The following is a 115,343-nucleotide window of genomic DNA, read 5'->3' as shown; positions in this document are numbered from 1 at the left end:
TATTGATGGTACTGATTCCGCCTCACGCCATGGCGATGGTGATGCACGCCTTTCGCATGGAAAAAGAGCATATCGTTGAAAGTGAGAACCGCTTTCGTAATGCCATGGAATACTCGGCTATCGGGATGGCATTGGTATCGCCGGAAGGTAAATGGATGCAGGTCAACCAAGCGCTGTGCAAATTACTAGGCTACCGTCAGGAAAGCTTGCTTACCCTGACCTTTCAGCAAATAACTCACCCGGAGGATCTCTCCGCCGACCTGAAGTTGCTCGATGATTTGTATCATGGCCACATCCCCAGCTATTCGATGGAAAAACGCTATGTCCGCAGTGATGGCGAGGTCGTGTGGGCGCTACTGGTGGTCAGTGTGGTGCGAGACCATCAGCAACAACCGCTCTATTACATCTCACAGGTCGAAGATATTAATGATCTGAAAAAGAGCGAGATAGTAAATCGCCGCCTGATGGAGCGCATTACGCTGGCTAACGAAGCCGGTGGGATCGGTATCTGGGAGTTAGATATCAGAAAGCAGGTGATCAGTTGGGATAAACGGATGTATGAGCTTTATCATGTCCCGCTCAATACCTACGTTGATGATACAGTCTGGCAGCAATACATTCACCCGGAAGATATCAACCGAGTGAAACGTGAATACAGTGCAGTCCTTACTAAACGTCAACCGTACCAGCTTGAGTTCAGGCTATTGCTGGCCAATGGCGATATCGTCCATTTGCGTATTCAGGCCAATATGATTTGCGACAAGAATGGCAATATTCTGCGCCTGATTGGTACCACGCTGGATATGACAGAAATCAGAAATCTGACTGAAGCCCTGCATGAAGAGAAAGAGCGATTACACATCACTCTCGATTCCATCGGCGAGGCTGTGGTGTGTACTGACCAGGAAATGAAGATTACCTTTATGAATCCGGTCGCGGAGAAAATGACCGGTTGGGCTAATACTATCGCACTGGGACAGCCCGTCCAGCATATTATTAAGCTGACCAACGGCGTAGATGGGCCAGAAATTGATAATCCAATAGAGCATTGTCTCACTCATCGCCCTTACTCTTCGTTGAATGAGTCAATCGTATTGCATCATCGCGACGGGCCGTATTACGACATTCAAGAATCTGTCGCGCCACTGAAAACACTGGAGGGAACGATTGTCGGGGCAGTTCTGGTGTTCCAGGATGTCGGCGAATCTCGCGCCATGATGCGTAAACTCAGCCACAGTGCGTCGCACGATAATCTTACCGGCCTGCCAAATCGCGCCAATTTTGAAAATAACCTGAAAGCAGCTATTCAGAAAAGCATCGATTTTGACCAACAACACGCGCTGGCCTTCCTTGATCTGGACTATTTCAAAGCGGTTAACGACACCGCCGGGCATCCTGCGGGTGATGCACTGCTCAAAGAGCTCAGTCAATTAATGCGCCAGCATCTGCGCAACAGTGATTGTGTTGCACGTCTGGGTGGCGACGAATTCGGTCTACTGATGCTCAATTGCACCTTGCCTCATGCCAAAGCTATCACCCAAAGTCTGGTCACCATGATCAATGGCTATCATTTCTATTGGGAAGATAAGCTCTACCGTATAGGTGCCAGTGCCGGTGTCACGCAAATCAGTAGCAGCAACAGTCAACGCAGTGAAATCATGGAGCAGGCTGATATCGCCTGTTATACCGCCAAGCACAGCGGGCGCGGGCAGGTTTATCTCTACCAACCGAGGCAAAAGCTGCTGTTAGCTCGCCAGCACGAATTGCTGACTCGGGAAGATGTAGAAAATATTCTCAGTGAGAACCAACTGTTGCTACAGGTGACCCCGACGGCGCCGCCTAAAACGCCATTGGCCGTGCGCTTCTATCAGGTCACTTTCCAGATTGATCGACAAGACAATATCATTGTCAGCCAGTCTGCCTTCGAGGAGGCAGCGATGTTGTATAATTTGCAGCCGAAAGTCGATAGCTGGGTATGCGAGCAATTATTAGTTGATCACGCCCAGGCCATTCATCAGAAAGGGCTGGCACTGGCGATCCCACTGTCAGAGTTGGCGCTGCTCAAAGAGGATTTTCGTCAATCACTGCTCACGTTGGTACAACAGACCCTACTGCCACCGCACAGTCTGTATTGGATGGTAGATGAGTCTACATTGCTGCAATATCCGTTTGCGATTGGCAACTTCCTCGCCAAGCTGCAACAGTTGGGCTGCAAGCTCATCGTGAAAGAGTTTGGCCATAATCTGAATGATTTCGAATTATTAGCTGAGCACCACATTGATTACCTGAGATATGACAGTGAATTAGTCGCCCATATTCATGTTAATCAAATGGATGAAGTGCTGATAACCATTATCAATGGTACCGCACAACGAGCAAATATCGCCACACTGGCAGGCCCGATAGAGCTACCACCGACCCTGAGTAAATTGCTTGAGATTGGTGTTGATTTAGCCGATGGCGAAATGATTGGCCGCACAGAACCCTTATCTCAGGTACTTAACAGCGGCATCTCGTCATAAAATAACGCGATAAAATGGCCTGATATCCTGACTTGACGATTGCCCCACTGCCCACTCTAGGGTAAAGTCGCTCCCTTTTATTTGGCTTGGGGGCAATTATGTTCATTGGATTTGACTACGGCACAGCAAACTGCTCGGTTGCAGTGATGCGGGATGATGCTCCCGAATTGCTGGTGCTGGAGAATAATGACGTCTATTTGCCCTCAATGCTGTGCGCCCCTACCCGAGAAGCCGTGAGTGAGTGCCTGCACCGCCACTGGCAGGTGCCAACCGGTAGTGAGGAAAACCAGCAACTGTTACGCCGGGCCATAGCGTTCAATCGCGAAGAAGATATTCCGGTGACGGCTGACAGTGTGATGTTCGGCTTATCAGCGCTAGCTCACTATATCGAAGATCCTGAAGAAGTTTACTTTGTAAAATCACCTAAATCCTTCTTGGGCGCTAATGGATTGAAACCGCAACAGTTGGCGCTGTTTGAGGATTTAGTCTGTGCGATGATGTTCCATATTAAGCGCCAGGCAGAATCGGTATTGGCCGCAGAAATCAGCCAGACTGTGATTGGCCGCCCGGTTAACTTTCAGGGTTCAGGCGGCGAAGAAGCCAACCAACAAGCTGAAGGTATTTTACTGCGTGCCGCGCAACGCGCTGGTTTTCGCGATATCGCCTTCCAGTTTGAACCCGTAGCCGCTGGATTAGATTTTGAAGCCACACTAAAGAGCGAGAAAACCGTGTTAGTGGTGGATATCGGCGGTGGGACGACTGACTGCTCAGTGCTGCTGATGGGGCCTAAATGGCAAGGCCTGGCCGATCGCCAGCAAAGCCTACTAGGCCACAGCGGTTGCCGTGTCGGCGGGAATGACCTCGATATCATGTTGGCATTCAAGCAACTTATGCCGCTGTTTGGTATGGGCAGCGAAACCGAAAAAGGGATTGCGATGCCGTCGTTACCCTATTGGAATGCTGTTGCCACCAATGATGTTCCGGCCCAGAGCGATTTCTATAGCACGGTTAATGGGCGTTTCCTGCGGGATTTGATCCGTGATGCAGCTAATCCGCAGCAAGTAGAACGCCTGCTGAAAGTCTATCAACAGCGCTTAAGCTACCGCCTGGTGCGGGCCGCAGAAGAGAGCAAAATTGCGCTTTCTGAGCAACAACAGGTCGTTGCGGCACTGGATTTTGTGCAACCGGAGTTGAAGCAAAGTATCAGCCAACAGCAGCTCGCCGAGGCCATATCCCAGCCACTGCAACGCATTCAGGAGCAAGTCAGTCTGGCGCTAGCCACCAGCCACGTCACGCCGGATGTGATTTATCTGACTGGCGGTAGCGCTCGTTCCCCTCTACTACGCGCGGCATTACAGCAGCAATTGCCGGGTATTCCATTAGTGGGTGGCAATGATTTTGGCTCTGTTACTGCTGGATTAGCGAGGTGGGCGCAGACGCTGTATCGGTGATATTGATGGGGTGATTAGTGATTGATGATTAGTGATGGGTTCGGTTGTTAGAGCACCGGATCATTATTTCGGTTGATAGTCGTTCAGTGACCACTTAATCCCAGTCGCCTCAACCGAGCAGGAGGGCAAGCCGGCCCTCCTGCTCCTGCTCCTGCGTCTTGCGCGAAATATTACTGCTATTCGCAGTCCCCTTCGGCAGCCGTTGGCCTTATCGAGCCAGCGCGAGTCGCGTCCTGCTCCTGCGCGCTTTTCGCCGCCGTCCATGGCGGCTCACTCGGGCCATCGTCTTTGTCGGTAATATCCCTGATTGCGCTCAACATCAAAACCATAGCCCTTAGATTTTGATTTTCTCCTTTGACTTTCAAAGCATATTTGAGCAGCCGAGTGAAGAGTGTAGCAAGGGAAATCCGCCACGGACGGCGGATTTAGGCGTCATGAGCAGGGACGCGAATAAAGCCGTTCCGCTAGCGAAATGATGAGGGAGGGAACCCACGCAGTGGGCAGGCGATACGTGCGAAAGCGCGGGATTCCACAAGGGGGCCGCCGCCCCCTTTGGCGGTTGGTTCATCAGAAGTTAAGTTAACTCAGTTGCTCTAACAACCGTACCCACCCCCCAAATCACTTCCAACAAACTAAATAACGCCCACTTCCAAACAATTCTAATAAAAATAATCATAGTAATGTCGCCTTAATCACGATATTAAGGCCAAATTCCAAATCAGTCATAAAACCATCCGCCTTATTAAATTCTCACTATCTCTTACCCGACATTAATTCCGAATAATGGACATGCTTATTAACACCGCAGGCCACTATATTAGCGGCCAAGATGAAACGGCAACAAATATCCTTCATTGTAAAATCGGCCATTGGTGCCAAATAAATTAATGATTAAGCAATACCATTAACTGTCGTGAACTATTTCGGATTGGAGATTTATTATGAATATGACGATGAAAAAAAAACTGATTGTCACCTCTTTACTGGCCGCCTCGGTATTTGCCTCTACGGCAAATGCCTCAACAGGTACAATTAATGTTACCGGTTCAATTTCTGCAAGCCCATGTGTAGTAACCTCAACAGCTACAACAGTTAATATGCCGTTAATTACTAATGAGCAACTAGGCAACAGTGCTGGTGAGTTTTCCAAAGACTCTACTACAGACTTGACCATCAACCTCACTGGCTGTCCTGCTATCAGCCAGACAGCAACCGTAAAATTTAGCGGTAAAGCAGATACTGATAATATTGACGCGTGGAAACTGGCTGGTGTTGAAGGTGCTGCATTAGCATTGTTTGAAAGCGATGACGTTACACAAATCAAAATCAATACAAATGCCAAACCCCAAGATATGGCAAGCGCAACAAGCAAAGACCTTACATACAAATTAAAATATGTAAAAACCAGTAAAACACTTACAAGCGGGGATGCATCGGCTGCTGTTAATTACGAGATTACTTACAACTAACCCTCTCCCGCGCTAATACCTTTATTAGCGGTGTATTTGTTGTGTCTTTACTGCCCCGATATTTTATTCATCGGGGCAGTAACTTTTATTCTTTTTTGTTGCCACCAAGGCAAGACATTAATTTATTTAGAGAGAAAGATCATGTCGTGGTTGAAATCGTTATTCTTTATCGCCTGTTTAACCGGCGCGATGCAGTCAGCTCAGGCCGGTGTTGCGGTCGGCGGCACCCGAGTTATTTATGATGGTGCTAAAAAAGAAGCCACTTTATCCATTACCAATCAGGATAAAAACACCCCTTATTTAATTCAAAGCTGGGTCGATAATTTCGAGGCTATCAATAATAACAAAGTGCCGTTTATTATCACCCCGCCGTTATTCCGTTTAGATGGTCAGCAGGAAAGTAGCCTGCGTATTTTATTAGCTGGCGGCAATTTACCGCAAGATCGCGAGTCGGTGCATTGGCTGAATGTCAAAACCATTCCAGCCAGTAAAAAAGGTGATGGCAACCAGCTATTTATCTCAATTAAGAACCGCATCAAATTATTTTACCGCCCAGCAGGGCTAGCCGGTAAAGCCGCAGATGCCTATAAAGCCCTGCGCTTCTCGCGTCAAGGCATGCAATTGCAGGTGAGCAACCCCACTGCCTATCACGTCTCCTTCTATGCTCTGAAAGTGGGGAGCAGTGAAATTAAAGGCGCGCTGATGGTAGCCCCTCACGGCACTCTCACCGTTGACCTCCCCGAGGGCGCTATAGACTCGGTGAGTTGGCAGGCGATTAATGATTTTGGCGGCACTTCCGATGCTGCCACTGCCAGCTTATAACCCCAAATGATCACCATGACGCAGCGACATTCTGCTTTACCGCCCAACAGGTGGGCTTTAAAGCTGGCTATCCAGTTAGCGTTGGGATTGACCGCGTTATCAGCCCCTGCCTGGGCCGACGATTATTTCCATCCCGGTTCGTTAGAAATCAAAAACGCCAGTTATGCGGCGATTGATTTCAGTATATTCTCGCAATCCGGCGCGCAGTTACCCGGTACCTATCGGGTGGATATTTACCTTAACGGCCAGCAGATAGAGACGCGTGACGTTAGCTTTATTGCCGATAACGGCAGCTTATTGGCCGAAATCACCCCACAGCAACTGGCCGATTTAGGGGTGAAAGTAGCCGCCTTCCCCGCCTTGCAACAGTTGCCCGTAGATGTGCCACTGGCACAACTGGGCGATTTTATCCCAGCCGCCAGCAGCAGTTTTGATATTAATCACCAGCGGCTGGATTTAAGCATTCCGCAGGCGGCGCTGAACCGTGAGGCACGCGGCTATATTGATCCAAAACAGTGGGATCAAGGTATCCCCGCGCTGATGGTCAATTACAACCTGAGCGGTGCTAATAACCGGCAGGATAATCAGTCGGGCAGTAGCAGTAGTCATTTCCTCAACCTGCGCAGCGGGTTGAACTGGGGGCCGTGGCGCTTGCGCAACTATTCTACTTACAGCCAGAGCAGCAATGGCCAAGCGCAGTGGAATAACATTACCAATACCTTGCAGCGCGATATTCACGCCATTAAAGGGCAACTGACCTTGGGTGACAGCTATACCCCCGGCGATATTCTTAGCGGTGTGGCTTTCCGTGGCGCGCAGTTATCATCCGATGACAGTATGTTGCCTGATAGCCAGCGCGGTTTTGCCCCAGTCATTCGCGGCATTGCTGATAGCAACGCGCAAGTTACCATTCGTCAGAACAATAATGTGATTTACCAAACCTATGTGCCACCGGGGGCTTTCGCCATTGACGACTTGTACCCTACCTCTTCCAGTGGTGATTTGGAGGTCACCATCAAAGAGGCCGATGGTCGCGAGCGCAGCTTCAAACAGACTTTTGCTTCCGCGCCAATTATGCAGCGCGAAGGCAGCCTTAAATATGCCCTGAATGCTGGCCAATACCGTGGCGGGGGTAAAAACAGCCCCACTCCGCACTTTGCTCAGACCTCACTGGCCTACGGCATGCCGTTCGGCTTTACTCTGTATAACGGCTTATTGATCTCATCTGATTATCAGGCCGGTGCGCTGGGGATGGGGATTGGCTTAGGCCGTGTTGGTTCGGTATCCATGGATGTGACCCAAGCCAAAACCACCTTTGAAGATAGCACCACCCGTCAAGGGCAATCTTACCGGCTACAATATGCCAAAAGTTTTAGTGAAACCGGTACTAACTTCTCGCTCGGTAGCCACCGCTACTCCACCGAAGGTTTTTATGATTTCAGTGAAGCTAATCAACTGACCGGCGTGGGCAGCATTAACTCGCTGGGACGCAATAACAACTCTCAGGTACGTAGCAACAAGCGCAGCCGTACCCAGTTTCATATTAGCCAGTCACTGCATGATTTTGGCAGCCTGCATCTTTCCGCTTATCAGCAGGATTACTGGCAGCGCAAAGGCTACGAGCGCAATGCCACGCTGGGTTACAACGTGAATATCCACGGCATCAATTATGGGTTGAATTACAGCTTTAGCCAGACGCCGGGGCAACAACAAAACAGTCAACGCGTCAGCCTGAGTATCAATATTCCGTTGAGCAAATGGTTAGCTAATAGTTGGGCCAATTACAGTATTAACACCAGCAAAGGCGGGACGACCAGCCAACAGTTGGGCCTGAGTGGCAGTGCGCTCGATAATAATCTGAGCTACAACCTGCAACAAAGTCGCGCCAATCGCGGTGGTGGCAACAGCGGTAATCTGAGCAGCAGTTATAGCGGGGCTTACGGCCAGTTAAATGCTGGTTACAGCTACAGTGCGAACAGCAGTCAGTTGAACTATGGCCTGAGCGGCGGTGTGCTGGCGCATCCTTACGGTATCACCCTGTCACAATCCCAGAGCGATACCTTAGTATTAGTGCGCGCGCCCGGAGCCAGCGGTGTGGGCGTCGGCAATAGCCGCGGGGTAAAAACCGACTGGCGCGGCTATGCGGTGGTGCCGCATGCCACTCCATATCGCCAGAATAGCGTGGCGCTGGACACCCAAACTATGGGTGACAATATCGATATGGATATCACCAGCCAAAATGTGGTACCCACTCGCGGCGCGGTAGTGCTGGCTGACTTTACGCCACGCCTCGGTAGCCGGGTGCTGATTAACCTCAGTTATCAAGGTAAGCCAGTGCCGTTCGGTGCTATGGCCAGTTTGCAGGATGAGGCAGCCGACAGTGCCAATAACAGTATCGTTGGCGATGACGGCCAGGTGTACCTCAGCGGCGTGCCGGATAACAGCAATTTGCAGGTGCAGTGGGGCAATCAGGAAAAGCAGCAGTGTAGCGCGGCATTGACCTTACCAGCAGCAGAAACTGATATCACTTCGGCAGTGCGCATATTGGATGCGGTGTGCCGATAAATAAACTTAGTATGAGCTAATAAGTTATTAGCCTTGGTTAATAATAATCAAAGAACAATAAGATTTCTATGCAACAGAATTAAGTGGCCTATATGTAAAATATAATTTCTCGTTCTGCAATTGTTCTCTTATTTTGTAAACCTAAACAAATAGGTTCTGCGTCCGCCAGTGGCAATGTTATCAGGAAAACCATTAACATCACCGCCCGCTATTATCAAACTGAAAAAAAATTACCCCCGGTACCGCCAATGCTACTGCCACCTTTACTATGACTTATCAGTAATTAAAGCAGATTGCGGCGACAGTGAGTTAACTTTACTGCCGCCGCAATCTGCCGCTGTCAATAGTTGGAATGGGGTTTTCCTAAAAAGTCAGAAACTACTGTTACAGTATCTTATTTATACTTTCTCTGACTACAGCTTAATTCCACAATATAAATATTTCGTTTAATAGCATAACTGCTAGATTAGCCGACAGAAATCTTGGTGGCTGGCTATCAAGCAATAATAAACTTTATTCAGAGAGAATTTTTATGTGGTGGTTTAAACCGCTATTATTTATAGCCTGCCTAAACAGTGTGATATCCACAACTCAGGCAAGTATTTTAGTCAGCGATAGCGAGCTATTTATCGCGATGCAAAACCGTATCAAGTTGTTTGCCCATTCCGTCGAACTGCCGAATGCACTGGCTAATGCCTATAAAACTCTGACTTTCTCTCGTCATGGCGATCAATTGCAGATCAATAACCCCAGCCCATATAGCATCTCTTTTCACAGTCTGAAAGTTGGTGGCAACGAAATTAAAAGCGTCACCATGATTGCAGCCAAAAGTACGCTAACTCTTCATCTTCCTCCAGGTTATTCTGGTTCAGTAAGTTGGCAGGCCATTAGTGGCTTCGGCGGTATTTCACCGGTTGCTACCGCCATTATTCTGAATAAACCTAAGCGATGAATACTAGCCTTATTTTCCGCTGTACATACACCACTAAGCAGAACAGAAGATGATAATTAACTTAATACTTAACTGGGTGAAAAACCACAAACTTCCCTCTGCTGCCCAGCTAATTTTATTATTAATAGGTTTATGTGGGTTTATGCCATCCACCAGTTATGCCGATGTCCAATGTGATGTGACTAGTCCCGGTGAAATAAGAACAACCCCAGTTATCATGTATAATAATGATCCTGTCACCACTGAGAAACCGTTGTATATGCGCGGCAGTCGCATGGATTGTTTGTATACTCCCGCTCAAGAAAAAACAGGGAAATTAATTTTTGAAATAGACCCAGCCGCCACCAGTAATGCCACGTATCCTGAGATATTTAACACTAATTTAGCTGGAGTAGGTATTAAATACATTCTAACGGGTAATTCTAAATGCGCGATAAAGCCAAATACCACGATAATAAACTGTGATGTTAAATTCAAGAAATCCGAAAAGTTATTAATCCATTTTGTTATTAATAGACTATTTTTCAAAACAGGCCACCAGCAAGAATTTGGTACTATTAATCTCCCCCCTGGCAATATCAAATACTATCTGGAGGAGGATGGCCCGGCCACAGCCAAAAACCTGCCCGATATATTGGGTGCCGCCCAGGGGATAGTCAGCAAAAATGGCTGCACATTAGATACACCTAACCTTAATTTTGATTTAGGTGAACATAAGCAAAAAGCGTTTAGCGCTGTCGGTAGCCTTGGACGAGAGATAACCCAATCGATTATTTTATCCTGTGATCTCAAAACCAAATATAGCCTGACCGTTAATGGCGACGATGCGGGTAAATCGGGGGTGATTAAACTCACTCAAGAACCCGGTGTCGCTACCGGTATTGGCGTACAACTGTTTGCGGGTAAAAATAAGGAACCGATTATCTTGGGTAGCGCCAAAGAAATGGGAACTTCTGCCAACACAGGCACTGATTTAAAGGAAACTATCGATATCACTGCGCGTTATTACCAAACCGAAAATACTGTCACCCCTGGTGTAGCCAATGCCAGTGCCACCTTTACCATAACTTATGAATAGCAGTCTGGAGATCGGAACAGGTTTCGGTTGATAATAGTTCAGTTATCACTTTAACTGAGCAGCCTCAACTGAACCGGATCACTTCTTCAACACATCAACTAAAACAGTTTTAAATGTCAAAATTGTAAACTCCCCTCCCCAGCCCCTGACAATACTTTCATATTTCCTCCATTTTTATCCGGTAAATCCCCGCTAAACTAGTAACATAGATATACCCTTCATCTTTCAAGATACAGGTGTGTTGGCTGCATTCAATCACCCGAATCACTTACTTCAGTAAGCACATCGGGATTCTCTCGCTTGCCGCCTTCCTGAATCTCGAAATCTATTGGGTATTAATTTTTATTTTGCACCTGCGTGCGTATAAACAGATCAATAAAAGGGATTCTCCGCCATTATGAAAGCTCAATCCAAACGCACTTCCCGGTTACTGATGTTATTGGGGGTAGCGGTGGCGATTATTATTGCTGTGTTTGTCTGGCGTCATTTCAGTGCAGCCCCGCAGAGCAGTGCGCCCGGCGTACAACAAGCCGCGAGTGCCAACAGTTCCGCCCGCGCTGGGGGACGGCGTAATATGCCGATGTCTCCAGTACAAGCCGCCACGGCAACGGAACAAGCGGTGCCACGTTATCTCACCGGTTTAGGTACGGTGATTGCCGCCAATACCGTAACGGTCACCAGCCGGGTTGACGGTCAGCTCATGGCTATCCACTTTACCGAAGGCCAACAGGTCAACGCTGGCGACTTACTGGTCGAAATTGACCCGCGCCCATACGAAGTCCAACTGACCCAAGCTCAGGGGCAGCTCGCAAAAGATCAAGCCACACTGGATAACGCGCGCCGCGATTTAGCCCGCTACCAAAAATTGGCGAAAACTGGCCTGATTTCACAACAGGATCTGGATACCCAAGCCTCGCTAGTTCGCCAAAGCGAAGGCAGTGTAAAAGCTGACCAAGGGGCTATCGATAGCGCCAAACTGCAATTGACTTATAGCCGCATTACCGCGCCTATTTCCGGTAAAGTCGGGCTAAAACAAGTGGATGTCGGCAACTACATTACCAGCGGCACCGCCACTCCGATTGTGGTTATCACTCAAACACATCCAGTTGATGTGGTCTTTACCCTGCCAGAAAGTGATATTCCTGCCATTATGCAAGCGCAGAAAAATGCGGCAAAAAACAAGACTACTGTTCCCGTTGAAGCCTGGGATCGCACTAATAAACAGCTGTTGGCGCAGGGCTATCTGCTCAGTATTGATAACCAGATTGATACCACTACCGGCACCATTAAGCTAAAAGCCCGCTTTGCCAATGAGGATGACGTGCTGTTCCCGAATCAATTTGTCAACGCGCGCATCAAAGTGGATTTACTGCAAAATGCCGTGGTGGTTCCCACCGCTGCGGTACAGATGGGCAACGAAGGTAGCTTCGTCTGGACGTTAAATGACGAGAACAAAGTCAGTAAACACTTGGTTACTACAGGAATTCAGGATAGTAAACAAGTGGTTATCAGTGCCGGGCTGGATGCCGGTCAGCGTGTAGTCACTGACGGTATTGATCGCCTGACGGAAGGTTTACAAGTTGAAGTGGTGACGCCGCGCTCAGCGGATTCCACGCCAACCGATGCAGCAGAAAAGCCCGCTACGGATGGGAAAGCCACACACCGCAGGGGCGGAAAACCCGCTACAGATGCCTCTGCGGGCAGTACCACAACTGCGGCGGAGAAATCCTGATGCAAGTGATGCCTCCAACGCCGGGCGGTGGGCCATCACGGCTATTTATCCTGCGCCCTGTTGCCACCACCTTATTTATGGTCGCCATTTTGCTAGCAGGGATTATCGGTTATCGCGCCTTGCCGGTTTCCGCCCTGCCGGAAGTGGATTACCCCACCATACAAGTGGTCACACTCTATCCCGGCGCGAGTCCGGATGTGGTGACCTCTTCGATTACCGCACCACTCGAACGCCAGTTTGGTCAGATGTCTGGCTTGAAACAGATGGCGTCCCAAAGCTCCGGTGGTGCGTCGGTTATCACCTTACAATTCCAGCTCACTTTGCCACTGGATGTAGCCGAGCAGGAAGTGCAGGCGGCGATTAACTCTGCCACTAACTTACTGCCAAATGATCTGCCTTATCCACCGATTTACAGCAAAGTGAATCCGGCGGATCCGCCGATTCTGACGCTGGCCGTCACCTCCACCGCCATCCCGATGACGCAAGTGGAAGACATGGTGGAAACCCGCATTGCGCAAAAGATCTCGCAAGTCACCGGCGTCGGTTTGGTCACCCTTTCAGGTGGGCAGCGCCCTGCCGTGCGGGTCAAATTGAATGCCCCGGCGGTAGCGGCTTTGGGGCTGGACAGTGAAACCATTCGCACCGCCATCAGCAATGCCAACGTCAACTCCGCCAAAGGTAGTCTGGATGGGCCAACCCGCTCAGTAACCTTATCCGCCAACGACCAGATGAAGTCGGCTGAGGATTACCGCGACCTGATTGTTGCTTACCAAAATGGCGCACCGGTCCGCTTACAAGATGTCGCCACTATCGAGCAGGGCGCAGAAAATAACAAACTGGCGGCTTGGGCCAATACCCAGCAGGCCATTGTGCTGAATATCCAGCGCCAGCCGGGGGTCAATGTGATCGCCACCGCCGACAGTATTCGCGAAATGCTGCCGGAGCTGATCAAAAGTCTACCTAAGTCGGTTGATGTTAAAGTGCTGACCGATCGCACCACCACTATCCGCGCCTCGGTCAGTGATGTGCAGTTCGAATTATTGCTGGCCATTGTGTTGGTGGTGATGGTGATTTACCTGTTCCTGCGTAATGCCGCGGCCACGATTATCCCCAGTATTGCTGTGCCGTTGTCATTGATCGGGACGTTCGCCGCGATGTATTTCCTCGGTTTCTCAATCAACAACCTGACATTAATGGCGTTGACTATTGCCACTGGCTTTGTGGTCGATGACGCCATTGTGGTGATTGAGAATATCTCGCGCTATATCGAAAAAGGCGAAAAACCGCTGGATGCCGCGCTGAAAGGGGCTGGTGAGATTGGCTTTACCATTATTTCACTGACGTTCTCATTGATTGCCGTATTGATTCCACTGCTCTTTATGGGTGATATCGTCGGCCGCCTGTTCCGTGAGTTTGCGGTGACATTGGCGGTGGCAATCCTGATTTCAGCGGTGGTATCCCTGACACTGACGCCAATGATGTGCGCGCGCATGCTCAGTTATGAATCACTGCGCAAGCAAAACCGCCTGTCACGCGCCAGTGAGAAATTCTTTGACTGGGTGATTGCTCATTATGCGGTGGCGCTGAAAAAAGTCCTTAAGCACCAATGGATAACTTTAGGTGTCGCGCTGAGCACCTTAGTGCTGACGGTATTGCTTTACCTCATCATGCCCAAAGGATTTTTCCCCTTACAGGACAACGGCTTGATTCAAGGTACGCTGGAAGCGCCACAATCAGTTTCATTCAGTAATATGGCGGAGCGCCAGCAGCAAGTGGCCGCTATCATCTTAAAAGATCCGGACGTCGAAAGCCTGACCTCGTTTGTCGGGGTGGATGGCACCAACGCCACACAAAACAATGGCCGGTTACAGATTAACCTTAAACCATTGGAGAGCAGAAAGGAGCGCATCCCAGAGATCATTACCCGCTTGCAACAGAGTGTATCCGGCGTTCCGGGTATTAAGCTCTATTTGCAGCCGGTACAAGATTTGACTATCGATACCCAACTGAGCCGCACCCAATATCAGTTCACGCTGCAAGCAACCTCATTGGAGGAGCTGAGCACCTGGGTGCCGAAACTGGTCAGTGAATTGCAGCAACAAGCGCCATTCCAGGATGTGACCAGCGACTGGCAGGATCAGGGTTTGGTGGCGTTTGTGAATGTGGACCGAGATAGCGCCAGCCGTCTGGGGATCACTATGGCAGCGATCGACAACGCATTGTATAACGCATTTGGTCAGCGGCTAATTTCTACCATTTATACCCAAGCCAATCAGTATCGGGTGGTATTGGAGCATGACGTCAAAGCCACGCCGGGGCTGGCGGCCTTCAATGATATTCGCCTGACCGGCAGTGATGGCAAAGGCGTACCATTGAGCAGTATTGCTACCGTCGAAGAACGCTTTGGGCCGCTTTCTATCAACCATTTAAATCAGTTCCCGTCAGCGACCATCTCATTCAATTTGGCACAGGGCTATTCTCTGGGTGAGGCGGTGGAGGCCGTGACACAAGCGGAGCAGGCCATTCAACTGCCGGCGGACATCACGACGCGTTTCCAAGGCTCGACACTGGCGTTTCAGGCCGCACTCGGCAGTACGCTATGGTTGATTATTGCCGCAATTGTGGCGATGTATATTGTACTCGGCGTGTTGTACGAGAGCTTTATTCACCCGGTCACTATCTTATCTACCCTACCGACCGCCGGTGTCGGCGCGTTGTTGGCTCTGATGTTGACCGGCAATGAGCTGGATGTGATCGCCATTATCGGGATCATTCTGCTTATCGGGATCGTGAAGAAAAACGCCATCATGATGATCGACTTTGCGCTGGCCGCCGAGCGGGATCAGGGTATGACGCCGTATGATGCAATTTATCAGGCCTGCCTATTGCGTTTCCGCCCGATTCTGATGACCACCCTGGCCGCGCTGTTTGGCGCATTGCCGCTGATGCTCAGTACTGGGGCCGGTGCCGAACTGCGCCAGCCGCTCGGGGTGTGTATGGTCGGTGGGCTGATTGTCAGTCAGGTACTGACTCTGTTTACCACACCGGTTATCTATCTGTTGTTCGATAAACTGGCACGCAATACCCATAGTCATCAGGATATTGATACACCAGGATTGCCGAATGGACGGGAACAGCCGTGAAATTCTTTACTCTGTTTATTCAGCGCCCGGTGGCTACCACTCTATTGACACTGGCGATAACGCTAAGCGGGGTGATCGGCTTTAGCTTATTGCCGGTCTCACCACTGCCGCAGGTCGATTACCCAGTGATTATGGTCAGCGCCTCCATGCCCGGCGCGGATCCGGAAACGATGGCGTCATCCGTTGCCACACCACTGGAGCGCGCACTGGGAAGAATTGCTGGGGTCAATGAAATGACCTCAACCAGTTCATTGGGTAGCACGCGGATTATCCTGCAATTTGATCTTAGCCGCGATATTAATGGTGCAGCTCGCGATGTGCAGGCCGCACTCAACGCCGCTCAGAGTTTGCTCCCATCAGGGATGCCCAATCGCCCGACCTATCGCAAGATGAACCCGTCGGATGCGCCGATCATGATAATGACCCTGACATCGGATACTTTCAGTCAGGGGCAATTATATGACTTTGCCTCGACCCAACTGGCACAGAAAATTGCTCAGACCGAGGGCGTCAGTGATGTCTCGGTCGGTGGCAGTTCCCTGCCAGCGGTGCGGGTAGAACTTAATCCAAGTGCGCTGTTCAACCAGGGCGTGTCACTGGATGCGGTGCGTCAGGCGATCAGTGCCGCTAACGTGCGGCGCCCACAAGGTTCAATCGACAGCAGTGATCAACATTGGCAGGTACAGGCCAATGATGAGATCAAAACTGCCGAGGGTTATCGACCACTTATTATTCACTACAACAATGGCTCACCGGTGCGGCTACAAGATGTCGCCAATATCGTCGATTCTGTGCAGGATGTGCGCAATGCCGGGATGTCCGATGGTAAACCGGCCGTACTGTTGGTAATCAGCCGTGAGCCGGGCGCAAATATTATTGCCACCGTCGACCGAATTCGTGCCGAACTCCCTGCCCTGCGCGCCTCAATCCCCGCCTCAATTGAGTTGAATATTGCTCAGGATCGCTCGCCGACTATCCGCGCCTCACTGGATGAAGTGGAGCGATCACTGGTGATCGCCGTGGCATTGGTAATTTTGGTGGTGTTCCTGTTCCTGCGATCGGGTCGCGCTACCTTGATTCCCGCTGTCGCCGTGCCGGTTTCGCTGATCGGTACCTTTACTGCCATGTATTTGTGCGGTTTTAGCCTCAATAACCTGTCGCTCATGGCGCTAACCATCGCCACCGGTTTTGTGGTTGACGATGCTATCGTGGTGCTGGAAAACATTTCTCGCCATTTGGAAGCTGGTGTGAAACCGATGGTTGCTGCCTTACGCGGGGTACGTGAAGTCGGTTTTACCGTGCTGTCGATGAGTATTTCTTTGGTGGCGGTGTTTATTCCGCTGCTGTTGATGGAAGGATTACCGGGGCGATTATTCCGTGAGTTTGCCGTCACATTGTCGGTGGCAATTGGTATCTCACTGGTTATTTCGTTGACTCTAACGCCGATGATGTGCGCCCATTTATTACGTGCACAACCGGCAGGGAAACAACAACGTATTCGCGGGTTCGGTAAAGTACTGCTGGCTATTCAGCAAGGTTATGGCCGCTCGCTCAATTGGGTGCTGGGCCATACACGCTGGGTGATGGTTGTGCTGCTTTCCACTATTGCTCTGAATGTTTGGCTCTATATCAGCATTCCAAAAACCTTTTTCCCCGAGCAGGATACCGGCCGCATGATGGGCTTTATTCAAGCCGATCAAAGTATTTCGTTCCAGGCAATGCAGCAAAAACTGAAAGATTTCATGAAAATTGTCAGTGCTGACCCTGCGGTCGATAATGTTACCGGCTTTACCGGTGGTTCGCGCACCAACAGTGGCTCGATGTTTATCTCGTTGAAACCACTGAGTGAACGCAGCGAAACGGCGCAACAAGTGATTACTCGGTTGCGTGGGAAATTAGCAAAAGAGCCGGGAGCCAGTCTGTTCCTGTCTCCCGTCCAAGATATCCGTGTTGGTGGCCGACAATCTAACGCCAGCTATCAATTTACGTTATTGGCCGACGATTTAGCGGCTCTGCGTGAATGGGAACCGAAAGTGCGGGCCGCCTTGAGCAAGCTACCGGAGCTGGCCGATGTTAACTCCGATCAGCAGGATAAGGGCTCAGAAATGGCCCTGACCTACGATCGTGAAACCATGGCACGGCTGGGTATTGATGTGTCAGATGCCAATGCGTTGCTCAATAACGCCTTTGGCCAGCGGCAAATTTCCACCATTTATCAGCCGTTGAACCAATACAAAGTTGTGATGGAAGTCGCGCCTCAATACACGCAAGATGTGAGTTCGCTGGATAAGATGTTTGTGATTAACAGCGCAGGCCAGTCTATCCCGCTGTCCTATTTCGCTAAATGGCAGCCCGCCAATGCGCCGCTGTCGGTTAATCACCAGGGCTTATCGGCCGCTTCGACTATCTCATTTAACTTGCCCGATGGCGGTAGCTTGTCTGAAGCGACGGCAGCCGTTGAACGAGCAATGACAGAACTGGGCGTGCCAAGTACAGTGCGTGGCATGTTTGCCGGTACGGCACAAGTATTCCAGGACACCTTGAAATCCCAGCTCTGGCTGATTATGGCGGCGATCGCCACGGTGTATATCGTGCTCGGGATTTTGTATGAAAGTTATGTCCAACCGCTGACCATTCTTTCAACACTGCCCTCCGCCGGAGTCGGGGCATTACTGGCGCTGGAGTTGTTCGATGCGCCCTTTAGCCTTATCGCCCTGATTGGCATCATGCTATTGATTGGTATCGTGAAAAAGAATGCCATTATGATGGTCGACTTTGCCCTTGATGCGCAACGCAATGGCAACCTTAGCGCCCGCGATGCCATTTTCCAGGCCAGCCTATTGCGCTTTAGGCCGATTCTGATGACCACCTTAGCTGCCTTATTCGGTGCGCTACCACTGGTGTTAAGTAGCGGCGATGGTGCAGAACTGCGCCAACCGCTGGGGATTACCATTGTCGGCGGGCTGGTGATGAGCCAGTTGTTGACCCTGTATACCACTCCAGTGGTTTACCTCTATTTTGACCGGCTGCGCAGCCGCTTTAGTAAAAAGCCATTAATGAGACTGGAATAATGGCATTCGTTACATTACCCGGTCAGATTGGGCCATTAGTCGGGCCTGCGCTGGGCGGACACAAAGGATTAGGCTTGCCGCCACTGGCGATTGCCGGTCTGGTATTGTGCGGAATATTCGCGCTGGCCGGTTACTGGTGGCATGCCAAAGGTAACAGTTCGGCACTGTTCCCACTGCGGTTGTTCAACAATAAATCTTACTCTCTTGGCCTGATAGGCAGCATGAGCGCCCGTATCGGTAGTGGCATGTTGCCGTTTATGACGCCCGTTTTCCTGCAAATCGGGCTGGGATTTACCCCCTTCCATGCCGGTTTGATGATGATCCCAATGATTATCGGCAGTATGGGTATGAAGCGAATTATCGTGCGCGTAGTCAACCGTTTCGGCTACCGGCGGGTGTTAGTCAGTGCAACATTGCTGCTGGCGGCCGTCAGTCTCAGCTTCCCATTGGTAGCTTTGATGGGGTGGACATTACTATTACCGATCGTGTTATTTTTCCAGGGAATGCTCAATGCCCTGCGCTTCTCCACAATGAATACATTAGCGCTGAAAGATTTACCCAATCGTTTGGCCAGCAGCGGCAATAGTTTGTTGTCGATGGTGATGCAGTTATCCATGAGTCTGGGAGTCAGTACCGCGGGGATATTGCTCGGCGTATTTGCTCACAATGAAGCTGTCACAAACACACCGGCGACTCACAGTGCGTTCTTATACAGCTATATCTGTATGGCGATTATAATCGAGCTTCCCGCCCTGATATTTAACCGCGTGCCACCGGATACCGGCACTAACCGTAATCTGCCTCGCGCATCCGCGAAAACGGCCAACCGATAAAACAGGTGGAAATATCATGAGAATCGGCATTACCGGAAAACTGTTTATGGCGATATTTGCCACTTGTATGCTGGTGCTCATTACTATGCATTGGGGTGTTAGAGCCAGCTTTGAGCGCGGTTTCATCGATTATATCAAGCAAAGTAATGAACAAAGGATAGCTATGCTGGGGGATGCGCTTGAAGTGCAATATCAGCGCTACGGTAACTGGGACTTTCTGCGTAACAATGACCAAGTTATCTATCAGATAATGAAGTCTTTTGAGAAAAGTAGTGATAACAACCGCAACATGCCTCCGCATGGCTGGCGTGCCCAGTTTTGGGTGGTCGACAGTCATAATAATCTGCTGGCAGGCCGTACCGACCGGGTGCCTAAAGAAGCCAGCCGCCAGCCGATAACGGTAAATAAGCAGGTGGTGGGCTGGGTGATGTCAACTCCCCCAGAAAAACTGACTCGTAATGCTGATATTAACTTTGACAGGCAACAGCGCCGCACCAGTTGGATTATTGTCGGGCTGTCGACCTTACTGGCTGCCGCCGCCACCTGGATTTTATCGCGCGGCATGTTAGCCCCAGTCAAACGTCTGGTAGAGGGAACTCATCGGCTAGCGGCGGGCGATTTTAGTGCTCGCGTCGCTGTCAGTAGCCGTGATGAGCTGGGCCATTTGGCGCAAGATTTTAATCAGCTTGCCAGCTCATTGGAGAAAAATGAGCAGATGCGGCGCGACTTTATGGCCGATGTCTCACATGAGTTACGCACTCCGCTGGCGGTACTGCGCGGTGAACTGGAGGCGTTGCAAGACGGTGTCCGTGCGCCCACCCCAGAATCGTTAATTTCACTGCAAGCCGAAGTCGGGATACTGACCAAATTGGTTAATGACTTACACCAGCTCTCACTTTCCGACCGGGGTGCGTTGGCTTACCGTAAAACACAGCTCGATGCGGCCCGTCTGCTGCAAATTGCCATTGCCAGCTTCCGCGGCCGTTTTGAAAGCAAAAATATCACCCTCACTAGCCACTTTCCGGAACAAGCGGTGATGTTCGGCGATCCCGATCGGCTAAACCAATTGTTTCACAATCTGCTGGAAAATAGCCTGCGCTATACCAACGAAGGCGGCCAGCTAGACATTAGCGTACAACAAGAAGAAGAGACCTTGACGCTGCGCTGGCAGGACAGTAAACCCGGTCTGAGCGATGAGCAGTTACAACGTATTTTTGAGCGTTTTTATCGCACCGAAAGCTCGCGTAATCGTGCCAGTGGCGGCTCGGGGTTGGGATTGGCGATTTGTCACAACATTGTCGAGGCGCACGGGGGGAAAATTAGCGCCGAACATTCGCCTATGGGTGGTCTGCGGATTACGGTAGTATTTCCCCTATTCCATTCAATAGGGTAATTCATGTCATGCACGAACCGCTTCAGTCTGCCAGCCAGCCTGGCACCGTATTGATTGTTGAAGATGAACCCAAGCTCGGCCAGCTATTGGTCGATTATCTACAAGCGGCGGGTTACAGCACTCAATGGCTTACCAATGGAGCCGAAGTAGTCGCCGCTGTTCGTCAGTCTCCTCCGGCTATTATTTTGCTGGATCTGATGTTACCCGGCAGTGATGGCATCAGTATTTGCCGTGAAATTCGCCGTTTTTCCGATGTTCCAATCATGATGGTCACGGCGAAGACAGAAGAAATTGATCGATTATTGGGATTAGAAATTGGTGCTGACGATTATATCTGCAAACCATACAGCCCACGGGAAGTGGTGGCTCGGGTCAAAACTATCTTGCGCCGCTGCCAGCAACAGCGGGAACAACCCAGTGAGAGTGCGCCGCTGCTTATCGATGAATCCCGCTTTCAGGCAAGCTATCAGGGGCATCTGTTGGAACTGACCCCGGCAGAGTTTCGTTTGCTGAAGATCCTGGCGACCCAACCCGGCCACGTTTTTAGTCGCGAACAACTACTGAATAATCTTTATGACGATTATCGTGTGGTAACTGACCGCACTATCGACAGTCATATTAAAAACTTACGCCGTAAACTAGAAGCACTTGATGGAGAGAAGCCATTTATTCGCGCGGTTTATGGAATGGGGTATCGCTGGGAAGCAGAGATCTGCCGTTTACTGTAATGTCGCCTTCACAAAATCTGCATTATGTTGGTGGTGTATGAGCCCTTGACTACACTGATTAGAGATACCACCACCAACAGGAGAAACATTATGGCCACGGGTCACTATGAGATTAAGAAGGCAAAGAATGGGCAGTATCATTTCAATCTGAAAGCCAGTAATGGCGAAATCATTCTCACCAGTGAGATGTATGCCAGTAAAGCCTCTGCTGAAAACGGCATATCATCGGTGCAAAGTAACTCCCCACTGGAAAGCCAATATGAGCTAAAGCACAACACCAAAAATGAGCCTTATTTTGTGTTGAAAGCGAAAAACCATCAGGTTATCGGTGTTAGTGAATCCTACAGTTCCGAAACTGCCGCTAAAAAGGGTATTGCCGCGGTGATAAAAAATGGCCCGACCACCATTATTAAAGATCTAACACTGTAATTTTATTGATTCTATACCGCTATCTTACCTACGTATCCTAATAAAAATGTATTCGCGCGGGGCTATTTACCGCGCCTTTCACTCCTTAGGTTGATCCAGATCATTTAAACCTTACAAAAATTGTGCGATGGCTGATTTTCATGGTTGCCAAGGTTACAATCCTCGGCTTTTAACCACCCCCTCGGGCGTGGTTCTGACTTGAACTCAGACTGAGAGTCGTTATATGTCTTTAACAAAAGTATCAGCATCTTCAAAAAACATGCCTTTTACACCAGAATTATTATCCCCGGCCGGTACCCTTAAAAACATGCGTTATGCCTTTGCTTATGGCGCAGATGCCGTTTATGCCGGACAGCCGCGCTATAGCCTGCGGGTGCGTAATAATGAATTCAATCACGAAAATCTGGCATTAGGTATTCAGGAAGCCCATGCTTTGGGCAAACGCTTCTATGTAGTGGTGAATATAGCCCCCCATAACTCCAAGCTGAAAACCTTCCTACGTGATTTAAAACCGGTGATTGATATGGGGCCTGATGCCCTAATTATGTCTGACCCTGGTTTGATCATGATGGTGCGTGAAGCTTTCCCACAGATGGACATCCACCTGTCAGTACAAGCTAACGCCGTGAATTGGGCGACCGTTAAATTCTGGCAGCAGATGGGGCTGACGCGCGTAATACTTTCTCGTGAATTATCGCTGGAAGAAATCGCTGAAATCCGCGCACAAGTACCTGACATGGAACTGGAAATTTTTGTTCACGGTGCGCTTTGCATGGCCTATTCTGGCCGTTGCCTGCTCTCCGGCTACATCAACAAGCGCGACCCGAATCAAGGAACTTGCACCAATGCCTGTCGCTGGGAATATAACGTCCAGGAAGGCAAAGAAGATGACGTTGGCAATATTGTACATATTCATCAGCCAATTGCCGTTAAGAATGTCAAGCCTACACTAGGTATCGGTGCTCCTACCGATAAAGTCTTTATGATAGAAGAAGCTCAGCGTCCAGGTGAATATATGACGGCCTCGGAAGATGAGCACGGCACATACATCATGAACTCCAAAGACCTGCGCGCGATTCAGCATGTGGAGCGCCTGACCAAAATGGGGGTGCATTCGCTGAAAATTGAGGGCCGGACTAAGTCATTCTATTATTGTGCTCGTACCGCACAGGTGTATCGCCGCGCAATTGATGATGCGGTGGCCGGTAAGCCTTTCGATCCAACGCTACTTACCACCCTGGAAGGGCTGGCTCATCGTGGTTACACCGAGGGCTTCCTGCGCCGTCATGCCCACGAAGAACAGCAAACTTACGAATACGGTTATTCGGTTTCAGAACGTCAGCAATTTGTCGGCGAATTTACCGGTGTTCGCCGTGATGGGCAGGCTGAAGTGATCGTCAAAAATAAATTCTCAGTCGGTGATAGTGTTGAGCTGATGACTCCCAATGGTAATATCCAGTTTATCCTTGAAAGTATGCAAGATAAAAAGGGCCAACCGGCAGATGTTGCTCCAGGTAACGGGCATATCATGTATTTGCCGATTCCAGAGGATATTAATGTGGAATATGGCTTGTTAGTTCGGAATCTGGACGGGACAAATAGCCGCAATCCCCATGAAAAAGCGTAACGAGAAGCAATAAAAAAATAATGCCATCCTGACGATGGCATTTTTAGCAAATATTAGAAATGGATCTCATCAATTATAATAACACTGGGGTAGGATAGCTCGAGTACAATCAAGAACTAAAAAAGTTTTAAAGCAAGACTAGGAACCACCTCCTTGGCTAGCCCAATCTCCCTTGGGCTGGCCTTTTCTTTTTAATTCAATAAACTATTGATTATAGGCCACTTTCACCATTTCTTATTATTAATGATTCTTGTTAAGACATTAGATAATAATAAGAATAGCCCCTTATCACAAATAACCTACTCGAAATAAAAATTATTTTCGCTAAATAAACATTCCAGTAAAAATAAAATCTATTTTTATTATGGCAAACTATTACTGATATTCTACGTTATTTATTGAATAATTTGATAGATAAAATAAACAAGTATGGGTTACTGTTACTCTTATTGCAGATACTGACAGGAGCCAGTTATGACCTCAATGCCACATACCCTTCTCATCCTGAATGGTAAAGAAGCGGGTAATCAAGATGTTCGCAATGCAGTCAAAAACTTGCGTGATGAAGGCGTGACCCTCCATGTTCGCGTGACCTGGGAACAGGGTGATGCAAAACGCTATGTCGATGAAGCGGCGGCATTAGCCGTTGACACGATCATTGCTGGCGGGGGGGATGGCACTATCAATGAGGTTGCCAGTGCACTGATGGCATTAGCGGGATCCAGTCGCCCTAGTTTGGGTATTCTGCCACTGGGCACGGCCAATGATTTTGCCACCAGTTGCAGTATTCCTTTACAAATAGAAAATGCATTACAGTTAGCAGTTAAAGGACGAGCGGTTGCCATCGATTTAGCACAAGTGAATAACAAACACTATTTCATCAATATGGCAACAGGTGGCTTTGGTACTCGCATTACCACTGAGACCCCCGAGAAACTCAAAGCCGTGTTGGGAGGCGCGTCTTACTTTATACATGGCTTAATGCGCATGGATACAATCAAAGCTGACAGTTGTGAAATTCGTGGCCCTGACTTTGAATGGTCTGGTGATGCCTTAGTTATAGGGATTGGTAATGGCAGGCAAGCCGGAGGCGGGCAACCTCTCTGCCCCGATGCACTGATTAATGATGGTCTGCTGCAATTACGTTTGTTGATCGCTGAAGAATTGCTTCCCGCCCTGCTGACCAGTGTCTTTAGTGGTGAGAAAAACAAAAACGTCATTGAGACCACTTTGCCTTGGCTCGAAATCACCGCACCACATGACATGACTTTTAATCTGGATGGCGAACCACTCTCAGGAAAAAACTTTCGTATTGAGGTTATTCCTAATGCTATCCAGTGCCGCTTACCCCCCAATTGCGAGTTGTTAGGCTAAGACCTGAACATGGGCTATCAATGATTAGCCCATGAATCTCCTCAATTTTATTGCCATTTCAGCTTTGGCTGTTCCTCTGTATCATCCCAAAAATCGTTAAAGAGCTGCATTTCTCGCAGCAAAACCTTTCATTTCAATTCAATTTTCTTTTATTTTTAATATTCACTTTGAAAGGTTTATCTTTCAAAGTGTGATCTATATGCAATAAATAGATCTAAAAAATGATTATGGTAGTGCACATGGCGACAAACAAAATGCTGAAGTTCATTCTGATACCTCAGTTTTTTAAAACCGCATTAGCACGCGGAACACTAAATCTCTTTTGATAACAAAAGATTATAAAAACAGCCATAACCTCGATTACAGGAGAAGAAGAATGATTGAACTTATAACCCATGGAGCCGAGTGGTTTATCGGACTCTTCCAAAAAGGGGGAGAAGTTTTTGTTGGAATGGTCACAGGGATTTTACCTTTATTAATTAGCTTGTTAGTCATCATGAATGCACTGATCAAGTTTGTCGGTCAGGACAGAATTGAACGATTAGCACAACGTTGCGCGGGTAACCCCGTTTCGCGTTATCTGTTACTACCAGTGATAGGCACCTTTGTATTTTGTAACCCAATGACATTAAGTCTTGGGCGTTTTATGCCAGAAAAATACAAGCCAAGTTATTACGCAGCTGCATCCTATAGCTGTCACTCAATGAATGGTTTGTTCCCACACATTAACCCGGGCGAGTTGTTCGTTTATCTCGGTATAGCCAGTGGTTTAACCACTCTGGGTCTGCCATTAGGCCCACTGGCGGTTAGCTACTTCCTGGTCGGGATGGTAACCAACTTCTTCCGCGGCTGGATTACTGACCTGACGACATCCATTTTCGAACGCAAAATGGGCATCCGCCTGGATCGTAACGTACAACTTTAATATGTAATTCAAACACATACTGTGTGGAGCAGATCATGAGTGAATTTATCAGGATTGAAAAAGGCGAAGGCGGTTGGGGTGGCCCATTGGAGTTGCCAATCGTCCCCGGTAAAAAAATTGTTTATATCACCGCGGGTACCCGTCCAGCCATTATTGATCGCATTAGCGAACTGACGGGTTGGGAAGCGGTTGATGGATTCAAAGAAGGCGAGCCGCCTGCTGAAGAGATCGCTGTCGCCATTATTGACTGTGGGGGTACCCTGCGCTGTGGTTTGTATCCGAAACGTCGTATACCTACCGTCAACATCCATTCAACAGGTCAATCAGGGCCGATGGCGAAATACATACTGGAAGATATCTATGTTTCCGGTGTGCGTGAAAAAAACATTCATAAAATCAGCAAAACTGATGGCGCAACTGCCGTAACTGCACAAACAGAACCTGCAGTAGAAGTTGCACCGCAAGCGGCAGCAACTGCCGCCAAAGGTGGCCGTGATTACGATACCACGAAGAAAATCACTGAACAAAGTGACGGTTTGTTGGCAAAAGTAGGCATGGGCATGGGCTCTGTGGTTGCCGTGTTCTTCCAGTCAGGCCGCGACACCATTGATACAGTACTGAAAACCATCCTGCCGTTTATGGCCTTCGTCTCGGCATTAATCGGCATCATCATGGCATCCGGTTTGGGTGACTTTATTGCCCACGGTTTGACACCACTGGCCAGCAGCCCGATTGGATTAGTGCTTCTGGCGCTGATCTGCTCCTTCCCGCTGTTATCACCGTTCTTAGGCCCAGGGGCCGTTATTGCACAAGTTATCGGTGTATTGGTTGGGGTTCAAATTGGTTTGGGGAATATCCCACCACAATTAGCCCTGCCAGCTTTATTTGCGATTAATGCTCAAGCGGCATGTGACTTCATCCCGGTAGGTCTATCACTGGCTGAAGCTAAACAAGATACCGTCCGTGTTGGGGTGCCATCAGTGTTGGTTGGCCGCTTCCTGACGGGTGCGCCGACCGTATTGATCGCCTGGGCAGCATCCGCCTTTATTTATCAGTAAGACATGATCAATAAGACCGAAGCATTAGATTTTCTGTAATACATTCAACGGTTAAGGATGTACGTATGAATACTATTTACCAGACAACCATTATCAATATCGGAGACAGCGCCCGGGAGGCGCTGTTGGATGACATGCTCATCACCTTCCGCGAAGGAGCACCGAAAGATATTGAAGAATTCTGTTTTATCCACCAGCACAGCGACACCGATGGGGAATTACAGGCAGGCAACATTATGGAATTGGCCGAGATGCGCTATGTCATCACCGCCGTGGGTGAAGTAGCGACTCAAAATCTGCGTGAGTTGGGCCATATCACCATCCGTTTTAACGGTGATGAACAGCCCGAATTTCCTGGTTCCATTCATGTCATTGGCCCGACACCGACTGATGTTCCGGTCGGCAGTGCATTGAAATTTATTCGTTAATTTATTTTTGGAGGTGTGTATGACACAAGTAGCAGTAGTGATTGGTGGTGGGCAAACTCTGGGTGCATTTTTGTGCCATGGTCTGGCCGAAGCAGGTTATAAAGTGGCAGTTGCTGACTTGAATTCTGGCAACGCACAGTTAGTTGCTGATCAGATTAATGCCGAATATGGCGCAGACAGCGCACAAGGTTTCCAGGTAGATGCCACCAATGAAAGCAGCGTACAAATGCTGGCAAAAGCGGTCGATCAGCGCTTCCATCAAACCAATTTACTGGTTTACAGTGCAGGTATTGCCAAGGCAGCACCTATCACTGATTTCCCTCTGGATGATTTTGACCGCTCACTGCAAGTGAACCTGGTCGGTTACTTCTTATGTGCTCGTGAGTTCTCCCGACTAATGATTCGTGATGGAATTGCTGGTCGTATCATCCAAATCAATTCCAAATCAGGTAAAGTAGGCAGCAAACACAACTCCGGTTACAGTGCTGCTAAATTTGGTGGAGTAGGTTTGACACAATCTCTGGCACTGGATTTGGCTGATTACGGCATCACCGTCCATTCGCTGATGTTAGGAAATCTATTGAAATCGCCGATGTTCCAGTCACTTTTACCGCAATATGCCGCCAAATTGGGCATCAAACCGGAAGAAGTTGAAAAATATTATACCGATAAAGTGCCACTAAAACGTGGCTGCGATTATCAAGATGTGCTCAATACCCTGTTGTTCTACGCCAGTGATAAAGCCGCCTATTGTACTGGCCAATCAATTAATATCACTGGTGGGCAAGTGATGTTTTAACGTTGTTGGTATCAAGCCCGAATCACTGACTCGCACCAGTGATTCGGGTGCAGGAGAGCAGCTAACACCGCTGCAACGCCAAGAGCGAAGAGTATGAGGAGAAAATTATGTCCCCCACATCCGCACTAATCAGCCTTGTCATCATCGCCTGGGTACTGCAAATCTTACTTGGATGGTGGCAAATTAATCGTTTTAACCGTGCTTTTGACCGACTTTGCCAGCACAGTAAATCGGTCGGTGTTGGACGTTCTGGCGGGCGTTTTAAACCCAGAGTAGTGATGGCGTTGGCTTTTGATGAAAACATGCGTGTCAGTGACAGCATGATCATGCGAGGAATCAGTGTTTTTGCCCGCCCACGCACATTAGCGCACCTTCATGGGTTACATCAGCAGGATTTAATCCCGGATGTGATCTTCCCTACGGATACAGCATGTCAAACTGCACTATCATTAGCGATTAAACCGAAATCATGATATTTTCACAATGAAAGTTATTCTTTTTCATGTGAAAGTTATGCCTGAAAAAGAGGCAATGGAAATACTTGAGCAGGAATCGTTATGAAACCAAAGCAGCGACAAGTCGCTATCCTGGAATATCTCCAGCAGCACGGTAAAACGGCTGTTGATCAACTCGCCGCCCATTTTTCGACTACGGGCACCACAATCCGCAAAGATTTAACCAGTCTTGAAAATGAAGGCGCCGTTATTCGTACCTACGGTGGAGTGGTGTTAAATCGCGACGATGTTGAGCAACCTATCGACCGTAAAACACATATTAATACCGAGAAGAAAAAGCAAATCGCCAAAGCGGCCAGTAAACTGATTAATGACGGTGATAGTCTGGTTTTTGATGCAGGCAGTACTGTGCTGCAAATGGTGCCTCATCTGGCCAAATTCAACAATATTACGGTGATGACCAACAGCTTACATATCGTCAATGAGTTGGTCGAACTGGATAACGATCAGGCTATCTTGATGCCGGGCGGAACATACCGCAAAGGTTCAGCCTCTTTTCATGGCAGCCTGGCAGAATCGGCCTTTGACAAGTTTAGTTTCGATAAACTGTTTATCGGTGCAGATGGTGTTGATCTTAATGCCGGTGTCACAACGTTTAACGAAGTTTATCATGTCAGTACTGCTATGTGTCACGCCGCCAGTCGCATCATTCTGCTGGTAGACTCTTCCAAATTTGGCCGTAAAAGCCCCAATGTCGTTTGTGCGTTGAGTGCCGTTGATACCCTGATTACCGATAAAGGTATTAGCGCCGAGTATTTGCAGGAACTACAGAAAATGGGTATTAACATCATTCTGGTTGATAAAGATGACTAATCCACTGCTGACCTATGCCCGTGAAACACTGGAAATTGAACTGACGGAAGCTCAGCGTTTGTTATCGCGTTTGGATAATAATTTTGTCCACGCTTGCGAATTATTATTGGCCTGTACCGGTAAAGCCGTGGTTTCTGGAATTGGCAAATCCGGCCATATTGGTAAAAAAATTGCCGCCTCACTGGCCAGTACTGGTACCCCATCCTTTTTCGTTCACCCAGCCGAAGCTTTACACGGCGATTTGGGAATGATCGGCCCGCAAGATGTATTGATCTTTATCTCTTATTCAGGCCGCGCTAAAGAGCTGGATTTGATCCTGCCGTTGCTGGCGGACAGCCATATTCCGGTAGTCGCTATCACCGGTGGTTTAGAGTCGCCACTGGCGCAGGGTGCAGCCTGTGTACTGGATATCAGTGTTGAGCATGAAGCTTGCCCGATGGGACTGGCCCCCACCTCCAGTGCGGTAAATACGTTAATGATGGGGGATGCACTGGCAATGGCTCTCATGCGCCATCGCGGTTTCAATGCAGAAGATTTTGCGCGCTCGCACCCCGGAGGTAGTTTGGGTGCGCGGCTGCTCAATCGAGTCCATCATTTAATGAGAACCGGTGACCGCTTACCGGTGGTAAATGAATCCGACACCGTGATGGAAGCGATGTTGGAACTAAGCCGTACCGGATTAGGGCTAGTAGCTGTATGTGATCCTAATCAAAAGGTCGTGGGTGTTTTCACTGATGGTGATTTGCGCCGCTGGTTGGTCAAAGGAGGCACGCTGCAACAACAACTCGGAGGGGCGATTACCCGCCCAGGTTTCCGATTGCCAGAACAATGGCGTGCCGGTGAAGCATTAGAAGCGCTGCATCAGCATCATATTAGTGCAGCACCGGTGGTTGACCTGGATGGCAAACTGGTTGGTGCAATCAACTTGCACGATCTACATCAAGCTGGCGTTGGCTGATATCCCCGTCATCTTTCAAGTTGCAGATGTATTAGGCATTTTCCTGCAACTTGAAAACAATCAACCATCAGTGCCAGTTAGGGTCTTGCTCTAATTGCTTTTTCAACATAGCTTGAATACTCTCGCTCGGACGTCCCAACCATTGATAAGTAGCGAACTGACTCGGAGCATCAAGTGCTTCTGGCTTGTCGTCTACCGAAACCCGCATCCCCCATGCCTGCAAGACTTGTTTGTTATCCCGGCTAAAGACAACCCACATAAAATTATTACTACAATCATGGGGTTTACAAATCCGCCCCACTTTATACTGCTGCCCTTCCCAATTTATCACCTCATACGGCGCAGATGTCCCCACCCCTTTACGCGCCCATGCAGGTAAGTTTTTTTGGCTTTTCACCATTTTTTGCCAGCTATTTTTATACACAGGCTGTTGGAGTAAATCTGCAGTGGTAGGCAGAGATTTAGCTGGTGTGGGCTGAACAGGCGCGGAACTTACAGGCGCCGAAGCAACATTCGTCGCCGGTTGCGCGAAAGCCCAGGAACTGGCACTGAGTATCGCCGCAGTAACAAGACAATGGAGGGTTTTATGGCCTTTCATTATCGAAAATCCTTATTATCTGATGAATATATTCTCTAAATAGCTTGAAGTATGATGGGTATACTCGCCGAATATTGAACTAGCTTCTATATCACAAATTTGCAAACGTGCATGAGTTTGCCTGTCTATGACCCCCAACTGTAGAAAAAGTTGATCCATAGCACGAATTTTCATCCTAATTCTCGTTATACCGCAATCTGTATGACAGCTTGAGGTAAGCTATAAACCAGATGATGAGTTGATCGTTACCCCGAAAAAGGCCATGCCATGTTGACCCTTGAATTACCCGAAACCCCCGAAAAGCTGTATTACTCCGCTGAGGATGCCCATCCGCTAAACAAGCTCGAGAGCGATAAAATCGTTCAAATGGTCATCGATTTGGATGTCGCTAATTCTGATAGTGAGCATTACGTCACCGGTTGGATGGGGCTAAATAGCGTGGTGGTGATACGTAATTATCAAAACAAGCGCGGTACCGCCAACGGCTTTGTATTGAACAAAGGGGATCACTATCGGCTGAGTATTCAGTCAATTGAGTTTCGCATACCCAAGATGGTGTTGTGGATGAGTTTTCGCCGCAAGCCACGCACCATGGAACTGATAACTTACGAAACGTTAGGCGACCAACCCAGTGGCATGCAGCAATATCGTAATATCCTCGAAGAGGAATTACGCCAGCAACTTGATGAAGATTGGCGCGAGCTGAATGACTATCTGGGCGCAGCTTGCTGGCAAATCGAGAATAATGTTCCGTTGTGGCAGCAAGCACATCGAGAAATAACCTTGGATGCCATTAATCAACTCTCTGCGGCTCACATTTTCCGGACCAAACATTTGCAAGCTGATGGCAATTATGCCGGTTTCTGGGCAGGCGATTACTTTTTTGCCGCCAGGCAACCTACGGCCGATAACCCCTTACCCGCGATACAAATTTCTTGGCGAGAAAATGAAAAAGAGATCGGCAGCTATCAGTTCGATCTTATAAAAGATGAGGCAGGCGAGCCGAAATTATTACTGTGCATTCGCCCACGTAAAGGGGCTGAAAGTTACCTGCTTAACCGTTTTGATGCCCACCATTTGCAGCGGGCCATCGCGATGTTTACCATGACACAGCGCTATTTACTGGCATAAAACACGATCTTAATAAAAACCTGCGTCTTCAAGACAATGGATGCACAAAGCCATTGGCGTCGCGGGTAGGCAACAAGTGGACATATCCCGATGAGCTGACTCAAGCCAGTGATTCGGGTGTGTGAGCGCTGTTAGCCTCCCTACGGCTTGAAGGGCGAAAGGTATTACCACCATCGGTGGAAATGATGCACCGGCCCGATTCCCTGCCCCACTTCGAGGGTATCAGCTTTTTCCAGTGCCCCTTGCAGATAGTCTTTAGCTGCGCTGACGGTATCTGCCCAATGGGTATATCGTGGCCGTAATGCCGCCAGTGCTGCCGACAAGGTGCAACCGGTGCCGTGGGTATGTCGGGTATTAATCCGGCGTGTCACAAAGCGCTGTTCACCCTGAGCGGTAAACAGCCAATCTGGACTTTCTTCTCCGCTCAAATGCCCTCCCTTCATCAATACCCCCTGGCAGCCTAAAGCCAACAGTGCTCGCCCCTGCTGGCGCATTTCTTGCTCATTATCGGCGGGCAGACAATCCAGCAGTGCCGCGGCTTCAGGCAAATTTGGTGTAATCAAAGCAACCTGCGGGAGTAGTAAGCGACGCACTGCATCCACTGCCTGAGGTGCCAGCAGTGGGTCACCGCTTTTGGCGACCATCACGGTATCTAATACCACAAATGGAATGGGATAACGGCGCAATTGCGTGGAGACAATATCGACAATTTCCGCATTTGCCAGCATGCCTATTTTAGCGCTATCAATACGCACATCACTCAGAACAGAATCTAATTGGGCGGCAACAAAAGCCGGTTCAATGGGATAGACCGACTGCACACCACGAGTGTTTTGCGCCACTAAAGCGGTGATAACACTGGTGCCATAGGCCTGTAATGCAGAAAAGGTTTTCAGATCGGCCTGAATACCGGCCCCCCCGCTTGGGTCAGTTCCTGCAATAGTTAACGCATTGATACGCTTCATTAATACACTTCCCTACGCTGGCATAATCCAGATCAAGTTATTCAAGCTTGTTTCACAACATGTCAACAAGACTTAAAATACATATAAAACAATTGATAAATGGGATAAATCGTTTCACATAGTCTCAGTAAATCTCTACTAGCCTCGCCATAATCTTGGTACATTTGGGGACAAGGAAAACTGGATTATGCCAATGATAAAAACCAAGACTGATGTTCAGCGGCTCTCCGTACTTATCGATAAGACCATGAAAAAAAGAGAACGTGCTGAATAACAGACTCACAGGATTGTATCTGGTTGGACGTAGAAATCCATCGGGAACAAGCACTGCAAATCACTATACACGACCTAACAAGCTGACTTATCAATATGTCTATTCACTACTCCCCATATCAGGCCCAACCAAGCTAGCCAGTATACCCTTACCAGTAATTATCCTACGAACATGATCCTAATAACACTGCAGCTCTCGTGGAGAAAATAGACTCATCAAGGAACAATACCCATTTTTTGGCACAGTTTGATTAACTCGCTTTCCCACGCAACATTACGTTTTCTCATGGTCACTGGCGCCAGGAAAAACGAAGTATCAAAGAAGCGATGGTGAGAGCTGGAATTGATCTGAGGATTATTGAACTGCTGTGGGGTTATAGTATAAGGGTTATAACTTCAAAGATTCTTGCGGCTTACCAACCAAAAGCTATTCAAGAAAATATTGATAGGACATGGTCGGTTTGGTTCGATTAGTTTGAGCAGAACATTGCTTATCACTTTAACTACATTTAGTCAGCCATTAATACAGACTAAGTTTTTAGAAAGGTCTACACTCTAGTATATAGAGAGAGTGGAAGTATTGGGTATGTGCGGAAACATAATATAAAAAGAACATTACATGTGTGATGAAGCATGACTCATGTACTAGATTGAGCATCATAATACGTCGAGCATAATTTATAAAAAAGCTAAACTTTCAGGCCAGACCTCAACAGTTGGATTAAATTTCAACTAAATTCTAATATAGTATCAAATCAACCTATTGAATTTAGGCCATCTACTATTTATAAGCGCCTACAAATCTAAATAGGTTGATTTGAGTAATTTTAAATAATTCACACTGCTCAACTAATAACGATATGGCACTATCGTTAATTGAAAGTAATAAGCATTTCCGTGGATGCAGATACAGGGCCACTAGGAAGTGTGCTTCCACCCGAACACAAACGCCAAATTACTTTGTTAAGGATGGTTTGGACAGGCATATACAGACTTATACTGCCAATATTTATTGCCTGACTATTAAAGTTAATACCAGATGCACCATCACATACTCCACTGTCTGTGACGCCTGGAATTTCCCCTGTAATATAGCCCCCACCTTGAGACAAGGCTAACCGATTAATGGAACCCTCATAAAAACTGGTTAAAGCTCGGAACTGAACCGCAATATTTGCAGAGATCCTACCTGATGACTGCGAACAAGAAACATTAAATGAATTGGTTTGTTTAGCTAATTCAGTATTTACCGTTAAGTTACGGGCTACCGTGCCAAAGTTGATGACTGTCGGTGTATCGACCGTGCACTCCAAAGTAGTAACTCTTAAGTTCAAACTTGCGGGCAAAATTGATTGATATTTATCACCAACCGCTACCACCGAGAAACTCGATGCGTACATGGTGGGTATACCGGCTGTATATGTTGTTTGAGTACCATCGGCAACTAAAGCCCATGTCCCTGTTAGGTTGACAACCCGGGAGCCATTAGGACTATAAAAGTAACTATTAGTTGTCATGCTAGGGGGTAAACACCACTCAAAGCCTGATGGAGAGGTTAGTTCCCCACTGTCCCCGGCTCGGGTATCAGGTAAGCCTATTGTTCCTGTAATGGTTTTTGTTGAGCCGTCATAGGCCGTGTAAGTTGTTTTCACCGTAGCCCTTGGGATAAGCCCCACCCCAGGTGCTATTTGTATTGCCTTAAAGGCTCCAATCGTCGTTAAATCTGTCGATGACATGCAAACATAGCTCTTATCTGTAATATTCATCAAACCATATTGGGGGGCCATTGCTGCGTTATCCATTGGACCACTTAGCGTGACATTAAACGGCAGACCTTCCCAAAGTACACCAGTGCCTTTACCTATCGTTATAGTATCTGCTGCCACACAGTATGATGGACCTAAGAGCGCGATGATCAGCGCAAGAAAAGAAATTAATTTATTGTGCATAAGGCGTTTGTTCCGATTTTTAATATTCAAATACTTGGTTATTTTGGGACATTAATTCTCTTCACACTGCAAACTCAGCGTTCGAACGGGATTATTTTTGGACGCTGTAGAATGCAACTTGAGGTCATAGCTCGCCTGGCATTGTTGAGATTGACTGCGCCCCCATTTGGCTGTCAAATGTCCAGACTGTGATAAACCACTCAAATATACCTGGCCTGCATCACCAACGATTCCGGTGTTATTATTTTCTGCTTCGCCATCAACACTGACTAAAGTACCGAATGGCAAATATGTCCCATTCTTGCTCAGGGTAATCAGCGCCTGAGAACCGACTCGTGTTGCAAACTTGGCAATCACGACGGCACCTTTAGTAGGATATACATCTAGACTTGACTGAGTTATATCGACATCATCAGGCAGCGTGGCTGGATTAAGGCTGATCGTATTACGCTGATAATTTGATAAATAAGGAACTACAGCGTAGCCTCGCGAATCCGTCTCAACATTACCACTCATCACACTGGTTCCTGCTGCATCGGGTGCTTCTACAATAGCGACTGAACTTCCGAGAGTCTGACTGAAAGTGATACCGTGAGGATGGACGACCACACCACCATTCGCGCTCATGTTCAGTGATCGGTATTGATTACTATAACCATAGCCCACAGTGGCAGAGCCTTGGCTGCCTTGATATCCGAGATTGAGCGTGCTGCTATTATTACTATTTTTAGTGTTCGACGCCCCCTGCATGATGTTGTAAGAGAGACGATCATCGAAGGCTGTACCATTTATCCCTGCCTGCTGTTGTATCCGGCCCTGATTATCATGGGACATTTGGTAACTTGCATAACTCCGGCTTGCCAGCGAAGCATTGCTGAATAGGCTAAACGGTATCTGCATATTAAAAGACATCTGACGGTTCTGAGGCCAATCACCGTCTCCCTTAATGCGATCAATCGAATAGGCGACACTATAGTTCACCCCTTTGAAACTGCTGGAATAACCTGCAGAAAGCGTATTATTAATCTGGTCATTTTCCCAATAGTCATTCCGGGAGCCGGATAAATAGACGGCACCGTGGCTTCCCAGCTGCTGACTTACACGAATCTGAAAGTTTGATCGCTGCCTTCCCATTGCCCACGGTACTTGGTCGTCACTCAGCCGATAGCCGGTATTATTATAATCGGCAAAGCTGTAATAATTTTTCGTTGAATAGCGATACGCGGTTAAATCAACCGAAGTACCTGTTTGCAATAAACTCTTCGAATAACGAACTCGGTATGAATTTCCACTTTGACTAGAATCCTGGCTCTGAAATTGTGTTTTAGAAGTCGTTATATCGGCAGACAAGGCACCGAAAGCTCCCAACGATAAGCCACTACCGAAAACGAAAGAAGTATAATCTTTGGCAAACAGGCCGCCTCCATACAACGTAATATCGTATGGAAGTCCATAGATTAATGTTGCCAGAGCAAAATCTGCCTCTCTGGAGCCAACAGTGATCCCACCATTATAACGTCCTGCGGTGACCTCATATTTAAAGCCGCCAGGACGTTGCATTAAGGGCAAAGAAGAGAATGCCACGGTTTGAGTTCGAACACTCCCATTAGCTTCGGTAATTGTTACCGTCAGATCACCGCCTTGACCTGTCTGATAGAGATCGTCTATTCGAAAGGGGCCGGGTGGCACAAAGGTCTGATACACAACATTGCCATTTTGAGACACCGTGACACGGGCATTACTCTGTGCGATTCCGGTTATCAGCGGGGCAAAGCCTCTCAAGCTGGTAGGAAGCATATCCTCACTGGAGTTAACTTTAATTCCTCTAAATGGAATACTATCGAATACATCGTTACCTGCATTACTCTCGCCTACTAAGAACTCTGAGCGTAAGCGCTGCAAGTCGCGCTGCAAATAGATATGATTAAAACGCGTTTTCTGTTCACTAGCAGAACCATAACCATTCATTTTTATATCATTATAGGTATAGGTCATATCGCTACGCAGACGCCAAGCATCCCAATTAAATCCACCACTGACGTTAGCAAATAAATTGGTCTGTTCACTACCCGAGGATGCTTCCTGGCCAGATTGCCAGTTTTTACCGCCATTTAATGTATAATTCATCAAAAATGCAGGCACACCTTCATTCCAAAGGCTGGGATCAACATATCCTCTTGCCTTCGGCTGCATGGCTATTTGCGGTATACTGATATCAAGTCTCTGCTGCGGAAAATCGAATTTCACTGTTGAGTCAGAAATAATATCCGGCAAGTCCCCGATGGGTTTGTCCATCGCAAATTCGTTATATTTGATACTGCATTGAGATTGACACCCATTTTATCAAGAAAGGTAGGTGTTAATTCCGGGTATATTTTGCCATTATCTCCCGCGACAAACTTAACTCTATGCTGTCCATAATCATTTTGGTTAATATATACGTTAACCAAATATGTTCCCGGAGGAATCTGTCCCGGCTGCTCAAATATGCTCAAATCGACAACTTCGGAATTTCCTCCGCTGAGTGCTAACAAATTTGGATCAAAGTAATCTTTTGCATAGGCAGGGAATATGCCATATGACATCACCAAACCTAAAAATATTGGTGACAAAGCAAAATGTAAATAGCTTCTATTCATTATTACAATGTCCCTTTATGACTTATTATTAATATTATTATTTGCTGTGAAATATTGATTGAACCATAGTAGGAGTATTCCACCCATCTTCATCGATCAACTGCCAAGATATATCTCCTTTAATGCTTCCAGACAGCGAATATCGCCGTTCCCCAAAAGGAGGAACCATCATACGTAGGGATTTTTTATCTAAAGAGGTATTTCCAACTTTCAGCATTGAAAATGTTAACCAATAAGCCGTCGGGTTTTTAGCAATAAGCGTATCGCCATCAAACTCAAATTTAAGTTTATCTGCCACATCGGCTATCGCTCTTTTTTTAAGTCCCTCAGGGCGATAAAAGACTTTCATACTAGTAACTACAGTCATGACTAACTGACCATCATTTAACGATTTATCTTGAGCAGGAATAGCTCTCATCGAAATATAATAAACAGATTCACGATCGGTCGGAAGAGGTTGGTCATTCCGGCGGATGCGCAAATCCAATGTTTGATGGGGCTCTAGTCGTGCAAGCGGAGGCGTAACAATAAACGGCATCATGAGCTTGCCACTATAATTCAGAACAACATCGCCGGAATTTTCATCAACGGGCCGAATAAATGTTTGGACCAGATATGGTGCATCAGTCTTATTCTCCGCTTTAAGGATAACGCCTTTTTTTTCCTCCTGCGGATAAATAACACGTAAGGTATAGAATGAGATACCTTTTTTCTCTGATTCAGAATCAGAATTAGCCGCCATACAAAAAGTGCTCAGGCAGGATAAAAATAGTGTAATCAGTACATAGCGTAGTAAATAGAGTTTTATCATTGTTAACCAACTAATCAATTAATTATTTTTTTCGCAAAGTTTTGACAATCCACCATAGTCATTAATGACGTTCCATTTAATACTGTGGATAGGTTCTTTAAAATTATATTTCTGATGACTCAGGGGACTTATCATTGATGGGATTTTATCAAGATTCACGTCCCTATTATTTATATAAAGCCTACCCAATGTCTGATAATAAGCTGTCGGATTGCTGATTATATACCCTTCACTATTAGCAGTAATATTCAGGTTGCAATCACCCTCAGCGGAGGCTGATGCTATATTTTTTGGTCGATAAAATAACTTCACAACAAACCTAAAACCCATAGATACATTGGCTTTTCCATCATCCTGATTTTCATCTTTATTCTGGGATGGTATTGCTAAAACTGCCAAATAAAATACAGACTCTCTGTCTGAGGGTAGCGCCCCCTCTTGTTTAACTATACGAAGAATTTGCTGGCTATCACCTTTGAGTAATAATAGCGGTGGCGTAGCAACAAATGGTGCGGCCGTCAGCATATCTTTATCGCTATAAATACGTGTTTGAATGAGGTAACTTTTCGTACCACGATTATAAACCGTCATTGCTTGTGCCTTTTCGCCCTCAGGAAATATGACTCGGGTTTGCCCGAGACTAATGCCATCCTGTTGCGCATATAACTTTGTGCTAATGCATGCTAGAAAAATGACGACTAAAATTATTCTTTTCATTGTGGTAATATTTATTAACTCATCGATACACTAGATCAAACATGACGGTTGCAGATACCTTTCCAGGAGTCATCGTTGCACACCCATTATCGCTTCCACAACTAACGCCCGCATAAAATTTTAAACTTTGGTTCGTTGGTGTAATGCCAGCACCCCCAATCGAAATAGCACTCCCATCGCGTATCTCAGAGTTTAAATAATCTGGTACTGTATTACTTTGAACCAGCATGATCCCGGTACCATGTCCAACCTCATCGCTATTTCTAAATAACCACTTCCCGTCCACAAGACTCCCAGAGCCTGATACCAGAATAGAGTAGGCGGCGCTTCCACTGATAGATATACAGTTCTGGATATTCAGTTGAAATGGTTGAGCCGCAACGATCTTATTCGCTTTTAACTGCGATTGTGAAATATCACCTAATGAAAGCACATTTTTATCGAGGCTAATTGTGCAAGTCGCCTCCGCCAGTATTGCAGAGAAGTTTAAGGTAATTGCTAATGCTGCTGGCATATAAAAGTTCAAAGAGACAAAAAATAAAATATAAATACTCTTTTTTTTAAAAACGTTTAGTATGCGCATCGATACCTCCAACATCATTGATCGTCTGCCAGGATATATCTCCGGCTTTAGCTGATATCGGATAGATATGACTGCTAAATGGGGCAATCATTTTTTGTTCTGGAGTATCAAGAGCTACACTTTTCCCCGCAACATTCAAACTGGCAAAGCTGACAAAGTATGGCGATGTATTCGTTACTTCCAGGCCACTAGCTACTTTAGAAAAAGTAAGTTTTTCCTGTGCTTCTGCTGATGTCGTCTTTAGACCGTTGGGACGGAAGAAAAGCTTAATAATATTACCCACCCCAAACTGAGCCATGCCGCTTACTCCTGCAGTTTGTTGTTCACTCGCAGGTGAAGAGCTGGCAGGAATTCCGGTAGCGTGAAAATAAAATACTGATTCCCTATCTTGAGGAAGAGTGCTCCCTTTATAAGAAATACGTACCTGATTCGTGCTTTGCGGCTCTAATCTAAATAAAGGTGGGGTCACAAAAAAAGGTGCCCTAATAAATTTGTTTTGTTCAGAGCTAACGTTAGCCTGCACCAGATAAGAATTATTTTTCATGGTATTACGTAGTGTGACGCTTATGCTACTTTCATTCGCAGGATAGATAAGACGCGTTGCGTTAATGCCAAATCCATCAGCCTCTACTACCGTAGACGATAACAATAAAACCACCGCGCCTAAATAACTGTAAACATAGCGTGTCATACATAACTCCAGAATTAAAAGCGAGCATATACAACTCGCTTTTATTAAAAATATTAATTATATGCAAAACTAAAAAGAACAGGGGCATTTACTGAACCGATATCAGCAGTAGTAGATGTCGCAGCCAAGCCCGCTTGCAAACTTAATGTTTTACCATTCAAGTCTCCTGAAGCTGGTGTGCTAGCTGCAGCAGTAGCAACCAGAATTTTGTCTCCATTCTTAATATATGTAGTTGGAGTGGTGGTTTGACTAATCATAATACCAGTGTTAGTTCCGGTACTGTTGAACATATTAGAATTACCACCCAATGTTTGACCTGAAATCAACAGACTAGCTGTATCAGAAGCTGCCTTAGGTGTTTCACAGTTATTAATACCTACAGTAAACTTTTTCACACTTGCAGTAATTGGCACAGCTACAGAACTGAATTGTGCTGGTGTAAAGTTACCTAAGTCTAAATTATTAGTTGACAGGGAAACATCACAAGTTGCTGCAACCACATTCGCGGTAATAGTTATCTGCGCATTCGTTGCTGCATTAGCATAACCCACAGCAGTCATTAAAAGAGTGGCGGCTAAAGTAAATTTGAACATGGACTTAGACATATAAACTTCCCTTTATTAGTTTTTGAGTTTTGTTAATTTACAGATTACATAGCTACTTCGGCTGTCTATGGTTCATCACTACAAGTGAAATACTTAAATAGACATTAATCTCCGAACGCGAATTGATAGTACCTTGCAAAAATGCCGATAGCAATAAGTCGTAAATGGTAATTTTAAATAATTAAAATGCAAAGATAAGAATAATCACATACAATTTAATGCTCACATATAGCTTATTTAAGATAATTCCAAGGATAGTCAGTGCAACCTTAAACAAAACAAACGAAATATGTTATTTAAAAGAATTGAATTAGGATAAATCGTAACTTAAAAAAAATCTTTTTTGTGAATATAAGTTTTTATAGACATAAAAATAATTGTAAATTTTTGAAAATTCGCATATCTCAGCGCAACCATACGACAGAATTATTTACGGTGAGCACACGCCAGTAATACAGACGTCATGACTAAGAATGTGTAGTGTTTCGTCCTCTACCACTGCCCCTATGAAATGAGCCGGTGATTAAAGTTCTGATAGAGGAGATGAAGTGTTATCAGCGCTACGTATTTAAAAAACTCTTCAACTCCATCGCATGAAAGAATATATGTTGATGTCTTAAGTGTGTAAGTAGGAAGCACTCGGGAAGGGCTGATCAATTAAATTTTTGCATGAGGGATGAGTCTATGGCCGACTTTTAGAACCTTAAACATCGGGGATTACTTTATTTCACATCATATGAATGATGCAGAGGTGGGTATGTGTCTGAGGATTACGCGGTGAGTCACATCCGGAAATCCTTTCAGGCCATCCAGACAGGTAACCAGAATGTTCTGGATACATCAGTTCTTAAGCTCTGTCAGCCACATGCCCAATAGCTCTGTTGGGCCTCTAGTCTTAAATAGCCAGAGGACGGGATATGGCGTTGTTAATCACGCTGGCGCTGTTTCGACAGTAAATTTCGTCAGCATGTGGGAAATCTGATTAAAATCGGCTTCGGTTTAAGGCCGTTAGCCAATTCAGCCACAAAGCCTCTGAATTTCTTTTTGTCCATAATTAGCCTGTCTCCGTTGTTGAAGTGAACATATCAAAAACAGGCAATTACAGCATTTTAATTACAGCCTCCTACGTAAGCGTATGATGATTGAATTCATTATTTTTAAAATTAACCAAATAACAACTAGCTGTAGTTGACATCTTCAATATAAGAAAGTTTCATTATATATTCTAACACACTATTTACATGGTACTTAATCATAGCAGAACGTAAGTGCGAGCTCACCGTCTTGACATTAATCTCCGTAAGATTACTTATTTGCTTTTGGCTCTTTCCTTTCAGGATAAGCTCAGAAACCAACCTCTCTCTATTTGTGAGTCGGTCGAAGTTTATCTTTTCAAAAATTCTCTTTCTACTCTCACTACCACCGAAGATAATACTTCCGAACACTTCACTTACATTTGATAAACTTAATTTCTCTGTGAAAAAGAACGCGTTCTCATAACCATTTACACCTTTGATGACATTCATCATATTCTCGGTGCAAAAAACGATCACACCAACACTATTGCCATCACTATCACCATCACCAAATTCTTTATTTCTTTTGGGCAATTCTTCAAAAATGCTTTTTGATGATAGCACGACAATGTCAACCCAATAATAATCATCACTCCCGACTGTACATTTTATATTTTGTCTATCATACTCAGAACTCGATGCGTTATAAACGTTATCTAATAATTCAAACAATCCTTTTTTAAAAAAAAGATCACTACAATAAAAAGAAAATAATATATTTCCATATGCACGCATACATCTGATCCATTTTGTTCAACATTAATCGACCGCCAAGTGATCATTTCTATCAACCATTCGCTACAATAGCAAGGCAGGTCAAACATCAATGTTTTTGATTTAAGTCAATAAACTTTAATCCTGGTAAGAGAATGTAGAAATGTTAAATTCTCATTCCTCGCATTCATTACTAAGATCTTTCCAACCTCAACTATCTACGAACTGCAGTTCTACTGCCTAAAACTAATAATTAAAACTATGGCAATGGGAAATTTCTCCTATGCATTTTAAACGGACCAAAATTCATTCAGAATTCACCGATAACTTTCAATAGATTAAGGTAATCAATCTGACTTAATTGATAGAAAAAAAATAGATAGTTTTCATCTTTGATGAGTAATAAATCAACAAATCATCGCATTCCTGTATGTACTATCGTGCATTGTGCTGAATGTAAAACCCTCATGCTACAGTTATTTCGAAGCTAATATTATTACCTAGATATAATTTCATTTTTTCTCACTTTAATTTTAAATACAGTAAACAGTAAATACTAAGAGAGGGCATCTCTAGTACCCACAATGATGTTAACGTTAATAGCGCTAACTTAAACAATTCCCAAACGGCTATATCAAAAGTAAAATGTATACTAAAGTGTAATAAAAAAGAGGTTAATTGACATTATCTGAAATAATTGACGAAAGTGTACAATCGGAGCTTATATATTTACAGATTCACAAAACTGTAATTAATACACACCCCAAAATGGAGAAATTAATAATTAAAAATGTTAGAGTTTGTGAAGATATTTATTACCCAGCGACTGTAATTAAAATGCTGTAATTGCCTGTTTTTGATATGTTCACTCCAACAACGGAGACAGGCTAATTAGGGACAAAAAGAAACTCAAAGCCGTTGCGGCTAAACTTGACTGAAGGCATTAAACCTAAGCCGGTCTAAATCAGTTTTCCGCATGCAGACAAAACTGACTGTCGAAACAGCTACAGCGTGGTTAACAAAGCCATATTCCGTGATCTGGTCATTAATACTGAAGACCAAAAGAGCTAATGGGCATGTGACTGACAGAAAATGAAAGCATGAAGTTCTGGCTCAGTGTGCTTACAGAGCTTAAAAACCGATATCCTGGTTGCTTGTTTGGATGGTCTGAAAGAGTTCCCAGATGCGATACACAGCGTATACCCTCAGACACATATTCACCTCTGTATCATTTATATGATGTGAAACAGCATCAAATATGTGTTGTGAAAGGACTATAAGGCCCTTACCTGTGCGCTAAAAACGATGCATCAGGTACCTAAAGAGTAAGTCGCGCTGATGGTACTGGGTAGGTTCGCCGGTATCGGAGACGATAAATACTCGTCATCGGCCAAAACTGACGTGCGTACTGGAAAATAGCAATACTTTCTTCGACGACTCACCCGATGTGTGTAAACCCATCGTCACGGTGAATGCTATCGAGTCATTAAACAATGTGATCCGGCATGCAATAAAAAACACCAAGTGTTCCCGACGGACGACTCAGTACTGGAAGTGATTTATCTGGCGATGAGCCACATTATTATTGAGTTCAGTGACCGCCGGAGCTATCACCTATGATACGGGAGCAGTTACACAGAATAAAATAAACATTCGATTAACTAAGTACTCATCGCTATCAAAGATAGAGCCTAAAGATGCAGGCAGCATCAAATCAGACATTACCAAATAAAAACTGCTCTTCCGATAACATACGATATCGAGAAAACGAATGATTATAATATATTCAGCCTACATTAGTATCAAAAAAGGAACTAAACGTTATTAAAACTTATTATGTAACTTGTCAGATTAAAATTTAAAACAACAGTAATATTTCAATTCAATCAGGACTCTCTCTTTCGATTTATTTATTACACTTATCTAATCATAGGTTTTAATTACAGAATAAATATATTATAAACCTTCATTTTTTCAGCATTAACCCCATTAAAAACAATGATATAACCACCATTTTATTTATGTCACGCTGACAAATAATTATTTTATCCCCTGGAAAAATGATAACTAAATCGATAGTCAACCCAGCACTCTTGGAGATATAACCGAGAATGAACATTCAGATTCGTCAGCATCAAGAGAGTGACCGACCATTTCTGCGTACTATGTATTTGGCATCACGTCAGGCCACGTTTAGCTAGTTGGCTGAGGAGCCTTTTCGTCTGGAGGATTTTGACCATTCCACTCTGCGTGAAACCATTATGGTGGCGAGTATATATTAATGCATCAGCATAATGAAAAGGTTAAATAAGGCCAAGAACTCAATAATAGAAACGAAAAGAAAGTAAGGGAACCGAAGCTCCCTTATCTTGATTTATTAATTACTCTTCACGTAATGCTTTAACATCCTCAGCTTTGATATTCAAAGTGGGTTGGCCAAACTGTTGTAACAGATAGTTGCTCAAACTAACCACCTGCTGGTCAGTTAATGTATTGGCGAAACCGGGCATAAAGACCTCGCCATCATTGGTTTTGCGCGACACCCCGTGAAGAATCACATTAATCAGGTTATTTTGTGTGGATGCTCCGACCACCGAGTTCTTCATCAATGATGGGTAATAACCGTCTTTCACCCCCTCACCAGTAAAACTGTGGCAACTGGCGCAATTCCCCAGATACAGACGCGCACCATCGGTGTTGTTATCTGCGGTGAAAGGTATACCGCGTAAGGTATTAACACTGGTTGCCGACTGCCCCCAATCCGAGCGACTCTTGGTCTCATCATCAGGATTCAATGGTTTCAGCGTACGCAAATAGACAGCCATCGCGTTCAGGTCACTGTCAGTCAAGTAGCGCGTGCTATTTTCAATGACTTCCGCCATCGGCCCGGCAGCTTGCGCTTTACCGTCAACATGGCCGCTACGCAGATATTGCACGACCTGCTCTTGGCTCCAGCCACCGATTCCAGCATGTGGGTCTGAGGTAATATTGAATGCTGTCCAACCATCAATATCGGCACCAGAATAAGCTTTGCTGTCTTTCATCCCCATAGTGATATTACGCGGGGTATGACATTCACCGCAGTGCCCGAGCGCTTCAACAAAATAAGCCCCCTGATTCCATTGTGCATCCTTGCTGGTATCGGGCTGGAAGCGCTGCCCCTCAAAATTCACCAGATTCCAGAACCACAGGCCCCAGCGCTGATTGAATGGGAACGGCATGTCATTCTCGCGATTCGGCTGATGCACCGCCGGCAAGCTGAACAAATAAGCTTTAATCGCTTTTACATCATCATCCGTCAGCAAGGTATAAGAGGTGTAAGGGAATGCAGGATAGAGATTTTCACCGTTTTTACCTTTGCCTTCATGCAATGCACGCAAAAATTCCTCATCCGTCCAACTGCCAATCCCAGTTTCTTTATCGGGTGTGATATTCGGCGAATATAAGGTGCCCATTGGGGTTTTAAAAGCTAATCCACCGGCAAAGGGTTTACCCTCTTTGGTGGTATGGCACGCCACACAGTCTGCGGCTTTAGTCAGGTATTCACCCCGCGTAATTAAATCAGTATCTGCACTAGCAGATCCGGTTACAGCTAATCCGAATATGATAAACAAGAGTTTCACTGAGTGGCATAAGGTTTGCTTTTTCATGTTACACCTCAGCCTTGAGTGTTTCAGCGATACGTAGAGAGAGCGCGGCAATCGTCAGAGTACAGTTAACTGAACCGACAGTTGGCATCACGCTGCTGCTGGCAATAAACAAATTTTTGTGGTCATGGGTACGGCAATCACTGTCCACCACTGAATCTTTAGGATCATTACCCATAATAGTTGTGCCAGTAATATGATTATTATTGGCGAAGTTATTGTGGAACTGCACTTCTGTGCCGCCCATCAACCTGGCGGCCTCGGCATAGACTTGCTGAGTGTGCACCGCACTTTTGCGCACATAATCATCCATCGCATAGTAAAACTCTGGCTTTGGAATGCCGATGGCATCTTTCTCTGTTGGGCTAGGAATAATACGATTTTCTACATGCGGTAGGATTTCGTGGAAACTATCGAACTGCACAAACCGCGCCGCCCGATCGCGGATTTTCGCATCAAGTTGCGGCCCAAGCTGCAATTCTCCCTGCTTAAGTAGCTCAATGGTGACCTGATCAGTGCGGGACAAGTTGGATAAATGAATCTTTTTCGCCGCATATTCGGATCGAAATGCACCATCTCGGAAACCAATCAAAGAGGTCATTTCCTGCGGGCCGCGCCCCGGCCATAGCGGTTCATTAGCCATAAAAGTCACGCCAGTACCGGGGTGATCCATCAGATTGCGCCCAACCATATCGGAGCTATTGCCAATACCTAGCGGATTTTTATCACTGATGGACATCAGCATCAGTTTCGGTGTTTCAATACCATTGGCCGCCAACACAAAATACTTACCCTCCGCGCGATGTTCATTACCCTGAGCATCCTTAAATAGGGCAGCGGTGATCTGTTGTTGGTCATTGACTTCCAGTTTATAAACCACGGCTTGTGGGCGGATAACAGCACCTGCAAGCTCGGCTTTCTCAACATGAGTAATGGCGTTATACATCGCCCCTATCGGACAAATTGGCATGCAATTATTGTTGCCACAACAGGTGGGACGGCCATCATAAGGGCGGCTATTTCGCGCCACCGGCTCGGTCACAACATCAAAGTGACTACCATTAAAAGTGTGACTGTTTAGCACGGTTTTAATGCGCTGTTCATTCCACGACAGTGGCAGCGGTGCCATTGGATAAGGTGCACTGCGCGGTGAGCCAAGATCTTCATCACTCGGACCCCAAACCCCTAACGCCTGCTCTGCGCGTAAATACCATTTTTCCAGCGCCGCGTAATCAATTGGCCAATCGCGTCCAACGCCATAGATTGTTTTTAGCTTGAAATCATTCGGCAGGAAACGCCAGGCGGACGCTGCCCAGTGCCAAGTGGTGCCCCCAACCGCACGAATATATTGGACATCGTAGGGGTGTTCGCCCTTTTGAATCAGATAGTTATTATTAGGGTTAGATTCAGGATGAGGGGCATAAGACGTTGAGGGGTAAGGTGCCATATTGTCTGATTTGTCGGGCTGATTGCGGAAGTTTTCCACAATCTCCCAGCGCGAAAGGCGCGGGCCTGCTTCTAGCACCAATACTGATTTACCTGCCATCGCCAATTGATGCGCAACCAAACCGCCAGCAACGCCGGAACCAATAACGACGATATCCGCCTTGAGTGTGTCAGCCATAAATGTATTCTCCAAAATTATAAGGCGACATCAGGCTTTGCAGCCCAGTATCCGGGTTTATTCGGGCAATAAGAGCGAATAACCAACACATCGGATACCGCATCGAACATCAACGCATTTTCATAACTGATAACTGTTGCATCAGTTCCTTCACCAATGACACCCACATACCAACCTTGCAAGATCTGCCGGGCAATCTGCTGTTGTAATGGCGGCCATTGATGAGGCTCACCAGTGGGTAGCGGTTGTAATAAGGCCAGTTTCTGGTCAAAACCACCGACTTTACCGAGCAATACTTGATAAATTCGCTGACCAACCTGCGCATTAAGCTGGCGTTTACCCGTCAGTGCGCGGGAAACCAACATGAATCTTTCAAAATTCTGCGGCGAAATTTGTGTTGATGCTGCGAAAGCATCCAAAGAGAGGGGGTTCATCAGGCTGCTGACCAGCCCGACACCGACATAGCCTAGCAGGCGACGACGCGAAATACCGCGCAACTGAGGTATCGCAGAGCGAGTTACCGACATGTTTTTCTCCACAAAAGAGCACGCACGCAGTATTCATCTGTTGAATAAATAGACATGCTATCGGCATGGCGTTAACAGATGCGGGTTACTGCGAGCTAAACTGCCGTATGAAATACGCAGCGGCAGTGGCAATCTTGACTAATAATGAATGGACTTCCCGCCTGATGGCGATGTGAGTTATAAGATAGAGATGTTAAACATTTAGTTTAGTTGTAAAGATTCGTCAAGATTATACATCCCTTAATGAGAGGGTAAAGATAAATGTGATTTGCGTCACATTTTGTAACTATGGTGGCTAGTTATTCTCCCATTCGATTAATACATCAACTCGATTTAGGACATAAGCGGCCTGATGCCAAATTTTGGTGTATTCATCTGAGACATAAGTCTGTAAAAACTCGATCAATAGTGTTTTTGTTTGCTCCAATGCTGGTTTATCGGTTAGTTGGTTTCTCTTTTGTTCGAAAAGTGCGTCCAGCGCTTCAACTTTTTGCAGGAAATCCGCCAATTCATCAGTCCATTGATTTATATGCAATCTATGCATTATTTGTGATAACAACCAAGGGATATAGTCACGGCTGAGATCGGTATTCAGTACCTGATAATCAGTTGAAGACCAGCGGGTGTTTATCCCTCCACACGGGGTATTATTTTTATCTTGAGTTGCGCTTAATTCGCAAATGCCTTTTTCCATATTAAGAATGTCGGCTAAAGCCAGGTTATTAATGAATATTGCATCCTGTGGTTTTCGATCACTAAAATTGATCGCCTGGCCAATATGCTCACCCACCTTAGGTCCAATGACGCCACCTCTGAAATTTATCTTTTGTGGGTTTTCATTAATATAAAAATGTAGAACTTTATTTTCATGTCCATTAACTAAAAAACGATATTGATCATCTGTTATAAAATTCCACCTATGTGTATATTTATTATAAGCAATACCATTATCACAGCGATACTCAATAGCGTTATCGCTGTAACTACTACGGTTATAAGTGAAATTGAGAGGCAAGTCATGCCCCTGCCCTACAGGAGTATTAATTAATGAAAGGCATGATGCTTCTTTTAATTTCTGTTCATCACTGTATTTATTATAAGAAATTAAAGATTTTGTCTCTGCATTGTAGTAAACATGCATACCTATTTTATCCCCACCAAAGTAGATATTAACATCATCAGCTTTATCCAAATGATTAACAATAACATCTCTATGGCCGGATTCATTTAATGTTTCAAAGGTCTCTTTATACTGAAGGAAAGGTCTTACTGCAGACGACTTCATACTCTCAATGTAAGATTCATCAAACCATATTACATTTTCATTAATTTCAACCTCAGAATGATAATCTTGGTTTCCTCGGTCAAATAGATGATTCATCACATTAGGTCGTGGATGCAAGCTTACATAAAAACCCTGCTCATCCAATGACAGCGCCGTGCCCGTGCTTTTATTAACCAGCACTATCTGATCTTTTATTTTTTGAAGGAGCCAAACCTGCCCTTTATTTCCTATATCGCAATAGCTAAATGTGACATCAGCAGTTAAATTGCCCTTTCTACGATCTGCCGGAAACAAACAATAGAGAGTACGATCAAACCCTTGTCCAGAAAAAGCGGTCATGATCTGCCCAGCGTGGCTATAAAAAATAGAGGAACTTTGACCGTCGATATCTATAGGTTGATCCTTTCTACTTAAAAGAATGCTGTGCCCACGGCTCAAATAATAATTGTAGCTGAGATACCTTTCTGGAAATAGATGAGAGTGATAGTTGAAAATAATTCGTTTATTATTAGAGTATAGTTTTTTAGGTAATACACGATAAGAACTTATATCTGATATCAAGCCGTGCCTTTCCAATTCAGCAGAATTAGTACTTTTATAAAACGATGCTGACTTCCCCGTAAATGAAAAATCACTAAAAACATCAACCTGGAGGTTTAGTGGTATTTTAATAGAGGCTATATTATTATTCCACTGACTAAATAGCCACTCATCCTCGGTATAATAAGGCACGCAGAACTTCTTTGAACCACTTTTTTCGATATAACCATCATTAGAGTAAAAACAAACATTATCCTCATCAAAATGATTAGACATTGAACTACATGAAATAAAAACTAATACATAAAACACCTTACCTATCTGATTATTAACATTCATGCTTTACCTTTAAAAGTAAGTAAGCAGAAACATGCTTTTTTTTTTGCATGACCCGACGTGCGATAATTAACTTTTTTATACTCACACACAAAAAAAACTTAAAAGAACAATCTGCGAAAAATTAATTCATTTTTTATTTACATTTAAAGATAAAAACACAGTTACTATTTTTCTTACGGCCAACATAAAAAAGCCTCCGAATTATCGGAGGCTTCATTTAGACTAGAAACAATATCTTATTAGAGAGATTTATTCCCACTCTATTGTTGCGGGTGGTTTACCGCTGATATCGTAAACGACACGAGAAATACCATTGACTTCATTAATGATACGATTTGAAACGCGCCCCAGGAAGTCATAGGGTAAATGCGCCCAATGTGCTGTCATGAAATCAATAGTTTCAACCGCACGCAATGAGACAACCCAATCATATTTACGACCATCGCCCATCACGCCGACGGAACGAACTGGCAGAAATACAGTAAAGGCCTGGCTGACTTTATTGTACAGATCTGCTTTATGCAGCTCTTCAATAAAAATGGCGTCTGCGCGGCGCAGTAAATCACAATATTCTTTTTTCACTTCGCCGAGAACGCGCACACCCAAACCTGGGCCTGGGAATGGATGACGATATAGCATGTCGTATGGCAGGCCCAGCTCGAGGCCAATTTTACGTACTTCGTCTTTAAACAGCTCTTTCAGAGGTTCAACTAAGCCCAGTTTCATCTCTTTAGGCAAGCCGCCCACATTGTGATGAGATTTAATCACATGCGCTTTGCCGGTGGCTGATGCTGCGGATTCAATTACGTCTGGATAGATAGTGCCCTGCGCCAACCATTTAACTTGTTCTTGCTTACAGGCTTCTTCGTCGAATAACTCAACAAATACACGACCAATAATTTTACGTTTGGCTTCTGGTTCATCAACACCAGCCAGTGCTGCCAGGAAACGATCTTCTGCGGCCACATGAACAATGTTCAGACCGAATTTATCGCCAAACATTTCCAACACCTGATCCGCTTCATTCAAACGCAGCAAGCCGTTATCAACAAACACGCAAGTCAGGCGTTTACCAATGGCACGGTGCAGCAGCATTGCAGTCACGGATGAGTCAACACCACCAGACAGACCCAGAATGACGTGGTCTTCACCGATTTGCTCACGCAAACGCACGATAGCATCTTCAATAATGGTGGCCGGGGTCCACAGTGCTTCACAAGCACAGATATCCAGAACAAAGCGCTCCAACAGGCGTTGACCTTGCTTGGTGTGTGTCACTTCAGGGTGGAACTGCACGCCATAAAAACGTTTTTCTTCGTTAGCCATAATGGCAAACGGGCAGGTATCAGTACTGGCTACAGTGATAAAGTCAGACGGGATCGCGGTGACTTTATCGCCATGACTCATCCAAACATCCAACACCGCTTCACCGGCTGGATTGATGGCATCTTTGATATCACGGATAAGTGCGCTATCAGTTTTAATTTCAACCTGCGCATAACCGAATTCACGTTGGTTTGAACCTTCTACTTTACCGCCCAGCTGCATTGCCATGGTTTGCATGCCATAGCACACACCCAGCACAGGAACCCCAGCAGTGAACACATAATCAGGCGCACGTGGGCTGTCATGTTCAGTGGTGCTTTCAGGGCCGCCGGAGAGAATGATGCCGCTTGGGTTAAATTCGCGGATCTGGTCTTCGGTCACGTCCCACGCCCAAAGTTCACAATAGACACCAATTTCACGAACACGGCGCGCCACCAGTTGGGTGTATTGCGAGCCGAAATCGAGGATAATAATGCGATGTTTATGGATATTTTTTGTCATGTGCGGCGTATTCCAAATATTAAAATAAAAAATAGTCATCTGATGGCTAGCACCAGATGACTAATTAACTTGTTATTAGCCCATGCGGTAGTTTGGTGACTCTTTGGTAATCGTCACATCATGAACATGGCTTTCTTGAATGCCTGCACCGCTGATCCGGACAAATTCAGCTTTAGTACGCAATTCATTGATAGTGCCACAGCCGGTCAGCCCCATACAGGAACGCAGGCCACCCATTTGTTGATGCACAATCTCTTTCAACAGACCTTTGTATGCCACACGCCCTTCGATACCTTCTGGTACCAATTTATCGGCCGCATTATCGGTTTGGAAGTAGCGATCTGAAGAGCCTTTGGACATCGCACCCAGTGAACCCATACCGCGGTAAGATTTGAATGAACGACCTTGATACAGTTCGATTTCGCCCGGAGACTCTTCAGTCCCTGCCAGCATAGAACCGACCATGACACATGAAGCACCCGCCGCAATGGCTTTAGCAATATCGCCAGAGAAACGAATACCACCATCGGCAATAACCGGAATACCAGTACCTTCCAGCGCTTCGACCGCATCAGCAATCGCAGTAATCTGTGGAACACCGACACCAGTCACAATACGTGTAGTACAGATTGAACCAGGGCCGATACCGACTTTAACTGCGCTGACACCGGCATCAGCCAAGGCTTTAGCCCCTGCACCTGTTGCGACGTTACCGCCAACAATTTGCAGATTAGGATATTTAGCGCGCGTTTCACGAATGCGCTGTAAAACGCCTTCGGAATGACCATGAGATGAGTCGATAAGTAAAACATCAACACCAGCAGCGACCAGAGCATCGATACGCTCTTCATTGCCCGCACCGGCACCGACAGCAGCACCAACGCGCAGGCGGCCATGCTCGTCTTTACAAGCGTTTGGCTTACGCTCTGCTTTTTGGAAATCTTTCACGGTAATCATGCCGCGCAAATGGAAGCTATCGTCAACGACTAAAGCTTTCTCGACACGTTTTTCATGCATTTTTTGCAGCACAACTTCGCGGGCTTCGCCTTCTTTGACCGTCACCAAACGCTCTTTCGGTGTCATCACCGCTGTCACGGGTTGGTCCAGATCAGTTACAAAGCGAACATCACGGCCGGTAATGATCCCAACCAGCTCGTAATCTTCGGTCACTACCGGATAACCGGCGAAACCGTTACGGGCGGTCAGTTCTTTAACCTGGCGGAGAGTAGTGGTAGGGGTAACAGTCTGTGGCTCAGTTACAACGCCACTTTCGTGTTTTTTCACGCGGCTGACTTCTTCAGCCTGACGCTCAATGGACATATTTTTGTGGATAAAACCTAAACCGCCCTCTTGTGCCAGTGCAATGGCTAGACGAGCTTCGGTTACGGTATCCATTGCTGCGGACAGCATAGGGATATTCAGGCGGATAGTTGCAGTCAGTTGAGTACCAAGTTCTGCCGTATTAGGCAAGACTGTGGAGTGGGCTGGAACCAGGAGAACGTCGTCAAATGTTAGAGCTTCTTTCGCGATACGTAGCATGGGCAATATCTCACCAAGGTGAATGTAAAAAGATAAAATATTGCCGTGGCATTATACAGAGCGTAATCGGTTGCCTCCAGCACTTTCTCACTATTTTTCTTGCCAAGCGGTTTGAGGCAGGTAATATCGATCAATTAAGTGCTTGTTTTAAAATTTGAACCAGGTCACATGTCACAATCTTCCGCGTCATCAATTTTTACTGTCAGCCGCCTTAATCAGACGGTGCGACAACTGCTGGAAATGGAAATGGGCCAAATTTGGCTCACTGCCGAGATTTCCAATTTCTCTCAGCCTTCGTCGGGTCACTGGTATTTCACCTTAAAAGACGATCGGGCGCAGGTGCGTTGCGCGATGTTTCGTAACACCAATCGTCGTACCACTTTTCGCCCACAAAATGGCCAACAAGTGTTGGTCAGAGCATCGATTACCCTGTATGAACCGCGTGGTGACTACCAATTAATTGCCGAAAGTATGCAACCTGCTGGCGACGGATTACTACAACAGCAATTTGAGCAGCTTAAACAGCAACTGGCCGCTGAAGGGCTTTTCGACCAAAGCCACAAGCAACTTCTACCTAGCCCAGCCAAACAGGTGGGGGTGATAACCTCATCCAGTGGCGCTGCTCTGCACGATGTTTTGCACGTTTTGCAACGCCGCGATCCTTCGCTTCCAGTTATTATTTACCCCACAGCAGTGCAAGGTGCTGATGCTCCATTGCAGATAGTCCGAGCCATTCAACTGGCGAATCTGCGGGGAGAATGTGATGTGTTGATCGTCGGGAGAGGTGGCGGCTCGTTGGAAGACTTGTGGAGTTTTAATGACGAGCGGGTTGCCCGCGCTATTTTTAACAGCCGAATTCCTATTGTCAGTGCAGTCGGCCATGAAACCGATGTCACTATCGCCGACTTCGTTGCCGATTTACGCGCCCCAACCCCGTCAGCCGCCGCCGAGCTGGTCAGCCGCAACCAAATAGAGTTGGTCCGGCAAATTCAGGGGCAGCAGCAGCGTATGGAAATGGCGATGGATTATTATCTGGCGCAGCGCAACCAGCAATTCACCCGCCTTGAGCATCGGCTGCAACAGCAACATCCGCATTTGCGATTGGCTCGTCAGCAAACACTGCTGTTAAAGTTACAACGCCGCCTGGAAGATAGCGCGCAAAACCAAATTCGCCTATTAGGCCGACGCACTGAGCGGCTGCAACAACGGCTGGTTCAAGCTCAACCGCAAGGGCAGATCCATCGTTATAATCAGCGGGTACAACAGCAGGAGTATCGCTTGCGCCAGGCATTAGAGCGCCAGTTGAATGGCTATCGTCAGCGTTTTGGCATCGCCTGCTCACAATTGGAAGCGGTCAGCCCATTGGCTACCCTAGCCCGCGGCTACAGCGTAACGCAGACCCCAGAGGGCAGCTTACTCAAAACCACGAAACAAGTGCATACCGGCGACAAGCTAACCACACGACTACAAGATGGCTGGGTGGAAAGTGAAATAACTCAAATCAAGGTGGCAAAAAAGCCCCGCCAGCGTAAAGTCGCTAACTAAGCGCCGTTATTATTGCTACAGCCAATAGACCTGCCGATTGGTATTAGGCCATCGGCAGATAACTAAAACGAATGCGGCTTTTTGAAATCAGTCCATGCCCATTCTGGCAAAAATAATCAACAGCTCCACACGCTTTCAACACCTGTAGCGGTTTAGCGCAATCAGGGCATTCAGCCTGCTGCTGATAGTTGCCATGACAACTAGAACAATGAAAGTGGCCACTTACTTCCGTCATTTTTTTCTGACAAACCGGACATAGCGCATCCATAAATTCTCTCCCAGCTGTTAATGAAAACTTACATCACACCCAGTGAACGTAAAAAGTAAATCCCCAGCGCGGTAGTGAAAAATGAACCGACGGTCGTTATCGCGATGATATTTGCGGCCAGCGTAGCATTTCCTCCCATCGCGCGGGTCATGACATAACTACCTGCGGCAGTTGGTGTCGCGGAAAATAGAAAAATAATACCTAACGTTGCACCACGGAACCCCATTAGCAGACCGCCCAAAGTCATCAATATTGGCACGATGAATAGTTTTGCCACCGAGGATAATGCCGCCACATTAGAAGAGCGGAACATTGCATGCCAATCAAGACTCGCGCCGGTGCAGAGTAATGCCAATGGGAGTGCCAATGCTGAGATATAGCTGCCAGTCTGAACAATCACATGGGGAATAGGTAATTGGGTTTGAGCATAGACTAAGCCGCATACCAGACCAATAATCAATGGATTAGTCACAATACTGCGCAACAGTGCCACTTTGCTGATTTTACCGCCCTGCCCACTCTGTAAACTGCGGGTCAGTGTTATCACTGACAGCATATTAAATAATATCACCGTCACTGTCAGATACATTGACCCCAGAGCGACCCCTTCATCGCCATAGGCCGTCATAGCAAATGCCAAACCAACGATCGCGGTATTGGCTCTGAAACCACCCTGCACGAACACACCACGCTCTCTTGGGTCTTTTACCAGCCACTTAGCGGCAATCTCGAGCAGGAGGAATGTCAGCAAAGTACCGGCAGCACCGTAGATAACCAAGGGCAAGTTATCCAGTAAGCTGACGTGATTGGTGGCAACACTGAAAAACAGCATACAAGGCAACGCCAGATTAAACACCACACGGGTCGCGCCATCACAGAATCGATCATCCATCAGACCACAGCGCCGTAATAACACACCGAGTAACATCATCAATAAGTTGGGTACTGTGACACTAAATGCAAAACTCCAGGTTTCCCAAGACATGGCTGATGTTCAACTCCTTTTGTTTACCGTTTAGTGGCTGAATATATGAATGGTTAAAGTTATTGGTTAATAGGCCATGCATTAAAAATGCAAAAAGCGCGGAATGCCCGCGCTTTGCTGATATTACTTACTTTTTTTCAAGTGCGACATCAAACGTTTACGTTTGCGCATCTGATTTGGCGTCAGAGTATTGCGTTTACCCGCAAACGGGTTCTCGCCCTCTTTAAACTGGATACGAATAGGCGTACCCATAACTTTTAATGAACGACGGAAGTAATTCATCAGATAACGTTTATAAGAATCCGACAGATCAGTAACCTGGTTACCGTGAATAACCACGATCGGCGGGTTATAACCACCCGCGTGAGCATATTTCAGCTTAACACGGCGACCACGAACTAGCGGAGGCTGATGATCTTCTTCTGCCATTTGCATAATGCGGGTCAGTAAGGAAGTACCCACTCGCTTGGTTGAACAGTCATACGCTTCCTGAATAGATTCAAACAGGTTACCGACGCCGCTACCATGTAGTGCAGAGATAAAGTGAATACGAGCAAAATCGACAAAACCAAGGCGCAGGTCTAGCATATCTTTGACCTGAGCACGGGCTTCTTCTGACATGCCATCCCATTTATTGACCGCTATAACAAGTGAGCGCCCACTATTGAGAATAAAGCCTAACAGAGACAAATCCTGATCTGAAATACCATCACGGGCATCAATGACCAACAGCACAACGTTGGAATCTTCAATTGCCTGCAAAGTTTTAATAACCGAGAATTTTTCAACTGCTTCAGTTATCTTGCCACGTTTACGTACACCTGCGGTATCAATCAGAATATATTCGCGTTCGTCACGGGTCATTGGAATATAAATGCTGTCACGCGTGGTGCCCGGCATATCATAAACCACCACACGATCTTCACCGAGGATACGGTTAGTTAGTGTGGACTTACCTACGTTAGGACGCCCAACGATGGCCAATTTGATTGGCAAACTCAGTGGATCAAAGTCATCCTCTTCGTCTTCTGGAATTTCATCTTCGTCGGCTTCTTGCGCAGCCCAATAGGCCGCGTTAGCTTCTTCATCTGTCAGTTCAGCTTCAGGCTCTTCAGCGTCCATGTAAGGCGCCATTACATCTTCAATCAACTGAGTCACACCACGGCCGTGGGAAGCTGCAATCGCATGAACTTCACCCAAGCCTAATGAATAGAAATCAGCTGTAGCGGTATCTGGATCAATACCGTCAGTTTTGTTGGCAACCAGGAAAGTAGCTTTTTCACGGCTGCGCAGATGTTGAGCAATGCCCTGGTCCGCAGGCATCAGCCCAGCGCGCGCATCGACCATAAACAGGACGATATCAGCTTCTTCAATCGCCAGTAACGATTGACCAGCCATCTTGGTTTCTACACCATCTTCTGTGCCATCAATACCTCCGGTATCGATAACAATAAACTCATGACCCTCGACCTCGGCACGACCATATTTACGGTCACGCGTTAGCCCGGGAAAATCCGCAACTAACGCATCACGGGTGTGCGTTAAGCGGTTAAATAAAGTGGATTTACCCACATTCGGGCGCCCGACCAGCGCGATGACAGGTATCATTTTTGGAGCCTCATTACTTAATTTTCAAAGCGTTACAGCACTGTACTGAACGTTCAACAGCGCAGTTTTTAGAAGACAAACGGCCCCTGAATATCAGGAGCCGCTTTGAACCCTTCCTCTTTGAAGTTGCAGCGGTGTTACATACTGCAACGCCAGTGGCTTGGGTATTAACCTGTCAGACAGGCATTTTAAATAAGGATTAACGGGTGAACGCGTATACCGTGCCGCCTCTTGCCTGCACCAGCAACTTATCGCTGGCAACCACAGGTGCACTCAGGAAACCGGAGCTATCTACGCTCTGCTGAGCAACAAAACGACCATCAGTGGTATTCACCCAGTGCAGATAACCTTCAGCATCACCTACAACCAGATAACCATTATACAGCACAGGAGCCGTCAAGTTACGATGTAATAAATCGCTTTGACTCCAAAGGGTTACACCACCATCAGCCTTCAATGCAACAATGCGATCATTCTGGTCGACTAAATAAATATTGCCGCCATCAACAATGATATCATTGACTGAACCCATTTCACGCTTCCACAGAATCTGACCAGAGCGCAGATCCAGTGCAGTCAGGTTGCCGTTGTATGCCAAAGCATAAACAACCCCATCTACAACGACTGGTGTAGTATCAACATCATTCAGGCGGTCAATTTCAGTAGTTCCAGTCACTTGGGAAATACGCTGTTGCCAGATCAACTGACCTTGCTCCAGCATCACTGCGCTCACGCGACCATTGTCGCCACCGACAAGTGCAGCACCAAATGCAACTGTTGGTGCTGATTCACCACGTAGAGACAATGCTGGTGTATCCAGATTTAATGTCCACTTAATGGCACCATCAGATTCATTCAACGCTTGCAACATGCCATTCGAGGTGTGAATCAGTACCACACCATCACTAACTACAGGGCGGGACAAGGCTTCGCCAGCGACTACCGTCTGCCAGGCCACCTTTCCATCGTCAGAGTTCAACGCATAAACCACGGCTTTCTCACTACCGACGTACACATGAGCACCTGAAGCTGTTACGCCACCAGATAACATCGCGGAACGGTTACTGGAAAGGAAGTTGGTTTTCTCAGACAGATCGGTTTGCCAAATTTGTTTGCCCGTATCAGCTTCCATCGCTTTCACCAGACCTTTACGGTCAGCGGCAAAGACAGAAGTTCCCTGCCAAGCTGGGCGCAGATGTGAGTAATAATCACCGACACCACCACCCACAGAAGTACTCCACACTTTTGTCGGCGTGAATTGATTCTCAACTTTTGGTAGTGGCGACATGGTAACCACATCTTCTTCACTGTTAAACAGTGAACAACCACTCAATAGGGCAACAGATACCAGTCCTACTAAGAGTGTTTTACGCAATTGCATGGGAAGTACCCCTTAGCTGGACAAATTATTCAATTTCATGCGCAGTAAAGCTTGTAGCGCCTGAGAAGCATTTGATTCGACACCTTTACTGTAAGCTGCGCGTGCACCCGCGGTATCACCTTTGCTTAATAATGCATCGCCACGAACATCTTGTGCCATCGCAGTCCAGCCGTCGCCTTGCACTGCATCCAGTGTTTTCAATGCTTCATCTGGTTTTTTCAATTGCAGTTGCAAACGAGCAAGACGCAGATTAATCAACGACAGCAGGTTTTCATCTTTTGTCTGGCCCAATGCTTGGGTAAGTTGCTGTGCGGCTTTATCAAATTCGTTTTGCTCAACAAAGTGGTGAGCCAGCTCTAACCCGGCAAGTACGCCGTAGTTACTTTTATTGCTCTGAACAAATTTTTCAGCGACAGCAACACCATCAGCGCTGTTGGCTGACAAAGCATCACTGGCTTGCTGATAGGCAGAGGAGGCTTCCGTCAAGACAGTATTTTGATGACTCTGCCAGTAACGCCAACCCACTAATGCACCAATCCCGAGCACCACACCCACGGCCAGCGCTTTACCATTCTCACTAAAGAAACGGCGCACTGCATCAACCTGGTCATTTTCAGTGGTATAGACTTCCACGGTGTCTCTCTCCTTAACCCAACATCAAAGCCAGACGCGCAGCAACATCCGCTTGCGCCAGCGTTTCTTGTTCACCATTCCGCAAATCTTTTACAACCACTTGCTGTGTCGCCACTTCGCTTTCGCCAAGTATTAGTGCCACACGCGCCCCCCACTTATCAGCGCGGGTAATTTGCTTTTTGAAATTGCCACCGCCGTAGTTAGTCATTAACTTTAAGGTCGGTAAAACATCACGCACACGTTCCGCCAGCTGCATCGCAGCACTTTGCGTTCCCTCACCTGATGAGATGAAATACACATCAACGGTCGCGGGTACTTTGAACTCTGGGTTGACAGCCTGCACCAACAGAACCAAACGCTCAAGCCCCATCGCAAAACCAACAGCAGGTGTTGAACGACCACCCAACTGTTCAACCAAACCGTCGTAACGCCCACCGGCACAGACTGTGCCTTGTGCGCCCAGACTGTTGGTTACCCACTCAAATACCGTACGGTTGTAATAATCCAAACCACGAACTAAACGCTCATTTACGGTATATGGGATACTGGCTTGGTCTAAAAGTTCACACAGACCGGCAAAATGTTGTTTTGATTCATCATCCAGATAATCAGACAGCTTAGGTGCATCGTTAAGCAATTGTTGAACATCTGGGTTCTTAGAATCCAGCACTCGTAACGGGTTGCTGTACATGCGGCGCTTACAATCTTCATCCAACACATCAACATGTTGTTCAAGAAAAGTCACTAGCGCTTCACGATAGTCAGCGCGCGCATCCAATGAGCCAATGGAGTTCAATTCAAGCTGCACATGCTCTGATATCCCTAACGCACGCCACCAGCGAGCTGTCAGTAGAATCAATTCTGCATCAATATCAGGCCCTTGTAGGCCGAAAACTTCCGCGCCTAACTGGTGGAATTGACGGTAACGCCCCTTTTGTGGGCGCTCATAGCGAAACATGGGGCCGATATACCACAGACGCTGTTCCTGATTGTACAGCAGACCATGTTCAATGCCTGCGCGCACGCACCCTGCGGTACCTTCCGGTCGCAGAGTCAGACTTTCGCCATTGCGATCGTCAAAGGTATACATCTCTTTCTCAACCACGTCGGTGACTTCACCGATAGCGCGTTTGAATAACGGGGTCTGCTCTACAATCGGCATGCGGATTTCGCTGTAACCATAGCCTGCGAGCACTTGCTTCAAAATGCCTTCAATTCGCTGCCATATTGCCGTATCGGCTGGCAGGTAGTCGTTCATACCACGGATGGCTTGAATGTTCTTTGCCACGTCTGTTCTCTATAGTTTTATACCCAGTTTACATGATGTTGCAGCGGTGTCGGCAGCAACGCCACTAACATTGGGCATAGTGCAAAAAATAAAGCCGATTATAGAGGCTTGCCGCCCACATATTCAATGGCGACAATTTGTTACCTCTACAGACTCATTCTAAAGCGGGCCATGCCCGCTTTCTGTATTCAACGATAACGAATGATCGTGCTACTTATTTTTCTTCCAGCATATTGATAACTATTCGATTACTTGCATCAAGCATCGATGCTTTTGCACGAATTTTAGCTTCCAACTGGTCGATCATCTTTTCATTATCAAAACGTTCTTTCTGACGAACACCATCTTCGTAGAAACCACTTTTGTTATGGGCGCCAGTCACACCGATAGTCGAGACTAATGCCTCACCAGGCCCATTGACCACACAGCCAATGATAGAAACATCCATCGGAGTAATCAGATCTTCTAACCGCTGTTCCAATGCATTGACAGTACCAATAACATCAAACTCTTGGCGGGAACAGGTTGGACAGGCAATAAAGTTGATCCCGCGAGAACGGATCCGCAGCGATTTAAGGATATCAAAGCCAACTTTAACTTCTTCTACCGGATCCGCAGCTAACGAGATACGTAGCGTATCGCCGATACCTTCTGACAACAGCAGGCCTAATCCAATTGCCGATTTTACGGAGCCACTACGCGCGCCACCGGCTTCAGTTATCCCTAAGTGCAAGGGATTATTAATTTGCTTGGCCAGCAGACGATAGGAGTTTACAGCCAAGAAAACATCGGAGGCTTTAACACTGACTTTAAACTGATCAAAATTGAGGCGATCAAGGATATCGACATGGCGCATCGCAGATTCAAGCAGGGCTTCCGGCGTAGGTTCGCCATACTTTTCCTGTATATCTTTTTCCAGCGACCCACCATTGATACCAATTCGAATAGGGATATTGTGGTGACGGGCACAATCAACCACAGAACGAATACGTTCTTCTGAACCGATGTTTCCAGGATTAATTCGCAGGCAATCAACGCCATACTCCGCAACTTTTAGCGCAATACGGTAATCGAAATGGATATCAGCAACCAACGGGACATTTGACTGCTGCTTGATTAACTTAAAGGCCTCAGCTGCATCCATGGTCGGTACTGAAACTCGCACGATGTCTACGCCAACACGTTCCAGTGCCTTAATTTGGGCAACAGTCGCATCAACATCGGTGGTTTTGGTATTGGTCATCGATTGCACTGCAATCGGCGCACCATCACCAATAGGTACTTTACCGACGTAAATCCGGGTCGATTTACGGCGGATAATAGAGGATTCATTATGCATTACACACTCTCCTTTACAGTCGTGTAGTTTTCGCAACGCAGTAGTCTTTCAAAACCATTATCTTCCACAAGACAATGGCCATTGCTCAGAACCACGGAGTTGTTTGTCAAAAACACAATATTACTCTACACCGACAGTCAGGCGGGCTACGCGATTAGCCTTAATAAACTTACTCAAATCTACTGGATTACCCTGATACGTAATCGTTAATGCACCTGGAGCACCAATGGTCAGCTTATAGGGAGCTTTCCCTGATAGATTGAGAGTCGCGCCCCCTTTTTGGATACCACTAAATAATGTTTTTCCAGTTGCATCAACAACCTGCAACCAACAATCAGCAGTAAAATTCATGACCAATGAGCCGACAGATGACGCGGTGCCTGTTACCCCAGCTTCTGCTGTAGGCAGAGGCGATTGCGTAGAAGAAACATTAGGCAAAGGCGCCTGACTTGGAGAAACAACCGCAGACTCCGCTGAAGTTGTTCCTTGAGGTGCTATTGTGTTGACAGGGCCGTTTGCCGAATCCACGGGTACTGCACTGCTCGTCGTAGGTGCAGTACCATTTTCTGTTGGTGTAGGCGGCTGGCTATTTACGATCGAAGCTTGACTATCTACCGGGTTCACAGGATCGCTATTATCATCAGATAGCGGCACAGATTGCCCGCCATTTTGCGACAGTTGAGCAGAAGACTGATCAGCCATAGTGACTATTTCTGCTTGCTGCGCCTGATGATTTTGCCACCACCATGCCCCTGTCAGACCGAGCACAACCAACACAATAAGCCAGGTGAAACTCATCAACCAGCCATCACGTTTTTTATGCTTTTTGCCCAATGAAAAACTTTGCATCGGGGCAACTTTTGCCGCTCTGATCGGCGCTTGTTTTGCCAACATAGGCAACAGTTCATCTTCTGGAAGGTGAACCAGTTTAGCGTAAGAACGAATGTAGCCACGGTGGAATGTCGAGGCGAGATTAGCTTGTGCTTTATCCTCCTCAATATCACGGATTGTGGATACTTTCAGACACAGACGTTCTGCAACCATCTGCTGAGTGAGCCCTAGTGCTTCGCGGGCTTGACGCAGGCGCACACCTGTCGTCTCTGGAACAGTTTGATCTTGGGAGGCTTCAGTATTCATTAGCTAGAAAATGCTGGTACTGTTTGGATTGTGGAAAACTTCGCGCAAGCTGCTTGCCATAGCGTTGAACACTATCTTGACGGCCTGCTAGCGCGGCGAAACGAATTTGTAACCATAAACTTTCAGCACTGGCTGGAAGTACATGTTGATAAACATCCAGTAATAGTTGCGCTTGAGCGCGATTCCCTTCTCCAAAGTGCCTTTGAGCTTCTGCAAGCAGCGGCTCACCTTTGTCCGGATCATACTTCAATGCCCGACTCAAGAGTACGCGAGCCTGGTCATTTTGATTAGCCCGTAAAAAGCAATATCCAGCGTTTTCCAGACTATCTGCAACCTGACCGTAATCAGGCGACAATACAGCTGCGCTAAACTGTTGTTGGGCCGGTACATACTGCCCTAAACTACACAGAAACGCACCGTAATTATTCAGTACAGTGCCATTTCCTGGTGCCAGTTTCATCGCTTGCTGATAGCGCTGCTCTGCCGCATCGTTTTCGCCGATGCGTTGCTCATAAAAAGCCATACCCAATTGAGCACGATAATCCTGTGGATCTGCCGCTACAGCCTTCTCAAGATTCTGCCGCGCAGCAGTAAGATCACCTTGCGCCAGATATTCTAAACCTAGTTGTAAACGTGTCTGCCCTGCGGCGGATTGGTTCACTTTTTCCGGCGATGAACCAGAACAGCCCGCCAATGCAGTCGCTATCAGGCAAACTCTCCACAGTTTTATCAGCTTCATGCTTGCTCAGTTGTCCTTATTTGTGAAGATACCCGTCTTCTTGCAAGCTACAGGCACGTTAGTTACCGCACTTACCCGAATCAGGTACTTATGTTATTCCCATTAATGACTTTTGAATAACCTTTTTAATATCGATTATCTAACAAATTATAATTTGAATAACAAACAGTTATGCCCAAACTAATGGCATTGTGAATCAGACTGTTTTAATGGCGATAGGTTCACCGGCCATTTTCTTTTTCAAGCTGCGCTTGGTGCGGTCAATCACCTCACCGGCCAATTGACCACATGCTGCATCAATGTCATCACCACGTGTCTTACGGACGATAGTGGTAAATCCGTATTCCATCAATACCTTAGAAAAACGATCCACCCGGCTGTTTGAGCTACGGCCATAAGGTGCTCCTGGGAACGGGTTCCATGGGATCAAGTTAATCTTACACGGAGTGTCTTTTAAACATTCCGCCAACTGATGAGCTTGCTCAGTGCTGTCATTGATGTGATCCAGCATAACGTATTCAACGGTAACCCGCCCACCATTGGCATTAGATTTCGCCAAATAACGGCGAACAGCGGCCAGGAAGGTTTCAATGTTGTATTTACGGTTAATAGGCACGATTTCATCGCGGATATCATCCGTCGGCGCATGCAATGAGATAGCTAAGGCAACATCAATCATATCGCCCAGTTTATCTAGTGCTGGCACCACACCAGAAGTCGACAATGTCACACGGCGTTTGGATAAACCGAAACCAAAGTCGTCCATCATGATATCCATCGCGGGTACCACATTATTCAAGTTCAACAGCGGTTCACCCATGCCCATCATCACCACGTTGGTGATAGGACGGGTGCCGGTTGATTTTAATGAACCGATAATCTTGGCCGCACGCCATACCTGACCGATAATTTCAGAGACTCGCAAGTTACGGTTAAAACCTTGCTGTGCCGTTGAACAGAATTTACATTCTAACGCGCAGCCGACCTGAGAGGACACACACAGGGTCGCGCGGTCACCCTCAGGGATATACACCGTTTCGACTTGCTGATCGCCAACTTTGATGGCCCATTTAATGGTGCCATCAGTGGAGCGCTGTTCTTGTGCCACTTCAGGTGCACGGATTTCAGCTACGCGCTGTAATTTGGCACGCAACCCTTTATTAATGTCGGTCATTTGCTCGAAATCATCGTAGCAATAGTGATACATCCACTTCATGACCTGATCTGCACGGAAAGGCTTCTCGCCCATCTCGGCAAAAAATTCGCGCATTTGCTGACGATTTAAATCAAGTAGATTGATTTTGCTGGTTGCTGGTGCTGCGGTTGCAACCGCGTTGTCAGGCTGAGGGGCTGCATCAATTGGCATTGATGCAGTTAATAATTGTTCAGACATGAGTTGTCGTGGCCTCGTTGTTACACTTTACGGCGCTGCGCTTTAAACCGGGTACGGCTTTCGAAACGGCGATGAATAAATAATAGAACGCCCCGGCAGAGATGTCTCCACCGGGGCGCAGCATTGTACAAATTTTAAAGCATGGATTCCATGATTGGAAAGGCGTACAGGCAACTTTATTGTTTCAGCTGATTAAACAAGCCAATCTAATTCACAAAATCAATTAATTAACGGGAGCAAATTTCATTTTCGCTGAAGAAATAAGCGATTTCACGCTGAGCTGATTCCACTGCATCAGAACCGTGTACCGCATTCGCAGTGAAACTGTCGGCGAAATCTGCACGCAAAGTGCCTGCCAGTGCGTTGTCTGGATTAGTTGCACCCATGATATCACGATGACGTTGAACGGCATTTTCGCCTTCCAGAACCTGAATCATGACCGGGCCTGAAGTCATAAACTCGACCAAACCATCAAAGAATGGGCGGTCTTTATGTTCAGCGTAAAAACCTTCAGCTTGTTCTTTGGTCAGATGCAGCATTTTTGCAGCAATAATTTTGAAACCAGCACTTTCAAAACGCGCATAAATAGCACCAATGTTATTTTTGGCAATAGCATTCGGTTTGATAATGGAAAAAGTACGTTCTACAGCCATGATAACCTCTATTGGGATTTCTAATATTGACCGGACTTGGAACCCGCCGCGTAAAGTGCTTTTTGGCTCGCGGGCAGTTCCTTTACTACAAAATTATGCCGACCCTGTACAGTGGCCGCCGATTATATGTGGGTGTTTGGCCCTTGCATACGGGAATCACAACATTTTATTAAAAAATATTTATCTTTATTCCTCACTTTTATGCACAAATCACACTTTGCATAAGAATCTTCTGGGTCCCGCTCTCATCAGTACTTGGTTATTAAAAAAACCTCGATATCAAAGTTCATTAATATATTGAAAACCCAACTTTTTCTTCACAATTGCGGATGGCTGGCTAATGACCTCCGATACCAATGTCCGTTTTCCTTTCATGGCCACATGCTCGGCCAATGCCCGCATTGCTGCCGTACCCGCCCCGCGAATAACACCGTTGGCAGTAGGATGAAGCACATCATCTGGCCGGGTTAACGATCCTGCAACCCCGACATCAAATTCATTGATATCTACCGCCATCGCTATGCTGACTATCTCACCGGATAAACGAACAATCACATAAATATAATCCTCACGTGGCGTTCTTAACCAACTTTGAGCAACATCACTCACCAAACTGGCGGCACAAATAACGTCATTCATTCCGTGATGCATATTGGGATTGCTTGCCATTTCAGCATTTGCAGTAATATATAAAGACTGCGAGGCTTGGCGATAGCGCTTGCGCCAATCCTCTACCACCGGCACAACATTTTGTCTGGCTGTTTGCGTGGTGGCAGTTTCGCCACTGATTATCTCAATATCAAAATGCAACTCAGGATGTTCAACCCACTCGCCATGATGTTGTCTTCTGGGCACCGTCTCGACAAATTGAAAACTTTGTAGAGCAAGTTCATAGCGCCCCTGGGGCAATGACTGTACCGCCAACGGAGGCAGCGCGTCTGTCTCTGGGTTATTGTGCCGTAAATAATCGCTATAGCTAAGCTGGGAAAAATCGAATGCTGTTTTTAATAGTGCCACATTATCAATATGTTCCGCGACGAAAGTTCGAACATTTTCAACCAGACGTTGGTCTATTTCAGGATCAGATACCGCATAGCCGGTATCCCCTGAATTAACAATGCGCGATATGACCCGGCCAAAATTTTCGGCATTCCAGGTACTAACACTGCTACCAAATAGCAATGTAAAGTCAGTTAAAATATTCAATGTCCAGGTAATACAGGGAGGAATAGCCTGACGGCGCGAACGCAAATGAGGAAGTATTTGGTCTTTCATCGAAACATGACAAGCTAGGGCGGTTGCAGGTAAAATCAATGAGTTACCATTCATATCAGAATTAATGTGAGTCAATATACCCTTAGGATCAGCCGAAAGATCTAGCATCATTTTTTCAAAAGCGAAAGATTCATTATCTTTTATTTTGGGTAGTGCTTTGGATGTACCAGATACTTGCAATATTTTATTATCAGTACTACTAAAAAAATCCCGCGCATCACTAATAAAATGGTCTACCTGATTACAACCCCCTTGAATAATATAATTATATAAGTTAAACAAAGGGTCCAACCAACAGATTTCTTTCCCTATAAAACTGCGCTCTATTCTATGGTGTTCTTTTTCAACTGTCAGGACTATTTTATCTATTATGACTGGTTGCTTACTATTCTCATTATGGATAAAAAACTGGACATTGGTATCATCTACATCAAATAAATAGCCCAATACAGGATAAATACTTATCACTTGATCACTAGAGGACTCAATAAGTTGAAATTCAAAATATCCACCACTAAATTTAGATAACAGGGATAATGTATTACTATGACCACTTAATTCAAAGACAGTAGCTTTACTACTGCGCTCATGAATAAATAAAATCTCCTTACCCTTTATTTTAAAAATTCCGCCACCGGATATACCTATAGAGTGATTATCTTCATTGGTTATATACAGACTAATCAACACTTGTTTTGAACCTATTCTTTTATCATCCCAATAGTGTCCAAAAGCATATTGTACAGGAACAAGCATGCTATCTTTAATGACACAGTATTTATCACAGAGAAAGTGTTCAAACTGAGAGACCCTCATACTAGTAATATTATTATTCATCCCTATATTTTCGAGGTTTAATTCAGACTGGCTCTCTGTTAGAGTAAAATAAACGCCACTATAGCTATCATCTTCATAGATAGTAGCTTGAGTATCTTTAGGTAGTAGAATAGAGCTTACTTTATCATTGAGAGGGTTTAATATATGCGTTCGTCGACCATGAGTCTCATTATATAAATCAATACGTTCATTACCTGAGATACAAATCGAATCACCAGTAAAATCATCATAGTCATAAAAGCAAGCGGCACTTCTGACCTTAAAGGAACTGATTGAATTATTTAAGCTTGCCCAGCGGCGTGAGAATTCTAAATCAACACTTTCTTTAAATGTTAAGTTTTCGCCTGAAAAATCGATATCTTTAAATACGGTCACTATCATCCCTGGGGGAATATAAATAGATGATACTCTATCATTCCATTCCGTTCGAAGATCACTTCCCGCCTGACCTTGAGAAGCACAAAAAGACTTCCCTTGATAACCTTCATCAGCAAAAAAACAAACTTTAGGCTGCTCAGCGAAAACATCAATAGTTGATATTATTAAAATTAATACTATAAAGGAAATTTTATAAATCATCTTATTACTCTCCAGCGATGCTCTATAATATGCTGGAGTTAATTTATCTAACAAATCAAAATTATAATATTACTTTATTTATCACAGAAAATTAATTAATAATGGAATATAAAAGCAAGTAATAGGTTATCAGCAATTAATTTAATACCTATATTCATTCTACGCGAAATAATACATTACTCACTAACCCACTCTCATCTAACACCGTAAGTTGATAACGGCCAGGCATTGATAATGTCTGTATCCATGCTTGATTATTTTCAGTCACTGCCACTTGTTCCCCATTGAGGAACCACCAATGTTGCCCGCCCCCACCTTGGGCTTCCAGGCGAAGATCAAGATGATTTTGGCCAGGCAAACGTTTCACTACCGCACCATCACGGATACCCAAAATAAGCAAAGGAGCCACATCCATGCCTCCCTGTGGCGGGCATTCACTACTTGCCGCAGGCAGCCGATAGCTGCGGCGCTCTGTCATCGGTAACCAAGGTTCGAGTGGCAATGGCCACAATGCTAATACAACCGGCATGGCGCCTTGGCAATCGGCAGCGACTCGCTGTCCTTGTGGATTCAACCAAATAGTGAACTGGCTGCCCTGCGTATTTTCCTGCCCAGGTGCAGTGAGTGTCGGCGGCAGGGTGCCATCCAGAACCCAGCTTTGTCGACGTTGGCGGCAATTAGTGTCTCCGGCCGCCAAAGGTTGACCACCCGGCCAACAGATCTCTTCGCGGCTGACGGACGATGGCCGGGGATCTCTGGGTAATGGGTGATCGGTTTGCTGTAACCTAGTCATCAGCAAGTTATTGACTTGATTGAGGATAGGGATAGCTGTGGCATAACCAAATTGTCCAGCGACCGGAGTACCATCTGGCCGACCGACCCACACACCAATGGTATAGCGTGCATTAATGCCAATCGCCCACGCATCACGGTAACCATAGCTGGTACCGGTTTTCCATGCCAACGGTACCGTGGCGGGTAAAATATCGTCCGGTAGTGGCCGGGCTGCCCCCGCCATAATTCGCCTGGTAATCCATGCCGATCCCGGTGAAAACAAACGCCGTTCCTGTATCTGCTGTTGGGGCTCAAACCGCAACGTTGCCGCCATTCCACCCCGCGCAAAAGCACTGTAGGCCGCGACTAATTGGTCCAGCCGCGAACCTGTACCTCCAAGGATCACTGCCAAACTGGGTTCACTGTGAAGTGGGAAACGTAAGTTCAAACCGCTATTACGTAAGTTAGCGGTAAAACGCTTAGGGCCATAAGCTTCGAGTAATTGTACCGCTGGCAGATTTAAAGAGCGCACCAAAGCTTCGCTGGCACTGACCGGGCCGTGGAAGCCAGTATCAAAGTTACCGGGTCGATAATCGCCAAACCGACGTGGCACATCTTGCAACAATGACTCAGCATGGATCAGGCCATCATCCAATGCCATAGCATACAGGAATGGCTTCAGTGTTGACCCCGGCGAGCGCCAGGCACTGACCATATCCACATGACCGAAGCGGCGATCATCCTGAAAATCGACTGAACCGAGGTAAGCAAGCACATTCATGGTGGTATGGTCTACCACCAGCAATCCCAATGAAGTTTTCTCGGGGAGTTGATGACGCCAACCTGCAGCCATGTCTTCCAGTTGCCGCTGTAAACCTGCATCCACAGTAGTGTTAATCACTTCCCGCTGGTTACCTACGGTTAAGCGCCGAGCGAGCAATGGCGCTAATTGCGGAACCTGGCGCGGTGCCAGCCAGATATCTTCTTGTTTGATATCAGCCACCTGTTCAGCCGACCACACCTGATAATCCGCCAGCCGACTTAGCACTTTATCGCGCGCAGCTTTAGCTCGCAGTGGATAGCGATCCGGGCGCAAGCGGCTCGGTGCCTGGGGCAATGCGGCCAATAATGCGGCTTCTGCCGGCGTTAATTGTGAGGGTGGCTTACCCAGATATGTCCAACTGGCCGCACCAATGCCTTGCAACGTGCCACCGAAAGGGGCGCGGTTAAGGTAGATTTCGAGAATTTTGTCTTTAGAAAAGTGCCATTCCAGCTGAGCCGTTCGCCACACTTGGCGTAACTTGCCCGCTAATGTGCGGGGATGTGGGTCAATCAGGCGGGCAACTTGCATCGAAAGTGTACTGCCACCAGACAGAATCTTTCCTGCGCGCAAATCCTGCCAGGCGGCGCGGGCCAGTGCCATTGGGTTCACTCCGGGATGAGAATAAAACCAGCGGTCTTCAAAGGTCAGCAGCGCTTGCAGGTAATAAGGTGAAACCTCTTTCAACGTCACCGGATAGCGCCAAACTCCGTCAGCATCGGCAAAGCGCCATAGCGGTGTCCCATCCCCAGCGACCACTACCCGCGCAACCTGCACTTCAGTCAGTGGAAGCGGCCAGCGTTTATCCGCCAGCCACAAGATAGCCGGAAACAGCAAGACAATAAACGCCAGCGCCCAGATTTTACGGCGATGTCGGAAAAAGTATGTTTTTAGCATCAAGGATAGATAGCTCCCCTTTTATCTGTAACCGTAAAAGGGGAGTAAGTGTTTACTTAACTATTTCAAGCTGCGGCACCGTGCTGCCCAGCGCCCGCCAATCTGGAACATACATCGATTCCACTTGTGGCGCAGGCACCTGATAAATACCCGGCGTCACTGCGCGTGCCAGATATAACAATGTCGTATGGCGATAAGCATCAACATTGACTGCAGCAACGTAGCGGTCATCTCGAAACTCCTGATGCTTGATATCCGACTGCTGCATATCCTGCATCAACTCGGTCACACTGCTAGCACTCTCTCCCAGACTGGCGCTGCTGTCGCCCAAGTTCTGGTTTTCCAGTTCCAAACCGGCTGGCAGCAAATCGACCACCAGCGCATCGGGTACCCGCTGATCAGCCCAGACATCTAAATGCACTAAAACCAACTCACCACTCTTCAATTGGGATAAGCGCAGCGGCTGACCATCAAGCCCGATATAACTGCGGGTGATATGTAAATTGTTGCTGTAAGGCACTGGCGTTTGCTGTGGATATCCCACCACATTCACGCGGCTATACAATGCAACGTCGCCGCGATTTTGTAATTGCATCCCGCCCACCAATTGTTGTGCTGACCAGTTTTGATTCAATGCTGCACTTTGCGTCAGTGTCTCGGCCTGCTCAATTGGCTCAACTTGCGATGCAATCGCCACTTGCCACGGCGTTTCCCCCCCACTCATCAATGTACGACCCGCGAGGAATACTGCATTGCTTTCCTGTGTTGATAGGTAGTTACGGCTGGTCAGCGCATCAGACAGTGCCAATAGGCGCGTATCTCGATCTTGCGCCAACAGGTTATTGTCTGTCAGCAGTGCCAAAATCAGGGCGTCATCGCGTAATGAACTGCCGTAATCCTCCAGCCAATAGTCTTTATCACTGCGGGTGGTATTCAGCCCTTGCGTAATGGCTTCTTTGGCGCGGGGCATATCTCCCATCAATTTCAGTGCAACACCCAGTTGTACCAACGGCAAACCAGAACGTGCATCATTACTGCGAGTATACAATTGGCGCAAAGCACCCAATGAAGCTTGCTGCTGTTGTGCCAAGACCAAGCCCGCGTAAGCTTGTACAGCAAAACGCGTGTGTTTGGTCTGTTCGCTGTAACGAATTTCAATTTGACTCGGATCTTGCAAATAGCGCTGCAAACGACTATTCGCCGCCGTTAGCGCAGCCACCGGCACACTGTACCCCTGCTGGCTGGCGCGATAGAGGAAGTCGGTGGCATACGCCGTCAGCCAGAATTCCTCCGGGCTATCATTGCTCCACAAACCGAAACCGCCATTATAGCGCTGCATGCTGAGCAAATGCTCGATACCGACATCAATGCTTTTACGCCGTTTTTCGTCACTCTCGGCCTTAATACCGAGTGCCGTCAGTTGAGCATAATTGCTGTACAACGACGGATACAACCCACTCACCGTCTGCTCCAGACAGCCATAAGGATAGGCATATAATTCAGTGATATAGCGCGCTAGATTCAGCGGTGGCCGGCTAGTTATCAGCAGTTGCCCTTGTAGAGTCTCAGGAGCCAGACCTCTGATCGCTTCCGCTGGCAGACTCCAGCTTTCACCGCTATGCAACACATTGGCGAAATGGCGCGTCTGAGCGGGATACGCTGGCCGCACACCTATCTTCCAATGATGCTGATAATTGGGGACTTTCTCATTAGGTAAAACCATACCGGTAATAGTCAGACCGATATCACCCTGCCCAAAACCATTCAATGCCCGCACCGGAATCAGCACTGTTTTGCGCTCGCCATTTGCCAGCGAAATAGTTTGGATTGGTGTGCCATTGAGTGCCAGTAAATCGCTGGCGACCCAGTTAAGTGACAGTGTCTGCGGCTGACCAGATAGATTACTTAAATCCAATGCCAGTTGGGTGCTGTCTCCTCCCGCCAGAAAACGCGGGGTGGCGAGTTGGGCAATCAACGGAGCCGCGACCACCACTTTAGACTCAGCTTTACCGAAATCTTCATCACTCCAGGCTTGCGCCATCAAACGTAACTCGCCGTTAAAGTCCGGAATAGCCAGCTCAATAGTGCCTTCACCCTGTGCGTTTAATGTCACCGGCTGGGCCTGTTGCGCCACAATAGTGACTTCAGTTATCGGTTTTTTACCGCCACGAGATAGCGCGTCTTCCTCATCTCCATCACCACCGAATCGCAGGCTCGCCAAACGCCCCTGCCCTTCAATTAATTGCCCGTAAACATCATATTGGTCGGCGCTGTAGCGTTTGCGGCCAAAGAAGGCGTCATAGGGATCGGGCGTGGCGTAATCACTAATATTCAGAATCCCGCTATCGACCGCCGATAGCAATACCTGCACTTTCTCAGGTAATGGTGCATCGGTGCGGCTAGCTTTTACTTTTACCGTTAAGGTCTGATTAGGACGAATACGCTCAGGTGATTCCAGCTCTAGTGCCAACTTGCGTGTTTCATCTACCAGCGGTAGATGCAGCAAACCAATGGCGCGTTTTGGGGTCGCCTGTTGTGACTTATCACCAGGGCGAATAACTGTCGCACTGAGATACAAATCATGGCGATTCCACTCTTTGTTAATCGGCACTTCAACCTCAGCGCCCCCAGCGGGAATAGTCACTTCCTGCCACCACAATGGGCCATCACTGGATTCCACCAGCAGATAGCCATTACCGGCAGCCGGTGCTTCAATGTGCAGTTTTACTTTCTCGCCTGGTCGGTAAGCCGGTTTATCCAATGTCAGTTTGACCTGGTCTGGCCGCACAGCACCACTGCCTGCCGTATTATCCTGCCAACTGTAACCGGCCCAGAAACGAGAGCTGCTGACTAATTCATTATCTGGATTACTCACCTCAATACGATATGCGCCCCACTCCACTGGGAAGCTGACTTTAGCGCTACCGTCTGCGGGAACATCTACTGACTGCTCTGCCAGTGTCAGATCTTTTTTATCATACAGTGACTGCCAACCATCACTTTCTGACCACTGCCAGTAGTAATCGCGGCGCTCACGCACCAACTTCACTTTCAAACTTTTCGCCGCCAGTTTTTCACCGTCAGCATTGGCATAAACAATGTCAAAATCAGCCGTGGTGTCCTGATCGACCATCGCCTGTGATTTATAACTGTCGCTGCGATAATCATAAACTTGCTGCTTATTGAATAACGGACGAATACCGACCAGCGCATCGGCTGGCCACACAGCTTGCTCAGCGCGCCGCGTGACTGGCCGCCCGCCGGACTCCAGTAAACTGGCCTGTAAAATCAGCTTTAGGGGGGATTGTGCATTCTCCCAACTGTTATCAACCTCAACGTCAGTTTGGCCGTCGCTGTTGAGTGTGGTATCAAACTCATCCAAGGTACGCGAAAGGTTTTCTTCAATAATCGAACCGAATTCAAAACCGGGTAATTCGGCAACCGCTTCGCGCAGTGGGCGCAGGAATAATTGGCCTTGCAATCGGTTACCGGATGCCGGAGCGCCATAGAGATAGCGGCCAGTAATGGCAAAACTGGCTTCGCTATCAGTGGCGATCGGCTCTTTACGGGTGGCAATATCAAGTGCCATACGTTCTGGCAGGAAATCTTCCACCTTAAATTTGTACAGGCGCGGCTGATTGTCGCCCAAATTCATGCGTAATGACCACTCGCCGGTCGGACCATTTTCTGCAATCGCGTACTGGTATTGATACAAACCATCCTGTGGCTGCCAAACAAAACTTCGCACCACTTGATTATCCGGCTTGAGAATATCCACTTTAACCGGTTGGGTGGTCAGTGGCTTACCATCGGCATCACGCAGCAACCCATTGACAATTAGCGTCTCTCCCGGCCGATACAAGTCGCGTGGGCCAAAGACGAAAAACTGTTTCTGAAAACCTTCTGGCCCAGCAATATCAAACTCAGCCAGATCCAGTGCCGGAGTATTGAGGTCAATCAGGCTGGTCTGCCCGTTTTGCGAGGCCAGTAGCAATTTTGCTTTGGCATTCTTTTCTAGTTGCGCATGGCCCTGAGCGTCAGTCTCAACCTGTTCCAGCACCTGGCCTTTTTCATCCAGTAATTGAAGTGACACGCCTTTCAAGGCCGCTCCGCCTGCCAATGCTTGGGTAAAGACATCCATCCGATCATGGTAACTGTGCAACGAAACACCAATATCACTCAGGGTAAATAAGGTGGCGGCATTGGTATAACTGTATTGCCCGGCTTGTTGCATCACCGCCAGATAGACACCCGATTCTTGCAACGGCTTGATATCGGCTAGTGGGAGCAATAACTTTTCGCGGGTATTGGCGGCAGGATTAAGATCAAAACGTCCGGTATAGACCAGATCAGCCATTTTCAGCAGTTCATCTGATTCCCAGTTCGACAATGCACTGCGGTACTGCCAGGTTGCGAGGAAATTAGCCAGACTGCTTTGCTTGATACGGAAAAAATTAACATCAACGCTATCAACATTAAGCGCCATCACTGGCAAGCCTTGGGCCAATTTACCCGGTAACAAAGAACCTTTGCTGGCAAAACCGACACTTGGCTTGATATCGCGAGTGGTTATTTGCTGCTGCTGTTGTTTACCCAGCTCAGCACCACCGATACCTTGCAATGTGCTATCGACTGTCAGCAGTAATTTCCGCTCAGGTTTAAGATGGCGTAGCCGCAGCTCCATCAGGTTGTCAGATAGCTCCCAGGCTCCGTCTATTTTTCCACTAACAGTATCAACCAGATGAACCCGTGAGGAGAAGTCTTGCTTGGGGTCTAATGGTTGCGAGAAAGTCAGTACCATGGCACTGGCCCCCTCTAGTTGTAACTCAGAGGCATCCAGTAAGGTGAGTGGCTGGCCGGCATGCTGCTTTGCCAATTCCGCTAACTTATTTGCATCGTTTATTTTGCTCGCCGGCGCTTTAGCTGCCGATTCACTTACCTGTGTAGCCACTGGGGCTGATGGTGCCGCCACATCCTTATTTTTGCTCCCATCATCGCAGCCCGCTAATAACAATAAGGTGCTGACCAACAGGGCGGCCTGGCACCCTTTCATTTTCGACATTAACCGCCGCAATCCGTTGTGGTTCATATCTTGCCCCGTGACTAATGATTAATGATTATTGACTCATAATTAATGATTAACTGAAGGAATGACATTTCTTAGCCAACTGCCCCATCTGCGCTGGTAAAATGCTTGGGTATGGGTCATCAGATAGTGACTGACTCCCCGCTCATTCTCATTTACCACACAAAAATCGACCGGGCCATCATCAGGCGCATGGTCACTGGCTACAGTGCCAGCCTCTTGAATCAATTGGTCAATCTCATCAATGGAGCCATCTACTTCCAGCCCAATCAATAAGTTAGGTTTTTCATCCACACTCTTATCATGTATCAGCGCCAGAAATGCACGCCGCACCGGTTTACGTTGACTGAACAGTTGAATCAAAGCATCAACCATTGCCGCCGGGTACTCTTCCGGTTGGCCCAGCAAAATTTGGCTCTCTTTATCCACTACCATTTCCGCCGGTTGAGCTAAACCGCCGTTTTCCAATAACATCGCCACTTCTTGCGGCCAAAACTCTTTACCATGCTCTGATTTTGGATTCAAAAACAGATGCGCACCCTGTGTCATTTCAAATAACACCCGTACAGGCATCGCGATGAAAGGCTGTTTTAGATCATTAATAGACAGTTTTTCACTGTCAAGCGATTGATCTTCGTCGATATCCAGCGCCTGCTGTAACACCTCTACCGAGATAAAGAATGGAATGACCGATTCACCATCCTGCTTTTCCCAATGCAGAATATTCACCCCATTGCCCGCAGTGAATGTCATTTCGCCGTCTTCACCGCGCTGCTCTGAATCGTCCACCAACACTAAAACTGTCGCATCTAACAATGCACGGAAAAAGGCGGTGCGATAAATAGACTCTGTCGCCGCCAGTTTTAGTAAGGATTCCAGGCTTTGGTCTTCGTCGTGATGGTGATGATCGTGCTTATCATCAGGGGACTGCGGCACACTCATGCTCTACTCCAGAAAAATATATTACAAAGGTCAATGGGAGGGAGGATAGGCGGAAGAGTAAAGCGTCCGCGCCAGGGATGGCGCGGCTCGAGCCTCCAGGAATTGATGGCGTTTTTACGATCTGCCTGTTCTCACTCCCCTTCACACACCAAACTGACTATTTTGCTTTCGCCAACAGCAGATTTGCAATGGTGCGCACACCTAAACCTGTAGCACCGGCCGACCATTGCTCAACCGCGCCTTTACGATAAGTGGCAGAGCAGTCAATGTGCAACCAGCCTTGCTGATACGCTTTCACGAAATGCGACAAGAACGCAGCAGCAGTGCTGGCACCAGCACTGTAAGCAGCGCCTGCGACATTATTCAATTCAGCAAAGTTAGACGGTAACTGGCTGCGATGGAATTCTGCCAATGGTAAACGCCAGAAAGGTTCGTGCTCACTTTTAGCACTGCTTAACAGCTCTTGCGCCAGTTCATCATCAAAGCTAAACAGAGCATGGTAATCATTACCCAAGGCCGTTTTCGCTGCACCGGTTAAAGTAGCTGCATCAATAATCAGCGGTGCATTCTGTTCCGACGCATCAATCAGACCATCGGCTAATACCAAGCGCCCTTCGGCATCGGTATTCATGATTTCAACCGTCTTACCATTGCGATAGCGAATGATATCACCCAGCTTAAAGGCATTACCGCTCACCATATTATCTGCGCAACACAAATACAGTTTCACACGTTCTTTCAAACCACGAGCTGCAGCCAGTGCCAATGCGCCGGTGACTGTAGCCGCTCCGCCCATGTCGGATTTCATCGAATCCATAAAGGCGCTCTGTTTCAGGCTATAACCGCCTGAATCAAAAGTAATACCTTTACCAACCAAGCACGCCATCACTGGCGCATCAGGATTACCGGTTGGGTTATAGTCCAACGCCAATAACACCGGCGCGCGATCAGAACCACGACCGACAGTGTAAATCCCGGCATAACCCTGCTCACGCAGATCTTCGCCTTTGGTAATACGGTAACTAACAGCATCGCATGATACTGAACACAGTAAATCGATCGCGTTTTTAGCCAGTTGCTCTGGGCCCAAATCTTCTGCTGGCGCATTAATAGTATCGCGCACCCAGTCAATAATTTTCAGCCGTTGTTCCAGCTCGGTTTTTTCGTTCTCTGGCAGTTCTGCCCACTCCACGCTGCGCTGACCTTTTGGCCCACGGAACCCTTGCCAGAATGCCCAACTTTGTTCCAAACCCCAGCCATCTCCGGCCAATTTTACGTGTTTGATGCCCTGCCCATCAATTTTACGGGCGGCACGTTGAATCGTGCCTAATTCATTTTTTCCCGTCAGGTGGATAGTCATCCCCTCGGCATCGGTACTCAACTGGGCTTTCTCTCCCCAACGGGCGTCTGCTGGGTTATTTGATAAGGTTACTTGCATCATTTCTGTTGTCATGAACTACCTCTTCATTATTATTTTTTGCTGTTATTCAGCTAGTTATACGTGGCCCTGTGTTAGCCACGGCGGATCAAAAGGTTCTACTCTAAAAAAATACTGTCTGCTATACAGTAACAGATAGAAAAAAGGGCCGCTCGTGCGACCCTCAGGTATTTATTCAAACTCATCTAACCAGACCAGAAGAATCGCTTCCAGCACTTTTTCATTTGATCCCTGCGGATCGTCATCGAAATCTTCTAAGTCGCAGATCCATTGGTGCATATCGGTGAAGCGCACTGTTTTCGGGTCGGTATCCGGAAACTGATCATACAGCGCTTCGCCAATTTCGCGGGTATCTTGCCAGGTTAAGCTCATATCAATGTTCCCACTTATGATTAATGCTCTCGCGCATGGTTAATGGTATAACGCGGGATCTCAACCACCAGATCTTCATCCGTCACTCTGGCCTGACAACTCAGACGACTCTCCGGCTCCAGTCCCCAGGCTTTATCCAGCATATCATCTTCCAATTCACTGCTTTCTGGCAGAGAATCAAAACCTTCCCGCACCACACAGTGGCAAGTGGTACAGGCACAGGATTTCTCACAGGCATGCTCGATATCGATTCCATTACGCAAGGCGACATCTAATATGGTTTCACCTTGAGTTGCTTCCAGTACTGCACCATCCGGGCAAAGGTCTTTATGGGGCAGAAATACTATTTTGGGCATGATTAAACCTCATCCACTGAATGGCCAGCCAAAGCACGGCGAATAGAAGCATCCATTCGGCGCGCGGCAAAATCTTGCGTTTGTGCATCTAACGCTTTTATCGCAGCTTCGATTGCGTATGGGTCAGTGCCCTGCATCTGCTGCTGTAATGCTGCCATCGCCTGAGCGATCGCAGTACTTTCTTGCTCACTGAGTAATGCCGAGTCTTCAGCCAATGCGCCTTGTAAACTTTCCAGCACACGAGAGGCTTCGACTTGTTGTTCCGCCAGCTTACGCGCGCCAATATCACTTTGCGCATTCGCCATTGAATCTTTAATCATATTGGCAATTTCATCATCAGATAGCCCATAGGAGGGCTTAACCTGAATCGAAGCCTCCACGCCGGTGGATTTCTCCATCGCCGTGACACTCAATAACCCATCCGCATCAACCTGGAAAGTCACACGAATATGTGCCCCACCCGCTGGTAGCGGCGGCAAATCACGTAAGGCAAAGCGGGCCAGGGAACGGCAATCCTGTACCAACTCACGTTCACCTTGTAGCACGTGGATAGTCATCGCACTCTGACCATCTTTAAAGGTAGTGAACTCTTGCGCGCGGGCGACCGGAATGGTGGTATTGCGTGGAATCACTTTTTCCACTAAACCGCCCATGGTTTCCAGCCCTAATGACAACGGGATAACATCCAGCAGCAACATATCACTGTCAGGTTTATTCCCCACCAGAATATCAGCTTGGATCGCTGCACCAATAGCGACCACTTTATCGGGATCAATTGAGGTCAGTGGCGTACGGCCAAAGAATTGGCCCACCTGCTCACGTACTAAGGGCACACGAGTCGAACCGCCTACCATCACCACTGCCAACACTTCGTCAGCCGTCACGCCAGCATCTTTTAATGCACGGCGACAAGCCATTAATGTGCGCTTAACTAATGAAGCGATCAGCGATTCAAATTGCTCACGGGTGATTTGTCCTTGCCAGCCAGCTACCGAGACATCAACAACCTCGGCATCACTCAACGCAATTTTGGCCGCGATCGCCGCATCAAGTAATTGCCGTTGGACACCATGATCATCACGGGAATCAATACCGGCTTGCTCACGCAGCCAATCAGCCAATAAGTGATCGAAGTCATCCCCGCCCAGCGCTGAATCACCACCCGTTGCCAACACTTCAAACACACCACGGCTTAAGCGCAAGATAGAGATATCAAATGTTCCGCCACCTAAGTCGTAAACAGCAATCACCCCTTCCTGGCCTGAATCCAGACCATAGGCGATAGCCGCTGCAGTCGGCTCATTAAGCAAACGCAACACATGCAACCCCGCTAAGCGGGCAGCATCTTTTGTGCCCTGCCGCTGAGCATCATCAAAGTAGGCCGGAACGGTAATCACGACACCGTCAAGTTCACCTTCTAGTGCAGCTCGCGCCCGCTGCGCCAATGCTTTTAAGATATCCGCAGATACTTGCACCGGGTTAACTAATCCGCTGGCAGTCTGGATCATCGGCAAACCATTTTCACTAGGCTGAAACTGGTAAGGCAGATTAGGATAGCGCTGCAGGATATCGGCCAAAGAACGGCCCATCATGCGTTTGACTGAACTAATAGTATTGACCGGGTCCAATGCCGCTAAATTGCGCGCATTCCAGCCGACATCAATATTATTTTGTTGATAGTGAACCACCGAAGGCAAAAGATCCCGCAGCTGTTCATCTGCCAGCGTTTGCGCTTTACCGCTGCGCACAGTGGCTACCAATGAATTGGTGGTACCTAAATCTATCCCTGCGGCCAACCGACGTTGGTGTGGCGCCGCAGTTAAACCAGGCTCACTAATTTGTAATAAGGCCATGTTGAGCTTCCATCAATCTATACTCTTCATACTTCAAGCTGCATATACGTTGGCTAGGTTCGTTACTCGGCCCATCCATCGGCCTCGCCTCTACGAGGCCGCTGCGAGCAGCGTTCAAATCTGCCCCCGGCAGATTTGTCACCCGAATCACTTACTGGTCTTGACCTTAAGAAATAGTAAGCTCATCGGGACTCATTCACTTGCCGCCTTCCTGCAACTCGAATTATTTAGAGCATATAAAAACGTGAGTGACGCGCCCTAATAATAAGTAGCTGGGCATTGCAGTCATCAATAAATTGATCTTTATTTATTTTTATCAACTAGATACAACTTTTCACTTCACTAAACCATCAAGATAAATCATCAAACAGCCGCTCTTCTAGCTGCTCAACCTGTTGCTGTAATTTATCCAGAAAACGTAATTTTCGAACCGTATCAGCGGCTTGTTCCCACTGTTGCTGATCCAATTGCTCAACCATCAGTTGGCTGCGCGATTTTGTCATCAAAGCCAGCCGGCTACTGAATGCAGCGAGTTGTATTTCAGCATCTGGGCTGCGTTCGATAGCATCAAGCTCTTCCCGCAACTCTAATTGTTCCATCAGAAAAGCGGTATCACGCAGTGTATGTTGTTCATTGCCTAAATCAAAACCCTGCAAAGATAGCATATACTCAGCCCGTTTTAACGGATGCTTGAGGGTTTGGTAGGCGTCATTGATGGTCGCGGCTTGCTGTAATGAGGCCAAACGCTCGCGTTCAGGCTGATTGGCAAAACGGTCTGGATGGAATTGGCGCTGCAATTCCTGATAGCGGGTCGTGAGTCGGCTACCGTCAATCAGATACTGAGCCGGCAGCCCAAATAGTGTGAAGTAATCCATAGCATGCTCAAGAATATATGATGGCTTAGCTGAAAGTTATACAGCCCTCTTATAACACAAGAGAGCTGTATGAAGCACAAGTGCCTGAGGTAGGAACAAAAACACGGGTCAGACGTTAAAACTTTCGCCACATCCGCACTCACTGGAGACGTTCGGATTGTTGAACTTAAAGCCTTCGTTCAGACCTTCTTTGACGAAATCCAATTCAGTGCCGTCAAGATAGACCATGCTTTTGCCGTCGATGATCACTTTCACGCCTTTGTCTTCAAAAATGATGTCGTCGTCGTTCATTTCATCAACAAATTCAAGGATATACGCCATACCGGAGCAGCCCGACGTCCGAACACCTAAGCGCAGACCCAAGCCCTTACCACGGTTATTTAAAAAGGCGCTGACCCGCTGTGCAGCACTGTCGCTGATTGATATCGACATAGACCTTCCTCAACTCTGATAACTTATACCCGCCATACTTCGAGCTACAAGTGCGTTAGCCGCCTTCCTGTAACTCGAGTTATTTAAAGTATCTATATTACAACTACTTGGCAGTATGTTTGCTTTTGTAGTCGGCGATAGCTGCTTTGATGGCATCTTCTGCCAAAATTGAGCAGTGAATTTTGACTGGCGGTAACTCCAGTTCTTCCGCGATCTGAGTATTTTTGATCGCTTCAGCCTGATCGAGAGACTTGCCTTTCATCCATTCAGTTACCAGAGAACTGGAAGCAATGGCAGAGCCGCAGCCGTAAGTCTTGAAACGCGCATCCTCAATAATGCCAGCTTCGTTAACTTTGATCTGCAACTTCATGACATCACCACAAGCGGGTGCACCAACCATGCCGCTACCAATAGTAGGATCTGCATTATCGAATGACCCTACGTTGCGTGGGTTTTCGTAGTGATCGATTACTTTTTCGCTGTAAGCCATGTGATTACTCCTGAGTCTTAAAGTCTGGAATTAATGGTGAGACCATTCAATGCTGCTGATATCCACGCCCTGCTTGAACATCTCCCATAACGGAGACAAATCACGCAAGCGGCCTATGGATTTACGTACCAGCGCAATGGCGTAGTCGATCTCTTCTTCTGTGGTGAAACGACCCAGAGAGAAACGGATTGAACTGTGAGCCAGTTCGTCGTTCATTCCCAACGCGCGCAACACGTAAGAAGGTTCCAGACTCGCGGAAGTACAGGCTGAACCCGATGAAACTGCCAGATCTTTCAATGCCATGATAAGCGATTCACCTTCAACATAGTTGAAGCTGACGTTAAGAATGCCAGGTGCGCCATTCTCTAAATCGCCATTCAGGTAAACTTCTTCGATATCTTTAATACCGTTCCACAAACGCAGACGCAGTGAACGCAGACGGGCAGCTTCGCTTTCCATCTCTTCTTTGGCGATACGGTAAGCTTCACCCATACCCGCAATCTGATGCACTGGCAAAGTGCCCGAACGCATACCGCGCTCATGACCACCACCGTGCTGCTGGGCTTCGATACGAATACGAGGTTTACGGCGAACAAACAACGCACCAATGCCCATCGGGCCATAAACTTTATGGGCAGAGAAGGACATCAAATCGACTTTCAGTTTGCTCAGATCAATCGGTAATTTACCGACGCTTTGCGTAGCATCAACGTGGAAAATGATCCCACGACTGCGGCACATTTCGCCGATTTCCGCGATATCTTGCACCACACCGATTTCATTATTCACATGCATGATAGAAACCAAGATGGTGTCTTCACGCATCGCAGCTTCAAGCTTTTTCAGGTCGATAATACCGTTAGACTGCGGTGCCAAATAAGTCACTTCGAAACCTTCACGCTCCAACTGGCGACAAGTATCCAGCACAGCTTTATGCTCGGTCTTACAGGTGATGATGTGCTTGCCTTTCTTCTGATAGAAGTTAGCGGCACCTTTAATAGCGAGGTTATCAGACTCAGTTGCACCGGAGGTGAAGACTATCTCGCGAGGGTCAGCACCTACCAATGCAGCAATATCATTACGTGCAATATCAACAGCTTCTTCCGCTTGCCAGCCGAACTTATGAGAACGAGAGGCAGGGTTACCGAAAATGCCATCCAGAGTCAGATACTGCATCATTTTTTCAGCGACACGAGGATCTACCGGGGTCGTTGCTGCATAGTCCAGATAGATCGGTGTCTTTATTTTTGATTCGGTCATTGCTCTTATGCTCCGTACATCACTTCCAAAACGTAAAATTCCGCAGACTCTGCTTATGCACGCAGATTGACGTTAATCGTCTCTTGCGGTCGGCCATTAGCCGTACGGCGCGTATCGTTATTCTGACGATCCGCAACCTCAAGAATATCTTGGTTATTCACCAGTTCTGCCAATGTGATGTTGTTGAGGAAGCTGCTGATGCGCTCACTCAGATCACGCCACAGGGTATGGGTCAGGCAACGATCGCCACCCTGACAACCTTCTTTACCCTGGCAACGAGTCGCATCGACAGATTCGTCAACGGCGGTGATAACAGCACCTACCGCGATTGCTGATGCATCTTTACCCAGCAGGTAACCGCCACCTGGACCACGAACGCTAGCGACTAAGCCATTTTTGCGTAACCGTGAAAAAAGCTGTTCCAGATAGGATAATGAGATCCCCTGACGTTCAGAAATATCTGCCAGAGGAACTGGCCCGTCCTGGGAATGTAATGCCACATCAAGCATGGCGGTCACGGCATAACGGCCTTTGGAAGTCAGTCTCATAGCTAAAGTTACCTGTTGGTGAAAACAAGCCAGAATTCTGACATTCTTGAGTGTTTTAGTCAACTATTTAACCTAGTAAATCACTCAAGTATTATTTAACTATTCCATTTCAAATAATTTGGGTTAGTTTTCATAATAACTAATTGATATAAAGCATTAATTTTTACCGTTGTGCTCGCTGCTATCTGCCCCACGTTGTGGATACTTATCTTGTTTCTCAATAGATGTCAGCATCCCACGCAGGATATTCAGCTCTTGAGCTTCCGGGCGCGCACGGGTAAATAGACGGCGCAATTTACTCATGATCTGCCCCGGATGGGCCTGGCGAATAAAGCCGGTATGAGATAAAACCTGCTCCAAATGCAGATAGAAACGCTCCAAATCATCCACTAATGGATAAGGAGCTTCCTCTTCTTCTACTATTGGCGCAGCAGCCTGCTGGCGATCGAGGAAGGCCACTCGCACTTCATAGGCTAAAATTTGCACCGCCATAGCCAGATTCAGCGAACTGTATTCCGGGTTTGCCGGGATTGCCACATGATAATGGCACTTTTGCAGCTCATCATTCGTTAGCCCCACTCGTTCGCGGCCAAACACCAGCGCAACCGGTGCATGCTCAGCTTCGCGTGCGCTGCGAACACCACACTCACGCGGTTCTAGCATTGGCCAAGGCAAGGTGCGAGAGCGAGCGCTGGTACCTACCACCAAGCTGCATCCCGCCAGTGCTTCATCCAAGGTATCAACGATGGTGGCATTGCCAATCACATCGCTGGCACCGGCGGATAGCGCAATGGCCTGGGAATCCGGTTTGACTAAAGGATTGACCAGATACAAATTGGTTAATCCCATTGTTTTCATTGCCCTGGCTGTCGAACCCATATTGCCGGTGTGTGAGGTCTCAACCAAAACGATACGAATATTGTGTAACATACAAACTCTGAGGATAACGGGGAATCGGCATATCTTAACACAGACATATACCCAAGCTACGTTGAGATTCAGGTAGACAGCAACTGAGTGAGTCCCCCGAGAACGGAGATAACTAAGTGACCAGGGCAAATAAGGGCAGCCAACCCCGACATCATTGAAGGGTGACGGGTATAGGCATTTATCCTAACCCCTGCTATACTATGCGCCGTTTCTCGTTCTTTAACATCCTAGTGGAAGATACCCATGCATCCAATGCTGACTATCGCCATACGCGCTGCGCGTAAGGCCGGTAACCTGATTGCCAAACATTATGAAACGCCTGACTCCGTCGAAGCGAGCCAGAAAGGCAGTAACGATTTTGTTACCAACGTTGACCGCGATGCCGAGTCTATGATTGTTGACGTTATCCGTAAATCTTACCCAAAACACACCATTATTGGTGAAGAATGTGGTGAGTTGGTCGGCGAAGATGATGATGTACAATGGGTTATTGATCCACTGGATGGCACTACCAACTTCATTAAACGTCTTCCTCACTTCGCTGTTTCTATCGCTGTACGCATCAAAGGCCGTACCGAAGTTGCCGTAGTTTATGACCCAATGCGTAACGAACTGTTTACTGCTACGCGTGGTCAAGGCGCTCAGTTAAACGGCTATCGTCTGCGTGGCACCAATGCCAAAGATTTAGACGGCACCATTCTGGCAACTGGCTTCCCATTCAAAGTGAAACAACATGCTCCGGCGTATATCCGTATTGTCGGCAAACTGTTTGAACAGTGCGCAGATTTTCGTCGCACCGGTTCTGCGGCACTGGATTTGGCCTATGTTGCCGCCGGCCGTGTTGACGGTTTCTTTGAAATTGGCCTGAAGCCGTGGGATTTTGCTGGTGGCGAGCTGTTGGTGCGTGAGTCAGGTGGTGTGGTGACTGACTTTGCGGGTGGTCATAATCACTTCAGTTCTGGCAATATCGTGGCCGGTAACCCGCGCGTTGTGAAAGGTATTCTTCAGTCCATAGTACAGGCCGAAGTGAGTGACGCCTTAAAGCGTTAATTCTATACTCGTCATACTTCAAGCTGCATGTGCGTTGGCTGCGTTCAATAACCTGAATCACTTACTGATGTAAGCTCATCGGGATTTCTCTCTTGCCGTCTTCCTGTAACTCGAATTATTTAGAGTATATATGAATGACGGTTTGATACAAAAAAGCCAGTCGGCTAACACTGACTGGCTTTTTTATTGTGAGGATTAACGCCCAAATGGCCTAACTCCGCCGATAAAGTCAGGCTGGCTAGAAAAATAAAGTAGCACCCCAGCAAACAATAAAATGAGGCCGCCGGTTAAGGCCAATGTCGCCCAAGCTATTGCTCCCCAGGCCGCAGGTGCTCGTTTGCGACTTAAATGCACTGCCAGACGTCGCGCATAGTGAACAAACAACGCCAACAACGAAATAGTCAATGATGTGCCAATAGCCATAGCAATTGCCGACAAAATGCCCCACCAGTAAACCCCAATCACTTTGGCAAACAGCAGCACCATGATTGCGCCGGAGCAAGGCCTCATGCCCATCGCCAAAATAATCGCTAAACGAGTGCGCCAGTCACTGCCCGCCTCGAGTTCTTGAGAATTCGGCATATGGCGATGCCCGCAGCCGCAACTCTCACTGTGAACATGATCTGTACTCAACGGCTGTATACGCTGAATGCTAATTTTCTGCGGTTTCAATAGTTTTACTTGATGGTAAAGCCGCTTTATTGCGCGAAAACATAGCAAAATCCCGAGCACGATAACCAGCAGAAAACTGCCTTTTTCCAACCAGAAGCTGCTTTGATGCAAATAACGAGACGAGAGTTGCAACACACCCAGCAATACAGTAACCAGCATGATCGCGACACCACCTTGCAATATCGACGCAGCAAACGTCAGTTTTAGACTGTTTTTGAGTTGCGCAGGATGTGTTGCAAGATAAGTCACTATCACCACTTTACCGTGTCCCGGCCCCACAGCATGGAGCACGCCGTAGATCAGGCTGAACATCATCAACGCCAGACCGGTTTGATGCGGATTGGCTTTGACCTGTTGCAGTAACTGGGCCATCTGCTGATGCATACTTTTTTGCCAGGCTACTGTTTTGAATAGCAGTTCCGGCCAATAGAGCCAGGCAAGTTGAGCGGCACCGGCCAATAACATGAAGAAAAGCAGCAGCGGCCATAAATTGATTAGCCAATGTCTTGGCCGCGCAATGGGGGTGAGATCTACTGACATTGCACAGTTACCCGTTGGGCGAATTGTTTGCCAAGTTCCATATCTTCTCCCGGTGAATCACTTTTATCCAAAGACAGCGCATAAGCCTGTAAGGAAGCATTTGGGTTTGGTGTAAATAAGGTTAATTTGCAGCTTTTTGCCATTTCGGCCGACAGCCTAACTGCCTTATTATCGGCATAGGTCATATCCACAAAATAGGTCGGATCGTAAGTCGATATAATAAAAGGCTTTCCGACCAAGGGTTGCGGTTCAGCCAGCGGTAACACGAATTCCAAAACCGCCTGATGGCCTTTGCGAGACAAATGATACTCTGTCGGTAAATTTTTATATTTCACCGGTTTACCATCACGATAGATATCAGTGAAATAGTGCTGCCCTAATACGTTAGCCATCACTTCGGCTGCCAATTTCTTCCAAATTTCAGAGTCACTTTTGGCATTTCCCGCATCATATAGCAGGTCTGCAGAGGTGATTTCATCCATTGTCCATACCATTTTTATGCCCACTAATGTCTGTTTTTCACTGACAAAAGTGGCATCCATATCGATAAAACTGTGCGGATGCGCCTCCGCTATTTGGCTATAAATAAAAGTGCTACCCACTAACAGTAGAGCTATCAGCCGTTTGAATGCACTTGATTTGTTATAACATAACATAGCCTGCATGGATCAATCCTTGGAAATTCAGCAATAACTGTGATGTAAGTTGTAAGTCGATGTAAAAGCCCCTGACCTCAGTAAACCGGATAGAATCTCTTTTGCTATGCTTAAGACTGATGAATAACAATGCATCCATCACTGAAGGTTATATGCACTTGGACACTTATTCTGTGCCCCAGTTATACAGTCAACCACTATCCGGTCAACAACGCCGCTGCCACCTGCTACTGATGCTATTTATGCCCGCAAGCACAGTACACTTGGACACTATCAGCCAATTCAACGGCGTTGATCTGCCAACTACCCGGCAAGATATAGCTGAGGTTGCTAATGAAATCCAGCGTTTCTACCATTTGCAACTGAGTGCTAATGCGGATGAAAGCTGCTTGATGCAGGGCAATCGGCTGGACAAAAGGCTGTGCTTAATCCACTGGCTACGCCGGGGTGTACGCTATTGTCCTGAATTTATTGAGCACTATTTTGCTCCCCATTTATATGGTGCACTCTCATGGGATAAAAGACTGATTTCAGAGGCCTTACCCAAAATTATCACTCAGTGTGAACCCTTTCTGAACCGCCAACTTAATGAAAAAGATCGTCAGTTCTTACAACTGTATTTGGCTTATTGTACTTGGGAGAATCGGCAACATGCTGCCCCAGAGTTATCCCTCACCCAGCAACAATGGTTGACACGTAAGCCTGCACTGGCGGCCGCTGACAGTCTATTTGATACATTTAATCCACTGCTGGGTAACCCGCTCGATAAAATCGAACGCGACGTACTTATCTTGATGTTAACCATGATTAAGGCACACCGTTATCACAGTACCCAATCAGCAGAAGATTCACGTCTGATCACTGCTACTAACCAATTAGTCATGCGTTTTCAACAGCTCGCCGAAATGACACTGGGCAGCAATGAGATGCTGATGAATCAGCTTTTTGCACATCTCGCCCCTGCTATTGAACGCTGTTATTTCAATATCGGTATTGATAATTCATCACTGGAAGAAGTGAACCGACAATATCCCCGGCTGTTACGAACCACCCAGCAGGCATTGGTCGTGTTCGAGCAAGAGTATCAGATTCAATTTTCCGCCGACGAAGTTGCTCTGATAGCCATTAGTTTTGGTGCCTGGTTAATGCAAGAAAATGCATTACAGGAAAAGCAGATTTTACTACTGACACGTAATAATTCGGAGTTAGAACAAAAAGTTGAGCAGCAAATTCGTGAGTTAACGCTTTTGCCATTGCATATTAAGTACTTGCCCCATGATGTGTATCTCCAATCTGGTGCGCCCTCCGGAACAGCGGTGGTGCTAACTCCTTATGCTATCCACCAACCTGAATCAACACTCCCGCTGATTCAGGTGCTATTGCCCATAACTGAACAACAAAACAAGCAGTTACGCCATCTGTTGGATTTGCCCTAATGGGCGAAGTCTTCCTGGTTTGCCACCACCCGAGGGCGAATAAATAGCGCTGGAATCACTATTAATGCCATTACCCAGAACACCCCACCCTGATAATGTTCGAACAGGAACCCCGAAATAACCGTCATCACCGCAATTCCCCCCCCCATCGCCAGCGCAGAATAAACGGACTGCAAACGAATCACATCTGCCCCACGCCGGGCGGCAATAAAGCGCATCGCGGCCAAATGGCATACAGTGAATGAGCCGCAATGCAGGATTTGCATCAGGATCAACCACGGCAGTTCTGTCGTAGAAGCCATCAAACTCCAGCGAATAATGCCGCTCACGGCCGAAAGCAGTAGCAGGCTACGGGCAGTCCAGCGACGGAAAAGGACATTGCTGAATGCAAATACCAGGATTTCGGCCACTACACCCAGCGACCATAAATATCCAATTGTCGCCGCGGAATACCCCGCATCTTTCCAGTAAATTGAGCTGAAACTGTAATAACCGGCATGTGCGCCCTGTAATAAGGTCACACACAATAAAAAGCGCCACACCTGCGGCTCAGATAGCAACACTTTCCAGTCGGTGGCAGCTACATTAGCGTGCTTAACTTCTCCCTGAGGCATCACGCTCGGTTTCAACAATGCTCCCAGTAACATGGCTGAAACGCCGAACAGCAAACTGTAAAGAATCGCCGGGTGGCCCCAAACCGAAACTAACTTTCCGGTCAATGCAGAACCAATAACAAAAGCCAGCGAACCCCATAGACGAACCTTGCCGTAATCCATGGTTATTTGTTTTTGCCAGGTCGCCGCCAGCGCATCGGTAAGTGGCACTAATGGGCCAAAAAACAGGTTAAAACCAGCAATAATTAGCATCAACCAGGCCCAACCATGACCAAACCAAAAACCAACCGCAAAGGCTAATGTCAGGAGTGCCAGAATACGGATGGCAGTGACAAGAGAAGAGGGATCTTTAACACTGGGAGCAATAATCAAGCTGCCGAGAAAGCGGGAAATTAATCCCGCGCCAAGCAAAATACCTATAGTTTCAGGCGGTATCCCTTCCCCCTGCAACCAGATGCCCCAGAAAGGCAGGAAAATGCCATAAGAAAAGAAATAGGTGAAATAGCTGAGCGATAGCCAACGTGTTGATTGCAATACCATGAATCCCTCCGAGGTCAGCCGGTCACTGTGACAGAGGCCCCGTCAGCTAGCAACTTTGTCATTAGGCAAACATGTAATTTGAGATTGACTTCACATTTACATTAGGTAAATAACAAAAAACCCGCATTTAGCGAGTTTGAGCTTAATGACAAAACCATTGATAACTTAGTGAGTGAAGGGTTTACCGTATCTAGGGGCACTCCGGTCGCTTACGCGACTACGACCCCCACGGCACGATTCCCCTTCATTTGACTTTGTCAGCAGTCTGAAACCCGCATTTAGCGGGTTTTCATTAGGTTAGAGCGAATCTGATAAGATTATGCGTAAACCGGGAAACGGGCGCAAATGGCCAGAACTTTCTGTTTGATGCGTTCGATAGTGGCTTCGTCGGTGATGTTATCCAACACATCACACATCCAGCCAGCCAGCTCGCGAGACTCTTCTTCTTTGAAACCACGGCGAGTGATTGCGGGGCTACCAATACGCACACCGGAAGTAACAAACGGGCTTTTCGGATCGTTAGGCACACTATTCTTGTTTACTGTGATATTGGCACGACCCAAAGCAGCATCGGCATCTTTACCGGTGATGTTTTTATCGACCAAATCAAGCAAGAACAGGTGGTTATCTGTACCGCCAGAAACTACTTTGTAGCCGCGTTCCAGGAAAACAGCCACCATAGCTTTCGCGTTTTTAGCCACTTGCTGCTGGTAAACCTTGAACTCAGGCTCCATCGCTTCTTTCAGTGCTACCGCTTTACCGGCGATAACATGCATCAATGGGCCACCCTGATTCGCTGGGAACACAGAGGAGTTCAGTTTTTTATACAGCTCTTCATCACCGCCTTTCGCCAAAATCAAGCCACCGCGTGGGCCAGCCAGTGTTTTGTGGGTGGTAGTGGTTACGATATGTGCATGTGGAACCGGGTTAGGATAAACGCCCGCAGCAACCAGGCCCGCTACGTGAGCCATATCGACAAAGAACCATGCGCCGATGCTATCGGCGATTTCGCGCATTTTTGCCCAGTCAACAATACCGGAATAAGCAGAGAAGCCACCGATGATCATTTTTGGTTTATGAATTTCGGCCTGACGCGCCATATCTTCATAATCAATTTTGCCTGACTCATCAATGCCGTAAGGAACGATATTGTACAGTTTGCCGGAGAAGTTAACCGGTGAACCGTGGGTCAGATGGCCGCCGTGCGCCAAATTCATCCCCAAAACAGTGTCACCCGGTTGCAGCAATGCAGAGTAAACGGCCACGTTCGCCTGAGAACCGGAATGCGGCTGAACGTTAGCATAATCAGCGCCGAACAACTCTTTTGCGCGGTCAATAGCCAACTGCTCAACGATATCAACATACTCACAGCCACCGTAGTAACGCTTGCCCGGATAGCCTTCAGCATATTTGTTGGTCAACTGAGAGCCCTGAGCCTGCATAACGCGCGGGCTAGTGTAGTTCTCAGAGGCAATCAGCTCGATGTGCTCTTCTTGGCGCACCACTTCTTGCTCCATTGCACGCCATAAATCTGCATCATAATCGGCAATGTTCATTTCACGCTTTAACATCCGGCTCTCCTGACTTAGCTTGCTAAATAGACCTAGTGGACCACCCGTTTGGGTTCTGTCACACAGTGTAAACTGTTTCCCCCCCGTTAAGATAGGTCTTGACAGAGGTTTTTACGCAAACGATTGGCTTCAGACAGCGTAAGGCTTTGACCTGTTCAGACTTCATCCAAGACAACGGAATTATCCTCATATTCATTATGTGATTTTTTCATATTCTGTGAACTGACACGGCACGCTAATCCCATATAAGAATGATGTGCATTTACAAATTAGGCTGCAATCTATAAGATGTATTTAAAATACATGTACTGAATCACACACAATAACACCTGAAGTCATTGGCATCGCAGTCAGGGCGAAAGGGATAAATATTTAAGGAGCACCGCATGCTGGATAGTCAAACCATCGCCACCGTTAAATCCACTATTCCGTTACTGGCCGCCACAGGCCCCAAGCTAACGGCGCATTTTTATGACCGCATGTTTGAGCACAATCCCGAGCTGAAACACATTTTCAATATGAGCAATCAGTTTAATGGGGATCAACGTGAAGCCCTGTTCAACGCCATTTGTGCTTATGCGGCGAATATTGAAAATCTGGCGGCTCTACTGCCCGCGGTTGAACGTATTGCTCAAAAACACACCAGCTTGAACATTCAGCCTGAGCATTACTCGATAGTTGGTTATCACTTGATAAGCACACTGGATGAAATGTTTTCTCCTGGTCAGGAAGTGTTAGATGCCTGGGCGAAAGCCTACGGTGTGCTGGCTGATGTATTTATTACCCGGGAAAACCAAATTTATCAACAAGGTGAAAATAGTACCGGCGGCTGGCGAACCTTGCGCCGTTTCCGCATCATCAAAAAAGAGATGCAGAGTGAGGTTATTTGCAGTTTTGTGTTAGCACCTGAAGACGGTGGTCGGGTATTGGATTTCAAACCAGGACAATATCTGGGTATTTATATTGAAGATGAACGGCTTGAATATCAGGAAATACGCCAATACTCCCTGACAGCTGCACCAAATGGAAAAACCTACCGTATTGCGGTGAAACGGGAAGAGCAAGGAACAGTTTCCAATTATATGCACCGTGAATTGAATGAAGGCGACAGTGTGCGCATTGCCCCTCCGCGTGGTGATTTCTTCTTAGACATTACGCCAGATACTCCCGTAGCACTGATTTCTGCTGGCGTGGGTCAAACCCCGATGTTGAGTATGCTCAATACTTTGCACAATCAGAAACATTCCGCACCCGTGCATTGGTTACATGCCGCTGAAAATGGGAGAGTTCATGCTTTTGCTGACGAAGTTGCCGCTATTTCAGAGAATATGCCCAATCTCAGCCGCCATGTATGGTATCGCGAGCCGACCGACCAAGATAATCATGAGAGGGATAACCACTGTAAAGGATTAATGGATCTCAGCTCACATCAGTGGCTAGCAGCCGATCCCAACAGACATTATTACTTCTGCGGCCCGTTAGCTTTTATGCAATTTGTCGGCCGCCAATTATTAGCGCAAGGAGTTGCAGCCGAGCGAATTCATTATGAGTGTTTTGGCCCACATAAAGTCATTTAATTATTGAATTTTATTTCATTTCTCAGGGGATGCCATTCTCGCTCCCCTGCATATCCGTTATAAAAAAACCGCCTACTTATTGTTTTTAAATGTGGTAGAACGTGATTTAGATCTCATATATCCTAATTTAATATTGCCACGATGAGGCATTCAGATGAATGTCTAAATATTCATATAACTGAAAATTAATAATGTGGCTGACATTATCCCTTACTATTTATTGCCCGATAACACAGGGTAAATTAAGGCTGAATTGACCTACCATGAGTAAGAAATTCATAAAAAAAGAAGGGCTGGCATTGGTATCTATGGCGCGCTATTTAATTGGCGAGCGCTCCGGTAATCGGCTTAAAACCATCGATGAGTTATCTGATGATTTCGGTATCTCTGTCGGCGTTGTACAGCATGCATTAAAAGTGTTGGAAGCGGATGGCGCTATCATCGTTGAACGCCGAGGTCGTAATGGCACCTTGTTGATTGATCTGAATATGCCGCTTTTACTGCAACAGGCTGATCTAGGTAATATGGTGTGTGCCATGCCACTGCCTTACACCAAGCTTTATGAAGGTTTGGCCAGCGGTTTAAGAGAGCAATTTACCTTACTTCCCCTTTATTTTGCCCATATGCGCGGTGCTGAAGTGCGGATAGAATGTCTGATAGACGGTATTTACGACATGGCCGTAGTTTCGCATCTGGCAGCTAAAAGTTATCTGGATCAAGGAAAAGTCGCTCTGGCGCTGAATCTTGGAAATGGCTCCTACGTAGATGGTCACCAACTTATTTGCCGCCGTGGTGAGCAAAATAATATTCGTCGAGTGGGGCTAGATCCGCGTTCCCCCGATCAATGTCTGCTCACTGAGATTAAATTTGCCGGGCAACCTATCGAATTAGTTGAATTACCTTATAGCGATTGTATCGCACATATTAATCGTGGTGATATTGATGCTGCTATTTGGAATCTGGCGGATAATGTCCCTCATGAAGATTTGCAGGCAATAAAACTGCAAGGTGACGAACGTTATATTCAAGCTTCGCAAGCCGTTATCCTTATCCGGCCAGATAATCATCCGATCAAATTACTGCTGGAAAAAGGCATTAATGAGACATTACTGCTTAACCACCAGCGAGCAGTACAAAATGGCGAGATCGAACCTCGTTATTAGTCATATTAATTTGGCAGCAAACCAGGCTATTTTCGGGAGGCCACTCTTTGAAGATTTGTATTGATGCGCGTCTTAATATTCTATGTCAATCTGGGGTTATTGATCAGGATATTGCTCAGGGATTAGACCAGGTTATCAACCGGTTAGAACATTTTTGGCAATTACCGGTACATAGTGACCAAGGGGTAATGGCTATCACCCATATGGCAAATGCCTTAATGCGAACCCGACGTGGCGAAGAGATCGGTGCGTTGGACCCAGCAATATTAGCGGAAATTGTTCAAAGCAAAGAAATTCACTATATCCGGGAAATAAATCAGGATTTATTGGCTTATTTTTCATTAAAACCGGCAGAAAATGAAATCGGATATTTACTCGCGAACCTTTACGGTCTATACCTTTCTAGTGACACGCCTTTGTTGCGCTAAAACAGATTTGTCGGGGTAGTGCACCCAAAATACAACACCAGGTTTTCTTTTATAAAAAATATTCAAAATAATAATGATTTAACAAACGTAATTATGCCTAGGGCGGCCAGGACATAAAATGTTTTTAAAAACCCTATTAAAACAAAATACTAAACTTATTGATGCGGCTATCTCTTTCTGGCTTCAGGGAAAGATTTATCCTGATAGCTGTGTCATCGATGTAGAACAAACTGAAGCTAATGCCCGTTTGCTACTGCAAACTGCTCATCATCACCAAGTAAAACTGTATTTGATGAGTAAACAATTTGGCCGTAATCCGGAGTTATGTCGCCGACTACTGGCTTGCAGTTACCAGAGCACCCATTATCACGGCATGGTGGCGGTGGATTTTAAAGAAGCTCGACAGCTCTATCGCCACGCCATTCCTGTTGCTCATATTGGTCATCTGGTGCAACCACCCTCTGGCATGCTGGCGGAAATAATTCGTCAGCGACCAGAAGTCATAACCGTTTTCTCATTGGAAAAAGCGCTGGAAATATCACAGGCGGCACGTCGCCAACATATTATCCAACCCTTAATGTTGAAGGTTTTCCAATCAGGAGATTTGCTCTATTCAGGGCAAGAGGCGGGATTCGAGTTACATCATTTACCGGCTGTCATTGCGGCTCTGCGAGAGATGCCGGGCGTACGATTGGTTGGAATAACACATTTCCCTTGTATGGTGTATGATCCCCAGTTGCAGCAAACTTTGCCAACAGCCAACATGCAGACTTTATTGACCGCGCGGGATATTCTGCAAGCCGAGGATGTCACCATTGAACAGATAAATGCCCCCTCAGCAACCAGTTGTATCACCCTCCCTCAGTTGGCCCAATTGGGGATAACACACAGCGAACCTGGCCATGCTCTCACCGGAACTATCCCTGCCAATCAGCATAGCAACCAACCAGAACAGATATCCATGCTATATCTGTCCGAGATTTCCCATCATTTTGCTGACAATAGCTATGTTTTTGGCGGCGGTTATTATCGCCGTGGTCATTTGCAAAATGCGTTAATTTGGCACAATAACCAATTTAGCCAATCCTCAGTATTACCGATTGATAATGACAGTATCGATTATTATCTGCGTCTGGCGGGCCACTTCCCAGTGGGTAGCCCGGTTATTATGAGTTTCCGCACCCAAATATTTGTGACTCGTAGTGATGTCGTCTTGATAGATGGCATACAAAGTGGTACTCCCCGCATACTTGGCTGCTATGACAGCCAGGGTAATAGGCTGGGTTAATCAATAAAAAAAGCCACCAACCCAATACGTTAGTTTATTTAATGTATACCCATGATAGTCTTACACACTTACTTTCTTCGGAGCCTGCCCGATGATTAATCCCGATGGATATACCTACGCGCACGAACATCTCCATATTGATTTATCCGGATTTAAAAATAATTTGGACTGCCGGTTGGATCAATATCAACTCATCTGCGACGAAATGCGTGAGTTAGTGGGTAAAGGGGTGGCCAATATTGTCGAAGTGACCAACCGATATATGGGTCGAAATCCGCAGTTTTTATTGAATTTGATGCGTGACAGTGGCATCAATGTTATCGCTTCAACCGGCTATTATACCGACAGCTTTTACCCGCCTATGGTGCGCGAGAGTAGCGCTCAGCAATTGGCGCAAACCATGATTGATGAAATCGAGATAGGAATTGATGGCACAGAACTGAAAGCCGGTGTTATTGCCGAAATTGGCACCAGTGAGGGCATAATTACTCCTGACGAAGCCAAAGTCTTTCATGCCGCAGCATTAGCTCACCATGCCACCGGTCTACCCATTTCGACCCATACCAGTTTTAGCACTATGGGGTTGGAGCAAATCGCCCTGCTCAAGCAACATGGTGTAGTACTGGAGCGTGTAGTCATCGGCCATTGTGACCTGAAAGAACAGCCCGATCTTATTATGAAAATGATCGATATGGGTGTATATGTCCAATTCTATACCATTGGTAAAAATAGCTATTTTCCTGATGAACGCCGAATCGCGATGTTGATCACACTCGCTGAGCGTGGGTTATTGGATAAAGTCATGCTCTCTATGGATATAACCCGCCGCTCACATTTAAAAGCCAATGGCGGTAGTGGATTTAGCTATTTAGTTGATTCATTTGTTCCCATGTTACTGGCCGCAGGGATTTCCTCCGCTCAGGTGGAAATGATGTTGCGCCACAATCCTAATAAATTTTTCGCCATGCAAGGAAAGTGATTATGAAGAAGATTGGCATTGCCGGGCTGCAACGAGAGTTAATTCGCGAAATGATTGAGCAGACGGCACCTCATACTTTTGAAACATTTATTCTTTCGGATATGGATGCCGCAGTAAAAGTGAAAGAGGGCCAGTTGGATTATTATATTGGTGCCTGTAACACTGGAGCCGGAGCCGCATTATCAATGGCTATCGCGATTATCGGTTACAACAAAAGCGCCACAATCGCCAAGCCGGGAATCAAAGCCAAACCTGAACAAATAGAAAAATTTGTCACTGAGGGTAAAGTGGCGTTTGGCCTATCGGTTGAACATATTGAGCATGCTATCCCACTGCTGATTACACAGCTGCGCTAAGGGGGCCACCGTGGATTATATTCATATTATTGTGGTTGCCCTGCTGACCGGGATGACCGCGCTGCTTTCTCACCGTAGTGTCGCCGTGTTCCATGACGGTATTCGCCCTATTCTGCCACAATTGGTTGAAGGAAATATGAGTCGCCGTGAGGCAGGCAGTATCGCTTTTGGCCTGAGTGTCGGCTTTATTGCCTCCGTCGGTATTTCTTTCACACTCTCTACCGGTTTACTTAACTCCTGGCTGCTGTTCCTGCCGACAGACATCATTGGTGTACTGGCAATTAATAGCTATCTGGCCTTCGCGCTAGGAGCGGCTTGGGGTATTTTAGCGCTGACCAGCTTACCGGCCGTTAATACCGCATTGACCTCATTGCCAGTGAACTTTATTGGTTCACTCGGAGAGCTGAGCAGCCCGGTGATTTCCGCATTCGCCTTGTTCCCATTGGTCGCTATTTTCTACCAATTTGGCTGGAAAACTGCCGTCGTCTCTGCTTTTATCGTGCTACTAACTCGCCTGATCATCACTCGTTTCACCGGCTTATTCCCTGAATCTATTGAGATTTTCGTCGGTATGATTCTGCTTATCGGTATTGCCATCGCACAAGATTTACGGGCAAAAACCCACCTGGGAGGTGGTGGTGGACACTCTGTTTTCGAAGAGCGAACCCAACGAATTATTAAAAATCTCCCGATGCTGGCGATTGTTGGCGGATTAATTTCTGCGGTAGCCAGTATGAAGATCTTCGGCGGCAGTGAAGTGTCGATTTATACCCTGGCAAAAGCTTACGCACCGGGCATCACACCGGAAGAATCACTGGCATTAATCCATCAGGCATCATTGGCCGAGTTTATGCGTGGCCTCGGTTTTGTGCCGTTAATTGCGACTACCGCGCTGGCAACCGGTGTTTATGCTGTAGCCGGTTTCACATTCGTGTTTGTGGTGGGTTATCTGGTACCGAATCCATTGCTGGCAGGGATAATTGGTGCGGTAGTGATATCGCTGGAAGTATTGATGCTGCGCTCAATCGGCAAGTGGCTGGGCCGCTTCCCATCGGTGCGGAATGCTTCCGACAATATTCGTAATGCTATGAATTTACTGATGGAATATGCGCTGTTAATCGGGGCTATTTTCGCATCAATCAAAATGGCCGGTTACACCGGTTTCACTATCACTACCGCACTTTATTTCCTCAACGAGGCTATTGGCCGCCCGGTAATGAAGATTGCCGCACCTGTGGTTGCAGTGATTATCGCCGGCATTGTGCTGAATCTGTTCTATTGGCTGGGGTTATTTATCCCGGCATAAACCCGTTGTCCTTGAAGTTGCAGGGTTGCTGCATAGAAAGTAAAAAGCCCGTTCGTGGAAACGAAACGGGCTTTTTATTGATGACTCAAATATGCAGAATTTAAATCGCTTCTTCGTCTTGCTCACCGGTGCGGATACGGACTACGCGGGAGACATCAAAAACAAAGATTTTACCATCGCCGATTTTACCGGTCTGAGCCGTTTGCATAATCGCTTCTACGCAGGTATCCACAATATCGTCGGCAACAACAATTTCAATTTTTACTTTTGGCAGGAAATCCACCATATACTCAGCACCACGGTACAGTTCAGTATGCCCTTTCTGGCGGCCAAAACCTTTTACTTCTGTTACCGTCATCCCGGTGATACCCACTTCAGCCAATGCCTCACGGACATCATCGAGTTTAAATGGCTTAATAATCGCGTCAATTTTTTTCATGGTGAATCCCTGTTTTACCAATTCTTGCGGCCAAAGCCTGATGTAATCGGATAGCGTCTATCTTTACCAAAATTGCGGGCGGTGATTCGCGGCCCGATAGCAGACTGACGCCGTTTATATTCATTGATATCTACCAGGCGGATGACCTTACGCACGATAGTTTCATCAAAACCTTCAGCAGCCAAATCGGCGACTGACTTATCACGCTCAACATACCCTTCGAGAATGGCGTCCAAAATATCATAAGGTGGCAGGCTATCCTCATCTTTCTGATCAGGAGCCAATTCCGCAGACGGCGGCCGAGTAATCACCCGCTGTGGGATAACATATGAAACGGTATTACGATATTTAGACAGTTCAAACACCAGCGTTTTTGGCACATCTTTTAAAACATCAAAACCGCCCGCCATATCACCGTACAGTGTGGCGTAGCCTACAGCCATTTCGCTTTTGTTACCGGTAGTTAATACGATACTGCGGCGCTTGTTCGACAACGCCATCAGCACCACACCACGGCAGCGCGCCTGAAGATTTTCTTCAGTGGTATCGCGCGCGGTACCAGCAAACATCGGTGACAATTGGCCCATAAAAGCATCAAACATCGGCTCGATGGAGAGGACATCAAATTCGATACCTAAAATTTCAGCTTCTTCTTTGGCATCAGCGATACTGATATCCGCGGTATAACGGAACGGCATCATCAATGCCTGAACTTTATCTTTGCCCAATGCATCCACGGCGATTGCCAGTGTCAGCGCTGAGTCAATTCCGCCTGACAGGCCGAGAACTGCACCATTGAAACCATTTTTAGTGACGTAATCACGTACCGCTAAAACCAAGGCCTCATAGACCTGCGCCAATGGTGGCAACTCAGCGGCAGGCGCCATCATCGGTACCACTTCAAACTCATTGAGCTGCAATAAGGTGGTTTGCTCAGCAAATCCCGCCAAACGATGGGTCATATTACCGGCAGCATCGAATACTTTAGAACAGCCATCAAAAATCAGCTCATCCTGCCCACCAATTTGGTTGAGATATACCAATGGCAAGCCGGTACGCTGGCAATGTGCCGCCATCAGCGTTTTGCGAATATAGGGTTTCTCCCGGTTATACGGCGAGGCATTGATCGACAATACAATTTCAGCCCCCGCAGCTTTAACTGCATCAACCGGGCCATCGAACCATAAATCTTCACAGATAAGCAGGCCCAGACGGTAACCTTTTAGCTCCACCACACAGGTATCATGACCGGCAGAGAAATAGCGTTTCTCATCAAATACCCCGTAGTTGGGTAATTGCTGTTTAAAATAACGCCCCAGCAATTTACCGTCAGCAAACAAAGAGAGTGCATTATACAGATTGTCCGATTCACGCCATGGATGCCCCACCAATACCGCCGTCTGCTGCGTTGCCGCCTGCAAACGAGCTAATTGCGCTTCACAGCGTTGGTAGAAATCATCACGGTACAGCAGATCTTCTGGCGGATAACCGGACAAAGCCAGCTCGGAGAACATCACTAGATCGGCTCCGGCCTTCTGCTGCTCATGTAAGGTCTGCAACATACGTTCAGTGTTGCCTTCGATATCGCCGACCAGCCAATTTAACTGGGCTAATGCAATGGAAAGTGATCTGCTCATGGGTATTTAAACTCTGTTTCAGCTTTGTCAGGGAATAATTTTTGCCATTAATTCACAATAATTATTCTTTAAAATCATTGGCATCTAGCTCATGACGTGAGAGTAACTTGTAAAATTCGGTACGGTTACGCCCCGCCATTCTTGCTGCCTGAGTCACATTGCCTTTGGTGATTTGTAGCAGCTTACGCAAATAATTCAATTCGAATCGATTACGTGCCTCTACAAAGGTCGGTAACGCGGTATTTTCTCCTTCCAACGCCTGTTCAACCAGTGCTTCACTGATAACAGGTGCAGAGGTTAATGCCACACATTGCTCAATCACGTTCACCAATTGGCGCACGTTACCTGGCCAACTGGCCGTCATCAGCCGTTTCATGGCATCGGTTGAGAAACTGCGGACAAATGGCTTATGGCGTTTGGCTGATTCACGTAACAGATGGTTAGCCAACAGTGGAATATCTTCTGAGCGCTCATGCAATGCGGGGATCTTGAGATTCACCACATTCAAACGATAGTAGAGATCTTCGCGAAATTCATTTTTTGCCATCGCCTTGGGCAAATCACGGTGAGTCGCTGAAATGATCCGCACATCGATACTTAAATCACGATTACTGCCCAAAGGGCGTACTTTGCGCTCCTGCAATACTCGCAGTAGTTTCACCTGCAAAGACAGCGGCATATCACCAATTTCATCTAAGAACAGAGTCCCACCTTCGGCCGCCTGAAATAGCCCTTCGCGGCTACTGACGGCGCCGGTAAATGCCCCTTTGGCATGGCCAAAAAGCTCTGATTCCAGTAATTGTTCCGGCAAGGCACCGCAGTTGATCGCGATGAAAGCTTTTTTCGCCCGCGGGCTGGCGGCATGGATGGCTTGCGCTAATACTTCTTTACCCGTACCACTTTGCCCGTTAATCAACACGCTGACATCCGATTGTGCCACCATTTTGGCCTGCTCTAACAAGCGTAACATCACCGGACTGCGGGTCACTATCTCTTCACGCCAGGTATCATCACCGGCAGGAATAGAAAGCTCTAAAGCTGCATCAATTGCTTTATATAAGGCATCGCGATCAACCGGTTTAGTCAGGAAACTAAACACCCCTTGTTGGGTCGCGGCCACGGCATCAGGGATAGAGCCATGTGCCGTCAGGATAATGACTGGCATGCCCGGTTGATGCTTTTGAATTTCAGCAAACAATGCCATGCCATCCATTTCATCCATACGCAAGTCACTGATAACCAAATCAATCTTCTCACGCATCAACAGACGCAATGCTTCCTGCCCGCTTTCCGCGGTGGTGACATTAAAACCTTCACTGGTTAAACGCATCCCCAGCAATTTCAATAAGCTGGGGTCGTCGTCAACCAGCAGTAGATTGGCCGGTTTGCGTGGCGTCATGTGATTCCTTATTTGTCGCGGGTGGAACGTCAGTTGGCGGTACGACTGGTGCAGCATAAGTATCAGCCGGTTTTTCTACCGGTTGTGGCGTGAGTTTGCTGTCTACTGGCAGCTCGATTGGTTTACTTTCAACCGGGCTGGTGGGTGCGGCAGATTTAGTTTCCGCCGGTTTGGTTTCTATGGGTTTAACATCCGCAGGCTTGGTTTCAACCGGTTTAACAGACTCAACTTTAGTCTGAGGTTTAGCCTCAGCTGGCTTGGTTTCTGCTGACTTAAGGGCCGCAGCGGCTTTGCTGTCAGCATCGGTTTCTGGGATCTCGTTTTGCATTTGCTTACGTGATGAAAGCTGCCGTTCGATATCTGTCAGATTTTCCAGCTTACGAGTAGTATCCAGTAAATTATATTGCAACCGAACCTGGCTCTCTCTCAGACGGTCAATTTGCGCGTCGGACTCTTCTTGCAAGCGCTGATAACGTGTGCGCTCTTCTGCCAGGGAGATGCGCAGAACTTGCTGCTCACGCCATAGTTGAATCAGTGGGCGCACAGCACCGGGGAAACTTTGGCTATAACTGTTCAAGCGTTCAACCACTTGACGACGTTCGGCAATCGACGGTTCAGCGCTGCTCACCAAAATACCCAGTTTAAAGGCGGCTGACCACGTCACTACCGGTAATGTTTTGGCTAATACCCGTGCTTGAGTTGAACCCAAACGCTCTGCACAATCCATCGCCCGTAACCAATAAAGGGAATTTTCCAGCGTCTCTTTATCATCAAGATCCCACAGCACATCACAGGATAAGGTTCGATAATCAACGATTTTCGTTTCAGGTATCACCATCTGAACAGCTTGAGAGAAGCGACCAGCCGTCGGATTATCCGTACATCCCGTGAGTAATAGCGGAGCCAGCAACAAAGCTGGCCAAAAAATACCCGAGCCTGACCTTCCCACCTGCTTATGGGTAGTAGTTGATGTCTGACATGACAAAAAGACGGTCTTTTTAATAACGCTGCTCATAGACCATTTGTACATTATTTATTCATTCTCAGCGGTTAATGGCAATTCAACACGGAAACAGACTGCGGCGTAATCTACGGACACCAATTGCAAGTCGCCCTGCATACGTTTGATGCAGTCCTGAGCAATACTCAGCCCCAGCCCGCTGCCTTTCACGGCCCCTTTTCGCTGATGACTTCCCTGGAAAAAAGGCTCAAATATCATTGTTTCTTCAGATTCCGGGATCGAAGCACCGGTATTGGCGATATCAATTTGCACGCGGTTATTCACCTGACGGCTTCTCACCCAAATGGTACCGGATTCCTCACCATAGTGCACCGCATTGGAGTATAGATTATCTAATACCCGCATCAATAGTGTCGGATCTGCCCAACAAATATCCGCTTTCAGATCCGTCTCGGTACGAATCATCTTTGCTCGCGCTGGTAAGCTATGGGCTGAAATCACATCTTCAACCATTTCTACCAATTCGACATTTTCCAGCTCACCGGGGCCATCGGCCAGTTTACGGTTATAGTCTAATAATTGTTCAATTAATAATTGTAAATGGCGGCTACTGTTATCCAGGATAGCCACGACTTCTTTTTGATCTTGAGTCAGCGGGCCGGCAACCTCATCCGCTAATAATTCAGTACCTTCGCGCATACTGGCCAGCGGTGTTTTTAACTCATGGGAAATATGGCGTAAAAACTCATGGCGCTGTGATTCAAGCCAGGCTAAACGTTCACTGAGCCAAATAATACGCTGTGCCAGCGAACGTAACTCTCGCGGCCCTTTAAACAACGCCGTGTTACCCAGTGGACGCCCCTCTCCTAACCTATTAATCATTCGCTCAATGCCTTTAACCGGCCCGATAATCATGCGTGTGAATAACACCACCAGCAATACACTGACTAAAAACAGTAACAGAGACTGCCAGCCAAAAAATTGCCCACGTTCGGCAATATCTTTTTGCAGTTGCTGCCCGCGGGAGAAAATCACATCACGGGTGGCCTGTACCATTTCGGCATTTGAACGCGAAAATTGCTCTAATAATGCTGATGCACTTTGCTCTGGCCCACTATTTTTACATTTAATATCAGAAAGTTGCGTCAACAATTCACGTAGAGTCTGATAATAGCGGGCATCCGGTAGGATCGCCGCATGGGTATCGAGCATTTGAGCATACTGTTTACGCTGATGCTGATAGAGTTTTGCCAATGTTGCATCATCTAACACGCAATACTGGCGATAACTGCGCTCCATTTCGAGCGCCACGCTGGTCATTGCCTCGCTACGTCGGGCATCAGCCAACGTCGTGCGGTTAATATCGGCCGCTTGGGTGCTTAGATGGTCAAGGCTTTGATAAGCTTGATATGCCAGTACCAATAAAGGAAGCAGCACCAACAGAAATGCCATGAGCACCAATTGACGTAAAGAACGGGGGAACAAACGCCATCTTTTCAACGAAATCATCTCATTACCTATCATTCTGTTGTGATGCTAACTGACTTTGTCAGGATTACAATCCCTGTTCTCAATTAACATGGTCTAACCAGAGTAGAGATAAAAAAAAAGCACTTGGCTTTAAGCTAAGTGCTTTTCATTAAGGCTGCTGGTCCATTATCGTCAGAATCATCATCAGACCTGCTTTTATAATCAGTTGCAGTGAAAATGGAGAGCTTTAAATGTGACAACGGGGCAATAAATGCCCCGTCGCAGAATATGTGGATGCCCTTAAAAATCGTCTCCAGTTTGATGAAGCCTAGGCAATCATCGGGAGGATGAGACGAATAGCATCCAGACATGTCCAATATTGATGAACTACTCATCACAGCAGGACATAGGCGGCACCTCACTCAACGTGTCGTCCGATGTTTGATATGTGCATTCACACGATATCGGTTAGGGTGGACGATAGGTACCAGTCTTAGGCATCATTCGGTAGCTTATGAAGCGCATATTCCGCTTGACAGCGGGACTATCATAAAGAGGTGAATGAGCAACTGTAAGTGATAATGCAGATTACGTGCCAAGTTTTAAAAAACAAATTCAAGTGATTGATATTAAATAAAAATTAATTACCCCCCGCCTTAACCCCATCCAACTTCTGATCAAAAAAAGTCATTCAGTCACGTTTTGTCGCTGTTACCCGACACTGAAGCGCCATTTAAATAAAACACTTATAAATCAAAATGATAAATGTCTCCTTTTTGAGACAGACTCAAGTGCCATTGTCGCAATTTACCGACAAGGGAATAAAGGCATTTTAAATCAATTGGTTGAGATAGATACTTTATTATTCTGTTCATTGTCTGTAGCACTCCCCACCATACCACGTAGTGATACTGTTGAAATTATCACCATGTTATAAATTATGAGATTTCATCACTACGACAAATGACCCATTCTGGATGACAGTAAAAATTTAAAAAAAGAAAATAAAAAATTGCATTTTAATGCGAAAAAAAATAACTCACGATAATTAAAAATGACATCGAGGTTTACATGAAAATAATTAATAAAGTATTCATAGCCGTAATGATGGCACTCCTAATGAATATCCAATGTATATATGCTGTAAAAAACACATTACTAATATCACCAAACCATATGCCACAAAACATACAAAAAACAAATCATACCCATGATGAAGATAGCCCTGCTCCACCTCAGTTTGAGGTGGACGACTTTGAATATAACTATCATCTAGCCAACAAGGAGAGCTACGTTTCTTTTATTCTTAGTTCACCTGAGTTTGTTAGTTACTACATTTATCTAATAAATACGGAAAATACTATTTCCCATGAAAAATCTGGGTTTATTAATCATAATTCCCAAAAAATAGATCTGAGTCTGCAAAATATTATCGCCGGTAACTATGATCTGGTAGTGGAAGTTTATAATAATGAGAAAGTATCAACTAAAAGGACGTTTCCACTTTTATTTAAATAAAAAAAAGGGCATCGTCCGATGCCCCTGCTGTCATATTCAAAGCAAATTGATTTATCCCAATTGCTTACGAGCATTACGGAACATGCGCATCCACGGGCTATCTTCACCCCACTCTTCTGGATGCCATGAGTTACTGACAGTGCGGAAAACGCGCTCAGGGTGTGGCATCATGACCGTGGCCCGCCCACTAGCACTGGTCACCGCAGTGATACCGTTAGCCGAGCCATTAGGGTTAGCCGGGTATTGCTCGGTAACAAGACCGTCGTTATTCACAAAGCGCAATGCCACCAAATTACTTTGCTCCAGTGTCGCCAGATGTGCGGTATCACGCACTTCAACTCGCCCTTCACCATGTGAAACAGCAATTGGCATCCGTGAACCCGCCATATCCTGCATAAACAGTGATGGGCTATTTGTCACTTCAACCAGACTGAAACGCGCTTCAAAGCGATCAGACAGATTGCGGACAAACCGTGGCCAGTGCTCAGCGCCCGGAATCAGTTCACGCAGATTAGACATCATCTGGCAGCCATTACACACGCCCAACGCCAGTGTTTCAGGTCGATGGAAGAAAGCTTCAAACTCATCACGTACACGGTCATTGAACAAAATAGACTTCGCCCAACCTTCGCCCGCGCCCAGTACATCACCGTAAGAGAAGCCACCGCAAGCCACTAAGGTCTGGAAGGATTGCAAATCAGTGCGCCCTGCCAGCAAGTCGCTCATATGCACATCAATTGCATCAAAACCGGCGCGGTGGAAAGCTGCAGCCATCTCGACGTGAGAGTTAACCCCTTGCTCACGCAGCACGGCCACTTTTGGTCGCGCTTGCTTGATGATGTAAGGTGCGGCGATATCTTCTGCTGGATCAAAGGTTAATTTCACATTTAAGCCAGGATCGCGTTCATCCTGTTTAGCCTGATGCTCTTGATCGGCGCAATCTGGGTTATCGCGTAACCGCTGCATCTGCCAAGTGGTTTCCGCCCACCATAAGCGCAAGGTACTGCGTTTTTCGCTATATACCCCATCAGTGCCACTGCGGATGTCAAAGATATCGCCCTCAACAGCGCGGCCCAGATAGTGGACACAATTTGCCAGACCGTGATCTGCCAGCACTTTTTCCACCATGGTGCGCTGCTCGGCCCGCACCTGAATAACGGCCCCTAACTCCTCGTTAAACAAGGCCGCCAGCGCATCATCACCCAAGGATTGAATATCCACTTGCACGCCACAATGACCAGCAAAAGCCATTTCAGCCAGTGTCACTAACAGGCCACCGTCAGAGCGATCGTGATAAGCCAATAAAGCCTGATCAGCGACTAAACGCTGCATCGCGTTGAAGAAACCAGCCAGCTGTTGCACATCGCGCACATCCGCTGGTTTGTCCCCTAACTGGCGATAAACCTGAGTCAACGCCGTAGCACCCAGCGCATTGTGGCCCGCGCCCAAATCAATCAGCAGCAACGCATTATCACCTTTATCGGTGCGTAGCTGTGGAGTCACGGTGTGGCGAACATCTTCGATACGCGCGAAAGCCGTAATCACCAAGGACAGCGGCGAGGTCATTTCTCGCTGTTCGCCACCTTCCTGCCAGCGGGTTTTCATCGACATGGAATCTTTACCCACTGGAATGGTAATTTCCAGTGCAGGGCATAACTCTTCACCGACTGCACGTACCGCGTCATACAAACCGGCATCTTCACCCGGATGGCCAGCTGCGGACATCCAGTTAGCCGACAACTTAATGCGCTTAAGTTCGCCAATTTGAGTCGCCGCAATATTGGTCAAGGCTTCGCCGACGGCCAAACGGGCAGAAGCGGCGAAATCCAGCAAGGCCACCGGCGCACGTTCACCCAGTGACATGGCTTCGCCATAATAACTGTCCAGACTGGCGCTAGTTACCGCGCAGTCAGCTACCGGAATCTGCCATGGGCCGACCATCTGATCACGCGTTACCATACCGGTTACAGTGCGGTCACCAATGGTTATCAAGAAGGTTTTCTCGGCAACTGTTGGCAAATGCATGACACGTTTCACTGCATCCGCAATGCTGATATCAGCCCGCTGCAATGCCTCACCTTTCGCCTGTAGGCGGGTGACATCACGTAGCATTTTTGGTGTTTTACCCAACAGCACATCCAGCGGCATATCAATCGGTTGATTGTCGAAATGGCGGTCATTCAGGGTCAGATGTTTTTCTTCCGTAGCTTCACCGATAACAGCATAGGGTGCGCGCTCACGGCGGCAAATTTCTGCAAACTGTGCCATTTGTGCAGGAGCAACGGCCAGAACATAGCGCTCCTGGGATTCGTTACACCACACTTCCAGTGGGCTCATGCCCGGTTCGTCATTGAGGATATCGCGCAGTTCAAAGCGACCACCACGACCACCATCGCTCACCAACTCCGGCATGGCGTTGGACAAACCGCCAGCACCGACATCATGAATAAACAGAATTGGGTTGTGGTCCCCCAACTGCCAGCAGCGATCAATCACTTCCTGGCAGCGGCGTTCCATTTCTGGGTTATCGCGCTGTACCGAAGCAAAATCCAGATCTGCATCAGATTGGCCGGATGTCATGGAAGAAGCCGCCCCACCGCCTAAACCGATGTTCATCGATGGACCACCGAGCACCACCAGCTTGGCACCAACGGTAATTTCGCCTTTTTGCACATGATCCGCGCGGATATTACCCATCCCGCCCGCTAACATGATTGGCTTATGGTAGCCGCGTAATTCAGTACCGTTATGGCTGTTCACACGCTCTTCATAGGTACGGAAATAACCCAGCAGCGCCGGACGGCCAAATTCATTGTTAAACGCTGCGCCACCCAATGGCCCTTCGGTCATGATGTCCAGCGCCGTCACTATACGATCTGGCTTCCCGAAATTCTCTTCCCACGGCTGTTCAAAACCAGGGATACGCAAGTTAGATACAGAGAACCCCACCAAACCGGCTTTCGGCTTGGCACCACGCCCGGTGGCACCTTCATCACGGATTTCCCCGCCTGAACCGGTAGCCGCGCCTGGCCACGGCGATATAGCCGTCGGGTGGTTGTGAGTTTCAACTTTCATCAGGATGTGCGCCTCTTCCTGATGGTAGCCATAAACACCCTTTTCTGGCGCAGCAAAGAAGCGCCCAACCTGAGAACCTTCCATCACTGCAGCATTGTCTTTATAAGCAGACAGTACATAATCTGGTGTCTGTTCAAAGGTGTTTTTGATCATCTTAAACAGCGACTTAGGCTGGTCAACACCATCAATTTTCCAGTCCGCATTAAAAATCTTATGCCGGCAATGCTCAGAGTTGGCCTGAGCAAACATATACAGCTCAATATCTGTCGGGTTGCGCCCAAGGCCAGTAAAGGCGGCGAGCAGATAATCAATTTCATCCGGAGCCAGTGCCAGACCTAATTTAATATTGGCCTGCTCTAGTGCACTGCGGCCCTGTGCCAGAATATCCACTCGTTGCACTGGGACTGGCTGGTGGTGAGAGAACAGTTGCTCGGCTTGCTGCAAATCAGTAAAGACCGTTTCCATCATGCGGTCATGCAGCAGTGCCGACAATTGTTGCCATTGGGTTTCAGTCAGGTTCGGGCCTTGTATATAGAAAGCCAGACCGCGCTCAAGGCGCAGCACCTGTGGCAATGCACAATTGTGGGCGATATCTGTTGCTTTGGAAGACCACGGAGAGATAGTGCCCGGCCTTGGGGTAACCAGGAGTAAACGCCCTTCTGGCACATGTTCGGGGAGAGATGGCCCATACTTAAGCAGCCGCTGGAGTCTGGCGTGTTCGTCAGCACTCAATGGGGCGCTAACATCGGCAAAATGAACATATTCTGCATAGATATCATCTACTGGCAGATGAGCATCCTGGCAACGGGACAGCAGTTTGGTAATTCGAAAAGCCGACAAAGCGGGCGAACCACGCAGTATTTCCATAATCTAAGTTTCTCTCTCTTCGAAGCGACTGGAACAGCACTTCATTGGGCGCAGCACTCATTGGCGCAAAACAGGGGAAAACGCGCGCTATTATAGTGAATCTACGTCGCCGACGAAACCGTTTGCGTAGCTATTATTAATAATTGCGTCAGAAAGTGTCGTTATCTTTAAAAGATGAACACCAAATAAATAAGCTCTCAATAAAGTTGCACACTGACGAATTGTTGCGCAAAATGCCACTCCACTGGGGATTTAACCATGTCGATTTCAGCTTCACGACACATCTATAAAGAGCGCTGCCGAGAGATAACTATTTGACGCGCATAAAATTAAATTACTTTGTCATCGGTGTAGTTGCCTTACTTCTGGCCCTCGCACTGTGGCCCAATATTCCTTGGCGTAATGGCCAAGAAGGGCAACTTGACCGTATAAAAGCCCGTGGTGAACTGCGAGTTAGCACCATTAGTTCACCGCTTATCTACTCAACCGGAAAGGATGGCCCTTCCGGTCTCGACTATGAGCTGGCAAAACGTTTTGCTGACTATCTGGGGGTTAAGCTGATGATAACCCCTCGTCATAATATCAACGATCTGTTTGATACTTTAGATAGTGATGATGCCGACATGATTGCTGCCGGGCTGATTTATAACAGTGAACGTCTTAATCGGGCGCGCACTGGCCCTGCCTATTATTCCGTGTCGCAACAATTGGTCTACCGACTGGGTTCTCCACGGCCAAAGTCATTCAGCGATCTGAAAGGGCAGCTGATTGTGGCGTCCGGCTCAGCCCATATGACCACATTAAAACAGCTTAAACAGACCAAATATCCTGACCTGAACTGGGGGTCATCTGTCGATCGCTCAGGAAAAGAGTTACTGGAGCAGGTCGCTGAGGGCAAGCTCGATTATACCCTGGGCGATTCTGTCACCATTGCTCTGCTGCAACGTATCCATCCACAATTGGCAGTCGCTTTTGATGTCACGGATGAAGAGCCGGTGACTTGGTATTTCCAACAGAGCCATGATGACAGCCTGTATGCGGCGATGCTTGATTTCTACAGTGAGATGGTAGAAGACGGCAGCTTGGCGCGCCTGGAAGAAAAATATCTGGGTCATGTTGGCAGTTTTGATTATGTCGACACGAAAACATTCCTGTCCGCCATCGACAATGTTCTGCCCTTTTTCCGACCACTATTTGAAAAACATGCTGGCGAAATTGATTGGAAATTACTGGCAGCCATTGCTTATCAAGAGTCCCATTGGAATCCACAAGCGACCTCCCCAACTGGTGTGCGCGGCTTGATGATGCTCACGCGAGCAACCGCTAGTGGTTTGGGCGTCAAAGACCGGGTTGATCCAGAGGAAAGCATTAGAGGCGGCTCGGTTTACTTACAGCGGTTGATGCAAAAGGTACCCGATACCATTCCCGAAGATGAACGAATCTGGTTCGCACTGGCGGCATATAATCTGGGTTACGGTCATATGCTCGATGCTCGCAAGCTGACTAAAAACCAGAATGGCAATCCAGACAGTTGGGTTGACGTAAAAATGCGGCTACCAATGTTGAGCCAAAAGCGCTACTACCCTAGCACCACTTATGGCTATGCTCGCGGTCATGAAGCCTATAACTACGTCGAAAACATCCGTCGTTATCAGGTTAGTTTAGTGGGATATTTGCAGGAAAAAGAGAAGAAAGCAGCGCAGCACGCCGCGATTGAAGCTGAGCTCGGCAAAGCTTATCCGGTTGTTGGTCCCGGCTGGTCAATCAATAATTAGCACTTCTTTCAGATTCCTGACTCCATTATTGCCAACTCTTTTAGATTGCCAATAATGGAGGGGAAACGTGCCGTTGGGGTCGTAGTCGCGTAAGCGACCGGAGCGCCCCTAGGTGCGGTCACCCCTCCACTCGCTGAGCTATAATTAATCTTACTTATTTTTACTTACATCTCGCGTGGTTCAGGATTTTCCTGCTGTGCGAGTTTCAGTGCTTTTTGCTGTTCGCGCCGCAGGCGGAAAAACGCGCTCAATTGGTGAGCACAGGCGTCGGCCAGCACACCCGCTGTTATTTCTATCTGATGGTTCATCCCTGGGTGGCGTAAAATATCTACCAGTGATCCTGCAGCACCGGTTTTCAAATCATTCGCGCCATACACTAACCGGCGGACCCTGCTGTGCACCATCGCTCCAGCACACATCACACACGGCTCCAGAGTGACATATAAAGTGGCATCTATTAGGCGATAGTTCTGCACGATTTGCCCCCCCTGACGCAGCGCCATGATTTCAGCATGAGCAGTAGGGTCG

General features: G+C 47.1%; 89 protein-coding genes and 3 pseudogenes (2 of these 92 cut by a window edge). 38 read left to right on the top strand and 54 right to left on the bottom strand.

Annotation, left to right across the window (positions count from 1 at the left end):
* A protein-coding gene (locus tag ACF3VQ_RS05835; RefSeq protein WP_392433777.1) for a diguanylate cyclase crosses the window boundary here: on the top strand, nt 1-2,522 show its 3' portion. 823 nt of this gene lie to the left of the window's left edge; only the last 2,522 of its 3,345 coding nucleotides appear in the window; its start codon lies off the left edge, out of view; the stop codon is at nt 2,520-2,522.
* A gap of 98 nt (nt 2,523-2,620) precedes the next feature.
* Complete coding sequence (yegD, locus tag ACF3VQ_RS05830; RefSeq protein WP_392433776.1) at nt 2,621-3,973, top strand: molecular chaperone; 1,353 nt, start codon at nt 2,621-2,623, stop codon at nt 3,971-3,973.
* Nucleotides 3,974-4,149: 176 nt separating this feature from the next.
* Here yegD and ACF3VQ_RS05825 read toward each other — a convergent pair whose 3' ends face one another.
* Nucleotides 4,150-4,296: a hypothetical protein gene (locus ACF3VQ_RS05825; RefSeq protein WP_392435778.1), complete on the bottom strand. Its 147-nt coding sequence runs from the start codon at nt 4,294-4,296 to the stop codon at nt 4,150-4,152.
* A gap of 618 nt (nt 4,297-4,914) precedes the next feature.
* Between ACF3VQ_RS05825 and ACF3VQ_RS05820 the strand changes: the two genes are divergently transcribed.
* The 21 genes and pseudogenes from ACF3VQ_RS05820 (at nt 4,915) to gutQ (ending at nt 30,685) form a co-directional block, all read left to right on the top strand.
* Nucleotides 4,915-5,442: a fimbrial protein gene (locus ACF3VQ_RS05820; protein WP_392433775.1), complete on the top strand. Its 528-nt coding sequence runs from the start codon at nt 4,915-4,917 to the stop codon at nt 5,440-5,442.
* Nucleotides 5,443-5,583: 141 nt separating this feature from the next.
* Entirely contained in the window at nt 5,584-6,264 is a 681-nt protein-coding gene (locus ACF3VQ_RS05815) for a molecular chaperone (RefSeq protein ID WP_392433774.1), read from the top strand.
* A 15-nt stretch (nt 6,265-6,279) separates the two neighbouring features.
* The gene (locus ACF3VQ_RS05810; protein WP_392433773.1) at nt 6,280-8,829 is read left to right on the top strand and encodes a fimbria/pilus outer membrane usher protein; all 2,550 of its coding nucleotides are present in this window, start codon (nt 6,280-6,282) and stop codon (nt 8,827-8,829) included.
* 532 nt (nt 8,830-9,361) lie between these two features.
* Entirely contained in the window at nt 9,362-9,781 is a 420-nt protein-coding gene (locus tag ACF3VQ_RS05805) for a molecular chaperone (protein ID WP_392433772.1), read from the top strand.
* Nucleotides 9,782-9,923: 142 nt separating this feature from the next.
* The gene (locus ACF3VQ_RS05800; RefSeq protein WP_392433771.1) at nt 9,924-10,859 is read left to right on the top strand and encodes a fimbrial protein; all 936 of its coding nucleotides are present in this window, start codon (nt 9,924-9,926) and stop codon (nt 10,857-10,859) included.
* Nucleotides 10,860-11,256: 397 nt separating this feature from the next.
* Entirely contained in the window at nt 11,257-12,591 is a 1,335-nt protein-coding gene (locus ACF3VQ_RS05795; RefSeq protein WP_392433770.1) for an MdtA/MuxA family multidrug efflux RND transporter periplasmic adaptor subunit, read from the top strand.
* Entirely contained in the window at nt 12,591-15,734 is a 3,144-nt protein-coding gene (locus tag ACF3VQ_RS05790) for an MdtB/MuxB family multidrug efflux RND transporter permease subunit (RefSeq protein WP_392433769.1), read from the top strand. The genes ACF3VQ_RS05795 and ACF3VQ_RS05790 overlap by 1 nt, the downstream gene beginning before the upstream one ends.
* Nucleotides 15,731-18,805, top strand: a complete 3,075-nt coding sequence (gene mdtC / locus ACF3VQ_RS05785; RefSeq protein WP_392433768.1) for a multidrug efflux RND transporter permease subunit MdtC — start codon at nt 15,731-15,733, stop codon at nt 18,803-18,805. Before ACF3VQ_RS05790 ends, mdtC begins: the two co-directional genes overlap by 4 nt.
* Nucleotides 18,805-19,638: pseudogene (gene mdtD, locus ACF3VQ_RS05780) on the top strand (multidrug transporter subunit MdtD); the annotation flags it as partial. The gene mdtC and the pseudogene mdtD, both read left to right, overlap by 1 nt.
* Before the next feature lie 16 nt (nt 19,639-19,654).
* The gene (gene baeS, locus ACF3VQ_RS05775) at nt 19,655-21,031 is read left to right on the top strand and encodes a two-component system sensor histidine kinase BaeS (RefSeq protein WP_392433767.1); all 1,377 of its coding nucleotides are present in this window, start codon (nt 19,655-19,657) and stop codon (nt 21,029-21,031) included.
* Nucleotides 21,032-21,039: 8 nt separating this feature from the next.
* The gene (baeR, locus tag ACF3VQ_RS05770) at nt 21,040-21,759 is read left to right on the top strand and encodes a two-component system response regulator BaeR (protein ID WP_174849067.1); all 720 of its coding nucleotides are present in this window, start codon (nt 21,040-21,042) and stop codon (nt 21,757-21,759) included.
* A gap of 90 nt (nt 21,760-21,849) precedes the next feature.
* On the top strand, nt 21,850-22,188 hold the full coding sequence (locus ACF3VQ_RS05765; protein WP_392433766.1) for a YegP family protein: 339 nt from the start codon (nt 21,850-21,852) through the stop codon (nt 22,186-22,188).
* Between the two features lie 307 nt (nt 22,189-22,495).
* Nucleotides 22,496-23,815: a tRNA 5-hydroxyuridine modification protein YegQ gene (gene yegQ / locus ACF3VQ_RS05760; protein ID WP_392435461.1), complete on the top strand. Its 1,320-nt coding sequence runs from the start codon at nt 22,496-22,498 to the stop codon at nt 23,813-23,815.
* Nucleotides 23,816-24,298: 483 nt separating this feature from the next.
* On the top strand, nt 24,299-25,189 hold the full coding sequence (yegS, locus tag ACF3VQ_RS05755; protein WP_392435460.1) for a lipid kinase YegS: 891 nt from the start codon (nt 24,299-24,301) through the stop codon (nt 25,187-25,189).
* Between the two features lie 376 nt (nt 25,190-25,565).
* A complete protein-coding gene (locus ACF3VQ_RS05750) occupies nt 25,566-26,114 on the top strand; it encodes a PTS glucitol/sorbitol transporter subunit IIC (RefSeq protein WP_004391259.1) in 549 nt (182 codons plus the stop codon).
* A 35-nt stretch (nt 26,115-26,149) separates the two neighbouring features.
* Nucleotides 26,150-27,172, top strand: a complete 1,023-nt coding sequence (locus ACF3VQ_RS05745) for a PTS glucitol/sorbitol transporter subunit IIB (protein WP_392433765.1) — start codon at nt 26,150-26,152, stop codon at nt 27,170-27,172.
* A gap of 65 nt (nt 27,173-27,237) precedes the next feature.
* Complete coding sequence (gene srlB / locus ACF3VQ_RS05740) at nt 27,238-27,600, top strand: PTS glucitol/sorbitol transporter subunit IIA (protein WP_392433764.1); 363 nt, start codon at nt 27,238-27,240, stop codon at nt 27,598-27,600.
* A gap of 19 nt (nt 27,601-27,619) precedes the next feature.
* Nucleotides 27,620-28,399 (top strand): sorbitol-6-phosphate dehydrogenase, encoded by a 780-nt coding sequence (gene srlD, locus ACF3VQ_RS05735; protein WP_005162204.1) that lies wholly within the window; start codon nt 27,620-27,622, stop codon nt 28,397-28,399.
* A gap of 107 nt (nt 28,400-28,506) precedes the next feature.
* The gene (gutM, locus tag ACF3VQ_RS05730) at nt 28,507-28,872 is read left to right on the top strand and encodes a transcriptional regulator GutM (RefSeq protein ID WP_392433763.1); all 366 of its coding nucleotides are present in this window, start codon (nt 28,507-28,509) and stop codon (nt 28,870-28,872) included.
* Nucleotides 28,873-28,956: 84 nt separating this feature from the next.
* Nucleotides 28,957-29,727, top strand: coding sequence for a DNA-binding transcriptional repressor (locus ACF3VQ_RS05725; RefSeq protein ID WP_392433762.1), 771 nt, complete (start codon nt 28,957-28,959; stop codon nt 29,725-29,727).
* Nucleotides 29,720-30,685, top strand: coding sequence for an arabinose-5-phosphate isomerase GutQ (gutQ, locus tag ACF3VQ_RS05720; protein WP_392433761.1), 966 nt, complete (start codon nt 29,720-29,722; stop codon nt 30,683-30,685). The genes ACF3VQ_RS05725 and gutQ overlap by 8 nt, the downstream gene beginning before the upstream one ends.
* Nucleotides 30,686-30,752: 67 nt before the next feature.
* Here gutQ and ACF3VQ_RS05715 read toward each other — a convergent pair whose 3' ends face one another.
* Entirely contained in the window at nt 30,753-31,283 is a 531-nt protein-coding gene (locus ACF3VQ_RS05715; RefSeq protein WP_392433760.1) for an inhibitor of vertebrate lysozyme family protein, read from the bottom strand.
* 267 nt (nt 31,284-31,550) lie between these two features.
* On the opposite strand from ACF3VQ_RS05715, the gene ACF3VQ_RS05710 reads away from it, so the two are divergent.
* A complete protein-coding gene (locus ACF3VQ_RS05710; RefSeq protein WP_392433759.1) occupies nt 31,551-32,414 on the top strand; it encodes a hypothetical protein in 864 nt (287 codons plus the stop codon).
* Between the two features lie 164 nt (nt 32,415-32,578).
* Here the strand turns inward: ACF3VQ_RS05710 and thiD are convergent, their stop codons facing one another.
* The 10 genes from thiD to ACF3VQ_RS05660 all read right to left on the bottom strand — a co-directional run bounded on the left by thiD (nt 32,579) and on the right by ACF3VQ_RS05660 (nt 43,458).
* Nucleotides 32,579-33,379 carry a bifunctional hydroxymethylpyrimidine kinase/phosphomethylpyrimidine kinase gene (thiD, locus tag ACF3VQ_RS05705; RefSeq protein WP_392433758.1) on the bottom strand — a complete coding sequence of 267 codons (801 nt, stop codon included), beginning with the start codon at nt 33,377-33,379 and terminating at the stop codon, nt 32,579-32,581.
* A gap of 1,145 nt (nt 33,380-34,524) precedes the next feature.
* Entirely contained in the window at nt 34,525-35,601 is a 1,077-nt protein-coding gene (locus ACF3VQ_RS05700; RefSeq protein ID WP_392433757.1) for a hypothetical protein, read from the bottom strand.
* Nucleotides 35,602-35,652: 51 nt separating this feature from the next.
* On the bottom strand, nt 35,653-37,896 hold the full coding sequence (locus ACF3VQ_RS05695; protein WP_392433756.1) for a fimbria/pilus outer membrane usher protein: 2,244 nt from the start codon (nt 37,894-37,896) through the stop codon (nt 35,653-35,655).
* The gene (locus ACF3VQ_RS05690; RefSeq protein ID WP_392433755.1) at nt 37,845-38,240 is read right to left on the bottom strand and encodes a FimD/PapC N-terminal domain-containing protein; all 396 of its coding nucleotides are present in this window, start codon (nt 38,238-38,240) and stop codon (nt 37,845-37,847) included. Before ACF3VQ_RS05690 ends, ACF3VQ_RS05695 begins: the two co-directional genes overlap by 52 nt.
* A gap of 37 nt (nt 38,241-38,277) precedes the next feature.
* The gene (locus ACF3VQ_RS05685) at nt 38,278-38,982 is read right to left on the bottom strand and encodes a molecular chaperone (RefSeq protein ID WP_392433754.1); all 705 of its coding nucleotides are present in this window, start codon (nt 38,980-38,982) and stop codon (nt 38,278-38,280) included.
* Nucleotides 38,983-39,069: 87 nt separating this feature from the next.
* A complete protein-coding gene (locus tag ACF3VQ_RS05680) occupies nt 39,070-39,642 on the bottom strand; it encodes a molecular chaperone (RefSeq protein WP_392433753.1) in 573 nt (190 codons plus the stop codon).
* A gap of 145 nt (nt 39,643-39,787) precedes the next feature.
* Nucleotides 39,788-40,351, bottom strand: a complete 564-nt coding sequence (locus ACF3VQ_RS05675) for a fimbrial protein (RefSeq protein ID WP_392433752.1) — start codon at nt 40,349-40,351, stop codon at nt 39,788-39,790.
* The gene (locus ACF3VQ_RS05670) at nt 40,329-41,042 is read right to left on the bottom strand and encodes a molecular chaperone (RefSeq protein ID WP_392433751.1); all 714 of its coding nucleotides are present in this window, start codon (nt 41,040-41,042) and stop codon (nt 40,329-40,331) included. Before ACF3VQ_RS05670 ends, ACF3VQ_RS05675 begins: the two co-directional genes overlap by 23 nt.
* A 53-nt stretch (nt 41,043-41,095) precedes the next feature.
* Nucleotides 41,096-41,647: a fimbrial protein gene (locus ACF3VQ_RS05665; RefSeq protein ID WP_392433750.1), complete on the bottom strand. Its 552-nt coding sequence runs from the start codon at nt 41,645-41,647 to the stop codon at nt 41,096-41,098.
* Nucleotides 41,648-42,825: 1,178 nt separating this feature from the next.
* Complete coding sequence (locus tag ACF3VQ_RS05660) at nt 42,826-43,458, bottom strand: helix-turn-helix transcriptional regulator (RefSeq protein WP_392433749.1); 633 nt, start codon at nt 43,456-43,458, stop codon at nt 42,826-42,828.
* A 975-nt stretch (nt 43,459-44,433) separates the two neighbouring features.
* Here ACF3VQ_RS05660 and ACF3VQ_RS05655 point away from each other — a divergent pair.
* A pseudogene (locus tag ACF3VQ_RS05655) lies at nt 44,434-45,057 on the top strand (transposase); the annotation flags it as partial.
* Nucleotides 45,058-45,548: 491 nt separating this feature from the next.
* Nucleotides 45,549-45,707: pseudogene (locus ACF3VQ_RS05650) on the top strand (GNAT family N-acetyltransferase); the annotation flags it as partial.
* 111 nt (nt 45,708-45,818) lie between these two features.
* Here the strand turns inward: ACF3VQ_RS05650 and ACF3VQ_RS05645 are convergent.
* From ACF3VQ_RS05645 to guaB, 6 genes are all read right to left on the bottom strand, one after another.
* A complete protein-coding gene (locus tag ACF3VQ_RS05645; RefSeq protein ID WP_392433748.1) occupies nt 45,819-47,087 on the bottom strand; it encodes a c-type cytochrome in 1,269 nt (422 codons plus the stop codon).
* Nucleotide 47,088: 1 nt separating this feature from the next.
* Nucleotides 47,089-48,708, bottom strand: a complete 1,620-nt coding sequence (locus tag ACF3VQ_RS05640) for a GMC family oxidoreductase (RefSeq protein ID WP_392433747.1) — start codon at nt 48,706-48,708, stop codon at nt 47,089-47,091.
* A 17-nt stretch (nt 48,709-48,725) separates the two neighbouring features.
* Nucleotides 48,726-49,235 (bottom strand): sugar dehydrogenase complex small subunit, encoded by a 510-nt coding sequence (locus ACF3VQ_RS05635; RefSeq protein ID WP_392433746.1) that lies wholly within the window; start codon nt 49,233-49,235, stop codon nt 48,726-48,728.
* 295 nt (nt 49,236-49,530) lie between these two features.
* Nucleotides 49,531-51,399 (bottom strand): hypothetical protein, encoded by a 1,869-nt coding sequence (locus tag ACF3VQ_RS05630; protein WP_392433745.1) that lies wholly within the window; start codon nt 51,397-51,399, stop codon nt 49,531-49,533.
* 249 nt (nt 51,400-51,648) lie between these two features.
* A complete protein-coding gene (guaA, locus tag ACF3VQ_RS05625; protein WP_392433744.1) occupies nt 51,649-53,226 on the bottom strand; it encodes a glutamine-hydrolyzing GMP synthase in 1,578 nt (525 codons plus the stop codon).
* 75 nt (nt 53,227-53,301) lie between these two features.
* Nucleotides 53,302-54,765, bottom strand: coding sequence for an IMP dehydrogenase (gene guaB / locus ACF3VQ_RS05620; RefSeq protein WP_005172545.1), 1,464 nt, complete (start codon nt 54,763-54,765; stop codon nt 53,302-53,304).
* Between the two features lie 168 nt (nt 54,766-54,933).
* Here guaB and xseA point away from each other — a divergent pair, with 168 nt between their 5' ends.
* Complete coding sequence (gene xseA, locus ACF3VQ_RS05615) at nt 54,934-56,310, top strand: exodeoxyribonuclease VII large subunit (protein WP_392433743.1); 1,377 nt, start codon at nt 54,934-54,936, stop codon at nt 56,308-56,310.
* A gap of 43 nt (nt 56,311-56,353) precedes the next feature.
* Here xseA and ACF3VQ_RS05610 read toward each other — a convergent pair whose 3' ends face one another.
* The 25 genes from ACF3VQ_RS05610 to trmJ all read right to left on the bottom strand — a co-directional run bounded on the left by ACF3VQ_RS05610 (nt 56,354) and on the right by trmJ (nt 87,498).
* Nucleotides 56,354-56,578 (bottom strand): zinc ribbon domain-containing protein, encoded by a 225-nt coding sequence (locus tag ACF3VQ_RS05610; protein ID WP_392433742.1) that lies wholly within the window; start codon nt 56,576-56,578, stop codon nt 56,354-56,356.
* Between the two features lie 28 nt (nt 56,579-56,606).
* Entirely contained in the window at nt 56,607-57,563 is a 957-nt protein-coding gene (locus tag ACF3VQ_RS05605; RefSeq protein ID WP_392433741.1) for an AEC family transporter, read from the bottom strand.
* 123 nt (nt 57,564-57,686) lie between these two features.
* Nucleotides 57,687-59,171, bottom strand: coding sequence for a ribosome biogenesis GTPase Der (gene der, locus ACF3VQ_RS05600; protein ID WP_050162378.1), 1,485 nt, complete (start codon nt 59,169-59,171; stop codon nt 57,687-57,689).
* A 199-nt stretch (nt 59,172-59,370) separates the two neighbouring features.
* Entirely contained in the window at nt 59,371-60,552 is a 1,182-nt protein-coding gene (gene bamB / locus ACF3VQ_RS05595) for an outer membrane protein assembly factor BamB (RefSeq protein ID WP_392433740.1), read from the bottom strand.
* A 12-nt stretch (nt 60,553-60,564) separates the two neighbouring features.
* On the bottom strand, nt 60,565-61,185 hold the full coding sequence (locus ACF3VQ_RS05590; RefSeq protein ID WP_392433739.1) for a YfgM family protein: 621 nt from the start codon (nt 61,183-61,185) through the stop codon (nt 60,565-60,567).
* Between the two features lie 13 nt (nt 61,186-61,198).
* Entirely contained in the window at nt 61,199-62,473 is a 1,275-nt protein-coding gene (gene hisS, locus ACF3VQ_RS05585) for a histidine--tRNA ligase (protein ID WP_392433738.1), read from the bottom strand.
* Between the two features lie 214 nt (nt 62,474-62,687).
* Nucleotides 62,688-63,812, bottom strand: a complete 1,125-nt coding sequence (gene ispG, locus ACF3VQ_RS05580) for a flavodoxin-dependent (E)-4-hydroxy-3-methylbut-2-enyl-diphosphate synthase (RefSeq protein ID WP_392433737.1) — start codon at nt 63,810-63,812, stop codon at nt 62,688-62,690.
* Nucleotides 63,813-63,932: 120 nt separating this feature from the next.
* Nucleotides 63,933-64,949, bottom strand: a complete 1,017-nt coding sequence (rodZ, locus tag ACF3VQ_RS05575; protein WP_392433736.1) for a cytoskeleton protein RodZ — start codon at nt 64,947-64,949, stop codon at nt 63,933-63,935.
* Complete coding sequence (gene pilW, locus ACF3VQ_RS05570; protein ID WP_392433735.1) at nt 64,939-65,688, bottom strand: type IV pilus biogenesis/stability protein PilW; 750 nt, start codon at nt 65,686-65,688, stop codon at nt 64,939-64,941. The genes rodZ and pilW overlap by 11 nt, the downstream gene beginning before the upstream one ends.
* Nucleotides 65,689-65,884: 196 nt before the next feature.
* Nucleotides 65,885-67,054 (bottom strand): bifunctional tRNA (adenosine(37)-C2)-methyltransferase TrmG/ribosomal RNA large subunit methyltransferase RlmN, encoded by a 1,170-nt coding sequence (locus ACF3VQ_RS05565; RefSeq protein WP_392435458.1) that lies wholly within the window; start codon nt 67,052-67,054, stop codon nt 65,885-65,887.
* A gap of 254 nt (nt 67,055-67,308) precedes the next feature.
* Nucleotides 67,309-67,734, bottom strand: a complete 426-nt coding sequence (gene ndk, locus ACF3VQ_RS05560) for a nucleoside-diphosphate kinase (RefSeq protein WP_392433734.1) — start codon at nt 67,732-67,734, stop codon at nt 67,309-67,311.
* A 279-nt stretch (nt 67,735-68,013) separates the two neighbouring features.
* Entirely contained in the window at nt 68,014-70,425 is a 2,412-nt protein-coding gene (locus ACF3VQ_RS05555; protein WP_392433733.1) for a peptidase inhibitor family I36 protein, read from the bottom strand.
* A 154-nt stretch (nt 70,426-70,579) separates the two neighbouring features.
* Nucleotides 70,580-72,916, bottom strand: coding sequence for a peptidoglycan glycosyltransferase PbpC (gene pbpC / locus ACF3VQ_RS05550; protein ID WP_392433732.1), 2,337 nt, complete (start codon nt 72,914-72,916; stop codon nt 70,580-70,582).
* A 52-nt stretch (nt 72,917-72,968) separates the two neighbouring features.
* The gene (locus ACF3VQ_RS05545; RefSeq protein WP_392433731.1) at nt 72,969-78,005 is read right to left on the bottom strand and encodes an alpha-2-macroglobulin; all 5,037 of its coding nucleotides are present in this window, start codon (nt 78,003-78,005) and stop codon (nt 72,969-72,971) included.
* A 42-nt stretch (nt 78,006-78,047) separates the two neighbouring features.
* Entirely contained in the window at nt 78,048-78,944 is an 897-nt protein-coding gene (sseB, locus tag ACF3VQ_RS05540; protein WP_392433730.1) for an enhanced serine sensitivity protein SseB, read from the bottom strand.
* A gap of 157 nt (nt 78,945-79,101) precedes the next feature.
* Nucleotides 79,102-80,397, bottom strand: a complete 1,296-nt coding sequence (pepB, locus tag ACF3VQ_RS05535) for an aminopeptidase PepB (protein WP_392433729.1) — start codon at nt 80,395-80,397, stop codon at nt 79,102-79,104.
* Nucleotides 80,398-80,553: 156 nt separating this feature from the next.
* Entirely contained in the window at nt 80,554-80,754 is a 201-nt protein-coding gene (gene iscX / locus ACF3VQ_RS05530; RefSeq protein ID WP_004702435.1) for a Fe-S cluster assembly protein IscX, read from the bottom strand.
* Nucleotides 80,755-80,774: 20 nt separating this feature from the next.
* Nucleotides 80,775-81,110, bottom strand: coding sequence for an ISC system 2Fe-2S type ferredoxin (gene fdx, locus ACF3VQ_RS05525; protein ID WP_004713939.1), 336 nt, complete (start codon nt 81,108-81,110; stop codon nt 80,775-80,777).
* A 2-nt stretch (nt 81,111-81,112) separates the two neighbouring features.
* Nucleotides 81,113-82,963, bottom strand: a complete 1,851-nt coding sequence (gene hscA, locus ACF3VQ_RS05520; RefSeq protein ID WP_392433728.1) for a Fe-S protein assembly chaperone HscA — start codon at nt 82,961-82,963, stop codon at nt 81,113-81,115.
* A 350-nt stretch (nt 82,964-83,313) separates the two neighbouring features.
* Complete coding sequence (gene hscB, locus ACF3VQ_RS05515) at nt 83,314-83,838, bottom strand: co-chaperone HscB (RefSeq protein WP_392433727.1); 525 nt, start codon at nt 83,836-83,838, stop codon at nt 83,314-83,316.
* Between the two features lie 108 nt (nt 83,839-83,946).
* A complete protein-coding gene (gene iscA / locus ACF3VQ_RS05510; RefSeq protein ID WP_392433726.1) occupies nt 83,947-84,270 on the bottom strand; it encodes an iron-sulfur cluster assembly protein IscA in 324 nt (107 codons plus the stop codon).
* A 103-nt stretch (nt 84,271-84,373) separates the two neighbouring features.
* Complete coding sequence (gene iscU, locus ACF3VQ_RS05505; RefSeq protein WP_005159510.1) at nt 84,374-84,760, bottom strand: Fe-S cluster assembly scaffold IscU; 387 nt, start codon at nt 84,758-84,760, stop codon at nt 84,374-84,376.
* 30 nt (nt 84,761-84,790) lie between these two features.
* Nucleotides 84,791-86,005, bottom strand: a complete 1,215-nt coding sequence (locus tag ACF3VQ_RS05500) for an IscS subfamily cysteine desulfurase (protein ID WP_392435456.1) — start codon at nt 86,003-86,005, stop codon at nt 84,791-84,793.
* A gap of 68 nt (nt 86,006-86,073) precedes the next feature.
* Nucleotides 86,074-86,568, bottom strand: coding sequence for a Fe-S cluster assembly transcriptional regulator IscR (gene iscR, locus ACF3VQ_RS05495; RefSeq protein WP_004707916.1), 495 nt, complete (start codon nt 86,566-86,568; stop codon nt 86,074-86,076).
* A gap of 156 nt (nt 86,569-86,724) precedes the next feature.
* Nucleotides 86,725-87,498 carry a tRNA (cytosine(32)/uridine(32)-2'-O)-methyltransferase TrmJ gene (trmJ, locus tag ACF3VQ_RS05490; protein ID WP_221869451.1) on the bottom strand — a complete coding sequence of 258 codons (774 nt, stop codon included), beginning with the start codon at nt 87,496-87,498 and terminating at the stop codon, nt 86,725-86,727.
* A gap of 243 nt (nt 87,499-87,741) precedes the next feature.
* Here trmJ and suhB point away from each other — a divergent pair, with 243 nt between their 5' ends.
* Nucleotides 87,742-88,548, top strand: a complete 807-nt coding sequence (gene suhB / locus ACF3VQ_RS05485) for an inositol-1-monophosphatase (RefSeq protein WP_392433725.1) — start codon at nt 87,742-87,744, stop codon at nt 88,546-88,548.
* 195 nt (nt 88,549-88,743) lie between these two features.
* Here the strand turns inward: suhB and ACF3VQ_RS05480 are convergent, their stop codons facing one another.
* Together ACF3VQ_RS05480 and ACF3VQ_RS05475 are read right to left on the bottom strand one after the other, a co-directional pair.
* Nucleotides 88,744-89,760: a nickel/cobalt transporter gene (locus ACF3VQ_RS05480; protein ID WP_392433724.1), complete on the bottom strand. Its 1,017-nt coding sequence runs from the start codon at nt 89,758-89,760 to the stop codon at nt 88,744-88,746.
* Complete coding sequence (locus ACF3VQ_RS05475) at nt 89,751-90,416, bottom strand: DUF1007 family protein (protein ID WP_392435454.1); 666 nt, start codon at nt 90,414-90,416, stop codon at nt 89,751-89,753. The genes ACF3VQ_RS05480 and ACF3VQ_RS05475 overlap by 10 nt, the downstream gene beginning before the upstream one ends.
* A 152-nt stretch (nt 90,417-90,568) precedes the next feature.
* Here ACF3VQ_RS05475 and csiE point away from each other — a divergent pair, with 152 nt between their 5' ends.
* Nucleotides 90,569-91,852, top strand: a complete 1,284-nt coding sequence (gene csiE / locus ACF3VQ_RS05470; RefSeq protein ID WP_392435452.1) for a stationary phase inducible protein CsiE — start codon at nt 90,569-90,571, stop codon at nt 91,850-91,852.
* Here csiE and ACF3VQ_RS05465 read toward each other — a convergent pair.
* Both ACF3VQ_RS05465 and glyA read right to left on the bottom strand, forming a co-directional pair.
* Nucleotides 91,849-93,006, bottom strand: coding sequence for a 3-phenylpropionate MFS transporter (locus tag ACF3VQ_RS05465; RefSeq protein ID WP_392433723.1), 1,158 nt, complete (start codon nt 93,004-93,006; stop codon nt 91,849-91,851). The two genes, csiE and ACF3VQ_RS05465, sit on opposite strands and share 4 nt — an antisense overlap.
* Nucleotides 93,007-93,323: 317 nt before the next feature.
* The gene (glyA, locus tag ACF3VQ_RS05460) at nt 93,324-94,577 is read right to left on the bottom strand and encodes a serine hydroxymethyltransferase (RefSeq protein WP_077294383.1); all 1,254 of its coding nucleotides are present in this window, start codon (nt 94,575-94,577) and stop codon (nt 93,324-93,326) included.
* 386 nt (nt 94,578-94,963) lie between these two features.
* Here glyA and hmpA point away from each other — a divergent pair, with 386 nt between their 5' ends.
* From hmpA to ACF3VQ_RS05425, 7 genes are all read left to right on the top strand, one after another.
* Entirely contained in the window at nt 94,964-96,154 is a 1,191-nt protein-coding gene (gene hmpA / locus ACF3VQ_RS05455) for an NO-inducible flavohemoprotein (protein WP_392433722.1), read from the top strand.
* 263 nt (nt 96,155-96,417) lie between these two features.
* Nucleotides 96,418-97,317, top strand: a complete 900-nt coding sequence (yhfZ, locus tag ACF3VQ_RS05450; RefSeq protein WP_392433721.1) for a GntR family transcriptional regulator YhfZ — start codon at nt 96,418-96,420, stop codon at nt 97,315-97,317.
* Between the two features lie 47 nt (nt 97,318-97,364).
* Nucleotides 97,365-97,745 carry a PRD domain-containing protein gene (locus tag ACF3VQ_RS05445; protein WP_392433720.1) on the top strand — a complete coding sequence of 127 codons (381 nt, stop codon included), beginning with the start codon at nt 97,365-97,367 and terminating at the stop codon, nt 97,743-97,745.
* Between the two features lie 118 nt (nt 97,746-97,863).
* Nucleotides 97,864-99,033, top strand: coding sequence for a YhfX family PLP-dependent enzyme (locus tag ACF3VQ_RS05440; protein WP_392433719.1), 1,170 nt, complete (start codon nt 97,864-97,866; stop codon nt 99,031-99,033).
* Between the two features lie 91 nt (nt 99,034-99,124).
* Nucleotides 99,125-100,012: a phosphotriesterase-related protein gene (locus ACF3VQ_RS05435; protein WP_392433718.1), complete on the top strand. Its 888-nt coding sequence runs from the start codon at nt 99,125-99,127 to the stop codon at nt 100,010-100,012.
* Between the two features lie 2 nt (nt 100,013-100,014).
* Nucleotides 100,015-100,368 carry a DUF2620 domain-containing protein gene (locus ACF3VQ_RS05430; RefSeq protein ID WP_019081841.1) on the top strand — a complete coding sequence of 118 codons (354 nt, stop codon included), beginning with the start codon at nt 100,015-100,017 and terminating at the stop codon, nt 100,366-100,368.
* A 10-nt stretch (nt 100,369-100,378) separates the two neighbouring features.
* Nucleotides 100,379-101,674 (top strand): YhfT family protein, encoded by a 1,296-nt coding sequence (locus tag ACF3VQ_RS05425; protein ID WP_392433717.1) that lies wholly within the window; start codon nt 100,379-100,381, stop codon nt 101,672-101,674.
* Nucleotides 101,675-101,774: 100 nt separating this feature from the next.
* Here ACF3VQ_RS05425 and glnB read toward each other — a convergent pair whose 3' ends face one another.
* The 5 genes from glnB to ACF3VQ_RS05400 form a co-directional block, all read right to left on the bottom strand.
* On the bottom strand, nt 101,775-102,113 hold the full coding sequence (gene glnB, locus ACF3VQ_RS05420) for a nitrogen regulatory protein P-II (RefSeq protein WP_002231018.1): 339 nt from the start codon (nt 102,111-102,113) through the stop codon (nt 101,775-101,777).
* A gap of 14 nt (nt 102,114-102,127) precedes the next feature.
* Nucleotides 102,128-103,750, bottom strand: coding sequence for an NAD+ synthase (locus ACF3VQ_RS05415; protein WP_392433716.1), 1,623 nt, complete (start codon nt 103,748-103,750; stop codon nt 102,128-102,130).
* Nucleotides 103,751-103,811: 61 nt separating this feature from the next.
* Nucleotides 103,812-105,149: a two-component system response regulator GlrR gene (glrR, locus tag ACF3VQ_RS05410; protein ID WP_392433715.1), complete on the bottom strand. Its 1,338-nt coding sequence runs from the start codon at nt 105,147-105,149 to the stop codon at nt 103,812-103,814.
* Nucleotides 105,112-106,164, bottom strand: coding sequence for a two-component system QseEF-associated lipoprotein QseG (qseG, locus tag ACF3VQ_RS05405; protein ID WP_392435451.1), 1,053 nt, complete (start codon nt 106,162-106,164; stop codon nt 105,112-105,114). Before qseG ends, glrR begins: the two co-directional genes overlap by 38 nt.
* Nucleotides 106,165-106,182: 18 nt before the next feature.
* Nucleotides 106,183-107,619, bottom strand: a complete 1,437-nt coding sequence (locus ACF3VQ_RS05400; protein WP_392433714.1) for a sensor histidine kinase — start codon at nt 107,617-107,619, stop codon at nt 106,183-106,185.
* Between the two features lie 1,032 nt (nt 107,620-108,651).
* Here ACF3VQ_RS05400 and ACF3VQ_RS05395 point away from each other — a divergent pair.
* Nucleotides 108,652-109,098 carry a hypothetical protein gene (locus ACF3VQ_RS05395; protein ID WP_392433713.1) on the top strand — a complete coding sequence of 149 codons (447 nt, stop codon included), beginning with the start codon at nt 108,652-108,654 and terminating at the stop codon, nt 109,096-109,098.
* 51 nt (nt 109,099-109,149) lie between these two features.
* Here the strand turns inward: ACF3VQ_RS05395 and purL are convergent, their stop codons facing one another.
* The gene (gene purL / locus ACF3VQ_RS05390; protein ID WP_392433712.1) at nt 109,150-113,040 is read right to left on the bottom strand and encodes a phosphoribosylformylglycinamidine synthase; all 3,891 of its coding nucleotides are present in this window, start codon (nt 113,038-113,040) and stop codon (nt 109,150-109,152) included.
* 314 nt (nt 113,041-113,354) lie between these two features.
* Between purL and mltF the strand changes: the two genes are divergently transcribed.
* Nucleotides 113,355-114,815: a membrane-bound lytic murein transglycosylase MltF gene (mltF, locus tag ACF3VQ_RS05385; protein ID WP_392433711.1), complete on the top strand. Its 1,461-nt coding sequence runs from the start codon at nt 113,355-113,357 to the stop codon at nt 114,813-114,815.
* A gap of 164 nt (nt 114,816-114,979) precedes the next feature.
* Here the strand turns inward: mltF and tadA are convergent, their stop codons facing one another.
* Nucleotides 114,980-115,343 carry the 3' portion of a tRNA adenosine(34) deaminase TadA gene (tadA, locus tag ACF3VQ_RS05380; protein ID WP_392433710.1) on the bottom strand. It continues 227 nt past the right edge of the window, so 364 of the gene's 591 nt are visible here — the last part of the coding sequence; the start codon falls outside the window, past its right edge; its stop codon occupies nt 114,980-114,982.

This window comes from Yersinia fenwicki, from assembly GCF_043099325.1.
Lineage (GTDB): Bacteria > Pseudomonadota > Gammaproteobacteria > Enterobacterales > Enterobacteriaceae > Yersinia.
This window is presented reverse-complemented; position numbering and strand designations above follow the sequence as displayed.

What these genes read in the sequence shown, in the direction of transcription:
- suhB (WP_392433725.1), top strand. Translation starts at nt 87,742, where the DNA reads ATGCATCCAATGCTGACTATCGCCATACGCGCTGCGCGTAAGGCCGGT.
- ACF3VQ_RS05435 (WP_392433718.1), top strand. Translation starts at nt 99,125, where the DNA reads ATGATTAATCCCGATGGATATACCTACGCGCACGAACATCTCCATATT.
- der (WP_050162378.1), bottom strand. Translation starts at nt 59,171, where the DNA reads ATGATACCTGTCATCGCGCTGGTCGGGCGCCCGAATGTGGGTAAATCC.
- ACF3VQ_RS05440 (WP_392433719.1), top strand. Translation starts at nt 97,864, where the DNA reads ATGTTTTTAAAAACCCTATTAAAACAAAATACTAAACTTATTGATGCG.
- ACF3VQ_RS05815 (WP_392433774.1), top strand. Translation starts at nt 5,584, where the DNA reads ATGTCGTGGTTGAAATCGTTATTCTTTATCGCCTGTTTAACCGGCGCG.
- pilW (WP_392433735.1), bottom strand. Translation starts at nt 65,688, where the DNA reads ATGAAGCTGATAAAACTGTGGAGAGTTTGCCTGATAGCGACTGCATTG.
- csiE (WP_392435452.1), top strand. Translation starts at nt 90,569, where the DNA reads ATGCACTTGGACACTTATTCTGTGCCCCAGTTATACAGTCAACCACTA.
- ACF3VQ_RS05640 (WP_392433747.1), bottom strand. Translation starts at nt 48,708, where the DNA reads ATGGCTGACACACTCAAGGCGGATATCGTCGTTATTGGTTCCGGCGTT.
- gutQ (WP_392433761.1), top strand. Translation starts at nt 29,720, where the DNA reads ATGACTAATCCACTGCTGACCTATGCCCGTGAAACACTGGAAATTGAA.
- thiD (WP_392433758.1), bottom strand. Translation starts at nt 33,379, where the DNA reads ATGAAGCGTATCAATGCGTTAACTATTGCAGGAACTGACCCAAGCGGG.
- ACF3VQ_RS05660 (WP_392433749.1), bottom strand. Translation starts at nt 43,458, where the DNA reads ATGCGTGCATATGGAAATATATTATTTTCTTTTTATTGTAGTGATCTT.
- iscX (WP_004702435.1), bottom strand. Translation starts at nt 80,754, where the DNA reads ATGAGCTTAACCTGGCAAGATACCCGCGAAATTGGCGAAGCGCTGTAT.
- ACF3VQ_RS05555 (WP_392433733.1), bottom strand. Translation starts at nt 70,425, where the DNA reads ATGATTTATAAAATTTCCTTTATAGTATTAATTTTAATAATATCAACT.
- ACF3VQ_RS05820 (WP_392433775.1), top strand. Translation starts at nt 4,915, where the DNA reads ATGAATATGACGATGAAAAAAAAACTGATTGTCACCTCTTTACTGGCC.
- trmJ (WP_221869451.1), bottom strand. Translation starts at nt 87,498, where the DNA reads ATGTTACACAATATTCGTATCGTTTTGGTTGAGACCTCACACACCGGC.
- ACF3VQ_RS05750 (WP_004391259.1), top strand. Translation starts at nt 25,566, where the DNA reads ATGATTGAACTTATAACCCATGGAGCCGAGTGGTTTATCGGACTCTTC.
- ACF3VQ_RS05465 (WP_392433723.1), bottom strand. Translation starts at nt 93,006, where the DNA reads ATGGTATTGCAATCAACACGTTGGCTATCGCTCAGCTATTTCACCTAT.
- ACF3VQ_RS05680 (WP_392433753.1), bottom strand. Translation starts at nt 39,642, where the DNA reads ATGACGGTTTATAATCGTGGTACGAAAAGTTACCTCATTCAAACACGT.
- ispG (WP_392433737.1), bottom strand. Translation starts at nt 63,812, where the DNA reads ATGCATAATGAATCCTCTATTATCCGCCGTAAATCGACCCGGATTTAC.
- gutM (WP_392433763.1), top strand. Translation starts at nt 28,507, where the DNA reads ATGTCCCCCACATCCGCACTAATCAGCCTTGTCATCATCGCCTGGGTA.
- baeR (WP_174849067.1), top strand. Translation starts at nt 21,040, where the DNA reads ATGCACGAACCGCTTCAGTCTGCCAGCCAGCCTGGCACCGTATTGATT.
- iscR (WP_004707916.1), bottom strand. Translation starts at nt 86,568, where the DNA reads ATGAGACTGACTTCCAAAGGCCGTTATGCCGTGACCGCCATGCTTGAT.
- pepB (WP_392433729.1), bottom strand. Translation starts at nt 80,397, where the DNA reads ATGACAACAGAAATGATGCAAGTAACCTTATCAAATAACCCAGCAGAC.
- ACF3VQ_RS05400 (WP_392433714.1), bottom strand. Translation starts at nt 107,619, where the DNA reads ATGATTTCGTTGAAAAGATGGCGTTTGTTCCCCCGTTCTTTACGTCAA.
- ACF3VQ_RS05635 (WP_392433746.1), bottom strand. Translation starts at nt 49,235, where the DNA reads ATGTCGGTAACTCGCTCTGCGATACCTCAGTTGCGCGGTATTTCGCGT.
- ACF3VQ_RS05715 (WP_392433760.1), bottom strand. Translation starts at nt 31,283, where the DNA reads ATGAAAGGCCATAAAACCCTCCATTGTCTTGTTACTGCGGCGATACTC.
- ACF3VQ_RS05415 (WP_392433716.1), bottom strand. Translation starts at nt 103,750, where the DNA reads ATGAGCAGATCACTTTCCATTGCATTAGCCCAGTTAAATTGGCTGGTC.
- ACF3VQ_RS05805 (WP_392433772.1), top strand. Translation starts at nt 9,362, where the DNA reads ATGTGGTGGTTTAAACCGCTATTATTTATAGCCTGCCTAAACAGTGTG.
- ACF3VQ_RS05475 (WP_392435454.1), bottom strand. Translation starts at nt 90,416, where the DNA reads ATGTTATGTTATAACAAATCAAGTGCATTCAAACGGCTGATAGCTCTA.
- ACF3VQ_RS05795 (WP_392433770.1), top strand. Translation starts at nt 11,257, where the DNA reads ATGAAAGCTCAATCCAAACGCACTTCCCGGTTACTGATGTTATTGGGG.
- sseB (WP_392433730.1), bottom strand. Translation starts at nt 78,944, where the DNA reads ATGAGTGTGCCGCAGTCCCCTGATGATAAGCACGATCATCACCATCAC.
- purL (WP_392433712.1), bottom strand. Translation starts at nt 113,040, where the DNA reads ATGGAAATACTGCGTGGTTCGCCCGCTTTGTCGGCTTTTCGAATTACC.
- ACF3VQ_RS05790 (WP_392433769.1), top strand. Translation starts at nt 12,591, where the DNA reads ATGCAAGTGATGCCTCCAACGCCGGGCGGTGGGCCATCACGGCTATTT.
- ACF3VQ_RS05810 (WP_392433773.1), top strand. Translation starts at nt 6,280, where the DNA reads ATGACGCAGCGACATTCTGCTTTACCGCCCAACAGGTGGGCTTTAAAG.
- ACF3VQ_RS05765 (WP_392433766.1), top strand. Translation starts at nt 21,850, where the DNA reads ATGGCCACGGGTCACTATGAGATTAAGAAGGCAAAGAATGGGCAGTAT.
- ACF3VQ_RS05645 (WP_392433748.1), bottom strand. Translation starts at nt 47,087, where the DNA reads ATGAAAAAGCAAACCTTATGCCACTCAGTGAAACTCTTGTTTATCATA.
- ACF3VQ_RS05395 (WP_392433713.1), top strand. Translation starts at nt 108,652, where the DNA reads ATGAAAATAATTAATAAAGTATTCATAGCCGTAATGATGGCACTCCTA.
- ACF3VQ_RS05430 (WP_019081841.1), top strand. Translation starts at nt 100,015, where the DNA reads ATGAAGAAGATTGGCATTGCCGGGCTGCAACGAGAGTTAATTCGCGAA.
- ACF3VQ_RS05545 (WP_392433731.1), bottom strand. Translation starts at nt 78,005, where the DNA reads ATGAACCACAACGGATTGCGGCGGTTAATGTCGAAAATGAAAGGGTGC.
- ACF3VQ_RS05605 (WP_392433741.1), bottom strand. Translation starts at nt 57,563, where the DNA reads ATGTCTTGGGAAACCTGGAGTTTTGCATTTAGTGTCACAGTACCCAAC.
- ACF3VQ_RS05685 (WP_392433754.1), bottom strand. Translation starts at nt 38,982, where the DNA reads ATGGCGGCTAATTCTGATTCTGAATCAGAGAAAAAAGGTATCTCATTC.
- ACF3VQ_RS05670 (WP_392433751.1), bottom strand. Translation starts at nt 41,042, where the DNA reads ATGACACGCTATGTTTACAGTTATTTAGGCGCGGTGGTTTTATTGTTA.
- ACF3VQ_RS05800 (WP_392433771.1), top strand. Translation starts at nt 9,924, where the DNA reads ATGCCATCCACCAGTTATGCCGATGTCCAATGTGATGTGACTAGTCCC.
- ACF3VQ_RS05710 (WP_392433759.1), top strand. Translation starts at nt 31,551, where the DNA reads ATGTTGACCCTTGAATTACCCGAAACCCCCGAAAAGCTGTATTACTCC.
- pbpC (WP_392433732.1), bottom strand. Translation starts at nt 72,916, where the DNA reads ATGCTAAAAACATACTTTTTCCGACATCGCCGTAAAATCTGGGCGCTG.
- glyA (WP_077294383.1), bottom strand. Translation starts at nt 94,577, where the DNA reads ATGTTAAAGCGTGAAATGAACATTGCCGATTATGATGCAGATTTATGG.
- ACF3VQ_RS05690 (WP_392433755.1), bottom strand. Translation starts at nt 38,240, where the DNA reads ATGAATAGAAGCTATTTACATTTTGCTTTGTCACCAATATTTTTAGGT.
- xseA (WP_392433743.1), top strand. Translation starts at nt 54,934, where the DNA reads ATGTCACAATCTTCCGCGTCATCAATTTTTACTGTCAGCCGCCTTAAT.
- ACF3VQ_RS05610 (WP_392433742.1), bottom strand. Translation starts at nt 56,578, where the DNA reads ATGGATGCGCTATGTCCGGTTTGTCAGAAAAAAATGACGGAAGTAAGT.
- bamB (WP_392433740.1), bottom strand. Translation starts at nt 60,552, where the DNA reads ATGCAATTGCGTAAAACACTCTTAGTAGGACTGGTATCTGTTGCCCTA.
- ACF3VQ_RS05675 (WP_392433752.1), bottom strand. Translation starts at nt 40,351, where the DNA reads ATGCGCATACTAAACGTTTTTAAAAAAAAGAGTATTTATATTTTATTT.
- iscU (WP_005159510.1), bottom strand. Translation starts at nt 84,760, where the DNA reads ATGGCTTACAGCGAAAAAGTAATCGATCACTACGAAAACCCACGCAAC.
- iscA (WP_392433726.1), bottom strand. Translation starts at nt 84,270, where the DNA reads ATGTCGATATCAATCAGCGACAGTGCTGCACAGCGGGTCAGCGCCTTT.
- ndk (WP_392433734.1), bottom strand. Translation starts at nt 67,734, where the DNA reads ATGGCTGTAGAACGTACTTTTTCCATTATCAAACCGAATGCTATTGCC.
- fdx (WP_004713939.1), bottom strand. Translation starts at nt 81,110, where the DNA reads ATGCCCAAAATAGTATTTCTGCCCCATAAAGACCTTTGCCCGGATGGT.
- rodZ (WP_392433736.1), bottom strand. Translation starts at nt 64,949, where the DNA reads ATGAATACTGAAGCCTCCCAAGATCAAACTGTTCCAGAGACGACAGGT.
- ACF3VQ_RS05630 (WP_392433745.1), bottom strand. Translation starts at nt 51,399, where the DNA reads ATGAATGTTAATAATCAGATAGGTAAGGTGTTTTATGTATTAGTTTTT.
- hmpA (WP_392433722.1), top strand. Translation starts at nt 94,964, where the DNA reads ATGCTGGATAGTCAAACCATCGCCACCGTTAAATCCACTATTCCGTTA.
- ACF3VQ_RS05695 (WP_392433756.1), bottom strand. Translation starts at nt 37,896, where the DNA reads ATGGACAAACCCATCGGGGACTTGCCGGATATTATTTCTGACTCAACA.
- ACF3VQ_RS05480 (WP_392433724.1), bottom strand. Translation starts at nt 89,760, where the DNA reads ATGTCAGTAGATCTCACCCCCATTGCGCGGCCAAGACATTGGCTAATC.
- ACF3VQ_RS05700 (WP_392433757.1), bottom strand. Translation starts at nt 35,601, where the DNA reads ATGCACAATAAATTAATTTCTTTTCTTGCGCTGATCATCGCGCTCTTA.
- srlB (WP_392433764.1), top strand. Translation starts at nt 27,238, where the DNA reads ATGAATACTATTTACCAGACAACCATTATCAATATCGGAGACAGCGCC.
- qseG (WP_392435451.1), bottom strand. Translation starts at nt 106,164, where the DNA reads ATGAGCAGCGTTATTAAAAAGACCGTCTTTTTGTCATGTCAGACATCA.
- guaA (WP_392433744.1), bottom strand. Translation starts at nt 53,226, where the DNA reads ATGACAAAAAATATCCATAAACATCGCATTATTATCCTCGATTTCGGC.
- glrR (WP_392433715.1), bottom strand. Translation starts at nt 105,149, where the DNA reads ATGACGCCACGCAAACCGGCCAATCTACTGCTGGTTGACGACGACCCC.
- yegQ (WP_392435461.1), top strand. Translation starts at nt 22,496, where the DNA reads ATGCGTTATGCCTTTGCTTATGGCGCAGATGCCGTTTATGCCGGACAG.
- ACF3VQ_RS05565 (WP_392435458.1), bottom strand. Translation starts at nt 67,054, where the DNA reads ATGCCAATTGATGCAGCCCCTCAGCCTGACAACGCGGTTGCAACCGCA.
- hscA (WP_392433728.1), bottom strand. Translation starts at nt 82,963, where the DNA reads ATGGCCTTATTACAAATTAGTGAGCCTGGTTTAACTGCGGCGCCACAC.
- guaB (WP_005172545.1), bottom strand. Translation starts at nt 54,765, where the DNA reads ATGCTACGTATCGCGAAAGAAGCTCTAACATTTGACGACGTTCTCCTG.
- yegS (WP_392435460.1), top strand. Translation starts at nt 24,299, where the DNA reads ATGCCACATACCCTTCTCATCCTGAATGGTAAAGAAGCGGGTAATCAA.
- srlD (WP_005162204.1), top strand. Translation starts at nt 27,620, where the DNA reads ATGACACAAGTAGCAGTAGTGATTGGTGGTGGGCAAACTCTGGGTGCA.
- hscB (WP_392433727.1), bottom strand. Translation starts at nt 83,838, where the DNA reads ATGGATTACTTCACACTATTTGGGCTGCCGGCTCAGTATCTGATTGAC.
- glnB (WP_002231018.1), bottom strand. Translation starts at nt 102,113, where the DNA reads ATGAAAAAAATTGACGCGATTATTAAGCCATTTAAACTCGATGATGTC.
- yegD (WP_392433776.1), top strand. Translation starts at nt 2,621, where the DNA reads ATGTTCATTGGATTTGACTACGGCACAGCAAACTGCTCGGTTGCAGTG.
- baeS (WP_392433767.1), top strand. Translation starts at nt 19,655, where the DNA reads ATGAGAATCGGCATTACCGGAAAACTGTTTATGGCGATATTTGCCACT.
- ACF3VQ_RS05665 (WP_392433750.1), bottom strand. Translation starts at nt 41,647, where the DNA reads ATGTCTAAGTCCATGTTCAAATTTACTTTAGCCGCCACTCTTTTAATG.
- ACF3VQ_RS05745 (WP_392433765.1), top strand. Translation starts at nt 26,150, where the DNA reads ATGAGTGAATTTATCAGGATTGAAAAAGGCGAAGGCGGTTGGGGTGGC.
- yhfZ (WP_392433721.1), top strand. Translation starts at nt 96,418, where the DNA reads ATGAGTAAGAAATTCATAAAAAAAGAAGGGCTGGCATTGGTATCTATG.
- ACF3VQ_RS05725 (WP_392433762.1), top strand. Translation starts at nt 28,957, where the DNA reads ATGAAACCAAAGCAGCGACAAGTCGCTATCCTGGAATATCTCCAGCAG.